Here is a 115343-nt window from a genome sequence, read left to right as displayed (position 1 = left end):
TTCTCCCAGGCTCTGAAGTCCTGCGCTGATCTCCTGGGAAATAAGGCTCTGGGTCTCATCGCTGCAGTCCAGGTCTGTTCCATAGTAATTCCAGAATTCAAACGCTTCCCCGGCCTTAGGATAACTCTGATACATTTCCTCCATCACACTTACGTCCGATACAAAGAGATAGGTGGTAGGGATGATCTGCATGGCGTCTACGCCGTTATCTACAAATTCTACCTGATCCTTGATCTTCCAGGTACCCATTCCTTCCAGGATCAGTTCCTGATAATTTTCCTGCCAGTCTGTCTTTGTATTGCATACCAGGACCTCCTGTCTGTCCAGGGTCTCATCTGTTCCCATGATCCGGTTATAGTCTTCCACAGGTACTACCATGATCTGGCGGACATTTTCATACTCTGTATAAGAAAACTCCCCACTATTTGCGTAGTCCAGGATCATCCTGTTTCCTTCTGCCATGCCGGACATCACCAGCTGCCGGTAGTGAAGGACATTTTCTTCCCGGACACCGTATTTTTCCAAAGCACCCTCTACAATCTGGTTTACCTGGCTTACAACCCCATCTTCCAGAGACGGCGTATTTACCACCAGATTTCTGGGATATCTGGAGCGAAGACTGTCCTCGGTTCCCAGGAACAGACTGACAGTGCCGGACACCATAACCAGGACCATAGTAGACAGAATACAGATGGAGGCCAGGCCGGCGCCGTTCCTCTTCATACGGAACATCATGGAAGACAGCGATACAAAATGGTTTGTCTTATAGTAATATTTTTTGTTCTTTTTCAATACTTTACATAAAGTAACAGAACCAGCCATAAAAAGCAGATAGGTAGCTCCGATCACCATAAGCACCGCCACAAAGAAAAGCCAAATAATGGTAACAGGTTCTTTAACCGTTACAGCCATGCCGTAAGCTGCTCCCAGAAGCACCGCCCCCAGGATTGCCGACAGCCAGTTGGCTCTTGGAGGTCGTTCTCCCAGGCTTTCACTTTTCAGCAGATCCAGAGGTCTGGTCCGGAATATCTGCAGGATCCTATAGGCCAGAAGCAGGAGAAAGATCACCCCATATGTTTTGAGGGTACGGATCAGAATATCAGAGTTTATGGAAAAGGAAAAATCTGCCTTCCCGCCCAGCAGATAGATCATGGCAAGCTGCCCCAGCTTGGAAAAGAGAATCCCTCCCAGAATTCCCCCTCCCAGAGAAGTCCCTGCAGTCATAAGGTTTTCCCAGATCAGTACTACTGCGATGTTTTTCCGGTCCATGCCAAGGACATGGTACAGCCCCAGCTCTTTTTTTCTCCTCTTCATGAGGAAGGAGTTGGTATAAAAAAGAAAGATCACGGAAAAAATGCCCATGACCCCTGTTCCCAGAGACAGAATGATCTGCATCTGCGCTCCTCCCTCCATTTCCCGGATCACAGGATCGCTGGAGAGGAAGCCGATAAGGTAATAGACCATGACTACAAAAATACAGGCCGCCAGATAGGGGAAATAGATTTTCCCGTTTTTTCGGATTCCCTGCCAGGCCAGTCTTGGATAAAGTCTCTTTTTCACAGCTTTTCACCTCCCGCCAGGGCAGTGAGCGTATTGGATATTTTCTCATACATTTCCTGATTGGTGCTGTTTCCCCGGTAAAGCTGATGAAAAACCTCCCCGTCCTTGATAAAGAGAACTCTCCCTGCCCGGCTGGCGGCTTTAACAGAATGGGTCACCATAAGAATGGTATGCCCTTCGGCATGTATGGCAGAGAACAGGTCCAAAAGTTCCTCTGTAGATCGGGAGTCCAGGGCTCCTGTAGGCTCATCCGCCAGGATCAGCCGGGGATTGGTGATCAGCGCTCTGGCCACTGCCGCCCGCTGTTTCTGTCCGCCGGAGATTTCATAGGGATATTTCTCCAGTATGTCTGCAATTCCCAGCTTCCGGGCTACAGAAAGGCTCTTTGCTTCCATTTCCCGGTAGTGTTTTCCTTCCAGTACCAGAGGCAGATAAATATTGTCCCGGACAGAAAAAGTATCCAGAAGGTTAAAATCCTGGAATACAAATCCCAGATTATCTCTCCGGAAACCGGACAGCTCCTTATCCTTCAGCTTGGTAATATCCCGTCCGTCCAGGAGCACGGTACCGTAACTGGGCCGGTCCAGAGCTGCCAGGATATTCAGCAGAGTCGTCTTTCCGGAACCGGATTCGCCCATCACTGCTGCGTATTCTCCGTTTTCCACAGTAAAATTTACGTTTTTTAACGCCCGCACCTGACTGCCGCCGAAACGGGTGGTATAGGTTTTTTTTAGATTTATCACTTCTAATATCGCCATGTTGTTTCCTCCTTGTTTTTTACAAGGCCATTATAGCAATTAAGGGAAATGTGCCGCCATCGATTCAGCTTACATTTCCCTGTTATGGTCTTACATTTTTGTAAGACGCCTCTTAAGATCTATATAAATTGCAGTGCCCTCTCCCACAGAGGAAGAGGCCCAGATCCGGTACCCCAGATTGCTGCAGATCCGGCGGCAGAGATACAGGCCAAGGCCGCTGGCTTTTTTGTCGCTTCTGCCGTTATAGCCGGTATAGCCCTTTTCAAAGATCCTGGGAATATCCTCCGGGGCAATGCCGATACCGTTATCACGGATACAGAGAATCTGTTCTTTTTCTCTTTCTATAGAAACTTTTCCCTGGGACCTGGTATATTTTAAACTGTTTGAAAGTACCTGTTCAATAACAAAAAGAAGCCATTTCTCATCGGTAACTACCTTCCAGTCCATTGGCTCATATTCCAGCCGGATCTTCTTCTGGATAAAAGAAGAGGAAAACTTCCGCACTGCCTGGCGGAGGATCTGATCCATCTCACACTCTTCAAAAACGTAATCTGTTGTCTCAGAATCCAGCCGGAGATAGCACATGGCCATATCCACATACTGATCGATCCGGACTACCTCTCCCCGTACTTCTCTGGCCAGGGTACTGTCTTCATTTTCCAGGCTCAGCTTTAATGCGGCAATAGGGGTTTTCACCTGGTGGGCCCACATGGTATAGTAATCGCTCATATCCTGGTACCGGCGGTTTTGCCTGTCCTGGGTATCTTTCTCCTTTTCCCAAAGTCTGGCGATCAGATCCTGATAATCCTGTTCCAGAAGGCCTTCCGGTACCGGCAGGAGTTCTGCACCGGTTATCTCCTGCTGCTCTCCCATCTGTCTCAGTTCCCGGTGCTTTTTCCGGAATCTCAGGTAATCCGGCACTGCCAGGACCAGACCAAAAAACAAACAGAGCACTGCCCCGTAAGCCCAGGCTGCCGGCGGCAGCCTGTAGAAAAACAAAAGGACAAAAAACACTGCCATAGCTATAAAATAAAAGGCCGCAGTTCTTTTGTGCTGTTTTATATATGCAGTCAAAACTTTCATACCGCTCTCCTTATCCGATCAGATACCCCATGCCAATTTTGGTGGTAATAAAATCTGTCAGGCCTGCCTTCTCCAGCTTTTTCCGCAGACGGTTTACATTCACGCTTAAAGTATTTTCATCTACAAAACTGTCGCTTTCCCAGAGTTTCTCCATAAGCCGCTCCCGACTGATGATCTTTCCCTTGTTTTCCAGAAGGGTCTGAAGGATCCGGTACTCGTTTTTTGTCAGATCGATCTTTTCCCCTTCATAGGATAGAGAAGCGTCTGCCATATTTAAAACAGCGCCTTTATGTTCCAGAAAAGTCTGCTCTCCTCCGTAGTCATAAGTTCTCCTCAGCACAGCCTGGATCTTGGCGGTCATCACCATCTGGTCAAAAGGCTTGGCAATAAAGTCATCCCCGCCCATCTGCATGGCCATAACAATATTCATGTTATCTGAGGCGGAAGAGATAAAGATCACCGGCACCCGGGAAATCTTCCGGATCTCCTGGCACCAGTAATAGCCATTGTAAAAAGGCAGAGAAATATCCAGCAGGACCAGATGAGGGTGATAGTCAGAAAATTCCTCCATGATCTTTTCAAAATCTGAGGCACACCGGGCTTCCAGGTTCCAGGACTCCATCTGCTTCTGGATCCCCCGGGCGATCCCCGGATCATCTTCTATGATAAATATACGGTACATATGATTAGCCCCTTTTAATTTTTATCCAGATCCACGGTTATCTCATAATAGTCACAGGGATGAGCCTCCAGACCTGTGACCCCTTCTCCTGAAACAATAGACATCCGCAGATGGGAAGCAAAGATAAAAGCATTGTCGTCCAGAATCGTCTGAGTCATTTCCACAGCCAGAGAAGCTCTCTCTTCTGCGTCAAAAGTAGTGCTCATCTGGGCTTCCAGCTCTTCCAGTCTGTCACTGTGATATCCCCCTCTGTTGTGGGTGGAAGAATCCAGGCAGTGGGTGGTAAAGAAGTATTCCGGATCTCCTGTAGGTGCGCAGACAAAGGCACTGGCGTAGATGTCCCACTCGCCGGTTTCAATAACATCCAGATGATTTGCCGTACTGTTTACTTCAACGTCAATGCCAATCTCTCCCAGAGTTGCCTGAACGCTTTCTGCCAGAAGGGGCAGTTCCTGACGGCTGGGATAAGTAAGCCAGCGAATAGTCAGGTTCTCTCCGTCCTTGTCCACATAACCGTCTCCGTCCGTATCTGTCCATCCTGCTTCCGCCAGAAGTTCTTTAGCCCTGTCCGGATCATATTCCGGTGCGGTAACTGCATCGTCCCCAAAAGTAAAGTTTGACGGGAAAGGGCCTACAGCGGCGGAACCGTTGCCTTCCATCAGTACCTCTGTAAAGCTTTCTTTGTCAATGCCGCAGGCAATGGCTTCTCTTACTCTTTCGTCCTGGAGAGCCTCTGTGGCATAATTCATCTGTGCAAAGAAAGATCTGGAGGTTTCTACAGAAGAAATCGTATAGGGCTCTTCTGAGAACAGGGACAAACTGGAGTAAGGAAGACCGTAAGCCGCATCCAGCTCTCCTGACTGAAGAGCCATAGTAAGGGTATCTCCATCACTGATGGTCTGTACATATATGGTGTCCAGATTCGGCATCCCATCCCAGTAATTTTCATTTTTTACCAAAGTCAGTCCCTGATCTGTAACCACTTCTGTGGCAATATATGGACCGGTGCCCACTACGTTTCCGTCATCAGTAATGCCGGCTTCCATATCAATAATGCAGCCGTAGGGATCGGCCAGATAATTCATCAGGGCCGGTACCGGCTCCGTAGTCCTGATAGTCAGAGTCATCCCGTCTGCTGTGATCTCCTGGATCTTCAGATTCCCTTTAGCTCTCTCATGAACCTCCACCAGATGCTCCAGGCATTCCTTCACGGCCTGGGCATCCAGTTCCCTGCCGCTGGTGAAGGTTACCCCGTCTCTCAGGGTAATCCTCCAGGTATTTTCATCTACATTCTCATATTCTGTGGCCAGCCAGGGCTCCAGCTCCATGGTATCGGAATAGCGGAATAAGGTTTCCCCTATGCCATAGCGGATACAGGCCCAGCCTGAATATCCGTTGTGAGGGTTCACATCAGACTCGTCATTTTCCGCATTAAAAGTGGTGTCTCCGTAATAAAAAACTTTTTCTCCTGAAGAGGACTCAGACTGTGATCTATCCTGGCTGTCCTCCTCCCCGGAAGAACCGCAGCCTGCCAGCAGTCCGGCGCTCATAGTCAGCGCCAGAACAGCACCCCACGCCTTTTTCCATATGTTTTTTGGTTTCATTTTTTCTCCTTTCCTGATAATCCTTCCGCTGATTTTTGCAAAACTTTGGACTTTAAAATACAGAATCTATAAGGCTCTTTGTATATTCTTCCCGGGGATGCCGTATCACCTCATCTGTCATACCCGTTTCTATAATACTGCCTTTATACATCACCAGGACTCTCTGGCAGAGCTTCTGCACCAGAGCCAGGTCATGACAGATCAGAAGGATAGACAGTCCTCTATCTCTCTGAAGTCTGCTGAGCAGATCCATAATCTGGGCCTGTATGGTAACGTCCAAAGCGCTGGTAGCCTCATCACAGATCAGAATCCTGGGATCTACAGCCAGAGCTCTGGCTATGGCCGCTCTCTGACACTGCCCGCCGCTTACCTCATGGGGATATCTGGAAACAAAACTTTTGTCCAGTTCTGCCAGTTCCAGAAGCTCATACATCCTTTTTCTGGCGTCTTTCCGTTTCATGCCGTGATTGCGCATGCTCTCCATGATCCCGTCTCCCAAAGTACAGCGGGGATCAAAGGAATCCTGGGGAATCTGGAAAATCATCTGCATCTTTGTATACAGCTCTTTTTTCTTTTTCCCTTTCTGTCCCAGGATTTCCTCTCCGTCCAGACGGATACTGCCGCTGTCCGGCTCCAAAAGCCGGGTGATCATCTTTGCTGTAGTACTTTTTCCGCATCCGCTTTCTCCTACAAGCCCCAGACATTCGCCTCTGTTCAGAGTAAAGCTGATCTCATTTACTGCTGTAAAGGGCGTTTTATTCTTATAAAATGTTTTTTTCAGATTTGTTACTTCCAATATTTTTTCCATAGCTTTATCCTCTGTCCAGCCGGGGAACCGCACCGATAAGCTTCCTGGTATAGGGTTCCCGGGGATGGCGGATCACATCTTCTTTCCTGCCGTATTCTACCAGCTTTCCCTGATACATGACAGCCACTTTATCCGCCATATATTCTACAACGCCGATGTTATGGGTAACAATGGCAATGGCTGTCCCATAGAGCTCCCGCATTTTCATCATCTCTTTCACCACCTGGGCCTGGACAGTAACGTCCAGGGCACTGGTAGGCTCATCGGCCAACAGAAGCCGGGGATTTGGCACCATGGCCATCATGATCCCCACTCTCTGATTCATTCCTCCTGACAGTTCAAAGGGATAACTTTTCAGGATTCTTTCTCCGTCTGTAAGACGCATAGTCTCAAATAATTTCAGGGCCCTTTCTTTAATCTCTTTACGGCAGATCTTTTCATGTTCCAGAACACTTTCATAAAGCTGGTCCTCAATGGTCCGGATCGGGCACATGGAGGCCCCTGTGTTCTGAAAAATCATGCCCATTTCAGGTCCCCGGAGCTTTCGGAGTTCATTTTCTCTGCTGTCGGTGACATTCTGTCCTTTATAGTAAATATCGCCTCTGGTCACGGCTCCGGAGTTTTCCAGCAGCCCCATAGCCGCCTTGAGCACCGTGCTTTTTCCGCTGCCGGATTCTCCTACTATTCCAAGGATCTCTCCTGGTGCCATCTGAAGAGACAGATCCTGGACTACCGGCTTTCCTCCGTAACTGATGTCTACATGCTGCATATCTAATAATGGCTGTGTCATGATCTGTTCCTCCTGCTCTGTCTGGGATCTAATATATCCCTTACGGTATCTCCCAGAAGGTTAAAGACCATAACCGTAAGAAAAATAGCGCAGCCGGGAGCCAGGATCACCCATGGAGACGTCTGGAGCATACTTCTTCCATTGCTCATCATGGAACCCCACTCTGCAGTAGGCGGCGTAGCTCCCAGACCCAGAAACGACAGTCCGGCGATTTCCATCATCATGGTCCCGATATCCAGAACCGCCGTTACGATCACCGGACCGACGATATTGGGGACAATATGTTTTAAGATGATCTTCCCTGTCCCGGAACCTGCCAGCCGGGCCGCCGAAATATAGGGCGCATTCTTTATAGTCAGCACCTGACTTCTGGCAATCCTTGCATATTTTGGCCAGGATATAAAGGCCAGGGCTGCTACGGCGTTCATGATGCCTCCGCTCATGACACTGGCTGCGGCAATGGCAAAGACCATTCCCGGAAAGGCCAGGAAAATATCTGAGAGACGCATGAGAAAGGAATCCAGCTTTCCCTGGCAGTAGCCGCAGAGAATCCCCACGATGCTTCCTGCAACTGTGATGATCACCACCAGAAGCACCGCTGAAGAAATAGAGGATCTGGCTCCCATGATCACCCTGGAGAGCATATCTCTTCCGTACCGGTCTGTCCCCAGCAGATATTCCCTGCATGGAGCCAGAAGGGCATTGCCAAGGTCCTGTTCATAAGGATCATAGGGCGTTATATAAGGCGCAAAGACTGCCACCAGAATGAGCAGAAGAGTCAATGCGCCGTAAACGGCCAGTTTTATCTTTGTATAGTCTTTTTTTATTTTCTGTTTTCTTACAGTAATCTTCTTTTCTTCCACTATGCTTCCTCCTGTCCCAGACGGATCCTTGGATCAAGATAATGATAGATCAGATCTGTGATCAGATTCACTACCACATAAATGACCGCCATCCAGATCACGTAGGCCTGTATGATGGGATAATCCCTCATGGTGATGGCGTCTACCGCCATTTTCCCCACCCCGTCCCACATAAAGATGGATTCTACAATGGCCGTTCCTCCCAGAAGGGATCCGATGGACAGGGCCAGCAGGGTAACGATAGTGAGCATGGAGGCTTTCAGCACACTGAAAGTCAATATCTTATTCTCACGGATCCCCCGTGCTCTGGCGCCCTGCACATAGTCCTTGTTCAATTCTTCCAGAACCGTGGCTCTTACCTGCCGGGTATATTTGGAGGACATGGCTATGGCAAGAGTCAGGGTTGGAAGGATAATGCTTTTCCATCCGCTGTTATTTCCCATTACAGGAAGGAGCTTCAACTTCAGGGAAAAGAAATAGATCAGCAGCAGAGACACAAAAAAGTTCGGCAGGGAATTCCCGATGAAACTCAAAAACCGTATCAGATAATCCAGAAATTTATTTTGTTTTACTGCTGACAGGATTCCCAGAGGTATAGAGATTAATACGGTCAGAAAGATGGACGTGACCGTCAGGTAGATCGTCGCCGGAAGTTTTGATATAAATGTATCGAATACATCTTTCCCGGATACAAAAGATTCTCCCATATCTCCTCTCAGTACATTACCCAGCCAGATAACATACTGCTGAGCCAGAGGCTTGTCCAGGCCCATCTCCTGGCGGAGCTGATCTTTTTCTTCTTCTGACATGACCACGCCCTGATTGCTTTCCATGGTATCGATCACGTCTGTAGTACCTATATTCGTCAGAATGAAGGACAGCAGGGTAATGCCCAGGAGAATCGGGATTAATTGTATAAATCGTCTTATTGCGTATTTTTTCATTCTTTACCACCCTTATCAGCTTTGTAAATTCACTTTTTAAAGTATAAAACCTTCAAAAAATTCTCACAAGCCCCATGGGGGGTTGTTTTTTATTTAAGAGGGGGCCTGCCCACTTTGTTCTCCCTTTTCCTCTTCCAGAGGTATGATCCTGGTACATACCCGGTCCAGCAGTTCCGAATCGTGGCTGACTACGATCAGTCCGATTTTCCGCTTCTCTGCCTCTTTCAGCAAAAAGTGCCATATCTGACTCTGGGTGATCAGGTCCAGCATAGTCGTGCTCTCATCCGCCAGCAAAAATCTGGTCCTCTTTCCCAGGGCCCTGGCAATACTGAACCGCTGCAGCTCTCCCCCGGACAATTCTGCAGGGAAACGATTCATCCAGTCTTCTTCTATCCCAAGTTCCCGAAGGATTCTTTCTTCTATCTGATCTCCCTCCCGGATGGCTTCTTTGACCCGCAGTCTGGGATTCAGGGCAAACTCCGGCTGCTGCCAGATCATCTGCACCGGACAGTAGCCTCCATAGGAGGATATAGGCTTTCCGTCCAGAAGGATTTCCCCCTGATCCGGCTCCAGGTATCCGGAAAGAAGCTTGCACAAAGTGGTTTTCCCATATCCGCTTGGTGCGGCCAGCCCTACCCGCTCTGTGTTTTCTACAGTCAGGCTGAAGTCCTTCAGGATTTTTCTCCCTTTCTTTGTATATTGATAAGAAAGATTCTTGACTTCCAGTTTCATCTTATTTCCACCTTTCCGCCTGGATTTTATTGGGCATACAGACAGCGGACCTTTCCGCCTCTTACTTCCCGGTAGGGGATTTCTCCTCTGCAGGCCTCCTGGCACTGGCTGCATCTGGGGCTGAAGATACACCCTTTGGGAAGGTTTTTCACATAAGGCTGGCTTCCTTCAATATATTGAAATCCATGCCTGGGCATAGCCCTCCATAAGGCTTTCGTATAGGGGTGCCGAAGGTTCTCTTCTCTCTGGAAGTCTTCTGCCCTGGCCTCCTCAATAGTGGTTCCCCCGTAAAATACCGCAATCCGGTCCACGGTCTCCAGAGCCAGTTCCAGATCATGGGTGATCACCAGAACGGCAGCGCCCATGTCCGCCAGATTTCGGAAATGTTCCATGGCACGTTTTGCTGTTTTCTTATCCAGACCCGGAGTAGGTTCGTCAGCGATGACCAGTCTGGGTTCTTCCATCACTGCCGTAGAGATCAGCACTCTCCGGTTCATCCCTCCGGACAGCTCAAAAGGATAAAGCTCCTCTGTCTTTTCTTCCAGATCGTAACGTCTGAAAATAGCTTTCAGCTTCTCTTGGGACGCCGGATCTTTTTTCCCTTTCCGTATCTGAGGTCCGATCTTCATCAGGGGATTCAGGGAAGAAATGCTCTGGGGTACCATAACGATTTCCTTTCCTCTGAGTTTTTCTATCCTTTCTTTGGTAAGTTTCTCTCCCAGATACTGGATATCTCCTCCCATACGGGCGTTATAGGGCAGAACTCCCATTACCCCATGGGCCAGGAGACTTTTCCCGGATCCGCTGGAGCCTACCACCGCTACCACTTCTCCTCTTCGGACTTCTACGTCCAGGTTCCGGATGACCGGGAGTTCTGTCTGATGCATTCCTCTGTCATACTGGGTAAAAACAATATTCATATGTTCGATTTTCAGGACTGTCTCTTTTTCCATGCTTTTCTCCTCCTGGCTTCTTTACTGATGGATACTTCCGGGATCCAGCATTTTCCTCAGGCTCTCTCCCAGGATATAGAATAGTACCACGGTAAATACCAGCAAAAGCCCGGGAAATAAAGCCAGCCACCATTTTCCTGTGATCAGGTACTGCATGGCCTCTGAAAGTACGATACCAATGGCCGGCTGCTCCGTAGACAGGCCGAATCCCAGAAAAGTAATGCTGGACTCATGAAGGATCGCATGGGGAAACATCAGTGCCAGGCCTACGATAAACTGAGGCACAAGATGAGGCAGCATATGTTTCCTGGCAATATACCAGCTGCTCTTCCCCAGTTTGCGGGAAATCTGGATATAAGGGCTCTCCCTGAGCTGGATCACTTCCGCCCGTATCAGTCTGGCCAGGGAAGGCCAGTGTGTAAGGGCCACGCCTATGACCACGCCTTTCAGCCCCTTGCCCAAAGCTACTGAGATCAGTATCAGCAGCAGCATATGAGGGATTCCCATGATCAGGTCAATGCAGAAACTGATGACCGTATCCACCGTCTTTCCCATAGCAGCCGATGCAATTCCCAGGATAAGGGCCACCAACCCACTGACTACGGCAGCCAAAATACCGATTAATATACTGATAGAAAGGCCTTTCAGCGTCCTTGCCAGCATATCCCTTCCCAGCCAGTCGGTGCCGAAAATATATTCCAGGCAGGGGGCTATATTCTTCCTGGAAAAATCTGTCACCCTGGCTTCTTCTGTGCTCATGCTTCCCCATATGCAGATTACTGCCAGAAAAACAACAGAAAAGCCCAGTCCTATCAGAATTCTCTGTCTCCGGTTCCACATCTTCATTTTACCTTACCCCCTCTCCGGATCCTGGGATCAATAAGTCCGTAAAGTATATTGGCCGCCAGGTTTCCTCCAAAGACAAAAAGGGCGCTGACAATGGTAATCGCCATCAGCAGAGGCATATCGCTCCCAAGGCCGGCAGCTACCGCCGCCTGTCCCAGACCCGGATAGGAAAATACCTGTTCCACAAGCACAGAGCCTCCGAATATCTCACTGATGGAGGCAAACTGGAGGGTAATGGCAGGCAGGAGCACGTTCCGGAACCCGTAATATTTAAACAGGCGCCATCCTTTCTCCCCCCGCATCCTGGCAAACAAAACATAATCGCTTTCCATGATATCCGCCATTTTTTCCCGGGTGTGCAGGGCGATGTTGGAGACACCTGTAATGCTTAAGATCAGCGCCGGGAGTATGGCATGATAGATCCGGTCTGCCAGGGTCACTCCGCTGGCTTCCACTCCGATAGGCACGCTGAGGCCAATGGGAAACAGCCGAAGCCATACTCCGAAAACAAGCAGGAGCAGCAGCGCCAGCCAGAATGCCGGCGTACTGGAAATCACCAGACAGTATCCCTGGATTGCTTTATCTATCAGTTTCCCCCGGTTCATACCTGCCACTACACCCAGAAAAAGGCCCAGGATCCCGGAAATCACCCAGGCTGCGCTCATAAGGAACAGAGAATTAGATAATTTTACTCCGATCACTTCTGTTACAGGCTGCCGGTATAAAAGGGAAATCCCCATATCTCCCCGGACAAAATCCTTCGCCCAGGAAATATACTGCTGGGCCGGCGGCGTATGAACGCCCCAGTATTCCTCCAGTTTTTCTCTCTGTTCCTGACTCATGGACCCAAGGGCTGCCTGCCCTACGTTCGCCTGAAGAGGGTCCACCGGGGAGGCTTTCATTAATCCAAAAGTCATCATGCTGATACCGATGGTCAGCAGGATAATTTTCAAAATATTTTTTGCAAGAAATTTCGGCCAGCTTCCTTCCATTGCTCCCTCCTTCTGTATTTTCCCTTATTCCCAGGACCACTGGTCCACATTGTTTACAATGGACCATCCATGTCCATGAGGATGTATCTTCTGTTCTGCAATCTGAAGTCCGTCTCTGACAAAATAAAGATGATCAATATTGCACAGCCAGATCCAGGGGATATCTCCCTCCTGGGTAATACCGGTGGTTCCATCCCACTGGGCTTTCTGCCACAGGTCATAAGACTCTTCCAGAGAAGACGCCGCCAAAGCCTGATCCATGTACCTGTCTACTGTTTCATTGGCATAAGGAGAATATTCTGCCTGTCCGATTCCTGTATCGGGGAGCGTATGGTAAATATTATAAAGTTCCATAGGCGTATGGGCTCCCCAGCCCCACATAAGAGGCTCTGATTCTGCCCGGTCATAAGCCACATCCCAGCCTACTCCTTCGGTGGTCACTTCAATTCCCAGTTCCCGGAGCTGATTGGCCGTATCTTCCGCCAAAGCCTGGCGTACAGAATCTCTATTGCTGAACATCAGAGTGAATTCCGCCCTTACTCCATCCTTCTTGCGGATTCCGTCAGTACCTTTCTTCCAGCCGGCGTCCTCTAAGATCTTCTTTGCTTCTTCCGGGTCATATTCTACTTCGCTTTCCGGATTATACCAGGGCATCTTGTCGCATACACTATAGGCAGCGGTTCCATAGCCGTTTAATACATTGTCTATCATCTCCTGGCGGTCAATGCCGATATTGATGGCTCTTCTTACATTTACATCTGAGGTAAATTCATTTCCATAGGTAACGCCGTCTTTTTCCTGAGGCGTACTGCATGGCAGGTTAAAACCTCTGTTATCTACGGTCTGCACACTGAAAAGCTCATATCCCTCCACGCTCTGGTCGCTGTAAGAAGCCGCCGTATGGGCTACGTCTACCTCTCCGGCCATAGCCGCAGCCAGGGCTGCGTCTTCCTCCATAAAGAGAACTGTCAGCTTTTTGATTTTCGGCTCCTCTCCGTAATAATCTGGATTTTCCTCAAAAATCACCTGCTGTCCTTTGTCCCACTGCTTCATGATGTAACGGCCAGAACCTATGGGGTTCTGTCCATAATTTTCATCATAGGCATGTTCCGGAACGATTCCTACGATAGCCATGGTATAAGGCTAGATGGAATAGGGCCTGGTCATATGGAACTCTACTGTAGTATCGTCTACGGCCACAGCTTCTTCCAGCATGGTAAAGTCATTTACTGAACTTTTTTCTTTACAGTTATTGTAAGTAAAGGCTACATCCCGGGCGGTAAGGGGCTCCCCGTCTGTAAATTTTACATCGTCCCGGATGGTCACTGTCCAGGTCATACCATCTTCGCTGACACTGTAATCTGCGGCCAGATCCTTATCCATCTGCAGATCCTGGGTAGTAACCGTCAGCGTACTCTGGATCAGAGGTTCGTGAACGTGTTCTCCGGCCCCCCAGCCAAAAGCCGGGTCAAAGCCGGATTCCGGTTCTGAAGTTGCGGGCATAGTAACCACTACTTCTTCCTTCTGGGTATTCTCCTCTGCTGCACCTCCGGCTGTTTCTTCCTGTGCAGATGTCTCCCTTCCAGCATCTGATTCAGCCCCCTGACTGCAGCCTGACAAAAGTCCGACGCTTACAGCAAGGGTGCATAAAGCAGCAATGAGTTTCTTTTTCATACATTTTCTCCTCGCTTTCTTAAGTATGGAAGGAGTATAGCATCTGCTTTTTTTCGCCACAAGCCCGGTCAGGGGTTCCGTTTTTCAGTTTTTTGTGTCTGTCCGGTCCTTCCTGCAGATCCCTGAAATCCCGGCTTTTTTCCCTATTCTCTTTTCTTTCAGGCAAAAAAAATACGGGGAGATAACCCCATCCCCCCGTTAAGATGCTCGGTTTTTTCATTTATGCCTTTACTGCAAAAAGGGCAAACAGCGCATCCGGATTATAAAATTCATCTTTTACTGTATAGATTTTCCTGCTGACGCCGAAATCTACAGACAACTGCTCCACCCCCAGGTTTCCCAGGGTCTCCACATCCCAGGCAGGACGGACACGGCTGCTGATAGGAAGCTGGCGCTTAATCTCCTCACATTCTGCCATCATATCCAGTCCCAGTTTATTGTGGGTATGGTTTTTGGGAAGTTTAGAAGTATCTGCAAAATTTACCGCCCCGTAGTTAGCGTCAAAGTTCAGCAGGATCCCGCCTTTTTTCAGCACCCGCAGCCAGTCTTTGTAAGCCCTGGCCGTATCCGGCAAAGTCCAGGTAAGGTTTCTGGATATCACAACGTCAAAAGTCTCGTCCTCAAAGTCGAGACTTTCCCCGTCCATGATCAGAAACTGACAGCCGGCATTTTCTTCTTCTGCCAGTTCTCTGGCATAGCGGATCATATCCGGAGTCAGGTCTGTTCCTGTAACCTCGTGTCCCATTTTCGACAAAAGAATCGTAAAGAATCCTGCGCCGCAGCCTACGTCCAGAATCCGCAGATTCCCCTGGGGAAGATACTTTTCAATCTCTTCCTGCCATCTTTCGGCAATGGGATCATGGAGCTCCGCCTTCCTCTGTTCCTTAAAGCCGCTGCTGCGTTTTGTCCAATAGTTGGTGATCCGCTCTTTCCGGTTATCCTTCTCCCGGGAAATCTTTCCATAGGCGATCATTGGGCCGGATTCTTCTACCTGAAGACTTCCTGTCTGGTAGAGGATCACCCCATCGTTTTCTCCATAAGCCACTTCCAGAATATGGCCCTGATAATCCTTGACCATTCCCAGGACCTCGCCTGCCCGGATCATATCTCCCGGCATTTTGTTTGGATACCACAGGCCGTTCTGGGAAGCAGACTGGTAAATAATGTCCCTTACTTCCAGAGGATAATAGATCCTATAGTCTTTCTGTCCCAGATAAACCCCCAGATGGCAGAGGATATTCCGCACGTCCCTCCGTGTAGAATGGGATTCCTCTCTGGTCCAGGCTCCCATGCCTCCTCTTTCAATGAGAATACTGGGGATCCCGTAGGCGTAAGCCGCATAGTTATAACAGCCTCCCTTGGCCACTGTAGAGCAGACCATGTAGGGTACGTCCACCTGCTGGGCCATCTCCCTGGAGATTTTTACCGTCTCTTCTGAAGCCTGTCCTGCATAATACACATAGGGGGCAAGCTGTTCATAGCTGTCTCCGCTGTGAAGGTCAATATAATAATCTGCTATAGGAAAAAGTTCCTTTTCGATTCCCCAGGCCAGCCGCTCCATCTGGGTTCCCTCCCTGTTTCCAGGGAATACCCGGTTGAGATTCTTCCCGTCCTCATATCCGAAACTGCCGCTTCTGTTTTCAAAAGCTTCCCGGTTGATAACCTTTACGATCACTACTGTTCCTGCAATTTTTTCTGTTTTCAGCCTGTCGGCCAGTTCTACAGCCGCCTGGATCCCTACATATTCTTCTGCATGGATCCCCGCAGTGATCAGTACCGTCTTTCCCGGCTCTTCTCCGTTTAAAATAGTAACAGGAAGCTGAAATTCTCCATCTGCCACAGACAGGAATCCACTGGCTTTTTCTCCTGGTCTTACACTGAAAGTTCCTAACTGAAAAATTCCGTTTTCGCTCATTTCTCCGTCCTTATCTCTGTTCTATCCTAAAGTAATACAAGTTTTTGGCAAGGGACTGTCCCCTCTTTTGTGTATAAAGGTTCAGACACTCCTCCTATACTGAGGGTTAGTTTATCAAAAAATTAACAGTCCTACAAGCCCGGCAGGGGGATATAAATTTCCGATCAATTATTTTTCTCTAATGGTAACGGAAAAGAAAAATATATAATTCGATATGAACATTGAAATCTTCTTAAGATACTTGTATAATAAAGAAAGATAGTACGCAAGATAATACGTAAGACTGTGGAGGTGTTTTTATGGGAGAATATAAGCCGCCTTTTACAATAACAAATGAAATACTGTCATATGTATCATCTATTTCTGAAAAAATAGGGCGCATAACAGCCACTAACAATCTGGAAGCAAAACCGCATTTGAGAAAGAATAATAAAATCAAATCGATTCATTCCTCTTTGAAGATCGAGGCCAGTTCTCTGACTTTGGGACAGGTCAGAGATGTAATCAACGGAAGGGCTGTACTGGGTGAGCAAAAAGAAATCCAAGAAGTAAAGAATGCCTATGCTGCGTATGAACGGCTTTCACAAATTGATCCCTATAATATTCGGCATTTGAAACAGTTCCACGGGATTATGACTAAGTACCTTGTAGAGGAGTCCGGTGATTTTCGTTCGGGCGAAGAAGGTGTTTTCAACGGCGATCAATGCATCTTCATGGCTCCTCCGGCACAGTTTGTTCCACAGCTTATGGAGAAATTGTTCTTCTGGATGAACGCTGCACGAAAGGATGTTCACCCATTGATTTTGAGCAGCGTATTTCACTATGAGTTTGTATTTATCCATCCATTTTCAGATGGTAATGGCAGAATGGCAAGGTTGTGGCACACGGCTATTCTTTCCAAATGGAAACCAATATTTGAATATATTCCCATTGAAAGCCAGGTTGAGAAGTTCCAGGACGAATACTACGAAGCCATTGCTAAGTGTCATGTTGCTGGAGAATCTACAATTTTTATCGAGTTTATGTTGTCTCAAATTGATGCGATTCTGGATGAAATTTCCGTGCAGATCAGTGAAGAAAACGAACATCTTTCAGAAGAGGTTAAAAAGCTGCTTGAAGTCATGGAATATGATATTCCTTATAAAAGTAAAGCTCTTATGGAAAAGTTGGGGCTAAAATCCAGAGAGGGCTTCCGCAGAAATTATCTGCATCCTGCTATTGAATTAAATCTCATCAGGATGACAATTCCTGATAAGCCGAACAGCAGAAATCAAAGATATATAAAGATTTAAGTCATTGTCCATCGAGGATAAAAGGAGCTGTCACATTAATCAAAGTCGAGAATAGTTATACATATTCCTGACATATGACTAATACGGCAGCTCCTCTCCTAAAGTCTTATAAAATTTTCTTTTTAAATTTTACTGTTTTATGACTATCCAGCTAAACTGCATTGCCTCTTCTCGGCATATGCTGTTATTTTCTATAGATAATATCCTCTCTGCTTGGTCCGTTGGAGATCATGGTGATGGGGAATCCCAGCTTCTCCTCTACGAACTCAATATATTTCCGGCAGTTCTCCGGAAGATCTTCATATTTCTTAATGCCTCTGATATCGCATTTCCATCCCGGCAGCACTTCCAGTACCGGTTTTGCCTTCTCCAGAAGATGTGTTGTCGGAAATTCTGTAGTTACTTCTCCGTCAATCTCATAGCCCACGCACACGGGAATCTCATCTAAATATCCCAGTACGTCCAGTACCGTAAAGGCCACGTCTGTAGTTCCCTGGATACGGCAGCCGTATTTGGAAGCCACACAGTCGAACCAGCCCATTCTTCTTGGGCGTCCGGTAGTTGCGCCGTATTCACCGCCATCGCCGCCTCTGCGTCTCAGCTCATCTGCCTCTTCTCCGAAAATCTCAGATACGAAAGCTCCTGCTCCTACAGCACTGGAATATGCCTTGCATACAGTGATTACTTTTTTTATCTCATAGGGGGGAACTCCTGCTCCCACGGCGCCGTAAGCTGCCAGAGTAGAAGAAGAGGTTACCATTGGATAGATACCGTGGTCCGGATCTTTCAGAGAACCTAACTGTCCCTCTAAAAGGATTTCCTTACCCTCTTTCAGGGCGTTCCACAGATACAGAGAAACATCACATACGTAAGGCTCAATCATCTCTCTGTACTGACGCAGTTCTTCCATAATGTCGTCCGGATTCAGAGCAGGTTTGTGATATAAGTGCTCCAGTGTAACATTTTTCTTCTCGCAGACATTTTCTACTTTCTCCCGAAGCTCTGCCTCATCTTCAAAAAGTTCGCTGACCTGGAAGCCGATCTTTGCGTATTTATCTGAATAGAAAGGTGCGATTCCTGATTTTGTGGAGCCAAAAGAATGTTTTCCCAGACGTTCTTCCTCATATTCATCAAATTTAATATGATAGGACATCACCATCTGTGCCCTGTCAGACACCTTGATCTTTGGCATAGGAACGCCCTTCTCCACAATTGACTGAATCTCCTTAAACAGTACCGGGATATTCAACGCCACACCGTTTCCGATCACGCTGGTAGTATGGTCGTAAAACACACCGGAAGGAAGGGTATGAAGTGCGAATTTCCCGTAATTATTTACAATCGTATGACCTGCGTTGGCGCCACCCTGAAATCTGACAATGATGTCCGACTCCTGCGCAAGCATATCGGTAATCTTACCTTTTCCTTCGTCACCCCAGTTGGCCCCTACTACTGCTTTTACCATTTCTTAATTCCTCCTGCTTTCAAGACTTGATAAATCTTATCAATTACTACAGTATCATACTACATTTTCCGACAGAAATCAATAACTCGCTGCAAGCAGCCAGCTATTGATTCTTATATCTGGATTCTAAACTGCTGCTTCTGTTATTCCAACTCAGGGTATCCTGTATTTAAAAAATTATACATGGCTTTCCCCTTAATCCTGCTCTTCAAAATGTACTTCTTTTTTATACACTGCCCGTTCTTCCAGCAGTTCCTGAAATCCCGGCTGGTCTGCCTGCCCCTTGAGCTCATCCATATATTCCACATAATCGCAGATATAAACAGTTACTGTAGAAATATCATGGCCATATATGGGGAGGGCTTCAGAGTTGCCCTCTGCCATCCGGATCATTTTGCCCTCTGCATCCAACAGAGCAGCGTAATAATCTGCCGGATCCGCTTCTCCTGTATAGAGTTCCTTTACCGAAATTTCAAAAGGTGTTACCATCACAGATTCCAGGCCGATCCCCTGTTCATTTGTCTCATTGATCTCTACAGTCTGTACCCTGGAATCGTCAGGGCTTACTTCTATCTGAAACTCCCAGTTGCCTTCTACAAACCACTGCTCATGAGTATTCGGCCAGGTATCCCAGCCTTCTTCTTGGGCGGCAGTCTCAATCTCTTTCATTGCTTTCTCCCACTGCTCATCCGACATAGCTTCCAGTTCCTCCTGGGTATATCCTATGTCAAGAGTATCCGGATTTTTCAAATCTCCTACCACCTGGCTGATCTTCAGGTCTACCTGGATATTTTCTCCTGCTTCTGCTCCTCTGCCTGGCAGATCCAAACGGACCACACCCTCATATGTGTAGTCATCCACATAGTCTCCTGTAGGATAGGCAAAAACATAGTCCGTCTCCGATTCAAAGCTGTACTCCGCCTGCCCTTCCAAAATCAATACAGGTCCTGTGCTTTCCTCTCGTGTCTCCTCAAAAGGTGTCTCCGACTCCATCACATAGGAAATGTACAACGCCTCTGGACTGCAGTAAGTTTCTGAAAGCGTCATTGTAATCCCGCTACTGCTGGCAGTAAGGGATCCCCCTGCTTCTCCTGCAGGCTTTACATAGTTTTCATAATCCCCTTTGTACTGAAGCTTTTCCGCCTGGGATTTAAAAATACTTCCCACAACAGGCAGATTCGATGCCCATACAGGATTTGCCGCACATACTCCGAAAAACAACACTCCGCAGGCTGCCACTGTTCCGCCTATGGCTGCTCCTGTTTTTAAAAAGTTTTTCTTCTTTACCGGCTCTGGTTTCTGTTCTATTTGTTCCAATATATCTTCAAATTTTCTGTGAAAAGCAGCGTCCGGATTTGGCCCACTCCATTTTTCCCGTTTCAGCATGTCACTTCCTCCTTATCTCCTAAAAGCTCTCTGAGTCTGGTTCTTGCCCTGTAAAGGCGGGTCTTCACTGTAGATTTTCTTGTTCCCGTGATCCTGGAAATTTCTTCAATAGAAAATCCATCAATATAAAACAGTGATACTGCTACTCTTTGTTCTCTTGGAAGAAGCAGGATTGCCTGATACAGCTCCGAATAAGAAGCCGCCTGCTCTGCCTCTTCCTGATCCATATACTCCTCATAAGCTAAGATCTTCTTCTGATGTCTCTGAATCCTGTAACATTCATTCAGAAAGATCCGCACAAGCCAGCTTCTGAAATACCGCTCTTCTCTGAGAGAAGGCAGATTTTCGTAGGCCTTCAGAAGAGCTTCCTGGACTGCATCCGCCGTATCCGTCTCATTGCGCAGAACAGAAAGAGCTGTGTGATACAGCATTTCTTCCACCGCCCTTACTTCTTCTATAAACTCCTCTTTCTTCATGGTCTCTCCTCTGCTATCTTTTTCCTTCATACCCGGCCAGGTAATTTTCAAACAGTTTTCCTGTTTACATAGACTAGATGGATAAGTAAGGAAAAAGGTTCCCTGAAAATTTTATCTTTATAGATTTTTAACCTGGCCCGCAGCAGGCATGGAAAAGCGGTCCATCCTACAAGATAGACCGCTTTCATATTCTCTTTATAAAATTTTCTCTATCACCACTACAGAAGGGATTAATTTTTCCTGCTCCTGAATAAAATAAACAGCACGGCGCTGACTCCCATTAAAATGGGGTAATAAAGATAAGGCATGATCTCCACAGGAGATATAGCCGCCATTCCTGCTGCTGTAAGAAGCTGAGCACCGTAAGGAATAACACCCTGTCCTACTGAAGCAAAAATATCCAGAAGAGAGGCGCTGCGCTTAGGGGAAATATGAAATTCGTCGCTGATTTCCTTTGCAATAGGCCCTGCCATAACAATGGCTACTGTATTATTCGCTGTACAGCAGTCTACTAAAAACACCAGGACAGATATGCCGAATTCTCCTCCCCGGGCTCCGCTGATTTTGCTTTTGATCACATTTAAAATAAACTGAATACCTCCGTATTCCCGGACCAGAGCCACAATAGCCGCCACGATAATAGAGATTACGGTAATATCATACATGCTGGTAACGCCCTCTCCCATTTTCTGGAACAGTTCTCCAAAGGCAAAGGCTCCCGTAGCCACTCCTACAATGGCAGACAAAATAGTTCCTGCAATAAGGATCACAAACACATTGACTCCAATAAGAGCCCCGATAAGCACTACCAGATAGGGGATTACCTTTATGATCTCATACTCATAGGAAGATTTATCCAGCACAAGATTTCCTGACTGGGCTCTCGCCACAAAGAAAAAGATTATAGCAGTAATAATTGCCGCCGGAAGGACAATGAGAAAGTTTTCTTTAAATTTATCCTTCATCTCACAGCCCTGGGTACGGACTGCCGCAATGGTGGTATCTGAAATCATAGACAGATTATCTCCGAACATGGCTCCGCAGACCACGGCTCCCAGGCAGAGAGGAGCTCCCAGACCTGTTTCCTGGGCAATTCCCACACCGATAGGGGCCATGGCCGTAATGGTCCCAACAGAGGTTCCCATAGACACGGAAATAAAGCAGCCGATAATAAACAGCCCCATTACCGCCACAGAAGGAGGCATCAGGGAAAGTCCCAGAATTACGGTACTCTCTACTCCTCCCGCTGCACTGATAGTTCCTGAAAAAGCACCTGCAGCCAGAAAAATCAGACACATGGTCACAATATTTTCTTCTCCGATACCTTTAGATATAATAGTCAGTTTATCTGCAAACCGCAGCCGCCGGTTCTGGCAGAAAGCTACGGTCAAGGCGATCAGGAATCCTACAATAGCAGGCATTGTATAGAAATCCCCGGACAAAATCCCTGCGCCTAAAAAGATTACCAGAAACACCCCGATGGGCAGCAGTGCCCGGGGATTCCCCTTGCTTTTATCTCTCATATTTCTCTCCTTTTCTGGAAGGAAAAAGGCCGCCCGAAAAGCCGGACAAGGAAATACCAGTTGCTTTCCTCTCCTGCTTTTCTTCAGGCAGCCTTATCCATTTTTCTTTATTTCATTGATGGTATTATTCAGTTATCCCGGTCACTGTTTTCCTGCTTATACATTAATCTCTGCTGTCATGCCAAGGACCTCTTTGTTAGCCTCAAGCACAGGATTTACCACGTTCTTCAGGAAAGCGTCTACCTGTACAGAAGCCCGTCCTGTATATTTTGCAGGATCCATGGTCTTCTCCAGGTCCTCCAAAGACATATTAAAAGCTGGATCAGCAGCGATCAGCTCCAGAAGATTATTCTCTTTTCCTTCTGCCTTTACATTTCTTGCTGCAACCATAGACAGCTCACGGATTTTTTCGTGAAGTTCCTGACGGTCCCCTCCTGCCTTTACAGCATCCATCATAATGTTCTCTGTAGCCATGAAAGGCAGCTCGCTTCTTAACCGTTTTTCAATAACCTTAGGATATACCACCAGTCCGTCCACTACGTTCAGGCACAGATCCAGGATACCGTCAACAGCCAGGAATCCTTCCGGAACAGAAAGACGTTTGTTGGCGGAATCGTCCAGGGTTCTCTCAAACCACTGGGTAGCAGAGGTGATCGCAGGATTTAATGCGTCTACCATTACAAATCTGGACAGAGAGGCAATACGCTCGCTGCGCATAGGATTTCTCTTATAAGCCATAGCAGAGGAACCGATCTGGCTCTTTTCAAAAGGCTCTTCCACTTCTTTCAGGTGCTGAAGAAGACGGATATCATTGGAGAATTTATGGGCGCTGGCAGCAATTCCTGCCAGAATATTCAGGACTCTGGTATCTACTTTTCTGGAATAAGTCTGTCCGGATACAGGATAGCAGGCTTTGAATCCCATTTTCTCAGCAATCATAGGATCGATCTTGTCAATAGTCTCCTGAGCTCCGTCAAAAAGCTCCAGGAAGCTGGCCTGAGTTCCTGTAGTTCCTTTAGAGCCCAGAAGTTTCATAGTGCTGAGCACATAGTCCAGATCCTCTAAATCCATTAAAAATTCCTGCATCCACAAAGTAGCTCTTTTTCCAACTGTCGTAGGCTGTGCAGGCTGAAAATGAGTAAATGCCAGTGTAGGAAGGTCCTTATTTGCATCGGCAAATTTAGCCAGCTCGGCAATCACATTGAGCAGTTTTTTCCGAACCAGTTTTAATGCCTCTGTCATAACGATAATGTCTGTATTGTCTCCTACGTAGCAGCTTGTAGCGCCCAGATGAATGATTCCCTTCGCCTTGGGGCACTGTACGCCGTAAGCATATACATGAGACATTACGTCATGGCGCACTTCCTTTTCTCTGGCTTTGGCAACATCGTAATTAATGTCGTCTGCATGGGCTTTCAGCTCATCGATCTGTTCCTGGGTAATGTTCAGTCCCAGCTCTTTCTCTGTCTCTGCCAGAGCGATCCACAGTCTTCTCCAGGTGCGGAATTTCATATCCGGAGAAAAAATATACTGCATTTCTTTGCTGGCATAACGCTCGGACAATGGACTTACATATCTGTCTGTACTCATACTATCTACCTCTCTGCTTTCTTTTTTCAAAACTTCTTGCATTATATATCATCATCGAAAAAAACACAACACTAAAAGCCTGTGCTCCGGTGATAATCACGGATAAACTGTCCCAAAAGTTCCTGAGGCTCTCCCTGGGGAGGCGGCGCCTGTTCTCCCGCCTCTTTCAGACTGTTCCTTACCTCTTCTTCCAGCTCCCCGGAGGCTTCCATTTCCCGGCAGATGCTGGAAAAAGAACTTTCATCCATCAGACAGCAGGCCGTAAGATAATGTTTCAGAGCCTGCCGGGTGTTCAGAAGCCTGTAGGCCTTCAGGAAACATTCAGAAGCCTCTTTAAACTGGAAAAGATACATATAGGCACAGCCCATATTGTGGTAGATCCCTCCGTTGAACTGCTGTCCCAGGCCTTCTTTATCCTCTTTTCTCAGCGCATTTTCGTAAATCCGCAGGGCATTTACATACATTTTATTCTCTACCAGATAGTCTCCTTTTTTCTTCTCTCTCTGGACTGCCGGCTGCTGCTGAAGCAGGTTCAGATTTTCATTGAGCTTCTTAAACTCCTGGTGGGACAGATAATTGATTTCTTTAAACACCGCCAGAATAAATTCTGAGGTTCCTTCCTCGTCTTCCAGCACCTTATACAACCTCCGGTAAAGTCTTTCCAGTCCCAGTTCCTTCCGTATCCAGTCACACAGATGCTCATTTAAGATTGTTTCATCTAAAAGATAAATATTGTGGTAAAAATAATAACACAGCTCTTCAATGCTGTAGATGTTTGTACTGATGTTCTCAATGTAATAGGGCATAGAGGCCCGTTTCACCTGACATAAAATATAACTTCCCATTGTGCGCCTCCTTTACCACGATACCTTTTCTGTCCAGACCATTCCTGAAGAAGGATAAAGGTCTCCAAATCCCATATCTTCAGCCCGGACCACGCACATCTCTTCTGATTCATAATAGATCGTCAGGCCAATCCTGGTGGTCTTGTTGGGGCGTTTTGGAAGTCCCGGCAGCTTCATGGAAAATCTGGTCCTGGCGCCGCCTTCCATGGGGATCACCGTAAATTCCAAGTCTTCCTTATCATCTAAGATTATCTCCAGATAGGTATGGATCTCATACCAGTTCTTCCCTGCTTCCACCAGCAGATATGATTTCAGAGAGCCCCCTGTAATCACATCCATGCTCACATTTTTTCTTACCAGAGAAGGGCTGAGATAAAGATATCCCTTGAGATTTTCCTCTCCGCATTTCTCCTTGCCGCCGTAGCAGGCCCCTTTTACATAAAGGTTATTGCCGTAAAATACATGGCGCTGATTCCGGCAGAGATAAGGGGTAGAGCGTTTTGCCCACTCCTGGTCAAACCCATCTCCCACCATATAAATGCTGGAATAAGTATCGTTTCCGCAGGACTGAGAAATCAGACGGAAAAAATTCTCATCTCTTTCCTGAGGGTCCTGGGCAAGCTCTGCGCTCTTTCCATGCTCGATCCATGCCGTTGCCGGTCTCCGCTGGTTATCCACCACCAGTCTGGCAAAAGACACCTTATCTTTTTCAAAAAGAAACCAGCCAATCTTCCTGGTCCAGTTGTCCTTCCTGTGATTCATTACATAATAATAAAAGCTCTCATCATAATCCTGGACCCAGATCTGACTTCTGGAAAATCCCATCTGAGCTCCTGCCTGATAAACCGCCTGGATAACAGCAGGAGAAAGCCTGGGAACAGTAACCATCACTGCCTTGATCTGCCGTACCGGCTCTCCGATCCCCAGAAGCGAGATGCACCCTCTGAGATAAATTTCCATCAGTTTTCCCGGTGTATATTTTTCACCGTCTATTTCCACTTCCTGGTCCTGATTCCAGATTCCCAGCAGGCCTGTTACTGGAAGTTCCATTTCCTGTCTGGAAAAATATTCCGCTTCTATCCCATAATGCCAGATTTCTTTTCCCTGCCTCTTGGACAGCAGAGTTGGAAAGAGATACTGATTGCTGCCTGCCTTTACGGAAACAGAGATAGGCTCCCGCTCTTTCCGGTCAAAATAGCAGAGCTGAGACTGTTCTTTTCCGATTTCCAGTCCTGCAATGATGTTTCTTGTCTCATTCATATTCTCTCGCCTCCTTTAGTCCATAAGGGGAAACAGGGCAGAAGCCTGATATTCCTTCTTTACGTATTCTGCGGTCATGGTTTCCAGCTCTTTTTGCCGGCCCTGGTCTTTCATTTTCAGCATAGCGTTGAGCATCTGATATTTGCTGCTTCCAGATGTCTCTCCTTCTTCTACAGTAAGCACTTCTTCCTGTGTTCGGGAAATTTCTCCCTTCCTATTGATTTCAAAGTAATAATGGAGCCGTTCTCCGTAGAACAAAACAAACTCTTTATTATAAATCCCCTGATATCTCTCTTTCACCGGCTCTGCTCTTTCTTCTCCTGTACCCTGAGAGTCTTCTACAAAGTAATGAAGAGTGACCTTAGCCCCGGGACCTGCCTTGCACTGTACGAAAACCTTATCTTCCATCTGGCAGAACTGGAGAAGCTCCTTAGGAAGGTTTCTGAAAAAGGCAAATTTCAGCCGCTGGCCGGCACATTCCTGAAGGATTTTTTCCGCCCTTTCCTTTCTTTCCTGATTCCATTCATTCTCAGATGCATAGTTTTTCAAAAGGGCCAGACGGCAGATAATATCGCTCTCCCAGTCTTTTTCCGTAATCTTTTCCAGGGCTTCGAACAGGAATGGATCTACTTGTCTTCCTCCCACAAAATATCCATAAGATTCAAAGGTCAGATAGGCCAGGATCACCTGTTCTCTGCCTCCCTGACGGATATACTCCTTCAAAACTGTAAGTCCTTCCTGGGGATAACACCTGGTAAACATACTGTACACCAGGATTTTTTCTTCTAACTGGTAACAATCCACCCCAAATCCCATGGCTCGTTTCCACAGTTTCAGGGTTTCCTCTACAGGGCCTTCAAAGTGTTTTACCAGATATCTTAGAAGCACCTCATCGTAAATCCCCTTTTTTACAATGTATTCTGTCAAAAGCAGCAGTTCTTCCTCGTATTCGTACTCCAGGTTCAGGATCATCTGGCTGCAGAGTCTGAGGAGGATGGGCATTTCTATTTCCTCATAACCATACTCACAGATTAAGTCATAGGCTCCCACAAACATGTCCTGCTTTACCAGGATGGTGATGAGAAGGCTTTTATTTACTCTGGCAAATCCCCGGAAATCCATTTCTCTGAGAGACTCTCTCAGATTCCGGTTATCCATATTTGTCTCATAATACATCAGAAGGCGTCTGCGGATTTCCTGCCGGTAATCCTCCCGGAAAACTTCCTGGTTAAGGACTGCCTGAAAGCTGGAAATATTCTCACTGGTCACCTGATTTTCATGGCTGTATTCTCCGCAGGTGTGGAGCAGCATACCCGGATTCCGAAGGCCATCTTTGGCCAGTTTAGGCGCCAGCTCCTCAATGTCCAAAAGACTGTGGATATTGTAGTCCACTGTGCCGGCATAGCGTCTCTGACTGCTGTCTTCAAAAATAACTGCTGCATCTTTTGTATACAGAGAAATGTAAGCAGTCCTGTCTGTACACAGATAAACCTGCTCTTCTTTAAGAGCCCCATGGCTGACGATCACCTTCCGGATCTTGGGATCGTCGCAGTACAGTCTGTAGGTAAAGAGCACTCTGGCCAGAGCTGCTCTTATATTTTCATCTTGGGAATTCACGCAGAATTCCTGATATACAACAGCAAAATCTTCGTTAATCCTGCCCTCTTTAATCTTTTCACAGGCAAATTTTTCCATGTTGCTCCGGTAGGCGTTGTAGGTCTCTTTATCCAGCTCCTTATTCCGGATCACATTGCTGTAAACAAATGCCTTCTTGTTATCACTTAATGTATTATTATATCCAAAATACAGCCGTATGACCTTCGGCAGCACTTTCTGATAGTTCCGGCTCATGGTCTCCACATAATACTCATAGAGCCCTGTAATCTTCAGATCTGCTTCTACTGCCAATTCATACCACTTAAAATATTCTTCCCGTCTGGGCTCTCCCTTCATAATGTGCTGGCAGATTCCTGACACAGTATGGGAAGAGGGATACAGGTCATAAATGTATTCCAGAATCTTATAGACTGGTCTGGAAAAATGCTTCATCTGGCCGGCCAGATCCACTGCCCGAAAAGCCATCTCCTCTGTGAGAAGTCCGTATTTCTTTGCGAACATATAGACCTGAAGGGTAAAGCTGTTCATCTTCCGGAACACAGAGCCGTCCTGGGCCGCCAGACTGCAGGCTTCCAGGTACAGAAACGGGCTTCTGCATCCTGTACGGTACTCCTCCTCCAGGAGAAACATCTTTCTGGACTGTGGCCTTATCTCCTGGGAATCCAGCTCAAAGATCATAGCCAGAAGAAGGTAGCTGTCATTTCTTCTCTGGTGAAGCTGGCGGAGTCTTTCCAGAACTTCCTTTCTGGGAAGAACGCTTCTGCCTGCCAATTCACACAGATAAAGAAAGGCCCCTTCCAGAATCTCTTCATTCTTCACCCTCTGATTATTCTCCAGGGAATCCAAGAGGATTTTTGCCTCGTAAGGCCGCTTATCCAGAACTGCTGCATAAGCTTCGAACAGCTGGCATTCCACAGAATAGTAGCCCTTATCCTTCATATCTGCCAGCAGTTCCTTTGTCCTGGCACCCCACTGTTCCAGAGGCAGTTTTCCAATCCGCATCATAAGGAAATCTTTGGAGGCTTCCAAACATTTCTTCTTCTCATAAGAAGCCACATTTACCTGAAGCTTCTTCCCCTTAGAGGCCATAATCTCATAGGTAAGGGTCTGGTATACTGTTTTAATCCGGATCCTGCCGAAATTATTCCCTCTTCCCAGATACTCCCGGCGGATGATATATTCCAGTTCATAGACACTTCCGATAAAGTGCCCGTCGTGAATATTCTTTTTCTCTACTTCCAGGAAATCTCCTTCTACAGAAATCTCCGCTCTTAAAAAGCCCCAGCCGCTGCGGCGTATCCTCAGGGTGTCCTTTAAAGAAGACTGAACTTCATAAAGCTCCAGACTGTCCCTTTCCAGGCTCAGACTTACCGGTTCTTTTAAATCACCGCTTATGAGAAACTCTTCCAGATTCTGATAGGGCGCAGGGGTTTTTACCATAGCCCGATAACAGGGGAGCAAACCCTCCCGACCTGCCAGAAGACTGATAAAAGAAGGCTCCACAAAGAGCTGATAGGCTTCTCTGAAGTCTTCTTTTGCCAGCTTCACGAAATCTTCCAGGGTCCGTACAGCCCCCTGAGAAGTCCTGACTTCCGGGGTTTTTACCGCAATCGAAAAAGGCACCCTGTATTCTCCGATACTGGTGCTTAAAACGATTTCCCCCTCTATTTTATCACCACTTTTTAAACCTTTAGCATCTACCCCATAGGGCAGCACCGGCTGCTCTCCGGAGAACCTTTCTTTTCCAAGGAGCAGCCTCCTGTGAGAGGAATAGGCCATTCCCTTAATTCTTCTTTTATCTTCTGCCGCAAACTGCAGCTCTCCTTTAAATTTTTCCTCCGGCGTTACGGAAAACACCAGCTTTTCCTGGGAGAGAAGGAGCCCGGGCACTTCATATTCAAATCTTCCGTTTATCAGTTGTTCCATTCGTGCTTTCAAATTATCACCCTTACCCTGTCTGTATATTTTTATTGAACTCTCCGCAATATTCTGCTACTATGGATTATACACTACAAAGGTCTGCCGTGCAACTCGAATACACGACATGGCTCTTGGAAAAACCTTGCAGGGAGGTGCTATCATGCTGAAACATAAAGACCATTTCCACGGCAGCGACCTGGAAAAAATCGAAGAAATATACCATATAAAGAAAGAAGATATTACCAGTTTTTCCGCCAATGTGAATCCCCTGGGGATCTCCCCTCTTCTTCGGGATACCCTGGCGAAACACGTAGATGCCATTACCAGCTACCCGGACCGGGAGTACACTCAGCTTCGGAAAAGTATCTGCGCCTATACCGGGGCAAACTTTGAAAACATCATCGTGGGCAACGGCTCCACAGAACTGATCTCCCTTTTTATCCAGACGACTCATCCTAAAAAAGCCCTGATCCTGGGACCTACCTATTCAGAATATGAGCGGGAGATTTCTCTGGAAGGGGGACATACTCTCTACTATCCTCTGAAAGAAGAAAATAATTTCCAGATGGATGTGGAGGATTTCTGCAGACAGCTCAATGACAGCCTGGATCTGCTGGTGCTGTGCAATCCCAACAACCCCACTTCCACCGCTGTTGCCAGAAAAGACATGCGGAAGATCCTGGACTGCGCCCTCCAGCATGGAATCTCTGTAATGGTGGACGAGACCTACGAGGAATTTACTCCTGAAGGAAGCAAGATTTCCTCAATCCCTCTCACCAACAACTATAACAATCTTATTGTCCTTCGTGGGATCTCCAAATTTTTCGCCGCTCCCGGCCTGCGGCTGGGCTATGCGGTAACAGGAAACCCGGATCTTCTGAAGTATATCAATACCAAGAAAAATCCCTGGACCATCAACAGTCTGGCGGAAATCGCCGGCTGCATTATGTTCTCAGATAAAGATTATATTGATAAGACTAAAGCACTCATTACCGAGGAGCGTCAGCGGATGTATGAGACTCTGTCCTCCTGGAAAACTGTGAAAGTCTACCCCTCCTGCACCAACTTTCTCCTGGTCAGGATTCTCCGGGAAGATGTAACTTCCGATATGGTCTTCGACCACTGTATCCGTAAAGGACTGATGATCCGGGACTGTGCAACTTTCCCATTCCTGGATTCCTCTTATATCCGGTTCTGCGTCATGAGCCCGGAGAAAAATGATGAACTGCTGGAAGCCTTTCGGGAGGTTTTAGGGGAATAGATATCTTTTAAAAAATCTGAGAAAGTAGTTTCTCATCCAATTTGCAATTACAATAAATGCGTTTTCCGGGTTTTTATAGTATAAGGGTATATTGCAAAGAAAAAGCACATATGCTATAATGCCAATAGGCAAAAGTGATGAAAGCCCAAGCCCATATGGCAAAATGAAAACCCTGGAGATGGCGGTCTCCAGGGTTTTCTATTCCGTTTTGGCAGGGTGGCTTATGCCCTAGGCTGGTTGCTTTTACCTCTTATCTCTGTCCAGCCATTTGCAGATGAGGTGGCAAGCCACACCTGCCGTAACAGAGATAATAAAAGTGATGAAAAAATCTCCCATATGACAACCCTCCTTCCTGTGCCAATATAGGAGGGGCAACGGTGTCATTATAGCATAAGCTGGAAAATAAGTACAATATGTATTTCATAAATAAGATAATAGGAGAAATTTTAATGAAAAGAATCTGTTTCGCATATGATATACTCTTTGCGAACAGCGGCATGCTACGGCCTGTTTTGCGGAGCTGAGCGGCCAGGATTTCTTTTGATTTAAAGACTCCCCATCCCTCATAATGGAAGAATGACTCTGGTGTTTCTTTGGGGACGGTATAAAAACCGCCGCAGGGCAGATCCTGGCATACGCTCAGAATAAAGCAGCTACCATATCCTTCTATGTAAGACCCCCCCGAAGGCCTATGGCCTTCGAGGGGTTCCATCTCTGCATTTTTAATTTTTATTGAAAGCACTTTTTCTCTTTAGAATTTCTCGCCGGAAAGCAGTTCGTAAGCTTCTACATACTTATCTACTGTCTTTTCAATCACATCATCTGGCAGTAAGAAATCGCTGTCCGGATGTGCCTTCAGCCAGTCACGAACATACTGCTTATCAAAGGAAGGCTGTCCCTGTCCCGGCTTGTAGCCTTCCAGAGGCCAGAATCTGGAGCTGTCCGGTGTCAGCATTTCATCGCCCAGAACTACTTCTCCATTCTCATTTAAACCAAACTCAAATTTAGTATCTGCAATGATAATGTTCTTTGTAAGAGCGTATTCTGCGCATTTTTTATATAATGCAAGAGTATAATCACGGATTTTTTCTGCATACTCTCTTCCTTTTCCCGGATAAGATTTCTCCAGGATTTCTACAGTAGCCTCAAAGGAAACATTCTCGTCATGGTCTCCCAGCTCAGCCTTTGTACTTGGTGTGTAGATAGGCTCCGGCAGCTTGTCTGATTCCTGCAGACCTTCCGGCAGCTTGATTCCGCAGACAGTGCCGTCTTTCTGATAGCTGGCCCAGCCGCTTCCTGTAATATAACCTCTTACGATACATTCGATAGGAAGCATTTCCAGCTTCTTGCACATCATCACATGTCCTTCAAACTCCGGTTTCTGGAAGAATTCCGGCATGTCTTTTACATCTGTGGAAATCATATGGTTCGGAACGATATCCTTTGTAAAGTCAAACCAGAATTTGGACATTTTTGTAAGGACCACGCCCTTGTTTGTAATGGTGTTCTTCAGAATATAGTCAAATGCGGAAATTCTGTCTGTTGCATAGATTACCAGATTTTCTCCGATATCAAAGACCTGACGAACTTTTCCTTCTTTAAATGGTTTGTACTCCTGCATATTATTCACCTTTCTTTATGATTTATTTTTTACCCCTACTATTGTACCAAATTTCTCGAAAAAGGGAATAGAAAAGCGAAAAAAAGTGGATTTTCTTACATAAAGGATCTCCAATACCCACTTTTCTCGCATTGCTCTCTCTGATAGCTACTGAAAATTTATTGGAAATCAAATAATGACAACTGATTGGACTTGGGCAGGTTCCCGAAAAGGCCCAGGTCGTTCATCAGATCTATGGTAGAAGCCGTCACCTTTGTCCTGTTCCGGAAGTCATCCAGGGACAGGAAGGGTCCCTCCTCTGCTGCAGCCACCACGGCGTCTGCCGCCCTATCTCCCAGTCCCTCTATGGTATCCAGAGCGGGCATAAGTTTTCCCTCTATGATCTGGAAGGTGTGGGCGTTTGCCTTGTAAATATCAATAGGCATAAACTCAAAACCTCTGGCATACATTTCCTGGACATTTTTCATATCCTTATAAGTATCCTGTTCCTTTTTGCTGAGGGTATCTTTTCTCTTCTCATAGTCATCCATGAAATATTCCAGCTTTTCCTTTCCCTGGCACATCAGCTCATAGGAAAAGGCAGTGGCCCGGATACTGAAATAGGCCGCATAGTAAGCCAGCGGATAGAAAATCTTGCAGTAAGCGATCCTCCACCCCATCATAACATAAGCCGCCGCATGGGCTTTTGGGAACATATACTTAATCTTCTTACAGGAACCAATATACCAGTCCGGGACTCCGTGATTTTTCATTTCTTCTTCCCATTCCGGCTTCAGTCCTTTTCCTTTACGGACACTTTCCATAATGGTAAATGCCAGACCATGCTCCAGCCCCTTGTTGATCAGATAGATCATAATATCGTCTCGAGTACAGATACAGGTGGCAATGGTCGCTGTCCCGGATTTGATCAGATCCTGGGCATTTCCCAGCCATACGTCCGTACCATGGGAAAGTCCTGAAATACGGACCAGATCCGAGAAAGAAGTAGGCTTTGCGTCAATTAACATCTGCATGGCAAATTCTGTTCCAAACTCTGGAATTCCCAGGCAGCCAAGAGGGCAGCCACGGATATCCTCCGGGGTGATTCCAAGGGCGTCTGTATTCTTAAACAGGGACATAACCTCCTTGGAATCCAGGGGTATTTCCCTGGCATTGATCCCTGTCAGGTCCTCCAGCATACGGATCATGGTTGGATCATCGTGTCCCAGAATATCCAGCTTCAGCAGGTTGGAATCAATGGAATGATAATCAAAATGGGTGGTGATAATGTCGCTGTTCATATCGTTGGCCGGATGCTGCACCGGGGTAAATTCTTCAATGTCCCATCCAATTGGGAGGACGATAATACCGCCTGGGTGCTGGCCTGTGGTCCGGCGCACACCTGTGCAGCCCTGGACAATACGGTTGATCTCGCAGTACCGCTTTCTCTGTCCCCGTTCTTCATAGTAATTCTTTACATATCCGAAAGCTGTTTTCTCCGCCAGGGTGCCGATGGTTCCGGCCTTAAAAGTCTGTCCTGCGCCGAAAATAACCTCTACATAGCGGTGGGCTTTTCCCTGGTAATCGCCGGAGAAGTTCAGGTCGATATCCGGCTCCTTGTCTCCCTTAAATCCCAGGAAAGTCTCAAAGGGAATGTCAAATCCCTCTTTCTTTAAAGGCTGTCCGCACACGGGACAGTTTTTATCCGGCATATCACATCCTGCTCTTCCTGAGTAGGCCCGGACTTCCTCGGAATCAAAATCTGCGTAGTGGCAGTTGGGACAGTAGTAATGGGGACTTAGAGGATTTACCTCTGTGATTCCCGACATAGTAGCCGCAAAAGAGGATCCTACTGAACCTCTGGACCCTACAAGATAACCGTCACTGTTGCTCTTCCACACCAGCTTCTGTGCGATCATATACATAACTGCATAGCCGTTGGAGATAATGGAATTCAACTCTCTCTCCAGACGCTCTTCAACCACCTTGGGAAGGTTTTCCCCATAAATCTCATGAGCTTTATTGTAGCAGATTTCTCTGAGCATATTGTCGGAGTTCTCGATAACCGGCGGGCATTTTCCCTTATGGATAGGGGATATTTTCTCCACCATATCTGCAATCTTATTGGTATTGGTAATAACGATTTCTTCTGCCTTTTCTCTTCCCAGATAAGAAAATTCCTCCAGCATTTCCTCTGTGGTCCGCAGGTATAGCGGAGCCTGCTGGTCCGCATCGTCAAAGCCCTTTCCTGCCATGATGATACGACGGTATACCTCGTCTTCCGGATCCAGGAAATGGACGTCACAGGTAGCCACTACCGGCTTATTAAAAGACTCTCCCAGCTTCACAATCTTCCGGTTGATTTCCTGAAGGTCTTCCTCTGTCTGAATATCATCACGGTCCGGATCCCGGAGCATAAAGGCGTTGTTTCCAATGGGCTGGATTTCCAGATAATCATAGAAATTTACGATTCTGGCAATCTCAGCATCTGGTCTGCCGTTTAATACAGCCTGGTAAAGTTCTCCCGCCTCACAGGCTGAACCAATCATCAGCCCCTCCTGGTATTTCAGGTACAGGCTCTTGGGCACTCTTGGCCTCCGGTTGTAGTAGATCAGGTGGGAATCCGATACCAGATGATAAAGATTTACCCTTCCTATATCATTTTTCGCCAGGATAATAGCATGATATGTAGGCATTTTCTGGATAGTGTGGACAGACACTGCCCCTTTCTCGTTGAGCTGGTCCAGATTAAAAATGTCTCTCTCCTCACACATTTTAATAAATTTCACAAAAATCTCTGCCGTACACTCGGCGTCATCTACTGCCCGGTGATGGTTCTGCAGAGATACACCCACAGCTTTTGCCACTGTATCCAGCTTAAACCGGTTCAACTGTGGAAGGAGGAATCGGGCCATTCCTACAGTATCCACAATGGTATCATCTCTGTCAATTCCCAGGTCTTCATAATTCTTTTTGATAAAACTCATATCAAAACCGGCATTGTGGGCCACCATCACTGCCCCCTGGCAGAACTGTTCAAATTCCGGCAGTACCTTGTCGATAGTGGACGCGTCCTGTACCATACTGTCATTGATGCTGGTAAGCTGCTGGATCCGGAAAGGAATGGGAATCTGTGGATTCACAAACTGAGAAAACCGGTCTGTGATTTTTCCATCCTCCACCCGGACAGCGCCGATCTCTATGATTTTATCTTTCATGGCAGAAAAACCCGTGGTCTCTATATCAAAGACCACATAGGTTCCTTGAAGGGACTGGCCCTGGCTGTTGTCTACGATTCCTTTCAGATCGTCTACCAGATAAGCCTCCATGCCATAGATCACCTTAAAATCTGAATCCTGAGGAACCACACCTCCCCAGGCGTCGAAACAGTGGTTGGCCTCCGGAAAGGCCTGGACCACACCATGGTCTGTAATGGCAATGGCCTTATGGCCCCACTCGTAAGCTCTTTTGATGATTGCTTTTGCATCGGACACTCCGTCCATATCGCTCATCTTGGTATGACAGTGGAGCTCTACTCTTTTCTCCGGGCTGTTATCTGTCCGGCTGTTCTCAAAACTGGGGATTTTCTTGATCCCCACTACAGAACCAATGGTCAGTTCACTGTCGTACCGGTCAATAGTAGTGACTCCCTTCAGTTTAATAAAAGCCTTGGCCTTGATCCCTTCCAGGATTTCTCCCACCTGGTCATTTCTGGCAAACATTTTCACAGTAATAGAGTCGCTGAAATCCGTAATGGAAAAGATGATAATGGTCTTTTCGTTCCGGATTTCTCTGGTCTCCAGTGTCATGATCTGTCCCCGGACACAGACTTCTCCCATCTCCGTCTGGATATTTTCCAAGGGAATAGCCTCGTCTTCAAAGTCCCTTCCATAGAGCACATCGGGATTGTCGGAACGCTTTACGCTCCTCTTAAAGTCAGAGAAACTCCGGTCTCCTCTGGCTCTTCCTTTATCGCCTTTAAAGGATTTCCCAGATTTTCCTTCCTTTTCCTGCTTTCCGTTTTTCTCTGTCTTCTTGATTCCAGCCCCGGAGCTTTCTTTTTTCTCTGCCGTTTTGTGGTCTGTCCCGGCGGCCTCCTGTTTCTCCCTGGCGCCCTCTCCTTCAGCCTCCATGGAGTCTTCCTCCTGATGCTTTCCGAAAGAGGACATCTCTATAATATGAGCCGCCTCCTGCTGAAGCTGGAGCTCACTGTTTTTCCGAACCTTGCTTTCTTTGGCTTCCTGGTACTCTGCCTCCACCTTCAAAGAAAAGGCGCAGCGCTCGCAAAAGACCTTTTCTATGTACTGGATAAGCTCATTCTCTTTGCTTTTTGCCAGCACATTGGATTCAAGGACCATGTGCATGGTATCTGTCTGGGGAAACGTAATAACAGCATTCCGGAACATATTAAATACCAGAATGCTGTAATGTTTCAGTTCCAGCGCCATGGAAGAGCGGTACGCATCCAGAAAGATTTCCGGCGTATACTGACTGGAGAGGTCAAACCTCTCCAGGATTTTCACTTTCATAGGCACCCCTGGAAAACATTGGGATGCAATGGTATGCTCCAGGGTGTAAATATATTTCTTATGAATCCACTGCCTGCTGCGGATATAAATCCGGACATGATCCCTTTTCTGGTTAATGGAAACTTTCGTTACCACTACTTCCTCCAGGAGAGCCCGCAACTCTCCCACAAGCTCCAGATTCCGGAACACCTCCAGAAATGCTTTCTCCATGAAGCAATGCCTCCTTTGTTTACTTCCAATTCTCCAGTTCCTGACGGAGCACCTGCAAAAGCTGATCCTCAGGTACCTTTCTGACGATTTCTCCCTTCTTGATCAGAAGGCCCTCGCCTTTGCCGCCTGCAATGCCGATGTCTGCCTCTTTGGCTTCTCCCGGACCGTTTACCACACAGCCCATGACCGCCACCTTAATATCCAGAGGGAACTCCTGTACCATGGTCTCTACCTGATTTGCCAGTCCGATAAGATCGATCTGGGTCCGTCCGCAGGTAGGACAGGACACTACTTCCACCCCGCCCTTTCTCAGGTTCAGAGTCTTCAGGATCCTCTTGGCAGACTTAATCTCCTCCACAGGATCTCCCGTAAGAGATACCCGGATGGTATCTCCGATTCCCTGGTAAAGGATAATCCCCAGTCCCACGGCAGACTTGATATTTCCGGAATAAAGAGTCCCGGCTTCTGTGATTCCCACATGAAGAGGATAGCTGGTCTGCTCTGCCAGAAGTTCATGGGCTTTTACGCACATCATCACATCTGAAGATTTGATACTGATCACCAGGTTGTCATACCCCAGGTCTTCAATGATCTTCACCTTATCAAGGGCGCTTTCCACCAGTCCTTCTGCCGTAACCCCGTCATATTTTTTTACCAGTTCCTTTTCCAGAGAACCGCTGTTGACCCCTACCCGTATGGGAATATTTCTCTCCCTGGCAGTGTCCACTACCGCCTTGATCTTTTCTTTTCCCCCGATATTTCCCGGGTTGATCCGAATCTTATCGGCGCCGTTTTCCATAGCCGCTATAGCCATCTTGTAATCAAAATGGATATCTGCCACCAGGGGGATATGGATCTGTTTTTTTATCTCTTTTACAGCTCTGGCCGCCTCTATGGTAGGCACCGTACAGCGGATAATCTCACATCCAGCCGCCTCCAGGGCCAGGATCTGTTTTACGGTTCCTTCTATATCTTCCGTCTTGGTATTGGTCATAGACTGGATCAGAATAGGATTTCCTCCTCCGATCTTCCTGTCTCCGATCTGCACCACTCTGGTATGATCACGATACATGTCCTTTTCCTCCATTCCCATGAAAGCTTATATTTCCAGAATATTGGGGAACTCCTGTCCGTTCAAAATTCTGTCCCTTATTTCTGTATCTGCAGAAGTTTTTCCTTTAATTCACCCTCCAGACGATAGATCTCCGCCTCTGCAGCTCTTCTCTTCTCTCGTCCTTCCTTCTGGATATTCATCACTTCATCAAAGGTGCTGATAAGGGATTCGTTAGTCTTTTTCAGTGTTTCAATATCCACAATTCCTCTCTCCGACTCTCTGGCAGCTTCCACTGTAGCAAGTTTGAGAGTCTCTGCATTTTTCTGAAGAAGGGCATTAGTCATATCTGTTACTTCACGCTGAGCTTTTGCCGCTTCTGTGGAATGGGCGATTCCCAGAGCTATGACCATCTGGCTCTTCCACAGAGGAATGGTATTCACAATGGTAGACTGAATCTTCTCTGCCATCTGGGTATCGTTCCCTTGAACCAGACGGATCTGAGGAGCTGTCTGAATACAGATCATCCTGGTCAGCTCCAGGTCATGAATTTTTTTCTCAAAACGAGTGCACAGGGAGTCCAGATCCTTAGCCGCCTGGGCATCCTCCGGCAGATTGGTCATCTGTGCTTTGTTTACAAGCTGGGGCAGTTCTGTAGTACGAATCTCCTCCAGTTTCTTCTTTCCTGCCAGGATATACATGGAAAGCTCTTTGAAATAATTCAGGTTCAGGGCATACATCTTATCCATAGTAGCCGCATCCTTCATAAGCTGAATCTGATGTTTCTCCAGAACCTCCACGATTTTACTGATGTTGGTCTCTGCCTTAGCATATTTATTCTTCATGGACTCCAGCTTATCGGTTCCTCTTTTAAAGAATCCTATAATACCTTTCCGTTCTTCTTCAGCATCAAAGCTTTTCAGCTCGGTGACCACATTTTCCAGCAGATCTCCCACCTCGCCTAAATCCTTGGTCCGAACCTTATCCAGCGCTTCCTCGGAAAAGTCCGCCATCTTCTTCTGGGTTCCTGCTCCGTACTGAAGGATTGCCGCAGAATTACGGATATCGATCTGCTTGGAAAAATCATCTACCATCTTTCTCTCTTCCGGAGAAAGAATACTGTCATCCATTTCAGGAGCCTTAGGCTCTTCTTTTTTCATCTCTGCCACAGGAGCCTCCTCTTTCAGAGGTTCAAATGTCAGTGTAGGCGTCACCGTAAAATCTTTTAATTCATCACTCATGGCTATTTATCCTTTCTTATTAAAATCATCGTCTCCTGTAAGGCCTTCCTGGGCCAGCATGGTCTTCAACACTGAAATATCTGTAGATACATCCCATGCAGTGTCCTTATAAAAACTGTCCAGAAGATTCTCAAAGGCTGTATTAATAGTATCCAGGGTATTTTCAATCTCCTGCTTTGCCGTCTTGATATTTTCACCCTCTACATCCTGTTTATCCAGCTCCTCGTAGGCTTTCAGGAGCTTCATAGTAGTGGGGAGATAATAGTCCATAAATTTATGCAGGTCATCAATGAGCTCCGGATGCTGCTCTACTCTCTGGAAGATCCTGCGGATCACATTTTCCAGATGGTACATTTTATTGGAAACCTCGATTCCTGGAATAGCGTCGTTGCTTCTCCGGATTTCTTCGATATAACGATCTCCCTCTTCAATGACTTTCTTCACTTCTTCTGAGAGCTTTTTCCTGGGGTCTGCGGCCTCCTGCTCCTTCATCTGCTGAGCGTTTTTCTCCGCTGCAAGATATTGGTCATAAGCATCATCACTGGCAATCAGGCAGGTCTCCCCCTTATCCAGGTGGCCTTCCAGAAACATCTGCTTTTTGATCATTTTCTTCAGATCTTTCCGTACAAAATTTTCTGATTTTCTGACGCCTTTGGCCAGTTCTTTAATGGTTCCATAAGGTTTTCCGTTCAGGGTCTTTACATAAGAACGGAATCTTTTTATCTTCTTTCTCAGATGATTGCCGCAAATGGCCATGATAAGGCTGATAGCCATAGCCGGGAGAAAAATCATCAGAACTGTGCCCATCTTTGCCGCCAGGGGGCCAATAAAAATAGAAGCAATCCCAAGAGATGCCACAGTTATCCCAAACATAAGCGTAAGGGCAATTCCCAGAGTAGTAAACAAGATCCCCATAGCTCTGGCCCATCCCGTATTTACAAAAAGGGCAAATTCTTCTCTGGCCTCTTTCATCCTTCTGGATGAACTGTCATATTTTTCATAAGAATGGCTTCTTCCAAAGGGACGGTAACTGTATTTTGTACTGTACCCGTTACCCGGTCCATAGGGCTGGCCGCCGGGATTTTGAGAATAGTTCCCATAGTTTCCCATTCCCCGCCGTCCCGCATTTTTTAGGCTGTCCGCCACATTTCCAAGAGCATTCTCCAGTGTCACGCCCAGGTCCCGGTTCAGTCTCCCGAAGTCTCCTGTATCTATTGCATGCTGTACAATATCCTTTACTTCCCGTCCTAGATTGTTCCAGTCATTTCCAGCCATAATTTCACTTCCTGATCTTAGATTTTCGCCCCGAAAGGCTGCTTTTACTTTTGATTATATATGAAAGAATATAAAAAAGCAACGGAACTTCTCTTGCAATTCACACATTAAAGTTTTATAATGATAAAAACTTAATTTACTATATCTATAAATAATACATACCGCAATCTGGCGGCAGGAATGGAGGAACCTAAAATGGAAAAAAAGAACATTGACTGGTCAAATCTGGGCTTTGCTTATATGAAGACCGATTACCGTTATGTATCTAATTTTAAAGATGGAGCCTGGGATGATGGTGTTTTAACACAGGATGATATGGTAACCATCAGCGAGTGCGCAGGAGTGCTCCAGTATTCTCAGTCTGTCTTTGAAGGATTAAAAGCCTACACCACAGAGGACGGACGTATCGTAACCTTCCGTCCTGACTTAAACGCAGAGCGTATGGTAAATTCTGCAAAGAGACTGGAAATGCCCGTATTCCCCGCAGACCGTTTCGTAGACGCTGTGGTTCAGACTGTAAAAGCAAATGCAGCTTATGTGCCTCCTTACGGATCAGGAGCCACTTTATATATCCGTCCTTATATGTTCGGAAGCAATCCTGTGATCGGCGTTAAACCTGCAGATGAATACCAGTTCCGTGTATTTACCACACCGGTAGGCCCTTACTTCAAAGGCGGGGCAAAACCCATTACCATCCGTGTCTGTGATTTTGACCGGGCTGCTCCTCACGGAACCGGACATATCAAAGCAGGACTGAACTACGCCATGAGCCTTCATGCTATCGTAGACGCTCACAACCAGGGCTTTGATGAAAACATGTATCTGGACGCTGCCACCAGAACAAAGGTAGAAGAAACCGGCGGCGCCAACTTTATCTTTATCACCAAAGACAACAAGCTGGTAACACCAAAATCCAACAGTATCCTGCCTTCTATCACCCGCCGTTCTCTGGAATATGTAGCTGAGAAATACCTGGGAATGAAAGTAGAAGAAAGAGAAGTCTTCTTTGAAGAAGTACCGGAATTTGCAGAATGCGGTCTGTGCGGAACTGCCGCCGTTATCTCTCCTGTAGGAAAGATTGTAGACCACGGAAAAGACATCTGCTTCCCAAGCGGTATGGAAGCTATGGGACCTGTTACCCAGAAGCTGTACGATACCCTGACCGGCATCCAGATGGGAAGGATCGAAGCACCGGAAGGCTGGATCAAAGTGATTGAGTAAACATTTCTTTTGACGTAAAAACAGGGGCTGCCGGCCCCTGTTTTTAATAATTGCCTGATATACAGGCTCTTATTCTTTCTTTTCATAAGTTACAAAAGCATACTCCAGATCAAAATAGGTCTGTTCTTCACTTTCCTCTGTAATCTTCCACTCTTCCATTTCATCCAGATTTGGGAAGAAAGTATCTGCCTGGTAGGCAAAATCAATCTTGGTCACATGAGCCTTGCTGCAGTAGGGAAGCATCTGGCGGTAAACACTGTCGCCGCCGATCACATATACATCTTCCGCAGGATATTTGCCGGCTTCTTCCAGAGCTTCTTCCACGCTGTGGACCACCACAGCGTCTTTCACCTTATAATCTTTATTTCCTGTCAGAACAATATTGACTCTGTTTTTCAGCGGCAGTCCGTTCGGAAAACTCTCCAGAGTTTTTCTTCCCATGATCACTACCTTTCCTGTAGTAGTTGTCCTGAAAAACTTCATATCTGCGGGAATACTCACCAGCAGTTTGTTATCTTTTCCGATTCCCCAGTTGGAATCCACAGCTACAATTAAATTCATGTCTGTTTTCTCCTGTTCTCTGTTCCATATTGCTGTATTCTCAGCAGTCTTTTTCAAAAAACATACTTACACCGCAATCGGTATATTTTTAATCTGAGGCCCTGCCTGATAATTTTCCACGATCAGATCTGTTGTAGTAAAGTCGTAGAAGTTTTTAATCTCAGGGTTCAGGTAAACCTTTGGAGCAGGATAGGTCTCTCTGCTGATCAGTTCCTCGATTACCGGCACATGCCTGTCATAAATGTGGGCGTCGGCGATCACATGGACCAGTTCTCCGGGAATCATGTCATTAACCTGAGCCACCATCATAAGCAGGATGGCATACTGGCACACATTCCAGTTATTGGCCGCCAGCACGTCCTGAGAACGCTGATTCAGCACTCCGTTCAGGACCAGTCTGTCCTGATCTTTATCCTTGGTCACATTATAGGTCATACTGTAACAGCATGGGTCAAGGGCGCCGCTGTGAAGATATTCAAACTGATACAGATTGGTCATGATCCTCCGGCTGTAAGGATTCTCCTTCAGCTGCTTCAGCACATAATCCATCTGGTCTACTTCTTCCCCTTTGTAGAGGAATTTTCGTCTCACCACATCTCCGTAGCAGGTACCGATAGAGCCATCTTCGTCTGCCCAGGCATCCCAGATATGGGCATTTAAATCGTGGATATTGTTGGATTTTCTCTGATAGATCCAGAGGATCTCGTCCATACAGGTTTTCAGCCCTGTCTTCCGCAGAGTCAAAGCTGGAAACTCTTTTCTCAGGTCATAACGATTCACCACACCAAAACGTTTGATGGTATAGGCTGCCTCTCCGGTATCTTCCCAATGAGGCCGTACCTTCTCTCCTTTTGTATCTGTACCATTATCCAGAATATCCCGGCACATATCAATAAACAGTTTGTCTGCCAAACTCATAGGCTTCTCCTCTCTAACATCATTTTATCCCTTAATAAGATTTTCTGCCTACTATCATATCATAAAATTTCAGGAAAAGCACATTAAAATATATCCAGAACGCCGCTGGAAGTAACGAAAATGATCCCAATAAGAACAGGAACAACATATTTTACCAGAGCAGACCACACCGGCGCCAGCTTGAAGGCAGCTTTTCCATTGTTTGTAATTTCTTTCACTGCATTCCTGGTCTTCCATACCCAGCCAATGAACACGCAGGCCAGAATAGCTCCGATAGGCAGGGAAACATTGGAAACCAGATGGTCAGCCAGGTCAAAAAATCCTTTTCCTGCAATCTTTATATCACTCCAGAGGCCAAAACTGAGAGCACTGGGAACTCCTGCAATAGAAATCAAGATTCCAGAAATTATCGATGCTTTTATCCTGGAAACCTTAAAGGTATTCATGGCAAAAGATACCACTACTTCCAGATAAGCAATACTTGTGGTAGCTGCTGCGAACAGCACCAGGATAAAGAAGATCACACCAAAGATCTGACCTCCCGGCATTTCACCAAACACTGTAGGAAGGGTCTGGAACATCAGGCTTGGACCGCTTTCCGGATCAAATCCGAAGGCAAAAACAGCAGGAAGGATAGCGAATCCTGCCAGCATTGCTACCAGAGTATCACACCCTGCAATACAGCAGGCGCTGTTGACAATCTTCTGGTCTTTTCCCAGGTAAGCGCCGTAAGTAATTGTAGCTCCAGTTCCCAGAGACAGAGAGAAGAACACCTGTCCCAAAGCTCCCAGAAAGGCTCCCGGTGTCAGCTTGGAAAAATCTGGTTTCAGGAAAAACTCAATACCGGCTCCTGCTCCGGGAAGGGTACAAGAACGAATAGCAACAACGATAATACACACCAGAAGAAGGGGCATCATAATCTTACATGCCTTTTCAATTCCCTTTTGAACCCCTCTGGCAACGATCAGCACAGTAAGAACCATAAATATCAGATAATAAATGATCTGACTTTCTGTATTGGCGGTAAAATCTGCAAAAAAGGCTGCTCCGTCTTTGGATGTATTTGCCCCAGATGCAAAAATATACCGGATTACCCAGCCACCTAATACTGCATAATAAGACAGACCGATAAAACTTGTGACCACTGCCAGGATACCTACACCGCCCCATTTTGGATTCAGAGCTTTATAGCTTCCGAAAGCATCTTTTCCTCCGGCCCGGCCAATAGTAACTTCTGCAATGATCATGGGGATTCCCACCAGAACAATACAGATCAGATAGATCAGAACAAAGGCTCCTCCTCCGTTCTCCCCTACCAGCATAGGAAACCTCCATAAATTTCCCATACCTACGGCGGAACCTGCCGCTGCCATGATAAAGCCCAGACTTCCGGACCACTTGGCCTCTCCAGTTTTTTTCTTTTCTTGTTTGTCCATTTCTTTTCCTCCTTTTCGGCAGCAGGTTTCTTCGCCTGTAGGAACAAAAAAGCCCCCGCCCTTATATCTGAAAGACATCTTCCAAACATAAGGGCGAGGGCATATGCCTCACGGTACCACCTTACTTTATCTCCGCCTTGCGGCAAAGACCTCTGCGGGTACGGGAATCTTCCTTATACCCTGGCGCTGTAATGGGCGCTCCCATCGCAGCCTGTGGAGAATTATCCCCAGTCGGTGCGAGGCTCCGAGACCATCTTCCATTTACTTCCCCGTGCTTCCTTTCACCTGCCGAAGCTCTCTGTAACGTACCTGTAAATGTACTCTTCTCTTCACTGCCGTTGTCTTTTTCTCTGGTACACAGTATAAATCTCTGAATAGATATTGTCAATTCATTCCTGACTTCTTTTGAATTCTTTACATTTTCTACAAAAAATGTTACTCTTTCTTAGTAAATCTATCTATCGGCATTTTCATTGCTGCACAAAAAGAGCTCTGGATTTTTGTATAATCTCTCTCTTGCAGCAGAAAGGAAGCGTATGAAAAAATTTATCATCTATCTTTTAAAGCCTTTTTCCTTTCTCCCTGCCCTTCTGGTCATGTATATGATTTTCTCTTTTTCCAGCCAGACGGGAGTGGATTCTGGAAATCTCAGCTATAAAGTCAGCTACGGTATTGTTTCTGTTGCAGACCGGGTCCTTGAAAAAAATCTTTCAGAGACGGACAAAGAATACTATGCTGGCCAAATCGAACTTCCAGTACGAAAGCTGGCCCATATGACAGAATACTGTATTCTGGCCATATGCATTTCTTTTCCTTTGTATGTGTATGGTCTGAGAGGCTTCTGGCTTTTTATTTTCGCCGGACTTTTCTGCGTGGTATTTGCCTGTACAGATGAATTCCACCAGTCCTTCGTGGCCGGACGGGGTCCTTCCAAAACAGACGTGGCCATTGACAGTATGGGCGCTCTTTTCGGTATTATTCTGGTCCAGCTCTTCTGTCACGGATTTACGGGGCCGTCGCATTAAGCAAAATCGAGAATATTTATACATTTTATTGCTCAGCCTGTGCCGCTTTGAGCCTATAGTCTCAAAGCTATGCTCGGCAAATTCGCATAAAATGTATAAATATTCCTAACATATGACTAATGCGACAGTCTCGTTTTAGAAATTTCATTTGTTCAGATAAGATACAATATTTTTGTAAACTGTCTCTTTTCCTGTCTCGTTAAGGATTTCATGACGCATATCCGGATACATCTTTCCGGTTACTTTTCTATATCCTACTGTTTGCAGAAACTGAAGCTGTTTTACAAACCGTCTTCCCCCTCCTATGCATGGATCCTTCTCTCCTCCCAGAAAAAGAACAGGCAGATCAGGATTTCTCATCTTCCATCCTTTCCTGCTGTAGGTTTCTTTTAAGAGAAGAAACAGACTCTGGAAACCGTCGGCAGTAAAGATAAATCCACAGTATTCTGAATCATCATAATCCTTTACTACTTCTTTATCTGAGCAGATCCATGCCGAACTGGTACCCTCTCCTGGAAATTTAGCGGCATAGGGACCAAAGGCAAGAACCTGCAGCTCTTTGCTCCGGTATCTCCCTCCCCTGAACTTCTTCTGGATTCCAGCCAGCGCCAGTCCCATATCTACTCCAGGATTTGCACTGGGAGGCCCTGTCAGTATTAGCTTTTTCAGTTCTCCGTCGTATTCCTTCAGATACGTCCTGGCTGCAAGAGAACCCATACTGTGCCCCAGCATATAAACAGGGGTTCCTGGAAAATGTTCTTTTATCCAGCAGGTTACCTGGTGAAGATCTTCCACAATTCCCTTATCTCTGCCGCCATAAGTATATCCCAGGTCCTCTTTTTCCTTTACGCTTTTCCCATGACCTCTGTGATCATGGATCACTGCTGCGAATCCCTTTTCTGCCAGATATTCCATAAACGGCAGATACCTTTCTTTATTCTCACACATTCCATGGGAAATCTGGAGAACACCTTTTACTTCGCCTTCCGGTTTTGTCCATAACAGCGACAGTCTCAATCCGTCAAACCAGGACCAAAGCCATTCTGCCTTCTTCTCCATAACTTTTCACCCCACACTTTCCTTTCTAAAAAAATTCAGGAGCACACCATTCCCTGAGAGAATATGGCATGCTCCTATGTATTCTTTTGCTGAAATTACGCTTCTACAATCTCCAGAACGTCTGCTGGACAGGCTTTTGCACAGATACCGCAGGCGATGCATTTGCTGCTCACCGGTGATTCCTCTGCCTTTACCATAACGCCGAATGGACAGGCCTCTACGCACTTGCCGCAGCCTGTACATTTTTTCTTGTTTACCATATACACACCTTTTGCATTCTGTGTGATGGCTTCTTCTGGACAGGCTTTTGCACACTTGCCGCACTGTACACAGACCATAGGCTTGGCATCGCCGTTTTTGTCCACGATCTGAATACAGGATTTGTCCGGATCAAATTCCTTATAAAAGCTTGTGGAACAGGCTCTTACACATTCCAGACAGGCCATACATTTTGCACCCTTTACTACTTTCAGTTTCTTCATAGAAAATCCTCCGTTTTCCTTAGTATTCAAGACTTATGCAGCGCACAGTCTCACAGATTAGTCTGTCAGATAATTCTATCATTTCAGAAAGATTTTCTCAAGGTGCATTTGGAAAATCTGCCGGTTTCCCAGAGATATTTTTTCTATAATTTCAGGAACTGTTCCACGTTTACCACAAAGACCGTAGCGCCCCCCACTTCAACGCTTACCGGAGGTGCCGTATACCCCAGTACCGGACCTTTTGAGCCTGAAGAATAAGATGGGTTGATCATAACTTCCTGTCTCCTGGAGCACTCCTCCTTGATCACATTTATAACAAAATCTACTTTATCATCCTCTGTACCGATCATAAGTGTAGCATTTCCTTTTCTCAGAAAACCTCCGGTACTGGAAAGTTTCGTTACGCTGATTTTTTCTTTATTCAAACGTTCTATTACAAAACCTTCGTCTTCCTTCCGCACAATCGCAAAAATCATTTTCATCGCCAAGTAACCTCCTTCTCAACGGATTTCCCCGCCTTTTCATTCAGAAAGCGCTGATATTCGCCCCCATTTTTATTGTATTTCATTATAGCACAATTTATTCTGAAAGCAAAGACTTTATCCCAGTAAAGAGGCCGCTTCCCCTCTTTTCATCCTTTTAAAATTTTTCAGAATCTATAAAAATTCAAAAGTAAAGTCTTTGTTAATTTTCCTCATTATGTCTTGAGTTTTTTATATCTTCTGCTATAATCGTCCTATCCTGAAAGATTCTGAAAAAACAGCCTTTCAGGCATAAAAAAATGCAACAGCAGAGAGGAGGAGTTACTTGCCGCAGCAAACGGCAGAAATCTCATGAACCGCATCATTAACTTTTTTAAAAGGCAGCCCGCAGGACGGCTGATCACCCTTGGCTTTGCCGCAGCAATCCTGTTTGGTACGTTCTTGTTGCTGCTTCCAATCTCCGTGAAACCGGATGCAGAGGTCAGCTTCATTGACGCCCTGTTTACTTCAACCAGCGCCGTATGTGTCACAGGCCTGATCGCCATAGACACTGCGGATCATTTTACGCCTTTTGGCCAGGGGGTTGTAGCTTTTCTCATTCAGATCGGAGGCCTGGGAGTCACTTCCGTAGGTGTAGGCCTGATTCTGGCAGTGGGAAAGCACATTGGAATAAAGGGACGTCTTCTTGCCCAGGAGGGGCTGAATGTAACTGGAGTAAAAGGAATCATACGCCTGGTAAAATCTGTGCTTCTTATGACCCTTTGCTTTGAACTTGCCGGCGCAGTGCTGAGCTTTATTGTTTTCATTCAGGATTATCCTCTGCCAAGGGCCATTGGTACCAGTATTTTCCACTCCATTGCCGCATTTAATAATTCCGGCTTTGATATTTTCGGCGGACTCCGAAACATGATTCCCTATCAATCGGATATCCTTCTGAACTTTACCACCTGCTTTTTGATCATTTTCGGAGGTCTGGGTTTCCTGGTAATACTGGATATATTGAAGAACCGTTCTTTCAAAAAACTTACGCTCCACTCCAAAGTGGTGATCACCACTACGGTCATCCTGCTGGCAGTGGGGACCCTGCTCTTAAAAGCAACAGAAAATATTTCCTGGTTGGGTGCCTTTTTCCACAGTGTTTCTGCAAGAACGGCAGGTTTTTCCACTTATTCTATAGGAGACTTTACCAATGCAGGACTTTTTGTCCTTATCATCCTGATGTTTATCGGTGCTTCCCCCGGATCCACCGGAGGCGGTATTAAGACCAGCACTTTCTTTGTTCTGGTGCAATCTGTGCGCAGCCTGGTGACAAAGAAAAATTTTGAAGCCTTCCATCGTTCCATACCGGCAGACAGAATCAGCAAGGCTTATGTCATTTCCCTGCTGTCCATCCTGGTAGTGTGCATTGCCACTTTCCTGTTGTGTATCCTGGAACCGGACCTGGATTTTGTACAAATTTTGTTTGAAGTGGTATCGGCCTTCGGTACTGTAGGCCTTTCTACAGGAATCACACCGAATCTGATCCCTCTGAGCAAATTTATCATTATTCTTGTTATGTTTATCGGAAGGCTGGGGGCTTTCACCCTGTTTTCCATGTGGATAGACCGTCCGGCACCTTCCGCCCGGTATGTAGAAGAATCTATTACAATTGGTTAAAGGAGAAAATACAGTTATGAAAAATACAAAATCTTCAACTTTTGGTGTAATTGGTCTTGGACGTTTTGGCACAGCTCTTGCTATGAGCCTGTCTGAAGCAGGAAAAGATGTCATCGTAGTAGACTGCAATGAAGAAAAAGTAAGAGAGCTCCGCCACTATACGGAATATGCTTTTGTCACAGACAATCTTTCAAAGGAAGCGCTTCAGGAGATCGGTATCCAGAACTGTGATACTGTTATCGTATGCATCGGTGAAAAAATTGATATCAGTATTCTCACTACACTAAATGTGGTAAGCCTTGGCGTTCCTCATGTGATCTCCAAAGCGATCAGCAGTGACCACGGAACGGTACTGGAAAAAATCGGTGCAGAGGTAGTATATCCGGAGCGAGATATGGCTCTCCGCCTTGGCAAACGCCTGATCGCCAATAACAATTTTCTGGACTTTATCACTCTGAGCAATGAGGTTGAAATCCAGCAGATTCCTGTTACAGACCGTATCGCCGGGATCAGCATAGAACGTCTGGATATCCGAAAAAAATATGGTCTGAACATCATTGCCATTGAAAGTGATGGCAGCACGGAAACAGAGATTTCTCCGGAATATCGGATCCGTAAAGAGGACATTCTGGTAGTAATCGGAAAAATGGATAACATCTGGAAGTTTGAACACGATATTTAAGCTTCAAAGATTGACTAAAAATTTTTCAATAAAAATTTTCAAAAAAAGATTGACAAAACATTCCGGATATAGTATATTATTGCCTGTGCTCACGAGAGCACAGGTAACATGCGCGAGTGGCTCAGTTGGTGGAGCGCGACCTTGCCAAGGTCGAGGCCGCGGGTTCGAGTCCCGTCTCGCGCTTTTTTCATGTCCAAATTTCCTTTCTATTTTCCTTCTGCTATAATTCCCCAGAAATTTTTCAAAAATTCTCTCTTTCTTGTAATGCTCTTTATCTCTTTTTATCTATATGTGTTATGATAGTAGTCATAGCATACCTGAAAAGGAGGTACGATCAGAGTGAACATATCAAAAATCGACTATACTTCTCTCATTGAAAAATATCAGTCTCTCATTATCTCTGCCGCAGATTCTATCTGGGAGTTTGCAGAGACTGCTTTCCAGGAACACCGCTCCAGCAGTCTTTTGAAATCGATTCTGGAAGAGCAGGGATTTTCCATATCAGCACCTTCTGAAAAGCTCCCCACCGCTTTTACTGCCCGCTGGGGCTATGGCAGACCCATATTGGGTTTTCTGGGGGAATATGATGCCCTTCCCGGCTTGTCTCAGAAAGCAGATATCGCCGCTCCAGCTCCCACAAGTTCTTCTGCAGGGCACGGCTGCGGACATAATCTCCTGGGCTGCGGAGTTCTGGCAGGGGTTCTTTTCCTGAAAGATATCATGGAACAGGAAAAGCTTCCCGGCACTATCCTGTATTTTGGATGTCCTGCCGAAGAAAACGCGGCTGGCAAGGCTTTCATGATCGAAGAAGGCTTCTTTAAAGATGTGGACGCTGCTTTTTCCTGGCATCCCCACTACCAATCCGGAATCTTTAATCAGGCTCTGGCCAACCACAGAGTCTACTACACTTTTCACGGTACCAGCGCCCACGCTTCTCAGTCTCCCCATTTAGGCCGAAGCGCTCTGGATGCCTGTGAACTGATGAATGTTGGAGTCAATTATCTTCGGGAGCACATGATCGATGAAGCCAGGGTTCATTACGCTTATACTGACGCCGGGGGAACTGCGCCTAATATTATCCCCTCCCGGGCCCAGGTCTTTTATGCCGTGCGGGCCCCCAAAAGCGAAGACGCCCGGCTGCTGCGAGAGCGGGTGGACGACATCGCCCGTGGAGCCGCCCTGATGACCGGGACTTCTGTAGACATTGAAACTGCCTGCGTCTATGACAGCTTTCTGCCAAATCCCGTCTTAGACCAGCTTGTCCTGAAATATCTGAAGCTTTATACCCCTGTCCACTCTCCCGGTGAAGAGGCTTATGCCAGAGATTTTCTTTCTTATGGAAATCTGCCTGAAGCAGACAGGGCCTTTGACGATATTCCTGATCTCTCCATCACCAGGAAAACCGGTATTTCCACTGACGTGGGAAATGTAAGCCAGATTCTGCCCTGTACCGCCTTTATGGTCTGCTGTTACGCCAACGGTTCTCCTCTTCATCACTGGACCGTAACCGCTCAGGGAAAATCTTCTGCAGCCCATAAAGGAATGTTGGCCGCAGGAAAAATCCTGTCCTCCTGTGCTTTAGAGCTGCTCACGGAGCCCGGACTTCTTCTTCAGGTGCAGAAAGCCTTTCATAAAGCCAAAGGCATCTATACCGCAGCTCCTTAGACAGCCTTCCCTCTGCTGCATTAGCCAGATATTCCCCTTTACTTACTGCCTGAAGCTGCAAAAAAGTCCGTAAAAAGCGAGCTTCAAGTCTCCACTTTTTACGGACTTTTTGGTTTTCTTTACTTCTCAGGTCCTTAGAATTGCACTTAACACATACTGATTGTTCGGAAAGTTTTTATGAGTGATGTCTTCCAGCCTGATCAAATCCACATCCAGCCACAGTTCCTCGGCTACAACCATCAGATGAGAAAACATAATACCGAAATTCAGCTCTTCAAATTTTCCCAAATGGTTCATATTGTGTTTCTTTGCAAAAACATGGATCCGATTGTCATATACCACAAACCGCCATGGCTGGCTGTTCATACTGGACGGAGCCAGCCTTGCAGCTTCTAAAAGCTGTTTCATCCACTGTCTCGGCACCTCTTTGTAAACGCAAAGCTCCTTCAGCTCCATTCTCTTGGCGTCAACTGCCTTTCTGGTATAGCTCCCCTTGCTCTTTCCAAAGGCCAGCATGATGATAAATTTCAGATTTCCTCTGCGGTTATTGCCCATTCTGGGCTTTACCCCGCCCAGAAAGCAGGTTCCCAAACCTTTGGTGCATAGAAAAAGTGCAATCTGCTCCATAATATATCCAGCATTCATCTGGGTCAGGTCCTTCTCTTCGGAATAAAAAGCCAGATAGTAAGGCGCTTTTACTCCCAGTATATGCATCATCCTGTTCTTTCCTTTTGTATTATCTATAATAGAAATCTCTGTATGGATTCCCGGATTCAGACCTTCAATCTCTCCATAAAACTCCCTCACTTCCTGGAGAATCTCCCCGCTTACCGGCTCCATTTCATAGTTCCGTACAGATTTTCTCAGAAAAATCGCTTCGTATAAATTCATATTATCACCCTTATTCTCCGTGTAACAATATTGTAACATACATTCTTTGAAATGCAATGCCTATTTTCCAGAGAATTTTTAATTCCCCGAAAAGTTTTTATAAAATTTTTATTGACAAATTCCTTTTATTTACGTATTATTGTATTAAACAATTAGTACAGTAGTACAATTATTGTAATTGACAAATATGCTTCGGCTCTGGAAAGACACCTGAGCTGCTTAACAGACACGCAGAAAAAAGGAGGTGCTGCGCATATGTCTTGGAATCTGGACTCAAACCGTCCCATCTATCCCCAGATCATGGAAAGGATTACTATGGACATTATTTCCGGCACATATCCTCCTGGAAGCAAGCTTCCCTCTGTACGGGAGCTGGCTCAGGAGGCAGGGGTAAATCCCAACACAATGCAGAAATCTTTATCCGAATTGGAACGAACAGGACTTCTCTACAGCCAGCGGACCAGCGGACGCTTTATCACGGAGGATTTAGTTATGATAGAACAGACAAAAAATACCATCGCCTCAGAGCAGGTAAAAGAATTTCTGAAAAAAATGGAGCATATCGGCTTTACAAAACAGGCCACCATACGGCTTATTGAAAAAATTGATAAGGAGGAGCAGTCATGAACCCTATTTTAGAATGTAAAGACCTTACTAAGCGCTATGGCAACAAGACCGCTCTGGATCAGATTTCCTTTTCCCTTATGCCTGGAAAGATCATCGGTCTTCTGGGTCCAAACGGCAGCGGCAAGACTACTCTGATCAAGCTTTTAAATGGTCTTCTGGTTCCTACAGAAGGGCACATTTTTATAGACGGTCTTACACCAGGCGTAGAGACTAAGAAATTTGTCTCTTATCTTCCTGAGCGAACTTATCTGAATTCCTGGATGAGGGTCTGCGATATCATTGATTATTTCCAGGATTTCTATGAAGACTTTGACAAAGCCAGAGCCTACGACATGCTGAAAAGATTGAATATCAATCCCTCTGACAGACTCCGTACTATGTCAAAAGGTACTAAGGAAAAAGTCCAGCTTATCTTGGTCATGAGCCGCCGGGCCCGGCTGTACTGTCTGGATGAACCTATTGCCGGAGTAGACCCAGCTGCCAGGGATTATATTCTCTCTACCATCATTCAAAACTATGATGAAAACGCTACGATTATTATATCCACTCATCTGATTTCTGATGTAGAAAATATCCTGGATGATGTGGTTTTTATTCAGAACGGGCATATCCGTATGGTTGACAGCGTAGAAAATATCCGCTTCAATCAGGGAAAATCTGTGGACGCACTGTTCAGGGAGGTGTTTAAATGCTGAAAAAATTATATAAATATGACTGGAAATCTGTCTCCATGATCCTTCTGATCCTTCATGGGGTACTGCTGGCCTACAGTATCATCGGAAGACTTGCCATCACCATTGGGGAAAATATGGCCTCAGGAAGAGGGGAGAATTTCGATACCCACCTATCTCTTTCTACTACTATCTTTGGCCTGGGGGCCGTAGCTTATATCATGATCTATGCTATATTTATTATCGGTATAGTTTTGGCTACCATCCTCTATCTGGCCGTACGGATGCAGAAAAGCTTATTCTCTGAAGAGGGATATCTCACCAATACCCTTCCTGTATCTTGTGACAAGATACTCTGGTCCAAGATCCTGGTATTCTGGACCTGGTCAATCATTGACTTTTTATGTGTAGCTCTATCGATTTTCATATTGGTCAGCTATCCTGATACAATGACGGATATTGTAGAAGGCTTTCATTCATTCTTTGGGAGTCTTTTTGGACTCGGTGGCTTTAATGCTATGCTGGAAGCTCTTGGAGTAGTTCTCGGACTTCTCATACAATACTTCTTCTACTTTATTGCTTTGATCTTGTTCTCCATCTGTCTGGGCAGTCTGTTTAAAACACACAAGACCCTGGGAGCTCTTGTGGCCTTCTTTGGGATCAATATGGGCCAGACCATAGTCATGCTGATTTTAATGTTTATAATTCCTCCTTTGAGTCCCATTAGTACAATCGTTACTACTGAGAGCGGAAGGGTTATTTCAAGTACAGGAGGAAGCGGAAACGCTCAGACGATCTTCCTGCTGTCATGGTACCTGATCTTATCTATCGTTTTCTACCTGGGAAGCCGGTATATCATGACAAAGAAACTGAATCTTGACTAACACTTCTGGAAATCTGCGCCGCCAGGCGCACTAGATAAAAGCTGCGGCATTAAGCATTTTCAATCTTGCTTAATGCCGCAGCTTTCCCCTCCCTATACGGTTAAAATCTTCAAAATCCATTTTTGACCGTATAATTCCACGTAGTATTACGGTTAAATTTCCTATATTGCACTTTCTAACCGTATAATTTTCTTTAAAGTACGGTTGAAATCTTCAAATCTTCTATTTTAACCGTACAATCTTCTTCAAAACTACGGTTGAAATCTCGAAAATCTCTGTTTAACCGTATTGCACCATATCCATGTAAAAAATGGTGATGGCAGGGGAATCGGAACTGTGGGCAGCTCCGATTCCCCTGCCATTCTTTTTATCCTCTTAACTTTCTACTTTAACAGCCTGGCTTCCCAGGTTTTTAATCTGGAAATTACCTTTTCCGCCTTCCACGGAAAGAAGAATCTCTTCTCCCTCTCTTCTGGCCTGAACCTTCATTACGGTATTTCCTTTTGTATCCGGAATCTCCACGCAGGTACGGGCTCCCTCTTCGAATTCTCCGATCACCAATGTCACCTGGTCTGTAAAATCATAATCCGGAACCTGATCATTATTTCCCATAGGAAGAACCGTATTGGGCCGGAGCATAACAGGCAGAGAATGATAATCATGAGTTTCTTTTATCCACTTTCCTCCTGTTTTCTTCTCTCCGGTCAGGATATTCACCCAGGTTCCTTCCGGCAGGTAATAGTCCACCTCCCCTGATTCTTTAAATACAGGGGCAACCAGAAGAGAATCTCCCAGCATATACTGACGGTCCAGAGTATCGCAGGCTCTGTCCTGGGGGAAATCCAGGAACATTGGGCGGAGCAGAGGAGTTCCCTTTACATGAGATTTCACTGCCTGTCCATAAATGTAAGGCATCAGCCGGCATTTCAGGTTCACAAACTCCCGAAGGATATCGCAGGCCTCCTCGTCAAAAAGCCAGGGTACACGGTAGGAGCCAGAGCCATGGAGACGGCTGTGGGAGCTTAAAAGCCCAAACTGGCACCATCTCTTATAGATATCAGGAGTAGCGGTACTCTCAAAACCGCTGATGTCATGACTCCAAAATCCAAAACCTCCCAGAGAAAGAGACAGTCCTCCACGGAGAGTCTCCGCCATAGAAACATAAGTGGCAGAACAGTCTCCTCCCCAGTGAGCCGGGAACTGCTGTCCTCCTACTGTAGCGGAACGGGCAAAAAGCACTGCTTCTCCCTTTCCCCGCTCTCTTTCCAGAAGCTCAAATACTGTCTTATTATAAAGGTATGTATAGTAATTGTGCATTTTCACCGGATCAGAATGGTCAAAATATTCAATATCCTTCACCGGTATCCTCTCACCGAAGTCTGTCTTAAAGCAGTCCACACCCATATCCAGAAGAGTCTTCAGCTTTTCCTGATACCAGGCCACTGCGTCAGGGTTGGTAAAGTCCACCAGTCCCATACCTGGCTGCCACAAGTCAGACTGCCATACGCTTCCATCTTTCTTCTTTACCAGATATCCCTTTTCCATGCCCTCTTTAAAAAGCACAGATTTCTGTCCGATATAGGGATTGATCCACACACAGATTTTCAGTCCCCGGTCATGGTATCTTTTCAGCATTCCCTTGGGGTCCGGGAAAGTCTTGGGATCCCAGATAAAATTGCACCACTCATAGGCGTCCATCCAATAACAGTCAAAATGGAATACATGGAGAGGAATCTTCCTGTCTGCCATTCCCTGGATAAAGCTGGAGGTTGTCTCCTCGTCATAATTCGTTGTAAAAGATGTAGTCAGCCAAAGACCAAAAGACCAGGCCGGGGGCAGAGCAGGTTTTCCTGTAAGATCCGTATATTTTTCCACAGTTCCCATAGGACTTCCGCCGCTGATAAAGTAATAATCCAGTCTTTCTCCTTCTACGGAAAACTGGATCCTCTCTACCTTTTCACTGGCAATCTCAAAAGCAACATCTCCCAGATTGTCCACCAGAACCCCGTATCCTTTATTCGTTACATAAAATGGAATGTTCTTGTATGCAATTTCGCTGGCTGTACCGCCATCCTCATTCCACATCTCTACAACCTGTCCATTTTTCACAAAAGGCGTAAACCGTTCTCCAAGACCATAGATGTATTCATCTACGTCAATGGAAAGCTGTTCCAGCATATAAGCCTTCTCTGTCTTATTATTATACATATGGGCCAGATTCCGGAAACTGGACTCTGTAAGGAATTTCTCTCCTTCATAGAAAGCCAGTTTATAACCGGAAGGGGCCTTATCGATCACTGCCCGCAGGGAGCCGGAACGATAGATTACCTGGGTATCTGTCTCCGTGATCTCAACCTGGGTATCTCTCTGGTTCACCTGAGCAATAGGTCCCTTATACAGAGCTCCTGCATGATGCACTGCCGAGGCCTTGATCACTCCTTCCATAGGGCTGGAAAGGGTCAGCGTCAGCATCGGGATATTTAAGCAGTCTCCTCTCCCAGAAATATGTTTGCTGGGAAGATACACCGTTAATGTGCTTCCATCAATCTGGTGGCTTGCATATTCTACTGCATATGCAGGCTCCATTTCTTTTCTCAAAAGCCAGTATCCATTTGTAAATTTCACGATCATTCCTCCTGTAAATCTAATTTGTCATCCCTTTTCTGTATTTCTCTCACAGGCTCTTCCTTCTGGTCTTCCTCTCCGGGCTCATGTTTTTTCAGCACTCGCTCCAGGAACTCTGACATGAGAAAGATTACCGGCCCCGGCGCAAAGATCATCAGTATAGGAAAGCGCCAGATGATGGCTCCTGTGCAAAACAGTATGAGAAACAGGGCCAAAGTAGTGCCAAAATACCGCACTGTCATATACATAGCCAGCTTGATCAGCCAGCCGCTGCTCATATCAAACCGTGCCAGAGCTGGAAATACATAGCAGGAAACCGCCAGAATAAATACAGAAGTCAGGGCGTAGACACAGATAAAGAAAAGTCCCACATATCCGTCGGTTTCCTTCATCAGGATTCCAATATTTAAATGCATGGCAAAGGTGGCTGCTACTACCAGTATCCAGATAAAGCATCCGGACATCAGATTCAGCCGGAAAGACCGGAAAAATTCTCTGGCAATATAGCCGTCGCCCTTTTTCACACATTTTACCATGGCATAGTATAAAGCCGAGGTAGAAGCTCCTATGGTCACAATAGGAAGACTGCACAGGATCCATAAAAATCCCAGGGCCATTACATCAAATATCTTATCACAGATATTGATAAAGCTGCCATCAAATCCGAATATATTTCTTCCTGTTTTCTTCTTACCCATGTTCTACACCCTTTCTTTTCTTACAGTTCCGTTAATTTTCCTGCTTTTGCAAATACGGGAAGCTGTTCCAGAGGAGCGCTGACAGTAATCGTCCTTCCTCCTTCATACTCCCTGTTATCATTGATGTTCCTCCAGAGGCCTTCCGGCAGGTAGAGAGTTCTTTCTCTCTGATCCTCATACAAAACAGGCGCCACCAGAAGATCTGGTCCAAACATATACTCGTCCTCGATTTCCCATGCTTTTTCATCCTCTGGGAAATCATAGAACAGAGGCCTCATGGCAGGAGTTCCCTTTTCATGTGCTTCCTCCATGATCTGTCTCACATAGGGACGTATTCTTTCCCTAAGGTGGATATATTTTTCACAGATTTTATAAACCTCTTCTCCGTAGCTCCATATCTCATTTTCTGCACCGCTGTTATGTTTTCCGCCGCCTGTAGTTCCCAAAGGTGCCTTGAAAGGCTCCCGGAATCCATGAAGACGCATGACCGGACAAAAGGCTCCAAATTCAAACCAGCGAACCAGCACCTCATGGAACTTAGGATCATGAATGTTTCCTCCATGGAAACCTCCGATATCTGTAGTCCACCAGGGGATTCCAGAAATACCCATATTCAGTCCTGCCGCCAGCTGATTTCTCAGAGAGCGGAAAGAGGAATCAATATCTCCTGACCATACCAAAGTGCCATATCTCTGGCTTCCGGCCCAGGCGCAGCGAAGGAGATTCAGGATGTTCTCCTGACCCTCTTTTTCCATTCCTTCATAGGCCATGCGGGCATATTCTTTTGGATAGATATTTCCCACTTCCATGTCTGCCCCACGGAAATACCTGTAATGAGAAAATTCATAACCAGTAAACTCAGGCTCTGCCTCATCCAGCCAGAAAATATGGATACCTTTTTCATAATAATTTTTCTTGATCTTACTCCAAACGTATTCTCTTCCATCGGGATTGGTCACATCGATGATTGCCGCATTTCCCAGCTGTCCTAACCTCTTTCCATGTTCAGAGCGGGTCAGATAGCCAAGCTCTTCCATTTCCTCATAGTTCTCACTCTCTCCGTCCACAGTAGGCCAGATAGATACCATCAAATGCATTCCCATTTCTTTCAGTTCCCGTACCATCTTTTCCGGTTCTGGCCAGTAATCCAGGTCGAACTTCCAATCTCCCTCATGGGGCCAGTGGAAAAAGTCTACTACGATCACATCTACCGGAAGTCCCCGGCGGTGATATTCTCTGGCCACCTCCATAATCTCATCCTGGGTCTGATAGCGAAGCTTGCACTGCCAGAATCCCATGCCGTATTCCGGCATCATAGGAACTTTTCCTGTAGCATTAGCGTAGGCTTCTTCGATTTCCGCCGGAGTATCTCCTGCAGTGATCCAATAGTCCATCTGCTTCGTAGATTCTGCTGTCCACTGAGTCACATTTTTGCCGAAAGTTACCGCGCCGATAGCCGGATTATTCCATAAGAATCCATATCCATTACTGGAAAGAGCAAAGGGAATACTTGCCTGAGAGTTCCTGTGAGCCAGCTCCAGAGTACAGCCTTTTACATCCAGATAAGGCTGCTGATACTGTCCCATTCCATAAAGCTTTTCCCCATCCACAGGCTCAAAGCGTACTGTCAGCCGATAGTTATCCGTACTCTGCCTTGGTTCAAAGGTTCTTGGCACGATCTCAAGGGCGCTGTTAAACTCCTCTCTCCCTTCTTCCTGCATTCCACGGATTCTCTCATATTCCTCCAGGAGAAGCTTTCCATTCTGGTTCAGGAAACGGAGTTTTCCTGTCCTTGTGATCTCACAGATAATCTTTCCGTTTTCTATAACTGTGTCTGTTCCTCTCTCATATATCTTTACAGAAACTTCTTCCGCCGGAAGAAGGGCGGAAATATCCTCATCTTCTATAAGCTCATGTCTCTGGGTAGCCTGTACGCGAAAGCTGTTTTTACCCCAGGGCTGAATACACAATAATTCTTTATCAAAGCGTCTGTATACTTTATTCCCTATTTGTTTCAGCATGTTTTTCCTCCCAATATTTTCATAAAAGCCGCTGCATTATAATGCATATCTCCCTTCAGCACAAAGGTCGGATGCTGAAAATGCAGCGGCGTTTCAGAAACTTATACCTCCAGTTTAAATTCTCCTTTAGTGAATAATGGAATCTGCTCCAATGGAGTTTCAACGGTCACAGTCTGTCCGCCTTCAAAGCTCTCTTTGGTCCATGGGTTTGTCCAGGTATATCCCTTCGGCAGATAAACTTCTTTCGTTTTCTGTCCCCTCTCCATAACCGGAGCAACTAAAATATCCGGTCCGAACATATACTGGCTTTCATTGTCCCAGCATATCTTATCCTCAGGAAAATCATAGAACAGCGGACGCATGATCGGTGTTCCTTTCTCATGAGCAGCCTCCATCAGGGATCTTATATAAGGACGCATGGCCTCTCTCAACTCTATGTATTTCCTACAGATCTCATATACTTCATCCCCATAGGACCAGATTTCATTAGGAGCTCCTGACACGCACTCAGCGCCTCCGGTAGTTCCGTATTGAGGCTGATAAGGCATCCGGTAACCATGAAGCCGCATTACCGGACAGAAGGTTCCATACTCAAACCAGCGGACAAAGACCTCATGATAGTCCTTATCGTAAATATTCGCTCCGAAAAATCCTCCGATATCTGTGGTCCACCATGGTATTCCGGAAATTCCCATATTTAATCCTGCTGCAAACTGGTTCTGCAGGCTTTCAAAAGTAGAATGGATATCCCCGGACCACACCAATGCTCCATACTTCTGGCTTCCAGCCCAGGCACAGCGGAGCAGGTTTACAACTTCCTCCTGGCCTTCAGCTCTCATACCGTCAAAAAATGTCTTGGCATACATGGCAGGATAGATATTTCCAATCTGTACGTTAGGCCCCAGATGATAACGATAGTTTTCAAAATCATAAACTGTATATTCTGGTTCTGCCTCGTCCAGCCAGAAGATTTTAACCCCTTTATCATAGTAGTTTTTCTTTGCCTTACCCCAGACATACTCTCTGGCTTCCGGGTTGGTAGGATCGTACTGAATCGTATTTCCCATATAAGTATTGTCAATGCGAACGCCTTTCTCTACTCTTGTGAGAAGTCCTTTGGCCTTCATCTCTTCAAAATTCTCACTCTTGTAATCTACCATAGGCCAGATAGATACCATCAGCTCAATTCCCATTTCCTTTAATTCCTGTATCATTGCATCAGGATCCGGCCAATAAGTGGGATCAAATCTCCAGTCTCCCTGTTTTGGCCAATGGAAAAAGTCTACTACGATCACATCAATAGGAATCCCTCTCCGCTTATACTCTCTGGCTACTTCCAGCAGTTCTTCCTGTGTCTGATACCGGAGCTTGCACTGCCAGAATCCCATACCATATTCCGGCATCATGGGAACCTTTCCTGTAGCGTCTGCATAAGCTTCTTCAATCTCTGCCGGAGTATCTCCTGCAGTGATCCAGTAATCTAATTTCTTTGTAGACTGGGCCACCCAGGTAGTAATATTTTTGTTGAAGCTTACTCTTCCTACTGCAGGGTTGTTCCAGAGGAATCCATATCCCAAAGAGGACAGGGCAAAGGGTACGCTGGCCTGTGAATTTCTGTGAGCCAGCTCCAGTTCAGCGCCTTTTACATCCAGGAATTTCTGCTGATACTGTCCCATGCCATAGATTTTCTCATTAGGATTAGACTCAAAACGCATAGTAAGCTGATAGTCTCCGCCAATGATAGGCTTAAACTCTCTGGCTTCTACTTCCAGAGAGCTGCAGGTATCCGCAAACATGTCCTCCCGGTTACGTACATACTCCTCCAGAAGCGTCTCGCCCTTCTGATTGTAGAAAATAATCTTTCCGATGTTATTGATCACTGCTTTGATCTTACCATTTTTAATCTCCGCGCTGAATTCATGAATCCTAATCTCCGGCTGGTCATCTTCCGGCTTTTTATCCAGTGCCCAGAGCTCCTGAGGCATTTCAGGCATCTTAGAGGCCCTGACCCTGAGGCTGTTTTTTCCCCATGGTTCCACGATCACCCGCTCTGCGTCATAGCGGTAATAAAGGGCATTGTCCTTCACTTCAAAATACCCTAATAAAAATTTGTTGTCTGAGCGGAAGTCCCCGGTAGGCTCCCCCTCTCTTTTGATAATGTCTGTCATAATACTACTCCTTTCTATAGCTCTGATTATAGATTTAAGCCTTCTTCTATGCCAGCCAAATCATATAGAAAACTAGTCAAATATTTACCTGTTTTATTTCTTACTCTTTTACCGCTCCGGCAGTAAGACCGCCTACGATATATTTCTGGAGGAAGACAAAGGCCAAAATAACGGGGATAACCAAAATAGCTCCATATGCCATGATACAGTTCCATTTTGTTCCATATTTACTCTGGAACTTACGTATGTTTGCTGTCAAAGGCCTCATATCTGCATCTACATTGAATGTCATAGAATAGATCAAGTCGTTCCAGCCATTTAAGAATGAAATAACAACTACTGTAATAATACCTGTTTTTATAGTAGGTATCATAATCTTAAAGAAAGAGCGGAACACACCGCATCCGTCAATCCTGGCCGCCTCATCAAGAGAAACCGGTATACTCTTAAAGTATGGACGTAATGTTACCACAATAAAAGGAACTGAGCCTGAAGCAACTGCAATAGCAGGTGCCCAATAAGTCCCCAGCAAATGCAGCTTTGAAAATGTCAAATACATAGGTGTAAGCATTACGGATGCAGGAAGCATCTGAGTTACCAAAAATGTAAGCATAAAGGACTTTGTGCCTTTTACCTGATAACGCCCCATTCCATATGCCGCTGGTACGCCAAACACTAGGGAAATCAGCATTGCGCAGAATGCGATAAGAACACTGTTGCGCAATGATGTAAGGAAATCTGCGTCCTGAAGATTTTGCAGCCATGGGTCTATGGTAAATTCATGAGGATAATATGTAACAATTTTTCCGAAACTCTCCATATCTGTTTTAAATGACATCTGGATCAGCCAGTAGATCGGAAACAGAAAGAATATAGCTATCAAAACTGCAATAACACAGTTGATCACATTTCTCCGTCCTTCTTTTGTCTGCCAATAATGTCTTTTAACAGTTCTTACATTCTCATTACTCATTCTAGTCATCCTCCTTACTTAATAATTTCAGATAAAACAGGCCAACCAGGAACAGACATACGAACAATATCATAGCAATAGCAGAGCCCTGAGAAAATTCATACTGGGTAAAAGCTTTGGAATAAGCATAAGTTCCCAGAACATCTGTAGAATTATATGGACCGCCTGACGTCATGATATACATAAGGTCGAATGCTTTGAAAGTATAGATGAATCCAAGCATTAATACTGAAAGCATTGCAGGCTTCATCAAAGGCAAAGTGATATATAAAAATCGCTGAAATTTATTAGCTCCATCAATAGATGCGCTTTCATAGATATCTTCAGAGATACCTGTTAATCCAGATGTCAAAAGGAGCATATTGAAAGGAATTCCTACCCAGCAGTTTACTGCAATAACTGCAGCTAATGCGGTTCCTCCATTTACCAGCCAGTCAACAGGCGTAGAAATTATATGCAGTTTCATAAGAAGATCATTAATAACGCCTCCGTCCAGCAGGAACATATTTTTTCCTAAAAGAGCTGTAACAGACATCGGCATCATGTAACCTACCAGGATTAATCCACGCACAGGTCCTGCCAGCGTAAATTTCTTTGAAAAAAACATCGCAAACAGGAATCCAATAGTAAATTGAATAACCAGACAAGCCAATGTAAAAATAATGGTATTTCTAAAAACCATCTGGAATGTCGGATCTGCAAACAGAGTCTTATAATTCTCTAACCCGACAAATACAGATGTGCCAGTCGCCATATTTTTAACATTCATATTTTTAAAACTTAACACTACATTGTAAACCAATGGATATCCACAGACAATCAGCAAATACAGAAATCCGGGAAGAATAAAAATATATGCTTCTCTTTTCTTTTTTGCAGCTATACTCAGCTTCATTTCATGCACTCCCTTCTTTTGACTCTATATAAAGAGCCCCGGAATCCAGCCGGATACCAGACTGTTTCCGAGGCTCCCTCATTATTTATCTAGCATAAACTATAGGACTATGTAATTTTATTGGTTAACATCCTCCGCTACGCCTCCGCCGGCTGTAGATTCTGGAAGAGGATCTTCTTCAAGAATCGGATCGATAACAGCTGCAGCTGCAGAAAGAGCATCCTCAACAGATTGATCTCCCAACATAGCCTGCTGTGTTGCATTATATAAAGCTTCTGACAATGTCGGCCACTGAGCATGTGGTCCACGAGGTTTTGCATAATTCATCGCTTCATTAAATACTGCATATCTCTCATCTGTTGTAAAGATCTCCTGGAGTCCAACAGCATCAGAACGAACAGGAAGTTTTGTTGCTGCAGCTGTAAACTCTGCATTTTTCTCTGCACTCATAAACCATTTCAGGAAATCTACACATTCATCTTTGTATTCTGTGCCTGTGCAGACGCCAAAGTTTTCACCTCCGATACAGGAAGCATATTCCTGATCCATTGGAAGCAATGCATATTCATAATTAAATGCGCCGTTAATCTTCTCATCAATATCCTGGAGCTGCCATGTACCAGATTCAAACATTGCTGCTTTTCCTGCACAGAATGCGTTATATGCATCAGACTGCTGCCAGTTTACAACTTCTTTGCTCATATATCCATTCTGAACCAGGTCTGTAAGGAACTGGATAGCTTTCACAGAACCTTCGCTGGTCAGATTATCAATATCGCCGCCTGCTGACCAGATCCATGGAAGAATCTGGAAAGTACCTTCTTCTGTTCCGATAGCGCACATGGAGAATCCATAAACACCATTTGCTGTATCTGTTGTCTTCTCACATACTTCTCTGAACTCTTCCCATGTAGTAGGAGGAGCATCAAAACCTGCCGCATTCAAGATATCCATATTGCAGCAAAGTGTCAGACAGTTAGAATTCTGTGGCAGACCGTAATAGTGTCCTTCTGCATCCTGAACACTTAACAGTGGACCGTCATAGAAGTTCTCCAAATCTTCCCAATCCTGTATATCCTCTGTAATGTCCTCAAAAACCCCCAGAGAAATATAAGAAGCCATATCTGGTGAATCCACCATTCCGATATCCGGAAGTTCTCCGGAAACGGCACCAATTGTATACTGATTCATCAATTCTTCCCTGGAAACAAACGTTGGCGTAATATGGATGGCATCCTGAGATTCATTGTATTCCTCGATCAGTGCCTCAAATGCAGGTGCCTCAGCCTCAAAATAATGCCACAAGGTTACTTCTGCTGGTTCTCCCGATGAGCTTCCACCATCTGAAGAATCCCCTGAATCGCTTCCTCCTGATGAGCCTCCACAACCAGATACAAGAGCTGCAGTTAATGAGCCGACCAAAAATAGAGCTGCTAGCTTTTGAAATCGTTTTTTCATATCTTTTCCTCCTTACACTTTGTATATTTTTTGATGTTTTTATTATACATTTTCGTCATATTATACGAAACTTCTCATTTTAAGATTTGGAAGAAAATTTTAAGGTAAATTTTTAATATTGGGAGAAAATTTTAAGATAAATATTTTTCAGCATAAAAATAGCGCTAGACAATAATCTCATCATCTAACGCCGTTTCTGTAAGATTATATCAATCTCATATAATAGAATTATTTTTTTCCACAAATTCCCCAACGCTCATTCCTACAGTCTCCCGAAATACTCTATTAAAATACTTCGGGTCTGAAAACCCTACATGATAGGGAAGTTCTTCCCTAGGATAACCTGCTAGCAGAAGTCTTTTTGCCGTCTCTATTCGATAGTTCTTTAAAAACTTTGTAAAAGTTTCTCCTATATCTTTATTAAAAAGATAACATAGATATTCTTGAGATACCCCTAAATTCTCTGCCAGTTCTTTCTGATTAATCTTTGATCCATATCCATTGTCAATAAAATTAAGACACTTTATTACTAAAGGATGGGCGTCCGGATATCTTTCCTTCAGCTTTCCTATCTGTTCACTTCCGTCTACTCCCTTTTTTCTCTCCAGACGCTTCATAAGATCATAAACTTCATCATAAGTTATCGGTTTCACCAGATAGTCTTTGACTCCCAGTACGATTGCTTCTCTGGCCGCCTCAAATTCTTCATACGCTGTAACGATCACATATTGAGCAGATATTCCCGCAGCCTGAGCAGCTTTTATCAAAGACATTCCATCCATATAAGGCATTTTTAAGTCTGTGAAAACTACATCGGGTTTTACAATCTGTACCATTTCCAGTGCCTGCCGTCCATTCGAGGCCTCTGCTACAACTTCGTACTCTTCAGAAATAGAGACAATCAAATTTTTTAATCCCCTCATTGCTCTTCTTTCATCTTCTGCAATTAAAATCCTCATAAATATCTCACCCTCATCACATCTTTTTTATTCTGGCATAGGGAGAATAAAAACAAATCTAGTTCCTTTCCCCTCTTCTGTCCAAAATTCCACTTTCATTTTTTCTCCATAATGCATTCTCATTCGCGTAATAACATTAGAAATACCAATCCCCACTTCTCTTTTCTTTGCAAGCATAGGGTCATCCAAAATTTCCTGTATGACAGTCTTTCTCTTCTCGGCTATCCCCTGTCCATTATCTTCTATGATGATTTCTAAAAATTCTTTATATCCCTTTCCGGTTATCTTAATATTTCCGCCATTCTCCATACCTTCAAATCCATGAACAATCGAATTTTCCACAAAGGGCTGGAGCATTAATTTTCTACAGGGCCAGTTATCATAGTCCGAATCAAAATCAATCTCATAGGAAAAGGCATTGTCAAGCCGTTCCCTTTGAAGGAAAAGATACTGCTCTATCCAGGAAATCTCTTGAAACATGTATACATTCTGGTGCTTCTGGTCAAAAGTATACCTTAAAATATTAGACAGCTTTTTTAGTAAAATGGAGACTTTAAAATTTCCGCTTTCCATAGCCTCATAATTAATTGCATTAAGCATATTACAAATAAAATGAGCATTGATCTGAGATTCTAAAGCCTCTCTTTCAGCCCGCTGCTTCATCTTCAGAGACTCTATCACTTTATCATGCTGCTCCTCTACATCTTGGGCTGCTTTTCTGATTTTTTGAAGCATATTATTATATTCCTGGGCAAGCTGCCAAACTTCATTGGTCCCTTCAATAGCAATCTGTTCTCTTGTCTCACTGTCTTCTACTCTTTTAATGGAGTTGCTTATAATATTCACGGGGCGGAGAATTCGGTTCGTAGTCCAAAAGAGAATCAATAGAATAATCAATATAGCCCCAGCATAAATAATTACCATCTGTCCATATATAGTGTCCACCTTTTTCATCAGCATTTCTTCGTCAATCACTGCATGAAGCGTCCAGCCATAATTTCCAATCTGTGCAGTCAGCCCAGTCAGCTGGTTTTCCTTCTGATAATCTGATGAACGTATTCCCATATATTCCCTTCCTTGAGTATGGAGCATGATCTCCCCTTCGCTGTCCTCAATATAAGCTTGTATATATTCTTCTTGATTCTGGTTCATTTGTCTAAGGAAACTGGTCAAAGGCTGTGTCTGAAAGGAAACCAGCATCATATATTCTACATTCTGATAAGAATTGAGATTTTTAAGTGGAAAGGCAATATGAATCATGCCTAAACTTTCCATATTAGGATGTATCATAGGATGTGTGATAATCTTATATCTAGGTATTTCATTTTTTCCATTTTTTTCTTTGATTTCTGAAAAAACCTCTTTGATCATCTCTTCACTGTCTTCCTCCCAAATGGGTCTTGAACCAGCAATTCTCATTTCGTTTTTATCATACTGATATATGATCCCCTCCTCTGAAGCCACTGCAATTCCTACAATAAAAGTAGAACTTCTAGCTGCTGACTTTAAAGCGTTACTCATGTCTTTATTAGTCTGTGCATCCACATCTCCTGTCACAAAATCCTGGATAGCATCTACCGTCTCTTCATTTATTGAAAGTCCTGATCCCAAATTAATATACGTCTCCATTTGGTTCTTCATATTAATCCTGACGGAATTCATCAGTGCTTCTTCCGTGGTATATGTAGTTTCTACAAGATGAGTATAATATTGATTTTTCATATAAACCCACATTATAGTCATCAACAAAATAATCGCAACTAATATTGCCATTGCGAACGAACACCACATATGCGATTTGCAGTAATCCCGCACTTTTTTAATTCCACATATCTCTTTCTTTTCTACTACACCTTCCATATATTATTCCCCCTCCGCAGCCACTACCTCCTGCTCCACAACTTTTATCTGTTCTTCCACGTCCTCTTTAAACTGTTCCCATGCCTCTGGATGGTCCACATAATATTTCGGGCATATCTTTCCTGTTACGTCATAGTGGCGGATCACATCTTCGCTGGTAAGATTGAATCGATAGCACAGCCATCCTGTAAGACGTACCAGTGAAGTATAAGTTGCATCTGTAAACGCTCCTGTCTCATCTAAATGACAGCACTCTATAGACAGCGTATCACTGTTTCTGGAATTGGAGGCATAGGCAATCTCTGAGCTTGGAATGCACTGGACGATCTCTCCCTCAGTTCCTACCACAAAATGGCTGCTCACCTTTGTCTCATGGCTGTCTTTTAGTCCTTCAAAATAATCTCTGTTATTCTGAGCTGTACTTCCCGGATTTGCCGTATAGTGGATTACGATTCCGTTAATTTCTTCCAGAGGGATTCCCGGCCTGGAATACTCGTTCGCCTCCAGGAGGTCCACCTGAAAGGGAGGAGCCCCTACAAAAGACTCGTTTCTGGCCTTCAAAAGCCGCTGTTCCTCCATAGCCGCAGTAATCCGATTGCCTCCTGCTGCGATTACACAAGCTGTAAGGACTGCTGTGCCAAAAATTGTAATCCTGCGAAGCCTTTCTTTTTTTCTCTGTTTTTTTCTTTCTGTTCTTCTTTTTTCGTAGCTTTCTCCGTACTCTTGTCTTTTCATAGAGCGTTTCCTCTTAAGCTGCAGTACAAAGCAAAAAACAGAGGGACCGCCGTGTTTACAGCAACCCCTCTGCTCTATACTCATTTCCAAATTCGTATATCTCTGTGTTTTGTTATCTTATTCGTCAATACTGTAGTTAGGAGCCTCTTTGGTAATGTGAATGTCATGAGGATGAGATTCTTTTAAAGCTGCTGCAGAAATCTTTACAAATTTTCCTGTTCTCTTCAGAGTCTCAATATCCTTTGCTCCACAATATCCCATTCCGGAACGGATTCCTCCGATAAGCTGGAATACTGTATCTTCTACATGACCTTTGTAAGCCACACGGCCTTCTACGCCTTCCGGTACCAGTTTCTTTGCATCTTCCTGGAAATAGCGGTCTTTGCTGCCGTTTTCCATGGCTGCAATAGAGCCCATGCCTCTGTATACTTTATATTTTCTTCCCTGATACAGTTCGAAATCTCCAGGGCTCTCGTCGCATCCTGCAAAGATGCTTCCCATCATACAGACGTTGGCGCCTGCAGCGATAGCTTTGGTCATATCGCCGGAATACTTGATACCTCCGTCAGCGATGATCGGAATATCATACTCCTTGGCAACCTCATAGCATTCCATGATAGCGGTAATCTGAGGCACACCGATACCGGCAACCACACGGGTTGTACAGATAGAACCAGGGCCGATACCAACCTTAACAGCATCTACTCCTGCATCGATCAATGCTTTAGTAGCCTCACCTGTAGCAACATTACCAGCGATCAGCTGAAGATCCGGATATTTTTCCTTAATCTCCCGTACTGTCCGAAGAATGTTTGCAGAATGTCCATGTGCGGAGTCCACAACCACTACATCCACATGGGCATTTACAAGGGCATCAATTCTGGCCATTACATTATTTGTAATTCCTACTGCGGCACCGCACAGCAGTCTGCCCTGTGCATCTTTTGCGGACAAAGGATATTTAATCTGTTTCTCAATATCCTTGATGGTGATAAGCCCTTTTAAATTAAAGTTTTCATCTACAATAGGGAGTTTCTCTTTTCTAGATCTCGCCAGGATTTTTTTCGCCTCTTCCAGAGTAACACCTTCTCTGGCAGTAACCAGTCCCTCTGAAGTCATACACTCTTTAATCTTTCTGGAAAAGTCTTCTTCAAATTTCAAATCCCGGTTTGTGATAATACCTACCAGTTTCTTTCCTTCTGTAATAGGCACTCCTGAAATGCGGAACTTAGACATCAGATCGTTGGCATCTGCCAGCGTATGTTCCGGAGACAGGAAAAATGGGTCTGTGATAACGCCGTTTTCAGAACGTTTCACCTTATCTACTTCTTCAGCCTGCTCTTCAATAGACATATTTTTGTGAATGATTCCGATACCGCCCTGTCTCGCCATGGCAATCGCCATACGATGCTCAGTAACTGTATCCATACCTGCACTCATCATCGGTATGTTCAGCTTTACCTTTTTTGTAAGCCAAGTTGATAATTCTACCTGATTGGGGATTACTTCTGAATACGCCGGAACCAGCAGAACATCATCAAAAGTAATGCCTTCGCCAATAATCTTACCCATTTTCATTCTCCCTTCAATTTGTTTATAGTACAGTAATATAACAAATTACGACAAAACTGTCAATCCAGAAAAACTTTTCTCGGACAGCTTCTTGCGATATTATCTATCAGCTCTCTGTCCGGCTCCAGAAGAACTTTATATACATTGTTGTCATCCGGAATGATCATTGCAAAAATTTTGTGCTGGGGATTTCCTGATGAGAAATCCAGGACCTTTAAATTCGTATTATGGTTCTGATAGTCCATCCTGTGAGAATTTACCGGAGCCATCATTTCCATTTTAGCCAGGTCAAAGCTTTTCATTCTCTTTCTCTTAGCTTTGGAAGCAATCCGGTCAATATCCAGTTCACCATTTACGAATACATACTCATATTCCAGGTCCAGAAGGGGTAATACAAAATATGCCGCAATACCCAATCCGATAGTCAGCACCCACGCCAAAGGGGTGATCAGCAGCCCGGCTGCTGCCGTAAGCACAATGAGCGCAATGATCAGAATCTTAATTGCCTGATCTTTTCCGGTAGTCTCCTTCTTTACAAGAAGCTCCGAATACATGTCCGTCATCTTACGTTCCTCCTGTTATTTCATATGTTCTGATAATCAGTGTATCACAAAAAAATTTCTGTTGCAAGAAACAAAAATGCTCCCTGCCAGGCAGCAAGTCTTTATCAGTTTCTTGTCTGCCTGGAAAGGGAGCACATCCTGTCATTGCAGCGATTTTTCGGGGATTACATCATTCCCTGTCCGCCAGCCGGCATTGCCGGTGTGTCTTCTTTAATAGTAGAAACAACTGCTTCTGTTGTCAGCAGAGTTCCTGCAACACTTGTAGCGTTCTGCAGTGCGCTTCTTGTAACTTTTGCAGGATCCAGGATTCCTTCTTTTACCATATCTACATATTCTTCTCTTAAAGCATCGAATCCAACACCTTTATCAGACTCTCTTACTTTATTGATGATCACAGAGCCTTCCAGACCTGCGTTTGCAGCGATATGATACAGTGGAGCTTCCAGAGCTTTCAGTACAACTCTTGCACCTGTCTTCTCGTCGCCTTCCAGTTTTTCTACTTCTTTGGCAACTTCTTTAGATGCATGGATGTAAGCGGAGCCGCCGCCTGCGATGATACCCTCCTCAACAGCTGCTCTTGTAGCGTTGAGAGCATCTTCCATACGAAGTTTTGCTTCTTTCATTTCAGTTTCTGTAGCTGCGCCTACACGGATAACAGCTACGCCGCCTGCCAGTTTTGCAAGTCTTTCCTGTAATTTTTCTCTGTCGAAATCAGATGTTGTCTCTGCAATCTGATGTTTGATCTGAGCAACTCTTGCAGCGATTTCTTCTTTGTCGCCCATACCGTCAACGATAACTGTGTTTTCTTTTTCAACTTTAACGGATTTTGCACGTCCCAGCTGATCCATAGTTACGTCTTTTAATTCCAGTCCCAGTTCATCGGAAATAACTGTACCGTTTGTAAGGATTGCAATATCTTTCAGCATTTCTTTTCTTCTGTCGCCATATCCAGGAGCCTTTACAGCGCATACAGAGAAGGTTCCTCTTAATTTATTAACGATCAGAGTAGTCAGTGCTTCACCTTCGATATCCTCTGCGATGATCAGCAGCTTAGCGCCTGTTTTAACGATCTGCTCCAGCAGAGGCAGAATGTCCTGAATGTTTGTGATCTTCTTGTCTGTGATCAGGATATATGGATCTTCAAGAACTGCTTCCATCTTATCCATATCTGTTGCCATGTATGCAGAAATATATCCGCGGTCAAACTGCATACCTTCTACCAGGTCCAGTTCTGTCTTCATTGTCTTGGACTCTTCGATAGTGATAACGCCGTCTTTGCTGACTTTTTCCATAGCTTCTGCTACCATTTCGCCTACTTCATCATCACCTGCAGAAATAGCAGCTACTCTTGCGATCTGGTCTCTGCCTTCAATGTTTTTACTCATCTCCTGGATAGCGCTTACAGCAGCTTCTGTAGCTTTTTTCATACCTTTTCTCAGGATGATAGGATTTGCTCCTGCTGCCAGGTTCTTCATTCCTTCATGAACCATTGCCTGAGCCAGAACTGTAGCTGTTGTAGTACCGTCACCTGCTACATCGTTTGTTTTGGAAGCAACTTCTTTGATAAGCTGAGCGCCCATGTTTTCAAATCCGTCTTCCAGCTCGATTTCTTTTGCAATAGTAACACCGTCGTTGGTGATCAAAGGAGCGCCGAAAGATTTATCCAGCACTACGTTTCTTCCTTTTGGGCCCAGTGTTACTCTTACTGTATCTGCTAATTTATTAACGCCAGCTTCCAGAGCTGATCTAGCCTCTGCTCCGTATTTGATTTCTTTTGCCATGATGACATTCCTCCTATAAATTCTAATCGTTATTTATTATTTTACTATTGCCAGAATATCACTCTGTTTTACGATGATGTATTCCTCTTCGTTAAGTTTTACATCTGTTCCGGCATATTTGGAATAGATAACCTGATCGCCTACAGCAACTTCCATCTTTACTTCTTTGCCGTCAACAACTCCGCCCGGACCTACAGCAACAACTTCTGCCTGCTGAGGTTTTTCCTGGGCCTGACCAGGAAGTACAATACCTGACTTGGTTGTCTCTTCTGCTTCTAACTGTTTTAATACAACTCTGTCTCCTAATGGTACTAATTTCATATCTATTTCCTCCTTACAAAATTTCCATTCTTTCGTTTTATTAGCACTCATTTCTGTCGAGTGCTAACCGATAGTCATATATTAGTTAATTTATTACTTTTTCGCAACCGGATTTATACCTGTATATTTGCATTTATTATGCTTATATCTCATCTTATCTCATTTTTTCTTTTGTTTTCTTATCTTTATTATTTTTCTGTTAATTTATTGTAAGAATATAAGCATTGTTTGTGTATCCCAAGAAAAAGAGCCTTTCCTCAAAAACTCCTTTATCAGCAATTTCTGAGGAAAGGCTCCTTTTCTCTTTCGATGTTTATTTCTTCACTAATTTTCGTTTTTTAATTTCTTCCAGTTCATCAAAAATCACTTCATTGAGTACCTTGATATAGGTTCCCTTCATGCCGGAAGAACGGGACTCAATAACTCCTGCACTTTCAAACTTTCTCAGTGCGTTGACAATAACTGATCGGGTGATTCCCACACGGTCTGCAATCTTGCTGGCTACCAGAATCCCCTCATCTCCGTCCAGTTCATCAAAAATATGAATGATTGCTTCCAGTTCTGAAAATGACAGGGTATTAAAAGCAGATTTTACCACCTGGATTTTCCTGTTTTCCTCTGCATTTTCCTCATGTACAGACCGCATCATTTCCAGGCCTACCACTGTAGTGCCATACTCACTTACGATAATGTCTTCAATATCATAAGGCTTTTCACTGCGGTACATAAACAGAGTTCCAAGCCTCTCTCCAGCAATATCAATAGGGCTGATAATGGCTACATACTGGCCGATATTCTCACTTTCAAATCCCAGCGTCTCCAGGTTTACATTTTCCTTTGTGGATAATACTCCCAGAAGTCTTTCATTTAGCAGCTTGTCAATATAACCGCCTACCTCGCTATCAATCAGTTCGTTTATTTTTTCTACTCCAGGGCATGCACCGACGCCCAGTACCTTTCCCTTCCTGCTGATCACCAGAATATTTGAATCCAATGTCTCTACCATGACTTCACAGATATCATTAAAAAGAACCTTAGACGCATGGTTGTTGTGAAGCAGCTTGTTGATTTTTCTGGTCTTGTCTAATAATTGTACGCTCATGGCGAACCTCCTTTCTTATGATCTTGTTACCCTCCCTGTACCGGAAAGCAAACAGATGTCTGAGCTCCAGCACAAGGAAAATAAGGCAACTTAAATTACAAGCTGACAGTCTGACGGCAACTATACTTTCTGTTTATATGATTTATTTTAGCATACAACTATTCTGAAATCAATGTATAGTTTTTCTATTTTCAGTCTTTTTATCTGTTTTCTAATAATTCCTTCATCAAGAAATGTTTTCTCTTTTTCCAGACTATTTTCTATATTCTTCAGTATCTTCCGGATTTACTCCCTGCTCTGAGGCAAAACGGAATAAGTCCGAAGGACTGTTCTGCAGAAAAAAGGAGTTCTCCGAAGCAGAAAAACCTCTTCTGTTTCAGGAAAACTCCTTTTAATCGTATATTATGCAATGCTGTCCTCTGCAGTTTTTTCCTTAGGCTTCATCATCACATAACCGCACTGTTTATCTGAACATACCAGCTTGTTTCCCTTTTCCAGCATATAGCTGTGGCAGGAAGGGCATTTTTCTCTGGATGGCTTCTGCCAGGACATGAATTCACAGTCCGGATTGTTTTCACATCCATAATATATCCTGCCCTTTTTACTTCTCTTAATCACCACGTCTTTTCCGCAAATAGGACAGGGAACACCGATTTTTTCCAGATAAGGCTTGGTATTTTTGCACTCAGGAAATCCCGGACATGCCAGAAATTTCCCATGAGGACCGTATTTTACCACCATGTTTCTTCCGCATTGTTCACAGATCACATCGGTAACCTCATCCTCGATCTTCACCTGTTCCAGCTCCTGTCTGGCCTTTTTCACTGCCTCTTCCAGGTCCGGATAGAAGTTGCGGATAACCGTCTTCCACTGTACCTTTCCTTCTTCCACACTGTCCAGAAGCTGTTCCATGGTAGCAGTAAAATATACATCCACAATACTGGGGAAAGCTTCTTTCATAATATTATTTACCACTTCACCCAGCTCTGTCATATACAGATTCTTATTTTCCTTTGCCACGTATCTTCTTGCAATAATAGTCGTGATCGTAGGCGCATAGGTACTTGGCCTTCCGATTCCCAGTTCTTCCAGAGTCTTTACCAGAGCTGCTTCCGTGTAATGAGCCGGCGGCTGGGTAAAATGCTGAAGCTCTTTTAATCCTTTCAGGCTGATCTCTGTATCTTCTTCCAGGTTTTTGGCCAGAAGCTGATTCTCCTGCTTCTCCTCATCATCCTGTGTATATACAGTCATAAAACCATCGAATTTCAGTTTAGAAGCCGCTGCGGTGAAATAATACTCCCCGCCCTGTACCTTTACCGAAGTCGTCTCATATTTTGCCTGCTGCATCCTGCTGGCCGCAAACCGCTTCCAGATCAGCTGATACAGGCGGAACTGGTCTCTGGACAGGGACTCTTTTACCTGGGCAGGCAGTCTGGAAATATCCGTAGGACGGATGGCCTCATGAGCATCCTGAATACGTTTTCCGTTATCATTTTTCTTTTCCGGCTCTGCCACATACTCCTGTCCATACTGCTCTGCAATATATTCTCTGGCAGTCCGGTCTGCTTCTTCCGAAATACGAGTAGAATCTGTACGCAGATACGTAATCAGACCTACCGTGCCGCTTCCCTTTATATCCACACCTTCATAAAGCTGCTGAGCCAGTCTCATAGTCTTCTGAGTTGAGAAGTTCAGCACCTTGGATGCCTCCTGCTGAAGGGTACTGGTAGTAAAGGGTAAAGGAGCCTTTTTACTCCTCTCACCTTTCTTTACTTCTGCAATTTTATAAGTCACTCCCTGGAGTTCCTTCAGGATCTTGTCCAGCTCTGCCTTAGAATGTATGGTTATCTTTTTATTTTTGTTTCCGTAAAATTTGGCGATCAGGGGCTTTTTCTCCCCTTCTACATTGAACTCTCCGTCCAGGGTCCAGTATTCTTCGGGAATAAAGTTATTGATCTCTTCCTCCCTGTCTCCAATGATGCGCAGGGCCACGGACTGAACTCTTCCTGCGCTGAGGCCTCTTTTTACTTTTTCCCAAAGCAATGGACTGATCTCATAGCCCACCATACGGTCCAGTACTCTTCGGGCCTGCTGGGCGTCTACCAGATTCATATTAATATCCCTGGCCTGTTTAATGGAAGCCTTCACCGCACTTTTTGTAATCTCATTAAAGGTAATCCTGCGCATTTTTTTCTTATCCAGTTTCAGGGCATAGGAGAGATGCCAGGATATAGCCTCTCCTTCCCGGTCAGGGTCCGTTGCCAGGTAGACCTTATCTGCTTTCTTTGCCGCTTTACGCAGGGCAGCCAGAATATCTCCCTTACCACGGATTGTAATATATTTAGGCTCATAATCATGTTCTACGTCAAACCCCAGCTGGCTCTTGGGAAGATCCCGCACATGACCGTTAGAGGCCATTACTTCATAATTTGAGCCCAGAAATTTTTTAATTGTCTTTACCTTTGCCGGTGATTCCACAATTACCAGATATTTCGCCATGTCAACCTCCTGCTCTGGCATAGTAATTCTTAACAGGCTCTGTAACCAGCCCGTCAAGTTCCAATTTCAATAAAACTTCTGCAATTACTCTTGTATCTAAACGTGTTTCCTGATAAATATCTTCTATATTCTTTGGTTGGAAATCCAGACAACTATACACCATTTCTTCCTGGCTTGCAAGTCTTATCTTTGAATTTTGCCTGAAATTAACTTTCCTTTCAGCCCTTATCCCTATTTCTTCCAGCAGCATTTCCGGAGAGCAGGCAATCCCCGCCCCGTCTGCAATAAGCTGGTTGCAGCCTTCGCTTAATGCATCTCCCACTCTTCCCGGCAAAGCGTAAACTGTCTTTCCCTGCTCCAGGGCATAGCCGGCTGTAATAAGAGAACCGCTCCTGGTTCTGGCTTCGATTACCAGGACCAGGTCTGCCAGGCCGCTGATGATCCTGTTTCTTCTGGGAAAATTTCTTCCGTAAGGAGGCGTCCCGTCCGGGAATTCTGACAGGATTCCGCCGTCTCCCTCTTTCATCCTCTCATACAGTTCTCTGTGTTCCGGAGGATAGCAGATATCACCTCCGCAGCCCATGACTGCAAAGGTCTTTCCACCTGCATCCAGAGCGCCTCTATGGGCCATCCCATCTACGCCTCTGGCCAGGCCGCTGATGACCTGTACCCCATTTTCTCCCAGTATTTTTCCGAATCTATAGGCCTGATGCTCTCCGTATCTGCTGCATGCTCTGGCGCCTACTATAGCCACCACAGGCTTATCTGGCTCCGGCAGTTCTCCTCTGATATAGAGTACCTCTGGCATGGAATCATAATACTGCAGTTTCTTCGGATATTGCCTGTCTTCTCTCTTGCATATCCACGCCCTGTCTCTTTGTTCCATCATATGTCCCCTCCTCTTTTTTATTTCCAATATTTTTTATCTATAGAGCGGTAGCAGACTGCTTCACTGATATGGTTTTCTCTGATTTTCTCGCTGCCCTCCAGATCCGCAATGGTCCTGGCAGTTTTCAATATTTTATAGTATCCTCTGACGCTGAGCCCCAGTTTTTCATAAACCTTCCCCAACAGTCTTCCTGCATTTTTATCTGTTATACAGAATTTCTCCGTTTCTTTTCCGGAAAGCCGGCTATTGAAGGTAATTTCTGTTCCTTTGTACCGTTCTTTTTGTATTTCATGGACCCGAAGGACTTCTCTGCGGATTTCTTCAGAGGTCTTCCCAGCAGACCGATGTTTTAGTTTTTCCCCAGGTACTTCTCTCATTTCTGTACAGATGTCAAACCGGTCCAGAAGAGGTCCGCTGATTTTTCCCAGGTAGTTTTCCACCTGATGTCTGGTACATGCACAGCGGTTCCTATCTGGATAATAGCCGCAGGGGCAGGGATTCATAGCGGCTGCCAGAAGGAAATCTGCAGGAAATTCATAATTTCCATGGACTCTGGAAATAAAAATCTTTCTTTGTTCCAGAGGCTGCCGCAGAATTTCCAGAGCAGACCTGGAAAACTCAGGAAGCTCATCCAGAAACAGTATGCCTTTATGAGCCAGAGTAATCTCACCCGGCGTAGGATAGGCCCCTCCTCCGGCCAGAGCCTTTGCTGTAGCTGTGTGGTGAGGGCTGCGGAAAGGGCGGGTTCTGATCCTGGTTCTTTCTCCTCCAAGAAGTCCTGCCACACTGTATATCCTGGAAAGCTCCATACTGTCTTCCCTGTCAAGCTCAGGGAATATGGTGGGGAGTCTGGTTGCGATCATAGTTTTTCCGGCACCTTTAGTTCCGATAAAAAGGATATTGTGGAAACCGGCTGCTGCAATAACTGCTGCCCGCTTAGCCGCTTCCTGGCCTAATATATCGGAAAAGTCATCCTGATACTCCTCATCTTTCTCCTCTTTACTTTCCGGTTCTGAAACCAGACTGGCGCCCCAGTCTTCCAGCTTTGCCAGCTCCAGAAATTCTTCCAGGCTGCTGACGCCTAGGACTTTGATTCCACAGAATCCGGCTGTTTCTGCCAGATTTGCAGAAGGAACAATACACAAAGGGCACCTGTTTTTGACTGCTGTATCCACAATAGGCAGGATTCCCCGTACGCCTTTGATCTCTCCGTTGAGCCCCAACTCTCCTGCCATACATACTCCCTGAAGTTTCTCATGCTCCAGATATCCAAAAGCTCCCAGAAGAGCTGCCGCAATAGGAAGGTCAAATCTGGTTCCCTCTTTCCGTATATCTGCCGGAGAAAGGTTTACTGTGATTCTTTTGGGCGGAAAGGTCAGACCAGTATTGCGAAGTGCTGTCCACACCCGCTCCTGGGCTTCTCTCACTCTGGAAGAAAGATATCCTACCATAGAAAAGACTGGCAGACCTCCGCTTACATCTGCCTCCACCAGCACCGGCACGCCTTCCACACCGGAAATCGTGGCTGATAAAACGCTGCTGTACATAATACCTCCTTTTCCGGGGTATATTCCCGCTGTAAATGCATAATATCCCCTTAGTCTTAATTGTTTTCAGTTTTGATCCAATGGATTTTTTGGCAGAAACGCCAGAAATTCAGATGTTGTATTTATGTATGATTATAGCCTTATTTTCCCAGGGCAGCAAGACGTATTTCTTCTTTCTTTTCCGAGAAATCGGGGAATTTACAGTGGAAAAGCACTAAATCGTCTCTCTTCACATAAACTATAATTAAATTCCTCCGAGGTATGCTTGTGTGAAAACATTTCTAAAGCCCCTGACTCCGGAAGAGGAAAGATATTATCTTCAGGAATACAAACAGGGCAGCCTGGAAGCGAAAGACATTCTGATTCAGCGAAATCTACGACTGGTTGCACATATTGTAAAAAAATATCAGGGAGCTGCGGAAGAATTGGATGATCTGATCTCTATTGGAACCATTGGTCTGATCAAAGCCATTCAGACCTTTGATTTTCAAAAAGCAAGCAGACTCTCAACCTATGCGGCAAGATGTATTGACAATGAGCTCCTTATGCTTCTTCGTTCAAAGAAAAAATCCAGTAAAGAAGTTTCCCTCTATGAGCCCATCGGCACAGACAAAGAGGGGAATGAGATCAGCCTTCTGGATGTGATTGAAACAGAACCTGTAGATGTGGTAAAAAATTATTCTCTGAAACAGGATATTGACTATCTGTATCAGCTTATCCCTAAAATCCTCTCTCAAAGAGAGCAGGAGATCATCACCCTCCGCTATGGTCTTTACGGCAAGGAGGAAATGACCCAGAGGGAAATAGCAAAGCGGCTGAATATCAGCCGCTCTTATGTGTCACGTATTGAAAAAAATGCTCTTCTGAAACTGCGGGAACACTTTTGATCAGCCTCTATGCCGGATACAAATTTTTCTGGTCCTTATTTGTATCCGGTACAAAGCACATATAAAAATCTCTACTCTTCTTTTCTTCTCAGAATGTCATATTTCTCAGGCATCTGGCTGAGGGCTACATAGAGTACCTGCTGAGGATGAGGCGCGCTCTCCTGTTCCTGTCCTTCTTCATTGAGAATTTTCTCCACCGTCACCGGCATATTTCTGCCATCTGGCTTCATAATCTCAACAGTCTCTCCCACAGAGAACTTATTTCTCTGCTCAATCCTGCACAGACCTTCCTTTATCTCCCAGACAATTCCCAGATAGGTATATCCTTTTTCATAAGTATTATTATCATAAATCTGGCTGGTCTCGTCGGGCTTTCCATAGAAAAATCCAGTGGTAAACTGACGGTAGGTGCAGCTTTTGATCTGTTCCTGATACCAGGGCATATTTTCCCGATATTTAGCCGGATCCTCCAGATAATCATCTATTGCCTTTCGATAAGTCCTGGCAACTGTTGCCACATAAAGAGCCGTTTTCATTCTACCCTCAATCTTCAGGCTGTCAATGCCGCTGGCAAGAATATCGTCCATATGCTCGATCATGCACAGATCTTTCGAATTGAAGATATAGGTTCCCCTCTCATTTTCATAAACCGGCATATATTCTCCAGGTCTGGTCTCTTCCACAATGGAATATTTCCAACGGCAGGGATGGGTGCAGGCTCCCCGGTTAGCATCTCTTCCTGTAAAAAAATTGGAAAGAAGACATCTGCCGGAATAAGAAATGCACATAGCTCCGTGGATAAAAGTCTCTATCTCCATCTCATCAGGAATGTGGGCCCGGATTTCCCGGATTTCCTCAAGAGACAACTCCCTGGCGCTGACCACTCTTTTTGCTCCCAGATTCCACCAGAACAGATAAGTTCCGTAATTGGTATTGTTGGCCTGGGTACTGATATGTCTTTCAGTCTCAGGACATACCTCTTTAGCGATCATATAAATTCCCGGATCCGAAATGATCAGAGCGTCCGGTCTTATTTCCTTCAGCTCCTGAAAATATTCCCGTACCTTGGGAAGATCTTCATTGTGAGCCAGGATATTGGCGGTAACATAAACCTTCACCCCATGCTCATGGGCGAAAGCAATACCTTCCTTCATATCTTCCATAGAAAAGTTCTTGGCTTTTGCCCGAAGTCCGAAAGCTTCACCGCCGATATATACCGCATCAGCCCCAAAGATGACTGCAATTTTCAGCACCTCCAGGCTGCTTGCTGGAATCAGCAATTCCGGTTTTTCCCTCATTTCTCTCCTCCTGTTACTTTCTTACGCTGAGGGCCACTCCGTCTCCCAGAGGGAGAATGGCGGTCTCCAGCTCGCTGCTGTTCTTCAGCGTACTGAGATACTCTCTCATACGTTTATAAATCGTTCTGTTCCTTCTCTCAACTGCAAAGTGGGACTGGATAATATCTCCATCCTGGAGCACATTGTCAGAAATCAGAATTCCTCCTTTTACAAGAAGGCGCAGAATGTCCGGCAGAAAATGGATATACTGTCCCTTTGCCGCATCCATAAAAATAAAGTCAAAAGGTTCCTCAAGAGTCTTCAGAACCTTTTGGGCATCTCCTTCTAAAAGGGTAATCTGCTTTTCTTTTCCAGCCTTTTTTAAATTCTCTCTGGCTGCTGATATCCGTTTCTCATAATTTTCAATAGTGGTAATCCTGCATTCTCCCGGACCGTAAGTACTCATAAGAAGCGCAGAAAATCCCACGGCTGTCCCTACTTCCAGAATCCTTGAGGGAGCTGTAAGCTCCAGGAGAACTTTCAAAAGACTCTGTGTCTCCCGCCGGATAATGGGTACATGGTCTCTGAGAGCCTCCATTTCCAGCTGATTGAGGAAGTCTGTATTTCCCCTGTCCAGGGAATTGATATAGGTGACTAACCTCTCGTCTACGATCACTCTCCAGTTCCTCCCTCTTCCTGGGTTTCTTCTGCGTCAGCATCGGTTCCATTCTGGATGTCAGAGCTTCCTTCCTGGGCAGTACCATCCTCCTGAGTCTGATTGGGCTGTCCCTTTATATTCTCTCTGGACAGAATCTCCATCATCTCATCCGGGGTCATACTGGTATTGAGTATATAAGTTCCCGTCTGGAGCTTGCCGCTGTAATTAGAAAGCTTCTCCTGAACCACAAACACTTTCGCATCACGGATAAGTCCTCTGTTCTCCAGAGTTTTCCCTATCTGATATACGGAATCCCCATCTTCCACCACCACGGTAATGTCTCTGCCCTCTTCTTCTGAATCCATAGGCTGCTGATAAAAAATGTCGTATCCAAAGTCATATGCAGATTTTCCAATATAGATCACTGCTATGGCTATGATCAGATAAAGGGCAAAACGGAAAAACCCTCCGGCTACAATGGATGATTTTTTCTGTTTTCTGACTTGTTTTCCCATAGTATTCTCCTTGGTCTACGATAATTCCGGAACATCCAGATTAATTCCCTGGTGAATGGCCGTGCTGATTCCCTGAAGCTGCTTGCACAGTGCCAACTCAGCCTCCAGAAATTGATTTACTTCCTCAATCTTGCACAGCTCTTCCATTTTTTCATCCAGATCGTCAATAACCTCATACAGATTCTTATCCTCATACTCATTCTGGACCCTGTAATTCATACGGCGCAGATCATCCACCTGTTCTTTCAGACCAGGTATCTTATTTACTGCTTCCAGAGCCACGCAGTACTGTTTATAAACACTGCCGTTTTTGATCGCTGAAATCAGCATTTCTGTACAGGTATCAATAAAGCTCATTCTTTACGCCTCCATAATGATCGGCAGGATCATCGGATTTCTCTTTGTCCGTTTCCACAGGAAATCTCCCAGGGAATCTTTAATGATGTTCTTAATCTTTCCCCAGTCTGTAATATGCTTATCCAGGCACACATCAATGGCGTCTTCCACCACAATACGGGCTTCGTCCATCAGATCTTCCGATTCTCGAACATATACAAAACCTCTTGATACGATGTCCGGACCTGCCAGCAGATTTCCGCTGTGTTTCTCCAGTGTAAGGACAACGATCATAATACCGTCTTCTGCCAAATGCTGACGGTCTCTCAAAACAATATTTCCAACATCTCCTACGCCCAGTCCATCTACCAGGATTGCTCCTGTACGGACTTTTCCAGTTACTCCGGCTGGTTCCTGCTCATTCAGCTCCAGAACATCTCCGGAAGAGAGGATAAAGATATTTTCCTTAGGAATACCCAGTTCTCTTGCAATTCCCGCCTGTGCTTTTAAATGTCGGTACTCTCCATGGACTGGTATGGCATACTTGGGTTTTACAAGAGAATAGATAAGCTTAATCTCTTCCTGACAGGCATGTCCGGAAACATGGGCATCCTGGAAGATTACATCTGCACCTTTTCTGCTCAGCTCATTGATAACTTTCGATACTGCTTTCTCATTTCCCGGAATAGGATTCGAACTAAAAATAATGGTATCATTTGGTTTGATGGTAACTTTTTTATGGATATTAGCCGCCATACGGGAAAGGGCTGCCATAGACTCACCCTGGCTTCCTGTAGTGATCAGGACTACCTTATCATCCGGATAGTTTTTAATCTGATCGATCTCTACAAGGGTCTTGTCCGGAACCTGCAGATATCCCAGCTCCTGGGCAGTGCCAATAACATTTACCATACTCCGCCCTTCCACAGCTACCTTTCTTCCATACTTATAAGCAGAATTAATAATCTGCTGCACTCTGTCTACGTTAGACGCAAAGGTAGCAATAATGATCCTGGTATTCCGGTGTTCAGAAAAAATATTATCAAAGGTCTTTCCCACCGTCCTTTCAGACATGGTAAATCCTTTTCTTTCCGCATTTGTACTGTCACACATCAGGGCCAGGACGCCTTTTTTCCCAATCTCCGCAAATCTCTGCAGATCAATGGCATCTCCGAATACAGGGGTATAGTCCACTTTAAAGTCTCCTGTATGGATGACAGTTCCTGCCGGAGAATAGATTGCCAGGGCAGAAGCATCCTGAATACTGTGGTTTGTCTTGATAAATTCAATCCGGAAACATCCCAGATTAATGGACTGTCCGTGTTTGATTACTTTTCTCTTGGTAGTTCTCAGTAAATTATGCTCTTTTAATTTATTATCAATAAGTCCTACGGTCAGTTTCGTAGCATAAATCGGTACATTTACTTCCTTCAAAACATAGGGCAGGGCGCCAATATGGTCCTCATGCCCATGGGTGATCACAAATCCCTTTACTTTATCAATATTTTCTTTAAGGTAGCTCACGTCAGGGATGACCAGGTCGATTCCCAGCATATCATTTTCCGGGAAAGAAAGACCACAGTCTACCACAACGATACTATCTTCATACTCAAAAGCTGTAATGTTCATTCCTATCTGTTCCAGTCCGCCCAAAGGAATGATCTTCAATTTTCCATTATGATTTCTTTTCAATGTTATTCCTCCGATAATTTCCGTTCCTGTCATTTTATGACACTATTCAAACTCAATGTCCTCTAACATGGCTGCAAAGACCTTGTAAACCGCATCGTATTCTGTATCATCCTCTACGAATACATAGCAGCCGTCTTTGTCGCCGTCCTCTGAAATGTCCTTTAAAATGTACGCCGCACTTCCGTTTTCATTTTCTGCCTCATCTGGATCAATGACCAGGAGATAATTTATTCCTCCCACTCTGGTCTGTTCCAAAATCCCGAATTCTAATTCAGATCCGTCCTCTCCATCAAATACTACTGTTTCCATACATTCGTCCTTTCTTTTTGTTTTTCAGGCATACACATAACCCGGAGACTCGTTGCCAGCAGAAATCAAACGGTATCCGGGTTTGCTTTTGCATCTAAATAGCCCTGCAGAATAAATACAGCTGCTATCATATCCACATATTTCTTTCTGTTTTCTCTTCGCACACCTGCTTCGATCAATGTGCGGTCCGCCTCTACGGTTGTAAGTCTTTCGTCCCACATAACAACGGGCAATCCCAGTCTGCGTTCCAGGGTTTCCTTTAGCTGCAGTGATTTCTCTGCCCGTTCACCGATAGTATTGTTCATATTTTTAGGAAAACCAAGAACAATCTCTTCCACCTGATACTCCTGTACCAGTTCTTCAATCCTCCGCAGAGATTTCCGAAGCTTGTTTTCCTCTTCTCTCCTGATAATTTCCAAACCCTGGGCTGTCAGTCCCATAGGGTCGCTGACAGCCACTCCTATGGTCTTAGAGCCATAATCAAGTCCCATGATCCTCATAGCTTATTCGTGTTTCCAGGACTTATTCTTGATATATTCTTTCAGCAGCTCTTCTACCAGCTCATCACGCTCCACTTTCATGATAGTGCTTCTGGCTCCCTTATGGCTGGTAATATAAGTAGGGTCTCCGGACATAATATAGCCCACAATCTGGTTCACCGGATTATACCCTTTCTCTGACATCGCATTATATACCAGATCCAGAACTTCTTTCACTCTCACTTCCGGGTCTGATTTTACATTAAAATATTGTGTATTCTCTAAATTTGCCATACTCAATTCACGCCCTTATCTCTAAAATTCGTTCTAATCTGCTATAGCCCTCTGGGATAAAAAAGGACATACAACTGCAACTATACCTTTATTCTAATATATCTTCCCCGGAAATTCAACTATTATATTCTGCAAATAAAGATGCCATCCTGGAGAAAACCTGTAACAGTTGCTGTCATTATGCGGTTTTCCAGGTTCTCACTGGCTTTAACCGCAGTCTTCAGATACTCTCTCGTATGTCCTGTCCAATATGTTTCTCCCTGTATTTCTGCAGTTTCCTCAAAAAGGATTTCTACTTCTTTTCCCAGAAAACTTTCCATATAGTTTCTTTCATGAGCCTTTCCCATCCCAATAAGCACACGGCTCCTCCGGTTCTTTTCCTCTTCGGCTACCTGTCCCTCCATACGGTCTGCCCTGGTACCTTTTCTTCTGGAGTATTTAAATATATGAGTCTCATAAAAGTTTACCTGCTCCACAAACTTTCTGGATGCTTCAAATTCTTCCTCTGTTTCCTGAGGAAATCCCACGATGACATCTGTGGTAAGAGCCGGATTCTCGAAATATTTCCGCAGGATACGGCATCCTTCCATATATTCTTCCGCCGTATATTTCCGATTCATCCTCTTCAGTGTTTCATTGCAGCCACTCTGAAGTGATAAGTGAAAATGGGGACAGATTTTCTCCATACTCCCCAGAGCTTTTCCGAATTCTTCTGTAATGATCCTGGGTTCCAGGGAGCCCAGACGGATCCGTTTTACCCCTTCTATCTGATGGACGGCCTGGAGCAGCCCCAGCAGGCTTTCTCCTATGTCAATCCCATAGGAGCTCAAATGGATACCAGTAAGGACAAATTCCTGGTAGCCGTTATCTACAAGACGTCTTACCTCTTCCAATACCTCTTCTTTTTTCCTGCTACGCACCCGTCCCCGTACGTAAGGAATAATACAGTAGCTGCAGAACTGATTGCAGCCATCCTGTACCTTCAGATAGGCTCTGGTATGTTCTCCTGTGGAAGAAAGTTCCAGATTTTCATATTCCACTGGCTTTTCCAGATCCATCAGGACCTTTTCCTGGCCCTGTCCCTTGTGATAATTTTCCAGAATATCCAGCAGTTCCTGCTTTCGGTTGTTCCCCAGTACAATATCTATGGCTTCATCTACTTTTTCAGAGTCCTTTTGAGCCTGGACATAACATCCTGCGGCAATGACAATGGCCTCAGGGTTCATCTTTCTGGCTCTGTGGAGCATCTGTCTGGACTTTCTGTCAGCAATGTTCGTCACCGTGCAGGTATTGATAATATATACATCTGCTCCGGGGGCAAAGGGTACGATTTCGTATCCTGCTTTCCTCAGGTCCTGCTCCATAGCCTCCATTTCATAGGCATTAACCTTGCATCCTAAATTGTGCAATGCTACTCTTTTTCTTATATTCTCCATTATTATTATCTCCATACATTAAGCGTTTTGACGAATTGTCACCAGATTCTTTGTGTTTTATTTTTCCCTTTTTCATATTGACTTTTTCTGCCAATAACGGTAACATAATCCTTGTAAATGCAATTACTAAAAATGAGGTAAGGGAGGATTTTTCCAATGAAAACAGTTAAAATTTCACTGAACTCTATCGACAAAGTTAAATCTTTTGTAAATGACATTACAAAATTTGATTATGATTTCGATTTAGTTTCCGGTAGATATGTAATCGATGCTAAGTCCATCATGGGCATCTTTTCTTTAGATTTATCTAAAGCTATCGACTTAAATATCCATGCAGCAGATGCCGCTCTTGATGAAATCTTAGAAACATTAAAACCATACTTAGTATAATCTCAGAACTTATATAAAAGGCTGCCGCTTTATGCGGCAGCTTTTTTATTCTACAGGAAAGTACTTCCCGACCATCCTATAGAATAAAATTTCTCCGTACAGGGTACAATACGGTATGCTGCCGTTTATTCTTCGCAAAGCACCGTTTCTGCAGTATCCACTGCTTCTTTCAGCATATCCTCGATTTTTTCCTGGAGCCGCTCTTCAGATTTTTTGATCACCTGGATATTAGGCTTGGTCACCGGATGTTTTGCCACAAAAATCGTACAGCAGTCCTCATAGGGCAGGATAGATGTCTCATAGGTCTGGATTTTTAAGGCTACGTCTACGATTTCCTGTTTATCAAAACCGATCAGCGGGCGGAATACAGGCATAGTGCAGACTTCGTTGGTAGCCGCAAGGCTATGAATTGTCTGGCTGGCTACCTGTCCGATACTCTCCCCAGTTACCAAGGCCAAACAGTCGTCTTTCTTTGCAAATTCTTCTGCAATCTTCATCATATACCGGCGCATGATGATAGTCAGCTCTTCATGAGGGCATTTATCATAAATGTAAAGCTGGATATCTGTAAAGTTCACAATATGGAGCCGAATAGGCCCTGCATACCTGGATACCAGTTTTGCCAGATCGATGACCTTCTGCTTTGCACGCTCGCTGGTATATGGCGGCGCATGGAAATAAACAGCGTCAATGGTCACGCCTCTTTTAGCGATCATATAGCCTGCCACAGGACTGTCGATTCCTCCTGAAAGCAGGAGCATAGCCCTTCCGTTGGTTCCCAGAGGCATACCTCCAGGTCCTGGTATATTCTCAGAATAGAGATATATTTTATTCCTGATTTCCACATTCACTGTCACCTGAGGGTTGTGAACATCTACTTTCATATTGGGGCAGGCATCCAGGATCACGCTTCCCAGCTCGCTGCTGACCTCCATAGACTGCATCGGATAGGTTTTCTTATTTCTTCTGGTATTTACTTTAAAAGTCAGGGATTTTTCCCCGTAAACCTTTTTCACATAGTCTGCCACATCTTTAGAAAGCTGTTCGAATCCCTGGTCCTCCAGGACCACTGCAGGGCAGATGCCGTAAATGCCGAAAACCCGTTTCATGGCCTCTACAGCTTCCTCGTAGTCAAAATCGCCCTGGGGATATACAAAGATACGCCCCATTTCTTTTACTACCTTGAAAATGCCTTCTACATTTCTCAGCTGATATCTGATCTGGTCTACCAGAGCATCCTCAAAGATATAACGGTTTTTTCCTTTAATAGCGATTTCTGCGTATTTGATCAAAAAAGCCTTATACATACAAATTTTCTCCTTTTATTTTCTTGCATATCTCCGCAGCATGGGAAGAAGACTTCTCAGTGACTCCAGGGTATAGTCCAGTTCCTCCCTGGAAGTAAATTCACTGAAACTGAAACGAACAGCGGACTCTTTTCTCTCCGGACTCAGACCTATGGCCCCAAGAGAGGCGCTTCCTGTCCTTTTGTGGCTGGAGCAGGCACTGCCTGCGGAGACATAAATTCCTTTGTCTTCAAGAGCATGAAGGAGCACTTCGCTTCTCACTCCCGGGAAGCTGACATTTAAAATATGGGGAGCTCCTTTGGAAGGTTCCGGGCCGTTGATTACCACGTTTTCCAGCTTTTCAAGCTCTCCGGCAAAATATTCTTTCAGCTCTCTCATATAAGCTGTATTTTCATCCAGATGTTCATATATGATTTTAGCGGCTTCTCCCATTCCGGCGATTCCCGGTACATTGTCAGTACCTGAACGCATGCCTTTCTGCTGTCCTCCTCCCAAAATCAGGGGATGGATTTTCACCTTATCGCCTATATACAGAAATCCCACGCCTTTGGGGCCGTGTATCTTATGGCTGCTTACAGAAAGCAGGTCAATCTTCATTTTCTTCGGATAAATCCTGTACTTGCCATAAGCCTGGATAGCATCTACATGAAAAAGAGTCTCCGGATTTTTCTCTTTGATAAGGCTGCCCACTTCTTCCACAGGCAGAAGGGCTCCCAGTTCATTATTTACATACATGGCAGACACCAGGATCGTATCCTCTCTTATGGCTGCAGACAGCTCATCCAGAGACAGATTTCCCTGTTCATCCACAGGTATCCTGGTAATCTCAAATCCCTGTTCTTCCAGCCACTCCACAGGAGCAGATACTGCTGCGTGTTCAAAAACCGTTGTGACAATATGCTTTCCCTTTCTCTGATTGGCCATGGCTGTGCCGATCAGCGCCCAGTTATCTGACTCCGTTCCTCCGGAAGTAAAGTATATATCTTTCTCCTGTACTTTCAGAGTCTTTGCAATCTTCCTGGCCGCCTCTTTCACATAATCCTCTGCCTGAACGCCTTTTAAATGCATGGCCGAAGGATTTCCGTAGTCTTCCATCATAGTCTTTACCACAATATCCTTCACTGCCTCATAGCATCTGGTAGTAGCAGAATTATCCAGATATGCCTCCATTTCTATTCCTCCAATGCAAACATCAGAACAGACAATACCGCAAGACCTGCAGTCTCTGTTCTCAGTATCCTTTTTCCCAAAGTGATCACCTGGGCATCAGCCCCGGAAACCGCCAGTTTTACTTCCTCTTCTTCAAAGCCGCCTTCCGGACCGATAAAAATGCCCACAGACTGGCCCCTGGCAATCTGTCCCAGGATTTCTCTTGTGTGTTTCATATCTTTTGCCAGCTCATAAGGCAGCAGAACCACATCCAGCTGGGCCCCATACTGGACAGCCTCCTGAAAGTTCATAACCCCTTTAATCTCAGGAATATACATTCTTTTAGACTGTTTGGCTGCACTTTCTGCTATAGCCTGCCATCTGGCCAGTTTTTTCTCTTCTTTTTTCTTATCCAGTTTCACCACTGCACGCTTGGAAGCCACAGGGATCACCTGGTGGACTCCAAGTTCCACGGCCTTCTGAATGATCAGCTCCATCTTATCTCCTTTAGGCAGTCCCTGAAAGAGATACAATTTAGAGGGCAGTTCGTAGCCTGCCTCCTGAACATACATAATGTGAGCCAGGATCTCTTCTTCGTGAAGCTCCTGGATATAACAGGTATATTCTTTGCTGCCTCCGTCGCTGATCAGGATTTCTTCTCCCTGACGCATACGGAGGACATTTTTTATATGATTTACATCACTGCCTGTAATAGAAATCTGCTTTTCTCCTATCTGAGCAGGATCTGCAAAAAAACGGTACATATTTCCACCTTAATTCTTTCTGGCTGTCACAGATACCCACTCTCCCTGATGGGTAACCTCCAGCACTTCCAGTCCGGCTTTTTTCACAGCTTCCACCACTACAGATTCCTTTACATCCAGAATACCGGAAGTAATATAGATTCCGCCTTTTTTCATGTGCTGTACGATAACCGGAGTCAGAGGAACCAGCACGTCTGCCAGGATATTGGCTGTCACGATATCATATTTCTCATAGCCTGCTGCATCCTGTATTTCTCTGTCATCGATAATATTGCCGATCATCATCTCAAAATCCCCATCTGGGATCTGATTGGCCTCTTTATTTTCTTCTACTGCCGGCACTGCACAGGGATCCAGATCTGTCCCTACTGCATGAGACGCGCCTAGCTTTAAAGCCACAATGGAAAGAATTCCGCTGCCGGTCCCTACATCCAGAAGAACCGTGTCTTTTGTCACATATTTCTTCAGCTGCCGGATGCAGAGCTGGGTGGTCTCGTGCATACCTGTTCCAAAAGCAGTTCCCGGATCAATATGAATGATCATCCGATCCTTATCCTCTTCCTTAACCTCTTCCCAGGAAGGAATGATCAGGATATCATCCACATAGAACTGCTTGAAATACTGCTTCCAGTTATTGATCCAGTCAATATCTTCTGTCTCATCTACAACAATGGTTCCCTCTCCTATATCCAAAAACTCTTTCAGACTTTCCAGCTCCTGATTCACCATATCCAGCACCTGTTCTTCTGTAGTCTTCTCGCCGTTTACCAGAAGCTCTCCCTCTTCTGTCTCTTCTACAAAAAAGCTAAGATATGCCGTGCCGTCATCCTCACCTATCTGGGGAAGGATATCTACAAACATCTGCTCCTTTTCCAGTGCAGTAAGAGGCACATTATCCTCTATCTGAGCTCCCTCCAGGCCGATGTCATAAAGGCTGCTGATAATAATATCTTCAGCTTCTGTTTTCGTTTTAATTCTGAATTTTTTCCACTTCATATTGAATTCCTTTCTTTTAAATATCCACTGTATGTTAACTTTATACCAGCATAAAAGTCAGTGTAATCGTAAAAACCGACAAAACTGTTGTTACCACAATTCCCTCTGCAATAGGTTTGGAGTCCTTTCCATATTGTTCGCAGAGCATTGCAGGAAAATTTCCTACAGGAAGAGCCGCCATAAGCACAACCGTAGCCCGTATGAGAAAATCTGTCAGTACCGGCTTCAGGATAAGAGCCAGTATCATGGGAAATGCGATGAACCGGATTGCTGTAAATATAAGCAGTCTTTTGTTCTTTATCATTTCTTTGAGCTTCATTCCCGCCAGAGAGATTCCTATCACGATCATAGACAAAAGCGTACATGCATTGCCGTAATATCCTGCAAGAGTCTCAATTTCTTCCGGTAATTCCAGTTGAAACCAGTATATGAAAAATGCCGCCATACAGGCAATAAGCCCCGGACTTAGATAGTCCTTCCAGGACCGTTTTTTTTCCTCTGCGCCGTTTTTCAGCAGCATGATTCCAAAAGTAAAAATAGTAAAATTAAAAAGGAAATTGAAAACGATCACATATACCATAGATTCCGGGCCGATAATTGCCAGGGCAACAGGTATTCCTATAAATCCTGTATTTCCGAAAACAGTCATCAGCACATAGGCATTTTTCAGATGGTTCGGCACTTTCAGCACCCATACAAGAAAATATCCGAAGAAAATAAGAAAGAGGTAAAAAATAACTGCAAGAATTCCTACAAAAATCACATTTTCTCTGGGAATCTGAGAAAGGTCATTGAACATACTTACGATTACCAGTCCTGGCGAGCAGACATTGACTACTAAAGCCGACAGATCTTTAGAAGCACTGTCAGATATCATTTTCTTTTTATAAAGTATAAAGCCTGTAAGGATCAGAATAAAAATCATGATCATCTGCTTCAGCACTACTAAACCGCTCATTTTCCCCGTTCTTCCTTTTTCTGATTTATCTTTCTTTGTATTTATGCTCAAATGAGCCCACAGAGTTCGCCTCTGGCCTCATGTTATTATAGAAGAAAAAATTTCAAATTGCAACAGGGCTTCTCTTCAAAAAAAAGAACGCTGCATCTATCTCAAAAAGAAATCTATGCAGCGTGTTCTTCCTGTCATTGGAGATTAATTTTCAAACATATCTTTCAGCTTCTCACCGAATTTTTTCTTTTTTTCACCGCCTGACGGCCTGTTACCGCAAGCCGCATCAAATTTACGCAGAGCTTCCTTAGCTTCCTCGTTCAATTTGGTAGGCACTTGTACTACCAGGGTCACATAGTGATCTCCTCTTACATTTTTATTTCTCAGAGAAGGCACTCCTTTTCCTTTCAGCCGCACTTTTGTATCGGTCTGAGTCCCCGGTTTTATGTCATACATTACATCGCCGTCTACAGTGCTGATCCGCACTTCTCCTCCCAGAGCTGCCTGAGCAAAGGTAATGGGCGCTGTAGAGAATATGTTCATATCCTGTCTCTGGAAAATCGGATGGCGGGCAACCACTACTTCCACCATCAGATCCCCTCTTGGTCCGCCGTTGGTTCCCGGCTCGCCTTTCTCCCGGATACGGATGCTCTGTCCGTTGTCGATACCTGCCGGTATAGTCACCTTGATCTTCTTGCGGTTGGAAATAAATCCGGTTCCACGGCAGTCCGGACACTTATCTTTTATCACTTTTCCGGTTCCATGACAGTCCGGACAGGTCTGAACATTCTGAATGGTTCCAAACATGGACTGCTGTGTATATACCACCTGGCCGGTTCCGTGACATTTAGAACAGGTCTCTGGTGAAGTTCCCGGCTTTGCCCCTGTACCATGACAGGTTTCACAGGTATCCTTCAAAGTAAGGTCCAGCTCTTTTTCACAGCCGAATACGGCTTCCTCAAAAGTAATCCTTACAGAAGCATGTACATTGGCACCTTTCATAGGGCCATTATTAGGTCTCCGTCTTCCGCCGCCGAAAAGATCCCCGAAAATATCGCCGAAAATGTCGCCCATATCTCCGCCGCTGAAACCTCCGAAGCCGCCAAATCCGTCAAATCCTCCGGCTCCGCCGCCTCCCTGTTCAAAGGCCGCATGGCCGAACTGGTCATACTGTCGTCTTTTCTGGGGGTCGCTTAATACACTGTATGCCTCTGTAGCCTCTTTAAATTTTTTCTCTGCCTCTTTATCTCCCGGATTCACATCCGGATGATACTTCTTGGCAAGCTTCCGGTAGGCACTTTTTATTGCAGACTCGTCTGCTCCCCGGTCCACGCCCAGGACTTCATAGTAATCTCTTTTATCTGCCATTGGTCTTTTCCCTTTCTACACACAAGCATGGGATGCCCGAAAACACCCCATGCTTTTCTATTGCTTTTTATGTCCCGGATTAAACTTCTCTGTAGTCTCCGTCTACCACATCATCGCCGTATGCTTCATTTCCGCTGTCCTGAGAACCTGTTCCTGCTCCTGGATTTGGTCCTGCCTGCTGTGCACTCTGCGCCTGCTCATACATTTTTGCGAAAAGTTTCTGAGCGCTCTGCATCAGTTTCTCTTTTCCAGCTTTCAGTTCTTCTACCTGAGCATCTGTGATCTCATCTGTATTGGAACATTTTGCCAGAGTTTCTTTCAGTGCATTCAGATCTGCTTCTACGGCAGTCTTGTCGTTTGCATCAATCTTATCCCCAGCTTCTTCCATGGCTTTCTCTGTCTGGAATACCATAGCGTCTGCATCATTCTTTGTATCTACAGCTTCTTTACGTTTCTTATCCTGAGCTTCGTATTCAGCAGCCTCTCTTACAGCCTTATCGATCTCATCATCAGACATGTTAGAACCTGCAGTAATGGTAATGTGCTGTTCTTTTCCTGTTCCCAGATCCTTTGCAGAAACATTAACAATACCGTTTGCATCGATATCAAAGGTAACTTCGATCTGAGGAACGCCTCTTCTTGCTGGCGGAATTCCATCCAGACGGAACTGTCCAAGGGATTTGTTATCTCTTGCAAACTGTCTCTCACCCTGTACTACGTTGATATCTACAGCAGTCTGATTGTCTGCTGCTGTGGAGAAGATCTGGCTCTTCTTGGTAGGAATTGTTGTATTTCTCTCGATCAGTCTTGTAGCGATACCTCCCATGGTCTCGATTGACAGTGACAGCGGAGTAACATCCAGCAGAAGGATATCTCCTGCACCTGCGTCTCCTGCCAGCTTTCCACCCTGTACAGCAGCACCCAGAGCAACACATTCATCTGGGTTCAGAGTCTTGCTTGGCTCTTTTCCTGTCAGCTGTTTTACTTTATCCTGTACAGCGGGAACACGGGTAGAACCGCCAACTAACAGTACCTGGCCCAGTTCAGAAGCACTTAGTCCAGCATCAGAAAGAGCACGTTTTACAGGTTCTGCAGTCTTCTCTACCAAGTCGTGTGTCAGCTCATCGAATTTTGCTCTTGTCAGATCCATATCAAAGTGAAGAGGTCCGTTGGCATTCATGCTGATAAATGGCAGGTTGATGTTAGTTGTTGTAGCGGAAGACAGCTCTTTCTTTGCTTTTTCTGCTGCTTCTTTGATACGCTGCATAGCCATCTTATCTGTAGAAAGGTCAACCCCTTCTTTCTTCTTGAATTCAGAAATCATATAGTCAGCAACCTTCTGGTCGAAATCATCGCCGCCCAGATGGTTATTACCTGCTGTAGACAGAACTTCGATAACGCCGTCGCCAATTTCAATGATGGAAACATCAAAGGTACCGCCGCCTAAGTCGTATACCATGATCTTCTGCTCTTTCTCATTGTCCAGTCCATAAGCCAGAGCTGCTGCAGTAGGCTCGTTGATGATACGTTTTACCTCCAGGCCTGCAATCTTACCTGCATCCTTGGTAGCCTGACGCTGTGCATCGTTGAAATAAGCCGGAACTGTGATAACAGCCTCTGTAACTTTCTCGCCCAGATAGTTCTCAGCATCTGCCTTCATTTTCTGAAGGATCATTGCGGAAATTTCCTGAGGAGAGTATTTTTTCTCATCAATGGCAACTCTGTAGTCTGTACCCATATGTCTCTTGATAGAGGAAATAGTCTTGTCAGCGTTAGTAACAGCCTGACGTTTTGCAGGCTCACCTACAAGTCTCTCTCCTGATTTTGTAAAAGCTACAACGGAAGGTGTTGTTCTTGCGCCTTCTGCATTTGGAATAACTGTTGGCTGTCCGCCTTCCATAACGGCTACACAGCTGTTTGTAGTACCTAAGTCAATACCTATGATCTTGCTCATGATAACTCCTCCTTGAATCATTTCTATTGTTAGTTATTATTGGCTGTTTATAAGATAAAATCCTTCAGGATCTCTCCTGGATATAAAATTGGTTATGGTTCCGGCTCCTGTCTTAATTGGCAACCTTCACCATGCTGTGACGGATCACTGTGTCCTTGTAGGTATAACCTTTCTGGAACTCTTCCACCACTACATTCTCTCCGGCTTCTTCATCTTCCACATGCATCACAGCATTATGATAATCCGGATTGAATTCCTGGCCTACAGATTCAATGGCCTTAACCCCCATCCCTTCAAATGAGGAAAGGAGCTGGCGGTAAATCTTGTTCATTCCGTCTACAAAAGGACTTTCCTTTTCTTCTTCCGGAACCGCAGCCAGACCTCTTTCAAAGTTATCCACAACAGGAAGGATCTTTTCAATCACTTCTCTGGCTCCGATTTCATACATGGAAGCTTTTTCCTTCTCTGTACGTTTTCTGAAGTTGTCAAATTCCGCCATCTGCCGCTTAACCATATCGGTAAGCTCTTCTATTTTTTCATCTTTTTTGTCTTTTTTCTTTTTTCCGAAGAATCCCTTTTTTTCCGGTTCCTTCTTGCTGTCTTCAGAAGAAGCCTCTGTATCTTCCGGGCTTTCCGTCTCTTCAGCCTGATCCTGATTTTCCGCTTCTTCCATTTTCTCTGTTGCTTTTTCGTCATCCTCTTTCAGGATATCCTCTGTTTGGTCCGGAGAAACGTTTTCATCTTCCATGGAATTGAATTCTTTCTTTTCTTCTGCCACGAATTCTTACCACCTTTCTACGTTTTCTTAAATATATTGTCCAATTGATTTTTTAAGGTTTTCAAATTATCCATTACATTTTCATAATCCATCCGCTTGGGACCTATGATTCCGATAGTTCCCTGCATGCCGCCGCCCAGATCATAGGTGGCTGTCACTACGCTGCAGTCCTTCATGGTCTTCACCGGACTCTCATTTCCGATATAAACCTGAATACCGGTGTTCTCACTATCCTTTTCGTTATCCATCGTATCCTTTACGAACTCTGCCAAAGCTTCTTTCTCTTCAAAGGCGGAAATCAATTCGCTGGCCTTGGAAGAATCTGCAAGCTCCGGATACTTGAAAATGTTTGTTGCACCGCTGGTATAAATCTCCATCTCTTCATCATCTACCGCAATAGCCTGAGCTACTGCATCGATCACGCTGCTGATCACCTCGCTGTGGATTCCCGCCTGTTCCTTCATACGGGAAATCATTGCCAGATTGATCTCTTCAATGGAAAGTCCATTGAGCTGTGTATTCAGAAGAAGATTTAATTTCAGCACTGTTTCTTCATCCATTGGTTCCCGAAGTTCAATAATGTGGTTCTTCACAAGATTTCCTTCTACCACCACCACTGCCAAAAGCTGTGTTTCTGTTACTCTGGACAGCTGGATGAATTTTAATTTGTTCCGATGATAAGTTGGACCCGTGATCATAGTTGCATAGTTGGTATTGGAAGCCAGGATTTTTACTACCTGCTTTAACACCTTTTCCATTTTGTCTGTCTTTTCTATCATCAGATCTTTAATCTCTGCTACTTCTTTGTCCTTCTCTTTCATAAGCTCATCTACATAGAGACGATAGCCCAAATCCGAAGGAATCCGCCCTGCCGATGTATAAGGCTGGATAATATATCCCAGCTCCTCTAAGTCAGACATTTCATTGCGGATGGTTGCGGAGCTAAGATTCAAGTCCGTATACTTGGAAATTGTTCTGGAACCTACCGGCTCACCGGTTTCCAAATAGGTCTGGATAATGGCTTTCAGAATTTTTCGTTTTCTTTCATCTAATTCGTTTTCCATTCCATCTTTCGCTCCTTTCTTTTGTAGTTGTTAGCACTCGTTGTGGTGGAGTGCTAACATCTATGTTCTTAAGATAGCACCACTGAAAATATTTGTCAAGTGATTTCTTCTAAATTTTTCTTTAGCTCTATCATCTTGTCCCTGAGTTCCGCTGCCATCTCGAAATTCAGGTCTGCAGCAGCAGCTCTCATCTGCTTTTCTACATCCTTAACCAGCTTCTCCAGCTCCTTCCTGCTCATGGACTCTGGATCTTTCATCATCTTATCTTCCGTCTCAGCTACGGCCTTCGAAATACTGATCAGATCCCGGACTGCTTTCTTAATTGTGGTAGGCGTAATGCCATGTTCTTCATTATACCTTTGCTGCAGACTCCTGCGGCGCATAGTCTCATCAATAGCAATCCGCATAGAGTCTGTCATCACATCTGCATACATGATAACCCGGCCTTCGGCATTTCTGGCCGCACGTCCGATAGTCTGTATCAGAGAAGTTTCAGATCTTAAAAATCCCTCTTTATCTGCGTCCAGGATTGCCACCAAAGTAATTTCCGGAATATCCAGACCTTCCCTCAGCAGATTGATTCCTACCAGCACGTCAAATACATTCAGGCGCATATCCCGAATAATCTGGGTTCTCTCCAGGGTATCAATATCCGAGTGGAGATATTTCACCCGGATTCCCAGATCTTTCATATAGTCTGTAAGATCCTCAGCCATTCGCTTAGTCAAAGTAGTGATCAGGATTTTGTTTCCTTTCTCTACTTCTTTATTTACCTCTCCTACCAGGTCATCAATCTGCCCCTCTACTGGCCGCACCTCAACCATAGGGTCCAGAAGTCCTGTAGGACGAATGATCTGCTCTGCCCGAAGAAGCTCATGCTCTTCCTCATATTCTCCCGGAGTGGCAGATACAAAAAGAATCTGGTCAATCTTGCTTTCAAATTCCTCAAAGTTTAAAGGCCGGTTATCTTTTGCTGAAGGCAGTCGGAATCCATAATCCACCAGAGTCTGCTTTCTGGACTGGTCTCCTGCAAACATACCCCGGATCTGAGGAACGGTTTTATGAGACTCATCTATAATAATAAGGAAGTCGTCACCAAAATAATCGATCAGCGTATATGGCGGCTGCCCCGGCTCTAGCCCTGCCAGATGCCTGGAATAATTCTCCACTCCAGAACAGAAGCCTGTTTCCTTCAGCATTTCTATATCGAAGTTTGTCCGCTCTGCAATCCTCTGGGCTTCCAGCAGCTTGTCCTCACTTTTGAAATACTCTACTCTTTCCTTCAGTTCTTCCTCAATAGCATCTGCTGCCTTCAGGATCTTTTCCATAGGCACAACGTAATGGGAAGCCGGGAAAATTCCAATATGATTTAAAGATCTTTTTATCTCCCCTGTCAGCACATCAATCTCTGTGATACGGTCAATCTCATCTCCAAAGAACTCTACTCTCACTGCTGTATCGCTGTAATCCGCCGGGAATATCTCTACCACATCTCCCCGGACCCGGAAGGTTCCTCTGTGGAAATCCATTTCGTTTCTGTCATACTGGATGTCGATCAGCTCCCGTATTACCTCGTCCCGGTCCTTCTCCATACCAGGGCGGAGAGAGATGATCATGTTCTGGTAGTCATTGGGGCTTCCAATACCGTATATACAGGAAACACTGGAAACAATGATCACATCTTTCCTCTCGCTCAGCGCTGCAGTGGCAGACAGACGGAGTTTGTCGATCTCGTCATTTACTGCGGAATCCTTGGCAATGTAAGTGTCCGAAGAAGGGACATAGGCTTCCGGCTGGTAGTAGTCGTAATAGGAGACAAAATATTCCACTGCGTTATCAGGGAACATCTCCTTGAATTCTCCGTACAACTGAGCGGCCAGTGTTTTATTATGGGCGATGACCAGTGTGGGTTTCTGCAACTGTTCGATCACATTGGCCATCGTAAACGTCTTTCCAGAACCCGTAACCCCCAGTAAAGTCTGGCATTGATTGCCTTCCTTGAACCCTTTTACAAGCGCCTCGATTGCCTGCGGCTGATCGCCTGTGGGCTGATACGGGGCCTTTAAAACGAATTTATCCATAGCAAAATCTCTCCTTTGTGACTTTTGATACGTTCAATATCAGCCACCCTCAAAAAATTCATTCGTAACGAAAATGTCAAAATAATAGCCTTATAGGACTCCATTACGAATCCAGAAAGGCAAAAGTCACATTACGCAGTATCCTTTAGGAAAACACTTTTTTGAGGACTAAATAACACAAGATAGCATTAACGAGCATGGCAGTCAGTTTTGTATATGCCTGTCTCTGCCCTTTCGGACATTATAGCAAAGATAATGATAAAAGTATATAGGTCGAAAAACAAAAAAGCACAAATGTTCGGGTGTACATCTGTACTTTTTTTATGATTTCTTTCTTATATTGTTGTCATGCTGCCATTAAATATTCCTCGGCTGCCTCGTCTATTTCCTTTAGATCGGAGTAATCATAGTATTCCTCTTCCCGGCTTTCCGGAAGAACTTCTTCCATAAATGGTTCAATAGCATATAAGCAATCTTCAATGATTTCAGCAGTATCCCCATAGACGTCTGCTGATATAATCTCTTTTGAATACCCTAACATATGTGATATGACTACTATGTACTGCTATTCAATTTTATTCCTATTGTTCATATGTCATTATGCATTTGAATGGGTCTCGTTCCATGCTTGCTTGACTTCGGATAATCTTGCCCTCTCCTTAACCTCCAAAACTACTTTTTCCAATTCCTTTTTAGAAAATGTAGTATCTTCCTTTTGTGCAATCATCATAATCAAGTCCACAACATTATATATATCCAAATTGTAGGAATTACTCGATATTTTTCTTTTCGCAACAGAACGAAGAAATTCAATATCTCCATCCTCTGAAAGAATGATCGGTAATCTCATAAAAAAGGCCATCAATATCATGTGAACGTCTCCCAAACTCATACCAGCTCGACGATATGTGTATATCGTTTGACCCTTTGGTATTGCCAGCTTTTCAATTCGCTTTTTTGACCCTTTTATTTCAAGATATTCCCTCATTTCCTCATACAGTTCTGGAAAATATTGTTCATACAGCTCAGCATCGTCCTCATCTTCTATGAATTCGCTGTACTCCGCTTTCCGAATAAATCCTTCCTCTATCAATTTATTAAACTGAGGGAATACATCTAATTCTTTCTCTGCAATATATGGGTGAACGACTGGTTTGTATTCTAAATCCACTAATACCTTTTTAAAAGCTTCAATGTTTTTTCCATTATTAGACAACTTGTTAAAAAAGCATGTGTCAACTATTGCTTCTTTTTTACTCATTGTCCTTATCCCCTATATTAATCTCCAATTCATCTGTTTCAGGCATATCCACGATTTCTAAATCTCTTTTGATTCTTTTTACTAAAAAATCATCTATATTTTCTCGTGTTTCAGCCTCTTCTATTAATTCTCTAATTCCAGAAATGGTCTTTCTTCCTGTTCCCTTTTCCAGATAGGAATTTTGATACTGAGTCAGCAGTTCCACTAAATGTAATATTTCTTCTTCCTTAGATTCCAAAAAATCCGCTGCACTCTGTTGCATGAGTCCTACTTCTACTAATCTTCTTCTGACCGCTTCATATGGAACCATGAACGCATTCATCTGCATTACCATTACACGAACCAAATCATCTACTTTCACCTTTCCGCTTTTTATTCCCAATTCCTTCATGTTTTCCAAAAAAGATTGCTTGAATACCTCGGCAGGCATGAGAAGTTCTGCAGCGAATCTGTTTGTAATATTTTCTTCATCTTCTTCTGTCGGAAATCCAGAATATTCCATCATCTTCCAAACTTTATCAGATACTTCAAAAATATGTCCAAATTCATGTGCAGCAGCAAAAATCTGTTCTGCAATCGGTTTTGCAGTATTTATATACACAAAATCTTCTAATTCATTTTTTACTATTCTCTTAATATGAAAGCCACGATTTTTCTCATTCTCTAATGGATAGTAGATTACTGTGCAATTATCTTCTAATATGCCAAAAATATTATCCCTAATAGCTACATTCTTAATAATGCATTTGTCTTTTATATCAGAAACAATTTTCCGAATAACTTTGTCAATTTCTTTCCAATCCATAATGCCACCTCTAGAAGAAAAGGCTGCACGAAAACCGTACAGCCTCATATTACATAGCTTCCTTTAAATCTACATATTCATCCAACAAGTCTAAAATTTTGTCTAAATTGTTTGTATCGCTAAATTCTTTCATATATTGCAATTCTGGAACAAATCTATCAGCTTCATAGTGAACTAATTCTTGCTTTGTTTTACCAAAAAATTCTGCAATCTTTCTCACTTCTGCAGGTGGTAGCATCAGCTTGCCTTCGAGAATTCTACACATATCTCTATATGAATAGTTCAACTTTTCAGCCAAATCTTCTCGACTAATTCCAGCGTTCTGCATTAACGTAAAAATATTAACGCCAATCTTCCTTCCTGTGTTAGCCATAATCTACCTCCTCATTACATCTACTATTGATCAACTATTATGTGCACAGTCTAACTATTATACATTTCTAATCAATAATAGTCAATGTTTTTCCGCTATTTTTGCAATCTAATTATACATTGAAGTTGCACGAAAAGCAATTGGCTTCAAATATTTTTAACAATTTTTTTTTATTTATTCACGAAAATAATCCTCTTTTACTATCTTATGTAAAAGAGGTAGCTTTCGCTACCTCTCCACTCTTTATTTCGTAAACATCAAATAAGAACGTATAGCGAAATCTTTAGGGTTTTCCTATAAACTTAGGATTAAAGTTTTTAGGGTTTACGCCAAAAACGGATTCCTTGGTAAAAGGATTCTGTCAATAACCGTTGATCTTCTAGTATAAAAGGCCGAAGGTTATTTTTCTATACACCGTTTTATTCGATGTATACTTAACATCACTTTCTCCTGTAGCAGTAATAACTGTCAAATACTTTGTTACCGAGGAGCGTAATATAGGGATTTCTTTTTCATATTCTTCGCCTTTAAACCCAATAACTTTTTACCATTACGAATTTTTCCTGCCAAAAGTCACAAAATCATCTTGTCCGCCTGGTATCATCCAGTCCGTTTAGTATCGTTCTGTCCACAAAATCTGGACGAAACAGCACGAAAAAACACCAGATATACCTCATTTTCCGGCCCCGGCACACTAGGAGACAAAATACTCTACCGCGTTCTCAGGGAAGAACTCCTTAAACTCACTGTAGAGCTGTGCTGCCAGGGTTTTATTGTGGGCATTGATGAGGGTCGGCTTATTTAATTGCTGGATGACGTTTGCCATCGTGAAGGTTTTTCCGGAACCAGTGACGCCCAAAAGGGTTTCACACTGGTTGCCTTCCTTAAAGCCTTTGACCAGCTGCTCAATGGCCTGGGGCTGGTCACCGGTAGGTTTGTATTCTGATACTAATTCAAAATGATCCATGATAAACTCTCTCCTATTGAAAGTATTTTTTTCCCTTGGTATCATCCAGTTCCAGGGGGACTTATTTTTCTAATAGCCGCAGGTTCCATCGGGCAGGCACGTCTGGAACGATGATTACGTTTGATTCTGATGATCACAGGAATACTGCCTTTTACATAAACAGCGACGATATTGGATACCGTTGCTTTAATTCAGAATTGTCTTTTCGCACATTATAGCAAATAGAAAGGTAAAAGTATATAGCTCAGGCTGCCGGTGCTGTGGCACTTTCCTGTCCTTGTCTGAATATCTTTCCGAAAATCCACCTTACCAGAGGTCCTGCGTAAAAGATCTGCCAGCACAGAGCCATGGGAAAATTCCGCACAGATATCTGCAGCCAGTTGACGATCAGGTCACTGTTCACTCCCTGGAAAAGGACAGTTGCGATAAAGCTCATAATAGGACACATGAAACATACGGTGAGGGCAGAAATCACCAGGATCACAGCTATTGGCCTGTCTTTACCAGGTGTTACAATGCGGAAAGCCAGCCCCGGAACGATTCTTCCCACCACCAGCAGCTCCAGAATAAAGCCTGCGGCCACCATGATGGGAAACTCATGAAAGGCCAGAAGGAAGATCTGGTTGCTCATTTTCCCCTTGTCAAAGGCGATATTATATACCACCATGGCATAAACCATTACCATCACCATTAAAATCGTAAAAATAACTTCCTGAAATTTTGTTTTTGGCATTTTTAGTCCTCCTCTTTTTTATGGAACAAAAAAAGGCAGCGAGTTCTATTTCTGTAAAAGCAGCGGCGGCAGATACCTCTGCCGGGCTATTATAACTTTCGCTGCGATTACAGTTCTATAATCTCACTACCATTTTCATCTGATCCAATATTTTATTTTCTGTGATATTCTAACAAAAAATATGCTTTTGTGTAAGTATGCATTTTAATTTCAGCAGTTTGCCGGAGATTGGCTGCACTCTGACCAATCCATAGATATATCTTACGGGTTTGCTTTCCAGAACCATCCTTTTTACAGCAGCCCGGCTATAGTAGAAGCTACCTTGTCACTGCCTATAATGGTAATATTGTTCATAATGATCAGATCCTGGATATTCTTCTCTTTTACATAGTCTACCACATTTACATTGGCATACCGGAAGTCTACCACATAAACCGTCTCATAGTGATCCACCAGGAAGGGTACGAAGCAGTTGCCGTAAGATTCTTTCAGTACCAGACAGGAAGAACCGTCCCGGATCTCTGGATTTTCTATAATACTCAAAGGTTTGTCGCCGCCGATATAACAGTAATATCCGGAGCTTTTGTCCCAGGTACTCACGTCTTCGATAATGTTCCACTGATACTCTGTGCCGTCTGTATCCCAATAGGTCATATCATTAGTTCCCATAGGCACATAAGCTTCCACCGTATCCGGGTTTTCTGCCATATCCTGGTTTTTCAGCTCCGTATAAAAAGTCCCAAGAAAAGGAGAAAATGTCATAGTATCAAAATCGGACAGTTCATGGGGTTGGATTCCCTTTTCCTCACAGAAATTCCGGTATACATAGTAGGCTCCCAGCTGGGTCCAGTGATGGTCTGTACGGAAATACAGATACTCGTCATTATGCTCTCTTAGTGTCTCAATCGTCTTCACCGGTTTTACTCCCTCGTAAAGACTGTGATAGTAGGAAATCGCCTGAGTCTGATCAGAACCTCCCAGACTTTCCAGCTCTTCTTCCGAGAGCATAGCTCCTGAGTTATTGGGCACCAGAATAGAATATACATCGGCCTGGCCCTCCAGCTCCCTGGCCGCCTGATTCAAGGCCTGGGCATAAGTTTCCGCAGCGCTCTGGCTGTAGTAATAAACACTGTAGGCAGCTCCATTTTTCACATATAAGCCCTGTTGGATCTGATTCTGGATCTCAGCCTCCATCTCTTTGCTGTCCGGAGCACTTACCGGCTCTTTCTTTTCTTCTGCGCCTGTATCTTCACCTGTATTTTCTTCCCGGAGGATTTCTTCCCTCTCTGTCTCATCTGCCGTATCTGCCTTGGCCGTCTCTGTAGGAATCTCATCACCCTGCTGGTGACCGCCTACCATCATGGTGGAAGTAGTGACCCCGTAAGCAGATTTCAAGGTCTGATCTGCAGCTATCAATCTATCTCTCATGGGATAAGTATCCGAATACCACAAAGAAACCTCTGTAAAAAAGGAACCGTCCCAAAGAGAGCTCAGCGTCAGCTTGGGAAATTTTGTCAATTCTCTTTTTTCCACTGTGGAAGTGCCTGGTCGAAAGAAAAACAGCAGGCCCACAATTCCGCCTAAGAGCATAAGCCCAGCAAAAATCCTGACACTCAGATTTCTGAACTTCACGATGATTTTTTTCTGGTTTTTTGTATATTTTCTCTTCATATATCTTTCCTCATCTTCTCATTTGCCTGGTTTTTTAAAACTGGAAATATAAAAACGGATTGTAGCTGGCCCCGATCAGTGAAAGGACTGACAAAATCAGCAGCAGCGGCGGTGTAAGCAATTCCAGAACATTAAAAATCATGAACACTGCCTCATTGGTCTTTCCCGTCTCAAAAAGAAACCGCCGGACATTTTTTCCCAAGGATGTAACGCTTATCACCGCAAAGATCAGGAAGAAAAGATTTCCCATAAACACCGTAGAAACTTCCAGTCCCGCAAATCCTGATGTACCGATTCCGAAAAGCCCCAGAAGTCCCAGCAGGAGAACGCACTCCAGGATCATATACATTTTCCGGATCCTCTGGTTCCCCCCTTCCTGGATCCGGACACCGCAGAACCAGCTGATAAAGGTTTCCCCCACCAGCAGGATCAGAAACCGAGGTCCTCCCCAGGCATAAAAAATAAGTGAAAAAATAAGGAGAACCTGATTTTTATACTTTTTGTCAACCAAAAAATATATCACCAGGTTCAATACTAAAAATACGAAAACAAATAATAAACTTGAAAATACCATATCTTTTTCTTTTCTCCCCGTTCTTTATGCAGAACTGACTTTTTCGTCAAAATCCGACACTAAAAACAGTATATCCCAGAGAAAACCCTTCTCGCAAGATATTAGCATTTTTGGTAGTTATTTCTGCAAAATCTGCATTTTATCACAGATACCCGTCTGCTGACATGCCCTCCATACATCAGCTTTTACAGAAATTTTTAAGCAAAAGACAGCTTATACAGGCTGCTGTAAATTCCATCTTTTTTCATCAGCTCTTCATGGGTTCCTTCCTCAGCGATGCCTTCCTCTGTCAGGACCAGGATCCGCTGAGCTTTTCGTATGGTGGAAAGACGATGTGCGATAACAAAAGTTGTCCGGTTCTTTGCCAGTTCCTCCAGGGACTTCTGGACTATTTTCTCGCTTTCGTTATCAAGAGCCGAAGTAGCCTCGTCAAAAATCAGGACCGGCGGATTTTTCAGAAAGACTCTTGCAATAGAAATCCTCTGTTTCTGCCCTCCGGAAAGTTTTACCCCTCTCTGACCAATGTCTGTATCATATCCATTCTCCAGTTCCATGATAAATTCATGAGCATTGGCGGCTTTTGCCGCCCGGATAACCTCTTCGTCTGAAGCCTCCGGTTTTCCATAACGGATATTTTCCATAACCGTTCCCGCAAAAAGATACACATCTTGCTGTACGATCCCGATATGGCTGCGCAGACTCTGAAGCTTCAGATTCCGGATGTCTTCACCATCCAGAAGTACTCTTCCTTCTGTCACATCATAAAATCTTGGGATCAGGCTGCAAAGAGTGGTCTTTCCAGCCCCTGAACTGCCTACCAGAGCCACATATTCTCCTGCTTTTACCTGAAGATTTACATGACTTAATACCTTTTCCTTATTTCCTTCATAAGCAAAAGATACATTTTCGAAGTCAATTTCCCCCTTTACTTCCGTAAGCTCTCTGGCATCTATCCGGTCCTTGATATCCGGCGCCACCGCCATAATCTCCAGGAAGCGGGAATAACCGCTGTACCCGTTCTGAAACTGCTCTGTAAAAGTGATCAGCTTCTTCACCGGATCGGTAAGATTGTTGATATAAAGAAGGGCCGTCACAAGATCCTCTACCGGCATCTCTCCTCTGGTAAGAAAAAATGCCCCTGCCAGCAGCACAGAAATGGTGATCAGGGTAGTAAATGCTCCCATTCCGGAGTTATAGCCTCCCATATATTTATAGCTCAGCTTCTTAGAGTCCACAAATCTCTCGTTTCCTCTCCGGAATTTTTCCATCTCCTGCTTCTCATTAGCAAAAGACTTCACCACCCGGATTCCTGAAAGGCTGTCCTCGATCTGTGTATTGATATCTGCGATCCTGGCCCGGTTCTCCTTAAAAGCAGTTTTCATCTTTCTGTTAAAGACAACCGCATAGAGGATCAAAAAGGGGACAAAAAGAAAAGCCGCCAAAGCCAGCCTTACGTTCACCAGCATAAGAATAATAAAAGCCCCCAGGAATTTAATAATAGAGATCACCAGATCTTCCGGTCCATGGTGCAGAAGCTCACTGATATCAAACAAGTCCGCCGTGATCCTGGAAAGCAAATGTCCCACCTTCTGATTGTCGTAAAAAGCAAAAGACAATTTCTGATAATGGCCGAAGATTTCATTACGCATATCACGCTCAATCCTGGCTCCCATAATATGTCCGTAATAAGCAATATAAAAATTGCAAAACGCCTCTACCAGTACCAGGAGGACCATAAAAATCCCCAGTTTTACGATCATACCGGTAGCCCTCTCTACAGGCAGGTTTACAATATTACTGGTAATATACCGGACAATAAGCGGGATCACCAGCGTAATGGCCGCTCCCAGTATGGCAAAAAACATATCCGAAAAAAACAGCCCCTTATAAGGCTTGTAATATCCCCCAAGCTTCTTTAGTGTTTTCAGCATTTTTCTTCTCCTTCAATAAATGATCTGTTTATCATAAATAACTATATCTTTCTCTATGATTTTTCTCAAAAGATATGTCCGCTATTTATGAATCGCTGTATTAGTATACTCCCGGCAGTTTTTCTTTGCAACGGATATTTCCAGGTTTATACCGGAAAACTGTCCCTCAGACACAGAAACCCAAAGCCGGTCTCTGGATTCGGATAAGTTCCTCCGGGAAGCCGTCTGGCTCCCCTTCTCAAATAGGCCTTTACTTTTTCTCCATACAGATAAGGGTCCTGTCCTCTGATGATCCCCCATTCCATCATCAGAGCTGCACTCCCCGTAACAAAAGGCGCTGCAAAAGAAGTACCTGTTCTTGCCCCGTATCCGCCTCCCGGCACAGTAGTAAGGATATCTACTCCCGGAGCTGCCAAATCCGGTTTAATTTCCCTGTTTACTCTGGTATATCCCCTTCCAGAAAACTCCATATTGGACAGCAGCCTTGAGTTATAAGCCCCCACAGAAACAATTTTTCTGGATGTTGAAGGAATAGTCAGAGTAGTATCTGCCGTAGGAAAAGGAAACCTGGTATCTTCATTCAATACACCGCCGCCTGGAAGCCACAGGTCAAAGTTTCCCTCCACAATCCTTTCCGGTATCAGCAAAAGCCTCCAGGTACCGCTGTCCACATAGCTGTCCTTAGGAATCCACTCTATATATATTTCCTGAGAAATGCTATAAGGGCTGGGTTCTCCATAATAAATCAGTATTTCTGTATTTCCTATAGAGAATCTCTGAGGCCCCAGTATTTCCTGAAATGGTCCCACTCTCTGTCCATTTGGGTGTATCAGAGCAATCTCTGCCTGATCTACGTATTGCTTCCACAGCTGCACATTCACTCCGGTCTCATACTCTCCTACATTCAGCTGCACATAGGTTTTTTTCCCCTCCTGCAAAAGCCCGGAAGTATGCAGAGCTTCTCCTCCCTCATTTCCTGTTCCTACACAGATCACATTTCTCCCCAGGTCTGAAACACTGTCTATATAAACCTCTATAAGGGATTCTCCACTGTGAGAGCCATAATTATTTCCAAAACTGAGATTCAGGGCCAGAGGCATATTCCATTCTAAAGACTGGCGGATCAGATAATCAATTCCCTGAATGAGCTCTGTAGTCCGTGGAAAACCACCCTGCCGGGGATTCCCTAATTTTACTGCCATTATACTGCTCTCATAAGCAACTCCCCGATTCACTCCTCTTGAAGCCCTTCCGTTTCCTGCCGCAATTCCCATAACCCCCGTTCCGTGTCCGCTCAGATCACGGCTTGGCACAACTTCCTCTGTTTCTCCCTGAAGTATCCGGTCAATATCTTCCCCGGTAAATTCTGTGCCTGTCCGGTACCCCCTGGGCGGCCTTCCTGGAAGACTCTGATCCCACAGCCGCAGGATCCTGGTGCTGCCGTCCGGATTCCGGAAATCCGGATGGGTATAATCTATACCTGAATCTACACAGGCCACCAGCACTCCTTTCCCAGTAAGGGATATTCCCAGTGGCGAAAAATCACCCTGCACCACATTCATACAGGAAGCGCTTCTTCCCTGGCTTACAGCAAAAAAAAGATTTTTAGGCTTTTCTACATACTCAATCTGTTCTAACTGGGTCAGGGCATCTATCTGATCTTCCGGTACTGTTAGAATGGCAAATCCATTCAAAAGTTCCACCACTTCTACACTTTCATCCAGGACCTCCCTCAGATTTCCCGAATACTTTACAATAAGCTCCCAAGTATTTGCAGCCGAATCATATCCCACGTTAAGCTGAATGGATTTTTCTCTTTCCTCCGGGGTAGCGTCCAAAGCCAGGTTCAGTAAATTCTCCACCTTCTGATCCTGCATATATTCTCCGCCTTTCACTGGTCTACTGCGTTGTTAATCATATGTCCGCCCATCTCATAAAATACCGCTGCCAGAAGACTTTTCTCATAAAGAAAAGACAGTCCAAGTTTACTCAGACTGTCTATTCTATAGCAATGGAAGCCTGCGGAGTAGAGCTTCCAATATGCCCTCTCTATTCTATTTTTCTTTAGAAATCAGATGATAAGGCAGAGCCACAAATACAATGGCGCCTATCATGTTTCCTATTGTAGCAAGCAGAACATTATATACGTACTGGCCGATACTTACATATCCATTTGCCAGAGCCACACCGATAATGCTCATATTAGCAACACTATGCTCGAATCCGCAAACCATGAAGACGAAAATACACCAGAAGATCATGATCAGTTTTCCGGATTCTGTTTTCATCTTGGTTGCACACCATACGGCAAGGCAAACCAGGATATTACAGAGGATGGCTCTTGCCAGCAGAGGGATAGGCGCATATCCTACCTTGCCGGCTGCAATACTTCCAAAATATGCCGCTGTATCACCACTGGGAATTCCGGTTATCTGGAAAATGGCTACGCAGATCACAGATCCCACCAAATTTCCGATCCAGCAAACCACCCACAGCTTTATGGTATCTGCCCAGCTTACCGCTTTTCTGAATGCTGCAGAAGACATTACAAAATTATTTCCAGTAAACAGTTCTGCTCCTGCCATGACTACAAGGCTCAGGGCTGACGCAAAAGCAAAAGCCTGCACCGGTTTTGTCCAGGAAACAGCATCTCCTGCATTAATCACAGCACCAAGGGTAAAGGCAACAAAACTTCCGAAAGAGATAAACATGCCGGCAACCATTGCCGCAACAAAATACCCCAGAGGATTGTTCTTCAGAAAGTTGACCTTTCCCACACCTCCATTGACAACCGCCTTAAATTCATCTTTAAACATATGTAATTCGCTCCCTTCAAGCTGTCCTTGTAAAATGGGACTGCCGCACTAAACAAGTTTTGTTTAATACGGCAGTATCCCACTTATAAAAGAGAATATCTCCCTATGGCTGAATTAGAACAGGCCGGAAATCTTTCCTGTCTCATCTACATCAATACGCTCTGCTGCCGGAACTTTCGGAAGCCCAGGCATAGTCATGATCTCTCCTGTAAGAGCTACTACAAAGCCTGCTCCTGCGGAAATCTTCAGATTTCTGACAGTTACTTCAAAGTCTGTAGGCGCTCCCAGTTTTGTCTGGTCATCAGTTAAGCTGTACTGAGTCTTTGCTACACAGATCGGGCAGTTGCCAAATCCCTGTTTTTCAAGCTGCTGTGCCTGTTTCTGTGCATTGGCAGTAAGGACTACTCCCTTGCCTCCGTATACTTTCTGTACGATCTGGTTCAGCTTATCCTCAATGCTTCCTTCCAGTTCATAGGAATATGTAAAGTCGTTTGGTTCCTCTACCAGACGGATTACTTCTTTTGCCAGAGCGATTCCGCCTTCGCCGCCTTTTGCCCATACTTCAGACAGGGCTACATTTACGCCCAGCTCTTTACATTTCTGTTCTACCAGGTCAAGCTCTGCCTTGGTATCTGTTGGGAATGCGTTGATGGCAACTACACATGGCAGTTTGTATACATTCTTGATATTGCTTACATGTTTCAGCAGGTTTGGAAGTCCTTTTTCCAGTGCTTCCAGGTTCTCATTGTTCAGGTCAGCCTTTGGAACGCCGCCGTTGTATTTCAGAGCACGGACAGTCGCCACGATTACTACTGCATTTGGTGTCAGGCCTGCCATACGGCACTTGATATCCAGGAATTTCTCAGCTCCCAGGTCAGCGCCGAAGCCTGCTTCTGTGATGGCGTAGTCACCTAACTTCATAGCCATCTTTGTTGCGATGACAGAGTTACATCCATGAGCGATGTTTGCAAATGGTCCGCCGTGTACGATGGCAGGTACATGCTCCAGAGTCTGTACCAGGTTTGGTTTCAGAGCGTCTTTTAACAGTGCACACATAGCGCCTTCTGCGTGAAGGTCATGAGCGGTAACCGGTTTCTCTTCAGATGCTTTTCCATATGTATAACCTACGATGATACGCCCCAGTCTTGCCTTCAGGTCTGTGATGTCGCTGGCCAGACACAGAACAGCCATGATCTCAGATGCAACAGTGATGTCATATCCATCTTCTCTTGGCTTTCCATTTGTCTTGCCGCCTAAGCCGTCTACTACGAAACGGAGCTGACGGTCATTCATATCTACACATCTTCTCCAGGTGATCTTTCTTGGATCGATGTTTAATTCATTTCCCTGATAAATGTGGTTGTCCAGCATAGCTGCCAGCAGGTTGTTTGCCGCGCCGATAGCATGGAAGTCACCGGTGAAATGCAGGTTGATATCTTCCATAGGAACTACCTGTGCGTATCCGCCGCCTGCAGCGCCGCCCTTTACACCGAATACAGGTCCCAGGGATGGCTCACGAAGGGCAACCATAACTTTCTTGCCTAACTTCTGCATACCGTCTGCCAGACCTACTGTGGTAGTAGTCTTTCCCTCTCCTGCCGGTGTAGGATTGATGGCTGTAACAAGAATCAGTTTTCCATTTGGAGCGTCGGATTCGTTCAGTAAATTGTAGTCGATCTTTGCTTTGTACTTTCCGTACTGTTCCAGATATTTTTCATCAATACCTGCTTTCTCTGCAATCTTTGTGATTGGCTCCATGACACATTCCTGTGCGATTTCGATGTCTGATTTGAATCCCATACCAAATACCTCCTTTTTCTATACAGATGGAAGCTCTTTCTGCATCCATCTATGCCCAGACAATATTCCCTGTATATATTTACTGTCTGGTATTTTAAACCGGATATCCTAGGCAGGCAGAGAACAAAGCAGGCAAACCCGCCTCAACTCCCTCTCCCCTCAATCTTGAAAGGATCAAACACTTTGTGCGCTGCCAAGGACTGATATCCGGCTTCCCCCAGCAGCCTCCAAGTGCAGATGTAATATATACACCTGACTTTCTGCTTTGGGAAATAAAATGGCTTCAGCCATATTATTTTCTATTTCATACTTTTATTATCTGCAGTATTTATCTGGCCTACCTTTCCTTTTCCCTCTGCAATGCTTTTCTTTACAAAACCTGTAAGAGGGCTCTTGTACAAGAAAAATACAAGAACTGAGTTAACAGCCGTAAGCATGATTGTCTGCACTACGCGGGTTGCGTAAAGCACAGACCAAGGTGTTCCATAATACATATGGAGACCGATGCAGGTAAAGCCCAATGCTCCTACGAGTCCATGTATAACAAGGATTCCCACAACTTTCCACAAAGCTGGTTTTTTCTCCATCACATGACGGAAAAGTCCGGGAAGCACACCTGCCAAAATGGCAGACACTGAAATCAAGGGGTTTGGCGCATATCCCTGAAGAAGACTTCCTATCAGGTCCCCAAGGAAACCGCAGATTCCTCCAACAACCGGGCCGAACCAGAAACCAGCCAGATAAACAGGTGTCTGGCTCACTGTGATTCTCAAAGTCGGTCCGATATTAATAGCAACCAATCTTGCAAGCACGATATTCATTGCAATGATCACGCCTGCAAATGCCATAATTCTTACTTTATTTGCATTTTTCATCTGTTATAAATCCTCCTCTTTTGCTGTCTGGCAGCACACCAGGATCTTCTTTTCCTTTGCCAGTCCTGGTCTGCACAAAGAAACCTATGCTCTGGTATAGTAGTTACTACACCAAAGAGAAGAATTTATAGTCTCAAGTCTTTAATGTAGTAGCGGATGCAATATTACATCGTGGACGATCCCGGGATCACCTTCGTTCATGGACAACTTCCCATCCCATGACACTTAACGCGCAATACCTACTCTACTATTACTTCACATTGTCTGATTTTTAAGACAGCTTTTTTTCTAATGCTTTCATCATATTGATGGAAATATCTCCCACCACAGCTAAATCTTCTGCCGCAAAGCTGGCGGCAAAATTATCGGAAAACAGAATCTGTGAGGAAGGTGGAAATTCATCGTCTCCCTCCCAGAGAATGAATTTTATAAAAAGATTGTCCATAAATTCCAGTTTATAGGAACAATCTCCTTCTGTAGATTTTTCTGCTCCTAAATGTTCCATGATCTTTTTGAACGTTTCCAGTTTATTCCCATAGGAAAATGCCAGACGCATAAGGCATCGCCCCTGAAACTGTCTAAAATACACCTCTCCCCATGGAACCTCATGGTAAGTAATAAACTTACCGGAAGAAGGCGCCGCATGTCTCTCTGCCATATAGCGGGCAATGAGAATTTTCGCATTCATGGCTTCTTCAAGAGGATAGACTCCAACAGAGTCCTCCTCATGATGAATCTCATAATCCGGGAATGAAACAAGGTACGTGGTTCCCATAAGATGCAGAGTAAACAGACCTTTCTCCTGATCATAGGGAAACCCGGTCCGCTCACTGATCTCCTCAGGCTCTAATTCTCTATAAGCCTCCAGATAATGCTCATATGGGCGCTGTTCTTTGCTGTCTTTTGCATAATCGAAATTCATATTTTCACCTCGGATATTTTTGTAGTCTATTCCTGCGTACAGGACGGAAACAGCGATGTATCCGTATGTGGAATAAAGCAGCAGGCAACAAACTCATCCATATAGGTAGGAACTGCAGACAGTTCCAGATAAGTCATATTGGATGCTAACTCATAGCATTTGCGCTCTGCCTCTCTGGAAAGAAGCATAGTATAAGCGCCGGACAGAGAAGAATTTCCAATATAATGGAATTTTTCCAGGGGAATATCCGGGAACATGCCA

Annotated in this window: 98 protein-coding genes, 1 tRNA gene, 2 pseudogenes, 1 riboswitch and 1 other annotated feature (2 of these 103 cut by a window edge); of the genes and pseudogenes, 13 read left to right on the top strand and 88 right to left on the bottom strand. The window is 44.8% G+C overall.

All coding sequences use genetic code 11. From position 1 onward, the window contains the following. The 16 genes and pseudogenes from B5G00_RS06160 to B5G00_RS06085 form a co-directional block, all read right to left on the bottom strand. Positions 1–1560, bottom strand: the 5' portion of a protein-coding gene (locus B5G00_RS06160) for an ABC transporter permease (protein ID WP_087270119.1). The gene continues 486 nt to the left of window position 1, outside the view; only the first 1560 of its 2046 coding nucleotides appear in the window; the start codon lies at positions 1558–1560; its stop codon lies beyond the left edge, outside the window. After that, a complete protein-coding gene (locus B5G00_RS06155; protein ID WP_087270116.1) occupies positions 1557–2318 on the bottom strand; it encodes an ABC transporter ATP-binding protein in 762 nt (253 codons plus the stop codon). Before B5G00_RS06155 ends, B5G00_RS06160 begins: the two co-directional genes overlap by 4 nt. Before the next feature lie 90 nt (positions 2319–2408). Next, positions 2409–3401 (bottom strand): sensor histidine kinase, encoded by a 993-nt coding sequence (locus tag B5G00_RS06150; protein WP_087270114.1) that lies wholly within the window; start codon positions 3399–3401, stop codon positions 2409–2411. Positions 3402–3411: 10 nt separating this feature from the next. Further along, on the bottom strand, positions 3412–4083 hold the full coding sequence (locus B5G00_RS06145) for a response regulator transcription factor (RefSeq protein ID WP_087270111.1): 672 nt from the start codon (positions 4081–4083) through the stop codon (positions 3412–3414). Between the two features lie 14 nt (positions 4084–4097). Further along, entirely contained in the window at positions 4098–5687 is a 1590-nt protein-coding gene (locus B5G00_RS06140) for an ABC transporter substrate-binding protein (protein WP_087270108.1), read from the bottom strand. A 52-nt stretch (positions 5688–5739) separates the two neighbouring features. After that, the gene (locus B5G00_RS06135; RefSeq protein ID WP_087270184.1) at positions 5740–6495 is read right to left on the bottom strand and encodes an ABC transporter ATP-binding protein; all 756 of its coding nucleotides are present in this window, start codon (positions 6493–6495) and stop codon (positions 5740–5742) included. 4 nt (positions 6496–6499) lie between these two features. After that, entirely contained in the window at positions 6500–7285 is a 786-nt protein-coding gene (locus B5G00_RS06130; protein WP_087270105.1) for an ABC transporter ATP-binding protein, read from the bottom strand. After that, complete coding sequence (gene nikC, locus B5G00_RS06125) at positions 7282–8148, bottom strand: nickel transporter permease (protein ID WP_242971293.1); 867 nt, start codon at positions 8146–8148, stop codon at positions 7282–7284. The genes B5G00_RS06130 and nikC overlap by 4 nt, the downstream gene beginning before the upstream one ends. Beyond that, positions 8148–9092 carry a nickel ABC transporter permease gene (gene nikB, locus B5G00_RS06120; RefSeq protein WP_087270101.1) on the bottom strand — a complete coding sequence of 315 codons (945 nt, stop codon included), beginning with the start codon at positions 9090–9092 and terminating at the stop codon, positions 8148–8150. Before nikB ends, nikC begins: the two co-directional genes overlap by 1 nt. A gap of 93 nt (positions 9093–9185) precedes the next feature. Then, complete coding sequence (locus tag B5G00_RS06115; RefSeq protein ID WP_087270098.1) at positions 9186–9824, bottom strand: ABC transporter ATP-binding protein; 639 nt, start codon at positions 9822–9824, stop codon at positions 9186–9188. Between the two features lie 26 nt (positions 9825–9850). Continuing rightward, positions 9851–10777, bottom strand: a complete 927-nt coding sequence (locus tag B5G00_RS06110) for an ABC transporter ATP-binding protein (RefSeq protein ID WP_087270095.1) — start codon at positions 10775–10777, stop codon at positions 9851–9853. A 21-nt stretch (positions 10778–10798) separates the two neighbouring features. Further along, complete coding sequence (locus B5G00_RS06105) at positions 10799–11623, bottom strand: ABC transporter permease (protein WP_087270092.1); 825 nt, start codon at positions 11621–11623, stop codon at positions 10799–10801. Then, positions 11620–12615 (bottom strand): ABC transporter permease, encoded by a 996-nt coding sequence (locus B5G00_RS06100; protein WP_087270089.1) that lies wholly within the window; start codon positions 12613–12615, stop codon positions 11620–11622. Before B5G00_RS06100 ends, B5G00_RS06105 begins: the two co-directional genes overlap by 4 nt. Positions 12616–12639: 24 nt before the next feature. Next, positions 12640–14289 (bottom strand): annotated as a pseudogene (locus tag B5G00_RS06095) (ABC transporter substrate-binding protein). Between the two features lie 19 nt (positions 14290–14308). Continuing rightward, positions 14309–14509, bottom strand: a complete 201-nt coding sequence (locus tag B5G00_RS06090; RefSeq protein ID WP_087270087.1) for a hypothetical protein — start codon at positions 14507–14509, stop codon at positions 14309–14311. Next, the gene (locus B5G00_RS06085; RefSeq protein WP_087270084.1) at positions 14510–16204 is read right to left on the bottom strand and encodes a M14 family metallopeptidase; all 1695 of its coding nucleotides are present in this window, start codon (positions 16202–16204) and stop codon (positions 14510–14512) included. A 299-nt stretch (positions 16205–16503) separates the two neighbouring features. Here B5G00_RS06085 and B5G00_RS06080 point away from each other — a divergent pair, with 299 nt between their 5' ends. Further along, complete coding sequence (locus B5G00_RS06080) at positions 16504–17496, top strand: Fic family protein (protein WP_087270081.1); 993 nt, start codon at positions 16504–16506, stop codon at positions 17494–17496. Positions 17497–17680: 184 nt separating this feature from the next. On the opposite strand, the gene B5G00_RS06075 is transcribed toward B5G00_RS06080, so the two are convergent. From B5G00_RS06075 to B5G00_RS06040, 8 genes are all read right to left on the bottom strand, one after another. After that, on the bottom strand, positions 17681–18961 hold the full coding sequence (locus B5G00_RS06075) for an adenylosuccinate synthase (RefSeq protein ID WP_087270079.1): 1281 nt from the start codon (positions 18959–18961) through the stop codon (positions 17681–17683). Between the two features lie 195 nt (positions 18962–19156). Continuing rightward, a complete protein-coding gene (locus B5G00_RS06070; protein ID WP_087270076.1) occupies positions 19157–20347 on the bottom strand; it encodes a DUF4179 domain-containing protein in 1191 nt (396 codons plus the stop codon). Then, entirely contained in the window at positions 20341–20874 is a 534-nt protein-coding gene (locus B5G00_RS06065; protein ID WP_242971292.1) for an RNA polymerase sigma factor, read from the bottom strand. The genes B5G00_RS06070 and B5G00_RS06065 overlap by 7 nt, the downstream gene beginning before the upstream one ends. A gap of 179 nt (positions 20875–21053) precedes the next feature. After that, a complete protein-coding gene (locus B5G00_RS06060; RefSeq protein WP_087270073.1) occupies positions 21054–22346 on the bottom strand; it encodes a Na+/H+ antiporter NhaC family protein in 1293 nt (430 codons plus the stop codon). A gap of 156 nt (positions 22347–22502) precedes the next feature. Next, positions 22503–23936, bottom strand: a complete 1434-nt coding sequence (purB, locus tag B5G00_RS06055; protein WP_087270071.1) for an adenylosuccinate lyase — start codon at positions 23934–23936, stop codon at positions 22503–22505. A 71-nt stretch (positions 23937–24007) separates the two neighbouring features. Then, positions 24008–24781 carry a DUF3808 domain-containing protein gene (locus tag B5G00_RS06050; RefSeq protein WP_087270068.1) on the bottom strand — a complete coding sequence of 258 codons (774 nt, stop codon included), beginning with the start codon at positions 24779–24781 and terminating at the stop codon, positions 24008–24010. 12 nt (positions 24782–24793) lie between these two features. Then, the gene (locus B5G00_RS06045; RefSeq protein ID WP_087270065.1) at positions 24794–26041 is read right to left on the bottom strand and encodes a DUF5716 family protein; all 1248 of its coding nucleotides are present in this window, start codon (positions 26039–26041) and stop codon (positions 24794–24796) included. Positions 26042–26056: 15 nt separating this feature from the next. Then, positions 26057–29596, bottom strand: a complete 3540-nt coding sequence (locus tag B5G00_RS06040; RefSeq protein WP_242971291.1) for a DUF5717 family protein — start codon at positions 29594–29596, stop codon at positions 26057–26059. Positions 29597–29738: 142 nt separating this feature from the next. On the opposite strand from B5G00_RS06040, the gene B5G00_RS06035 reads away from it, so the two are divergent. Beyond that, the gene (locus B5G00_RS06035; protein WP_087270059.1) at positions 29739–30839 is read left to right on the top strand and encodes a pyridoxal phosphate-dependent aminotransferase; all 1101 of its coding nucleotides are present in this window, start codon (positions 29739–29741) and stop codon (positions 30837–30839) included. 751 nt (positions 30840–31590) lie between these two features. Here the strand turns inward: B5G00_RS06035 and B5G00_RS06030 are convergent. The 5 genes from B5G00_RS06030 to B5G00_RS06010 form a co-directional block, all read right to left on the bottom strand. Then, complete coding sequence (locus B5G00_RS06030; protein WP_087270056.1) at positions 31591–32460, bottom strand: phosphoribosylaminoimidazolesuccinocarboxamide synthase; 870 nt, start codon at positions 32458–32460, stop codon at positions 31591–31593. A 158-nt stretch (positions 32461–32618) separates the two neighbouring features. Then, positions 32619–37178 (bottom strand): PolC-type DNA polymerase III, encoded by a 4560-nt coding sequence (locus B5G00_RS06025; protein ID WP_087270053.1) that lies wholly within the window; start codon positions 37176–37178, stop codon positions 32619–32621. A 19-nt stretch (positions 37179–37197) separates the two neighbouring features. Then, positions 37198–38250 (bottom strand): flavodoxin-dependent (E)-4-hydroxy-3-methylbut-2-enyl-diphosphate synthase, encoded by a 1053-nt coding sequence (gene ispG / locus B5G00_RS06020; protein ID WP_087270174.1) that lies wholly within the window; start codon positions 38248–38250, stop codon positions 37198–37200. A 77-nt stretch (positions 38251–38327) separates the two neighbouring features. Beyond that, on the bottom strand, positions 38328–39470 hold the full coding sequence (locus B5G00_RS06015) for a toxic anion resistance protein (RefSeq protein WP_087270050.1): 1143 nt from the start codon (positions 39468–39470) through the stop codon (positions 38328–38330). Positions 39471–39476: 6 nt separating this feature from the next. After that, positions 39477–40745 carry a 5-bromo-4-chloroindolyl phosphate hydrolysis family protein gene (locus B5G00_RS06010; protein ID WP_087270047.1) on the bottom strand — a complete coding sequence of 423 codons (1269 nt, stop codon included), beginning with the start codon at positions 40743–40745 and terminating at the stop codon, positions 39477–39479. 195 nt (positions 40746–40940) lie between these two features. Between B5G00_RS06010 and B5G00_RS06005 the strand changes: the two genes are divergently transcribed. Beyond that, the gene (locus B5G00_RS06005; protein WP_087270043.1) at positions 40941–41966 is read left to right on the top strand and encodes a branched-chain amino acid aminotransferase; all 1026 of its coding nucleotides are present in this window, start codon (positions 40941–40943) and stop codon (positions 41964–41966) included. A 69-nt stretch (positions 41967–42035) separates the two neighbouring features. On the opposite strand, the gene B5G00_RS06000 is transcribed toward B5G00_RS06005, so the two are convergent. The 3 genes from B5G00_RS06000 to B5G00_RS05990 all read right to left on the bottom strand — a co-directional run bounded on the left by B5G00_RS06000 (position 42036) and on the right by B5G00_RS05990 (position 44881). Further along, on the bottom strand, positions 42036–42527 hold the full coding sequence (locus tag B5G00_RS06000) for a dihydrofolate reductase (protein WP_087270040.1): 492 nt from the start codon (positions 42525–42527) through the stop codon (positions 42036–42038). A 66-nt stretch (positions 42528–42593) separates the two neighbouring features. Continuing rightward, the gene (gene thyA / locus B5G00_RS05995) at positions 42594–43445 is read right to left on the bottom strand and encodes a thymidylate synthase (RefSeq protein ID WP_087270038.1); all 852 of its coding nucleotides are present in this window, start codon (positions 43443–43445) and stop codon (positions 42594–42596) included. Between the two features lie 83 nt (positions 43446–43528). Beyond that, positions 43529–44881 carry a sodium-dependent transporter gene (locus tag B5G00_RS05990; RefSeq protein ID WP_087270171.1) on the bottom strand — a complete coding sequence of 451 codons (1353 nt, stop codon included), beginning with the start codon at positions 44879–44881 and terminating at the stop codon, positions 43529–43531. 86 nt (positions 44882–44967) lie between these two features. Next, positions 44968–45223, bottom strand: a binding site (T-box leader). 194 nt (positions 45224–45417) lie between these two features. Here B5G00_RS05990 and B5G00_RS05985 point away from each other — a divergent pair. After that, complete coding sequence (locus tag B5G00_RS05985) at positions 45418–45906, top strand: VanZ family protein (protein ID WP_087270168.1); 489 nt, start codon at positions 45418–45420, stop codon at positions 45904–45906. Positions 45907–46050: 144 nt separating this feature from the next. Here B5G00_RS05985 and B5G00_RS05980 read toward each other — a convergent pair whose 3' ends face one another. From B5G00_RS05980 to B5G00_RS05970, 3 genes are all read right to left on the bottom strand, one after another. After that, positions 46051–46965, bottom strand: a complete 915-nt coding sequence (locus tag B5G00_RS05980) for an alpha/beta hydrolase (RefSeq protein WP_087270035.1) — start codon at positions 46963–46965, stop codon at positions 46051–46053. A 95-nt stretch (positions 46966–47060) separates the two neighbouring features. Next, the gene (locus tag B5G00_RS05975) at positions 47061–47447 is read right to left on the bottom strand and encodes a 4Fe-4S binding protein (RefSeq protein ID WP_087270032.1); all 387 of its coding nucleotides are present in this window, start codon (positions 47445–47447) and stop codon (positions 47061–47063) included. A gap of 143 nt (positions 47448–47590) precedes the next feature. After that, positions 47591–47929 carry a cyclic-di-AMP receptor gene (locus B5G00_RS05970; protein WP_087270029.1) on the bottom strand — a complete coding sequence of 113 codons (339 nt, stop codon included), beginning with the start codon at positions 47927–47929 and terminating at the stop codon, positions 47591–47593. A gap of 351 nt (positions 47930–48280) precedes the next feature. Here B5G00_RS05970 and B5G00_RS05965 point away from each other — a divergent pair, with 351 nt between their 5' ends. The 4 genes from B5G00_RS05965 (at position 48281) to B5G00_RS05950 (ending at position 51932) form a co-directional block, all read left to right on the top strand. Continuing rightward, positions 48281–49585: a TrkH family potassium uptake protein gene (locus B5G00_RS05965; RefSeq protein ID WP_087270024.1), complete on the top strand. Its 1305-nt coding sequence runs from the start codon at positions 48281–48283 to the stop codon at positions 49583–49585. A 16-nt stretch (positions 49586–49601) separates the two neighbouring features. Beyond that, positions 49602–50267, top strand: coding sequence for a potassium channel family protein (locus tag B5G00_RS05960; RefSeq protein ID WP_087270022.1), 666 nt, complete (start codon positions 49602–49604; stop codon positions 50265–50267). Positions 50268–50377: 110 nt separating this feature from the next. Beyond that, positions 50378–50450: transfer RNA gene (locus B5G00_RS05955), tRNA-Gly, on the top strand. Between the two features lie 156 nt (positions 50451–50606). Continuing rightward, a complete protein-coding gene (locus B5G00_RS05950; RefSeq protein WP_162613488.1) occupies positions 50607–51932 on the top strand; it encodes an amidohydrolase in 1326 nt (441 codons plus the stop codon). Positions 51933–52058: 126 nt separating this feature from the next. Here the strand turns inward: B5G00_RS05950 and B5G00_RS05945 are convergent, their stop codons facing one another. After that, positions 52059–52823, bottom strand: a complete 765-nt coding sequence (locus B5G00_RS05945) for a nitroreductase family protein (protein ID WP_087270016.1) — start codon at positions 52821–52823, stop codon at positions 52059–52061. A gap of 255 nt (positions 52824–53078) precedes the next feature. On the opposite strand from B5G00_RS05945, the gene B5G00_RS05940 reads away from it, so the two are divergent. From B5G00_RS05940 to B5G00_RS05930, 3 genes are read left to right on the top strand one after another with little or no spacing between them, the layout of a single operon-like run. Next, entirely contained in the window at positions 53079–53450 is a 372-nt protein-coding gene (locus B5G00_RS05940; protein WP_087270013.1) for a GntR family transcriptional regulator, read from the top strand. Continuing rightward, on the top strand, positions 53447–54145 hold the full coding sequence (locus tag B5G00_RS05935; protein ID WP_087270009.1) for an ABC transporter ATP-binding protein: 699 nt from the start codon (positions 53447–53449) through the stop codon (positions 54143–54145). The genes B5G00_RS05940 and B5G00_RS05935 overlap by 4 nt, the downstream gene beginning before the upstream one ends. Beyond that, positions 54139–55005 (top strand): hypothetical protein, encoded by an 867-nt coding sequence (locus tag B5G00_RS05930; protein ID WP_087270006.1) that lies wholly within the window; start codon positions 54139–54141, stop codon positions 55003–55005. Before B5G00_RS05935 ends, B5G00_RS05930 begins: the two co-directional genes overlap by 7 nt. A 375-nt stretch (positions 55006–55380) precedes the next feature. Here B5G00_RS05930 and yicI read toward each other — a convergent pair whose 3' ends face one another. From yicI to B5G00_RS05840, 18 genes are all read right to left on the bottom strand, one after another. Then, on the bottom strand, positions 55381–57630 hold the full coding sequence (yicI, locus tag B5G00_RS05925) for an alpha-xylosidase (protein WP_087270004.1): 2250 nt from the start codon (positions 57628–57630) through the stop codon (positions 55381–55383). Positions 57631–57632: 2 nt separating this feature from the next. Further along, the gene (locus B5G00_RS05920; RefSeq protein ID WP_087270001.1) at positions 57633–58328 is read right to left on the bottom strand and encodes a YesL family protein; all 696 of its coding nucleotides are present in this window, start codon (positions 58326–58328) and stop codon (positions 57633–57635) included. Positions 58329–58348: 20 nt separating this feature from the next. Then, positions 58349–60349, bottom strand: coding sequence for a glycoside hydrolase family 31 protein (locus B5G00_RS05915; RefSeq protein WP_087269998.1), 2001 nt, complete (start codon positions 60347–60349; stop codon positions 58349–58351). Between the two features lie 101 nt (positions 60350–60450). Beyond that, a complete protein-coding gene (locus tag B5G00_RS05910; protein WP_087269995.1) occupies positions 60451–62517 on the bottom strand; it encodes a glycoside hydrolase family 31 protein in 2067 nt (688 codons plus the stop codon). A 100-nt stretch (positions 62518–62617) separates the two neighbouring features. Further along, a complete protein-coding gene (locus tag B5G00_RS05905; protein ID WP_087269993.1) occupies positions 62618–63490 on the bottom strand; it encodes a carbohydrate ABC transporter permease in 873 nt (290 codons plus the stop codon). Between the two features lies 1 nt (position 63491). Next, on the bottom strand, positions 63492–64385 hold the full coding sequence (locus tag B5G00_RS05900) for a carbohydrate ABC transporter permease (protein WP_087269990.1): 894 nt from the start codon (positions 64383–64385) through the stop codon (positions 63492–63494). Between the two features lie 117 nt (positions 64386–64502). Then, positions 64503–65843, bottom strand: a complete 1341-nt coding sequence (locus B5G00_RS05895; protein ID WP_087269987.1) for an ABC transporter substrate-binding protein — start codon at positions 65841–65843, stop codon at positions 64503–64505. Between the two features lie 215 nt (positions 65844–66058). Continuing rightward, the gene (locus tag B5G00_RS05890) at positions 66059–66802 is read right to left on the bottom strand and encodes a response regulator transcription factor (protein ID WP_087269984.1); all 744 of its coding nucleotides are present in this window, start codon (positions 66800–66802) and stop codon (positions 66059–66061) included. A gap of 27 nt (positions 66803–66829) precedes the next feature. Then, positions 66830–68662, bottom strand: a complete 1833-nt coding sequence (locus B5G00_RS05885; protein ID WP_087269981.1) for a cache domain-containing sensor histidine kinase — start codon at positions 68660–68662, stop codon at positions 66830–66832. 3 nt (positions 68663–68665) lie between these two features. Next, positions 68666–69397, bottom strand: a complete 732-nt coding sequence (locus B5G00_RS05880; protein ID WP_087269977.1) for a peptidoglycan recognition protein family protein — start codon at positions 69395–69397, stop codon at positions 68666–68668. A 117-nt stretch (positions 69398–69514) separates the two neighbouring features. Then, the gene (gene guaB, locus B5G00_RS05875) at positions 69515–70969 is read right to left on the bottom strand and encodes an IMP dehydrogenase (RefSeq protein ID WP_087269974.1); all 1455 of its coding nucleotides are present in this window, start codon (positions 70967–70969) and stop codon (positions 69515–69517) included. 59 nt (positions 70970–71028) lie between these two features. After that, a complete protein-coding gene (locus B5G00_RS05870) occupies positions 71029–71532 on the bottom strand; it encodes a DUF6106 family protein (RefSeq protein ID WP_087269971.1) in 504 nt (167 codons plus the stop codon). Positions 71533–71696: 164 nt separating this feature from the next. Next, complete coding sequence (gene groL / locus B5G00_RS05865) at positions 71697–73313, bottom strand: chaperonin GroEL (protein WP_087269969.1); 1617 nt, start codon at positions 73311–73313, stop codon at positions 71697–71699. A gap of 36 nt (positions 73314–73349) precedes the next feature. Continuing rightward, complete coding sequence (gene groES / locus B5G00_RS05860; RefSeq protein WP_087269966.1) at positions 73350–73634, bottom strand: co-chaperone GroES; 285 nt, start codon at positions 73632–73634, stop codon at positions 73350–73352. Positions 73635–73947: 313 nt separating this feature from the next. Continuing rightward, positions 73948–74736 carry a GTP-sensing pleiotropic transcriptional regulator CodY gene (codY, locus tag B5G00_RS05855; RefSeq protein WP_087269963.1) on the bottom strand — a complete coding sequence of 263 codons (789 nt, stop codon included), beginning with the start codon at positions 74734–74736 and terminating at the stop codon, positions 73948–73950. A gap of 402 nt (positions 74737–75138) precedes the next feature. Beyond that, a complete protein-coding gene (topA, locus tag B5G00_RS05850) occupies positions 75139–77235 on the bottom strand; it encodes a type I DNA topoisomerase (RefSeq protein WP_087269960.1) in 2097 nt (698 codons plus the stop codon). Position 77236: 1 nt separating this feature from the next. Then, a complete protein-coding gene (gene dprA, locus B5G00_RS05845; RefSeq protein WP_242971290.1) occupies positions 77237–78124 on the bottom strand; it encodes a DNA-processing protein DprA in 888 nt (295 codons plus the stop codon). 17 nt (positions 78125–78141) lie between these two features. Beyond that, positions 78142–79671: a YifB family Mg chelatase-like AAA ATPase gene (locus B5G00_RS05840; RefSeq protein WP_087269957.1), complete on the bottom strand. Its 1530-nt coding sequence runs from the start codon at positions 79669–79671 to the stop codon at positions 78142–78144. Between the two features lie 269 nt (positions 79672–79940). Here B5G00_RS05840 and sigK point away from each other — a divergent pair, with 269 nt between their 5' ends. Beyond that, complete coding sequence (gene sigK / locus B5G00_RS05835) at positions 79941–80558, top strand: RNA polymerase sporulation sigma factor SigK (protein WP_087269954.1); 618 nt, start codon at positions 79941–79943, stop codon at positions 80556–80558. Between the two features lie 71 nt (positions 80559–80629). Here the strand turns inward: sigK and B5G00_RS05830 are convergent, their stop codons facing one another. The 9 genes from B5G00_RS05830 to mtaB all read right to left on the bottom strand — a co-directional run bounded on the left by B5G00_RS05830 (position 80630) and on the right by mtaB (position 87554). Beyond that, positions 80630–81856 (bottom strand): peptidase U32 family protein, encoded by a 1227-nt coding sequence (locus B5G00_RS05830; protein ID WP_087269951.1) that lies wholly within the window; start codon positions 81854–81856, stop codon positions 80630–80632. A 13-nt stretch (positions 81857–81869) separates the two neighbouring features. Continuing rightward, positions 81870–82511, bottom strand: coding sequence for an O-methyltransferase (locus B5G00_RS05825; RefSeq protein ID WP_087269949.1), 642 nt, complete (start codon positions 82509–82511; stop codon positions 81870–81872). Next, complete coding sequence (locus tag B5G00_RS05820; protein ID WP_087269946.1) at positions 82508–83008, bottom strand: endolytic transglycosylase MltG; 501 nt, start codon at positions 83006–83008, stop codon at positions 82508–82510. The genes B5G00_RS05825 and B5G00_RS05820 overlap by 4 nt, the downstream gene beginning before the upstream one ends. A gap of 15 nt (positions 83009–83023) precedes the next feature. Then, on the bottom strand, positions 83024–83365 hold the full coding sequence (locus B5G00_RS05815; RefSeq protein WP_087269943.1) for a YlbF family regulator: 342 nt from the start codon (positions 83363–83365) through the stop codon (positions 83024–83026). A gap of 3 nt (positions 83366–83368) precedes the next feature. Beyond that, the gene (locus tag B5G00_RS05810; protein ID WP_087270161.1) at positions 83369–85036 is read right to left on the bottom strand and encodes a ribonuclease J; all 1668 of its coding nucleotides are present in this window, start codon (positions 85034–85036) and stop codon (positions 83369–83371) included. 42 nt (positions 85037–85078) lie between these two features. Further along, the gene (locus B5G00_RS05805; RefSeq protein WP_087269940.1) at positions 85079–85345 is read right to left on the bottom strand and encodes a DUF1292 domain-containing protein; all 267 of its coding nucleotides are present in this window, start codon (positions 85343–85345) and stop codon (positions 85079–85081) included. Positions 85346–85410: 65 nt separating this feature from the next. Next, positions 85411–85845: a Holliday junction resolvase RuvX gene (gene ruvX, locus B5G00_RS05800; protein ID WP_087269937.1), complete on the bottom strand. Its 435-nt coding sequence runs from the start codon at positions 85843–85845 to the stop codon at positions 85411–85413. Positions 85846–85848: 3 nt separating this feature from the next. Beyond that, on the bottom strand, positions 85849–86118 hold the full coding sequence (locus tag B5G00_RS05795; protein WP_087269935.1) for an IreB family regulatory phosphoprotein: 270 nt from the start codon (positions 86116–86118) through the stop codon (positions 85849–85851). Between the two features lie 122 nt (positions 86119–86240). Next, entirely contained in the window at positions 86241–87554 is a 1314-nt protein-coding gene (gene mtaB / locus B5G00_RS05790; protein ID WP_164496688.1) for a tRNA (N(6)-L-threonylcarbamoyladenosine(37)-C(2))-methylthiotransferase MtaB, read from the bottom strand. A gap of 156 nt (positions 87555–87710) precedes the next feature. Here mtaB and B5G00_RS05785 point away from each other — a divergent pair, with 156 nt between their 5' ends. Then, complete coding sequence (locus tag B5G00_RS05785; protein WP_087269932.1) at positions 87711–87944, top strand: HPr family phosphocarrier protein; 234 nt, start codon at positions 87711–87713, stop codon at positions 87942–87944. A gap of 125 nt (positions 87945–88069) precedes the next feature. Here the strand turns inward: B5G00_RS05785 and thiI are convergent, their stop codons facing one another. The 25 genes and pseudogenes from thiI to acsV all read right to left on the bottom strand — a co-directional run. Next, positions 88070–89251: a tRNA uracil 4-sulfurtransferase ThiI gene (gene thiI, locus B5G00_RS05780; protein WP_087269929.1), complete on the bottom strand. Its 1182-nt coding sequence runs from the start codon at positions 89249–89251 to the stop codon at positions 88070–88072. A gap of 15 nt (positions 89252–89266) precedes the next feature. Further along, positions 89267–90421: a cysteine desulfurase family protein gene (locus tag B5G00_RS05775; RefSeq protein WP_087269926.1), complete on the bottom strand. Its 1155-nt coding sequence runs from the start codon at positions 90419–90421 to the stop codon at positions 89267–89269. A gap of 2 nt (positions 90422–90423) precedes the next feature. Next, the gene (locus B5G00_RS05770) at positions 90424–91164 is read right to left on the bottom strand and encodes a 16S rRNA (uracil(1498)-N(3))-methyltransferase (RefSeq protein WP_087269923.1); all 741 of its coding nucleotides are present in this window, start codon (positions 91162–91164) and stop codon (positions 90424–90426) included. 9 nt (positions 91165–91173) lie between these two features. After that, complete coding sequence (gene prmA / locus B5G00_RS05765; protein WP_087269920.1) at positions 91174–92160, bottom strand: 50S ribosomal protein L11 methyltransferase; 987 nt, start codon at positions 92158–92160, stop codon at positions 91174–91176. A 40-nt stretch (positions 92161–92200) separates the two neighbouring features. Further along, positions 92201–93118, bottom strand: coding sequence for an AEC family transporter (locus B5G00_RS05760; protein ID WP_087269917.1), 918 nt, complete (start codon positions 93116–93118; stop codon positions 92201–92203). Between the two features lie 195 nt (positions 93119–93313). After that, complete coding sequence (dnaJ, locus tag B5G00_RS05755; protein WP_087269914.1) at positions 93314–94477, bottom strand: molecular chaperone DnaJ; 1164 nt, start codon at positions 94475–94477, stop codon at positions 93314–93316. 79 nt (positions 94478–94556) lie between these two features. Then, positions 94557–96431, bottom strand: coding sequence for a molecular chaperone DnaK (dnaK, locus tag B5G00_RS05750; RefSeq protein WP_087269911.1), 1875 nt, complete (start codon positions 96429–96431; stop codon positions 94557–94559). Positions 96432–96543: 112 nt separating this feature from the next. Beyond that, on the bottom strand, positions 96544–97179 hold the full coding sequence (gene grpE, locus B5G00_RS05745; protein WP_206423776.1) for a nucleotide exchange factor GrpE: 636 nt from the start codon (positions 97177–97179) through the stop codon (positions 96544–96546). A 47-nt stretch (positions 97180–97226) separates the two neighbouring features. Then, a complete protein-coding gene (gene hrcA, locus B5G00_RS05740) occupies positions 97227–98273 on the bottom strand; it encodes a heat-inducible transcriptional repressor HrcA (protein ID WP_087269905.1) in 1047 nt (348 codons plus the stop codon). Positions 98274–98368: 95 nt separating this feature from the next. Beyond that, positions 98369–100354, bottom strand: coding sequence for an excinuclease ABC subunit UvrB (gene uvrB, locus B5G00_RS05735; RefSeq protein WP_087269902.1), 1986 nt, complete (start codon positions 100352–100354; stop codon positions 98369–98371). Positions 100355–100700: 346 nt separating this feature from the next. Next, on the bottom strand, positions 100701–100895 hold the full coding sequence (locus B5G00_RS05730) for a hypothetical protein (protein WP_087269899.1): 195 nt from the start codon (positions 100893–100895) through the stop codon (positions 100701–100703). A 57-nt stretch (positions 100896–100952) separates the two neighbouring features. Then, on the bottom strand, positions 100953–101615 hold the full coding sequence (locus B5G00_RS05725) for a hypothetical protein (RefSeq protein WP_087269896.1): 663 nt from the start codon (positions 101613–101615) through the stop codon (positions 100953–100955). Further along, on the bottom strand, positions 101608–102420 hold the full coding sequence (locus B5G00_RS05720; protein WP_162613487.1) for an ImmA/IrrE family metallo-endopeptidase: 813 nt from the start codon (positions 102418–102420) through the stop codon (positions 101608–101610). The genes B5G00_RS05725 and B5G00_RS05720 overlap by 8 nt, the downstream gene beginning before the upstream one ends. A 49-nt stretch (positions 102421–102469) precedes the next feature. Then, positions 102470–102793 carry a helix-turn-helix domain-containing protein gene (locus tag B5G00_RS05715; RefSeq protein ID WP_072525204.1) on the bottom strand — a complete coding sequence of 108 codons (324 nt, stop codon included), beginning with the start codon at positions 102791–102793 and terminating at the stop codon, positions 102470–102472. Between the two features lie 697 nt (positions 102794–103490). Then, positions 103491–103760 (bottom strand): annotated as a pseudogene (locus B5G00_RS05710) (DEAD/DEAH box helicase family protein); the annotation flags it as partial. Positions 103761–104004: 244 nt separating this feature from the next. Continuing rightward, on the bottom strand, positions 104005–104493 hold the full coding sequence (locus B5G00_RS05705) for a DUF2798 domain-containing protein (RefSeq protein WP_087269887.1): 489 nt from the start codon (positions 104491–104493) through the stop codon (positions 104005–104007). Positions 104494–104784: 291 nt separating this feature from the next. Next, entirely contained in the window at positions 104785–106164 is a 1380-nt protein-coding gene (locus tag B5G00_RS05700) for a DHHW family protein (RefSeq protein WP_087269884.1), read from the bottom strand. A 34-nt stretch (positions 106165–106198) separates the two neighbouring features. Next, on the bottom strand, positions 106199–106675 hold the full coding sequence (locus B5G00_RS05695; RefSeq protein ID WP_140403116.1) for a hypothetical protein: 477 nt from the start codon (positions 106673–106675) through the stop codon (positions 106199–106201). A 260-nt stretch (positions 106676–106935) separates the two neighbouring features. Further along, positions 106936–108669 (bottom strand): ABC transporter ATP-binding protein, encoded by a 1734-nt coding sequence (locus B5G00_RS05690; protein WP_087269878.1) that lies wholly within the window; start codon positions 108667–108669, stop codon positions 106936–106938. A gap of 146 nt (positions 108670–108815) precedes the next feature. After that, positions 108816–110546, bottom strand: a complete 1731-nt coding sequence (locus tag B5G00_RS05685; RefSeq protein WP_087269875.1) for a S8 family peptidase — start codon at positions 110544–110546, stop codon at positions 108816–108818. A gap of 177 nt (positions 110547–110723) precedes the next feature. Continuing rightward, positions 110724–111485 (bottom strand): formate/nitrite transporter family protein, encoded by a 762-nt coding sequence (locus B5G00_RS05680; RefSeq protein WP_087269872.1) that lies wholly within the window; start codon positions 111483–111485, stop codon positions 110724–110726. 114 nt (positions 111486–111599) lie between these two features. After that, positions 111600–113285 (bottom strand): formate--tetrahydrofolate ligase, encoded by a 1686-nt coding sequence (locus tag B5G00_RS05675; protein ID WP_087269869.1) that lies wholly within the window; start codon positions 113283–113285, stop codon positions 111600–111602. A 299-nt stretch (positions 113286–113584) separates the two neighbouring features. After that, positions 113585–114160, bottom strand: a complete 576-nt coding sequence (locus B5G00_RS05670; RefSeq protein ID WP_087269866.1) for a folate family ECF transporter S component — start codon at positions 114158–114160, stop codon at positions 113585–113587. A 148-nt stretch (positions 114161–114308) separates the two neighbouring features. Next, positions 114309–114409, bottom strand: a riboswitch (THF riboswitch). A 22-nt stretch (positions 114410–114431) separates the two neighbouring features. Continuing rightward, positions 114432–115082, bottom strand: coding sequence for a DUF3786 domain-containing protein (locus B5G00_RS05665; RefSeq protein ID WP_087269863.1), 651 nt, complete (start codon positions 115080–115082; stop codon positions 114432–114434). 26 nt (positions 115083–115108) lie between these two features. Next, positions 115109–115343: the 3' end of a corrinoid activation/regeneration protein AcsV gene (gene acsV, locus B5G00_RS05660; protein WP_087269860.1), read on the bottom strand. Its footprint extends 1700 nt past the window's final position; only the last 235 of its 1935 coding nucleotides appear in the window; its start codon lies beyond the right edge, outside the window; the stop codon is at positions 115109–115111.

Source organism: Blautia sp. An46, from assembly GCF_002161645.1.
Taxonomy (GTDB): Bacteria; Bacillota; Clostridia; order Lachnospirales; family Lachnospiraceae; genus Blautia; species Blautia ornithocaccae.
The sequence above is the reverse complement of the archived record's forward strand: the minus strand, read 5'-3'. Positions and strand labels throughout refer to the sequence as shown.

What these genes read in the sequence shown, in the direction of transcription:
- B5G00_RS06155 (WP_087270116.1), bottom strand. Translation starts at nt 2,318, where the DNA reads ATGGCGATATTAGAAGTGATAAATCTAAAAAAAACCTATACCACCCGT.
- B5G00_RS06150 (WP_087270114.1), bottom strand. Translation starts at nt 3,401, where the DNA reads ATGAAAGTTTTGACTGCATATATAAAACAGCACAAAAGAACTGCGGCC.
- B5G00_RS06145 (WP_087270111.1), bottom strand. Translation starts at nt 4,083, where the DNA reads ATGTACCGTATATTTATCATAGAAGATGATCCGGGGATCGCCCGGGGG.
- B5G00_RS06140 (WP_087270108.1), bottom strand. Translation starts at nt 5,687, where the DNA reads ATGAAACCAAAAAACATATGGAAAAAGGCGTGGGGTGCTGTTCTGGCG.
- B5G00_RS06135 (WP_087270184.1), bottom strand. Translation starts at nt 6,495, where the DNA reads ATGGAAAAAATATTGGAAGTAACAAATCTGAAAAAAACATTTTATAAG.
- B5G00_RS06130 (WP_087270105.1), bottom strand. Translation starts at nt 7,285, where the DNA reads ATGACACAGCCATTATTAGATATGCAGCATGTAGACATCAGTTACGGA.
- nikB (WP_087270101.1), bottom strand. Translation starts at nt 9,092, where the DNA reads ATGAAAAAATACGCAATAAGACGATTTATACAATTAATCCCGATTCTC.
- B5G00_RS06115 (WP_087270098.1), bottom strand. Translation starts at nt 9,824, where the DNA reads ATGAAACTGGAAGTCAAGAATCTTTCTTATCAATATACAAAGAAAGGG.
- B5G00_RS06110 (WP_087270095.1), bottom strand. Translation starts at nt 10,777, where the DNA reads ATGGAAAAAGAGACAGTCCTGAAAATCGAACATATGAATATTGTTTTT.
- B5G00_RS06105 (WP_087270092.1), bottom strand. Translation starts at nt 11,623, where the DNA reads ATGAAGATGTGGAACCGGAGACAGAGAATTCTGATAGGACTGGGCTTT.
- B5G00_RS06100 (WP_087270089.1), bottom strand. Translation starts at nt 12,615, where the DNA reads ATGGAAGGAAGCTGGCCGAAATTTCTTGCAAAAAATATTTTGAAAATT.
- B5G00_RS06090 (WP_087270087.1), bottom strand. Translation starts at nt 14,509, where the DNA reads ATGAAAAAACCGAGCATCTTAACGGGGGGATGGGGTTATCTCCCCGTA.
- B5G00_RS06085 (WP_087270084.1), bottom strand. Translation starts at nt 16,204, where the DNA reads ATGAGCGAAAACGGAATTTTTCAGTTAGGAACTTTCAGTGTAAGACCA.
- B5G00_RS06080 (WP_087270081.1), top strand. Translation starts at nt 16,504, where the DNA reads ATGGGAGAATATAAGCCGCCTTTTACAATAACAAATGAAATACTGTCA.
- B5G00_RS06075 (WP_087270079.1), bottom strand. Translation starts at nt 18,961, where the DNA reads ATGGTAAAAGCAGTAGTAGGGGCCAACTGGGGTGACGAAGGAAAAGGT.
- B5G00_RS06070 (WP_087270076.1), bottom strand. Translation starts at nt 20,347, where the DNA reads ATGCTGAAACGGGAAAAATGGAGTGGGCCAAATCCGGACGCTGCTTTT.
- B5G00_RS06060 (WP_087270073.1), bottom strand. Translation starts at nt 22,346, where the DNA reads ATGAGAGATAAAAGCAAGGGGAATCCCCGGGCACTGCTGCCCATCGGG.
- purB (WP_087270071.1), bottom strand. Translation starts at nt 23,936, where the DNA reads ATGAGTACAGACAGATATGTAAGTCCATTGTCCGAGCGTTATGCCAGC.
- B5G00_RS06050 (WP_087270068.1), bottom strand. Translation starts at nt 24,781, where the DNA reads ATGGGAAGTTATATTTTATGTCAGGTGAAACGGGCCTCTATGCCCTAT.
- B5G00_RS06045 (WP_087270065.1), bottom strand. Translation starts at nt 26,041, where the DNA reads ATGAATGAGACAAGAAACATCATTGCAGGACTGGAAATCGGAAAAGAA.
- B5G00_RS06035 (WP_087270059.1), top strand. Translation starts at nt 29,739, where the DNA reads ATGCTGAAACATAAAGACCATTTCCACGGCAGCGACCTGGAAAAAATC.
- B5G00_RS06030 (WP_087270056.1), bottom strand. Translation starts at nt 32,460, where the DNA reads ATGCAGGAGTACAAACCATTTAAAGAAGGAAAAGTTCGTCAGGTCTTT.
- B5G00_RS06025 (WP_087270053.1), bottom strand. Translation starts at nt 37,178, where the DNA reads ATGGAGAAAGCATTTCTGGAGGTGTTCCGGAATCTGGAGCTTGTGGGA.
- ispG (WP_087270174.1), bottom strand. Translation starts at nt 38,250, where the DNA reads ATGTATCGTGATCATACCAGAGTGGTGCAGATCGGAGACAGGAAGATC.
- B5G00_RS06015 (WP_087270050.1), bottom strand. Translation starts at nt 39,470, where the DNA reads ATGAGTGATGAATTAAAAGATTTTACGGTGACGCCTACACTGACATTT.
- B5G00_RS06010 (WP_087270047.1), bottom strand. Translation starts at nt 40,745, where the DNA reads ATGGCTGGAAATGACTGGAACAATCTAGGACGGGAAGTAAAGGATATT.
- B5G00_RS06005 (WP_087270043.1), top strand. Translation starts at nt 40,941, where the DNA reads ATGGAAAAAAAGAACATTGACTGGTCAAATCTGGGCTTTGCTTATATG.
- B5G00_RS06000 (WP_087270040.1), bottom strand. Translation starts at nt 42,527, where the DNA reads ATGAATTTAATTGTAGCTGTGGATTCCAACTGGGGAATCGGAAAAGAT.
- thyA (WP_087270038.1), bottom strand. Translation starts at nt 43,445, where the DNA reads ATGAGTTTGGCAGACAAACTGTTTATTGATATGTGCCGGGATATTCTG.
- B5G00_RS05990 (WP_087270171.1), bottom strand. Translation starts at nt 44,881, where the DNA reads ATGGACAAACAAGAAAAGAAAAAAACTGGAGAGGCCAAGTGGTCCGGA.
- B5G00_RS05985 (WP_087270168.1), top strand. Translation starts at nt 45,418, where the DNA reads ATGAAAAAATTTATCATCTATCTTTTAAAGCCTTTTTCCTTTCTCCCT.
- B5G00_RS05980 (WP_087270035.1), bottom strand. Translation starts at nt 46,965, where the DNA reads ATGGAGAAGAAGGCAGAATGGCTTTGGTCCTGGTTTGACGGATTGAGA.
- B5G00_RS05975 (WP_087270032.1), bottom strand. Translation starts at nt 47,447, where the DNA reads ATGAAGAAACTGAAAGTAGTAAAGGGTGCAAAATGTATGGCCTGTCTG.
- B5G00_RS05970 (WP_087270029.1), bottom strand. Translation starts at nt 47,929, where the DNA reads ATGAAAATGATTTTTGCGATTGTGCGGAAGGAAGACGAAGGTTTTGTA.
- B5G00_RS05965 (WP_087270024.1), top strand. Translation starts at nt 48,281, where the DNA reads ATGAACCGCATCATTAACTTTTTTAAAAGGCAGCCCGCAGGACGGCTG.
- B5G00_RS05960 (WP_087270022.1), top strand. Translation starts at nt 49,602, where the DNA reads ATGAAAAATACAAAATCTTCAACTTTTGGTGTAATTGGTCTTGGACGT.
- B5G00_RS05945 (WP_087270016.1), bottom strand. Translation starts at nt 52,823, where the DNA reads ATGAATTTATACGAAGCGATTTTTCTGAGAAAATCTGTACGGAACTAT.
- B5G00_RS05940 (WP_087270013.1), top strand. Translation starts at nt 53,079, where the DNA reads ATGTCTTGGAATCTGGACTCAAACCGTCCCATCTATCCCCAGATCATG.
- B5G00_RS05935 (WP_087270009.1), top strand. Translation starts at nt 53,447, where the DNA reads ATGAACCCTATTTTAGAATGTAAAGACCTTACTAAGCGCTATGGCAAC.
- B5G00_RS05930 (WP_087270006.1), top strand. Translation starts at nt 54,139, where the DNA reads ATGCTGAAAAAATTATATAAATATGACTGGAAATCTGTCTCCATGATC.
- B5G00_RS05920 (WP_087270001.1), bottom strand. Translation starts at nt 58,328, where the DNA reads ATGGGTAAGAAGAAAACAGGAAGAAATATATTCGGATTTGATGGCAGC.
- B5G00_RS05915 (WP_087269998.1), bottom strand. Translation starts at nt 60,349, where the DNA reads ATGCTGAAACAAATAGGGAATAAAGTATACAGACGCTTTGATAAAGAA.
- B5G00_RS05910 (WP_087269995.1), bottom strand. Translation starts at nt 62,517, where the DNA reads ATGACAGACATTATCAAAAGAGAGGGGGAGCCTACCGGGGACTTCCGC.
- B5G00_RS05905 (WP_087269993.1), bottom strand. Translation starts at nt 63,490, where the DNA reads ATGAGTAATGAGAATGTAAGAACTGTTAAAAGACATTATTGGCAGACA.
- B5G00_RS05900 (WP_087269990.1), bottom strand. Translation starts at nt 64,385, where the DNA reads ATGAAGCTGAGTATAGCTGCAAAAAAGAAAAGAGAAGCATATATTTTT.
- B5G00_RS05895 (WP_087269987.1), bottom strand. Translation starts at nt 65,843, where the DNA reads ATGAAAAAACGATTTCAAAAGCTAGCAGCTCTATTTTTGGTCGGCTCA.
- B5G00_RS05890 (WP_087269984.1), bottom strand. Translation starts at nt 66,802, where the DNA reads ATGAGGATTTTAATTGCAGAAGATGAAAGAAGAGCAATGAGGGGATTA.
- B5G00_RS05885 (WP_087269981.1), bottom strand. Translation starts at nt 68,662, where the DNA reads ATGGAAGGTGTAGTAGAAAAGAAAGAGATATGTGGAATTAAAAAAGTG.
- B5G00_RS05880 (WP_087269977.1), bottom strand. Translation starts at nt 69,397, where the DNA reads ATGAAAAGACAAGAGTACGGAGAAAGCTACGAAAAAAGAAGAACAGAA.
- guaB (WP_087269974.1), bottom strand. Translation starts at nt 70,969, where the DNA reads ATGGGTAAGATTATTGGCGAAGGCATTACTTTTGATGATGTTCTGCTG.
- B5G00_RS05870 (WP_087269971.1), bottom strand. Translation starts at nt 71,532, where the DNA reads ATGACGGACATGTATTCGGAGCTTCTTGTAAAGAAGGAGACTACCGGA.
- groL (WP_087269969.1), bottom strand. Translation starts at nt 73,313, where the DNA reads ATGGCAAAAGAAATCAAATACGGAGCAGAGGCTAGATCAGCTCTGGAA.
- groES (WP_087269966.1), bottom strand. Translation starts at nt 73,634, where the DNA reads ATGAAATTAGTACCATTAGGAGACAGAGTTGTATTAAAACAGTTAGAA.
- codY (WP_087269963.1), bottom strand. Translation starts at nt 74,736, where the DNA reads ATGAGCGTACAATTATTAGACAAGACCAGAAAAATCAACAAGCTGCTT.
- topA (WP_087269960.1), bottom strand. Translation starts at nt 77,235, where the DNA reads ATGGCGAAATATCTGGTAATTGTGGAATCACCGGCAAAGGTAAAGACA.
- dprA (WP_242971290.1), bottom strand. Translation starts at nt 78,124, where the DNA reads ATGATGGAACAAAGAGACAGGGCGTGGATATGCAAGAGAGAAGACAGG.
- B5G00_RS05840 (WP_087269957.1), bottom strand. Translation starts at nt 79,671, where the DNA reads ATGTACAGCAGCGTTTTATCAGCCACGATTTCCGGTGTGGAAGGCGTG.
- B5G00_RS05830 (WP_087269951.1), bottom strand. Translation starts at nt 81,856, where the DNA reads ATGAGGGAAAAACCGGAATTGCTGATTCCAGCAAGCAGCCTGGAGGTG.
- B5G00_RS05820 (WP_087269946.1), bottom strand. Translation starts at nt 83,008, where the DNA reads ATGGGAAAACAAGTCAGAAAACAGAAAAAATCATCCATTGTAGCCGGA.
- B5G00_RS05815 (WP_087269943.1), bottom strand. Translation starts at nt 83,365, where the DNA reads ATGAGCTTTATTGATACCTGTACAGAAATGCTGATTTCAGCGATCAAA.
- B5G00_RS05805 (WP_087269940.1), bottom strand. Translation starts at nt 85,345, where the DNA reads ATGGAAACAGTAGTATTTGATGGAGAGGACGGATCTGAATTAGAATTC.
- ruvX (WP_087269937.1), bottom strand. Translation starts at nt 85,845, where the DNA reads ATGAGGATCATGGGACTTGATTATGGCTCTAAGACCATAGGAGTGGCT.
- B5G00_RS05795 (WP_087269935.1), bottom strand. Translation starts at nt 86,118, where the DNA reads ATGGCAAATTTAGAGAATACACAATATTTTAATGTAAAATCAGACCCG.
- mtaB (WP_164496688.1), bottom strand. Translation starts at nt 87,554, where the DNA reads ATGGAGAATATAAGAAAAAGAGTAGCATTGCACAATTTAGGATGCAAG.
- B5G00_RS05785 (WP_087269932.1), top strand. Translation starts at nt 87,711, where the DNA reads ATGAAAACAGTTAAAATTTCACTGAACTCTATCGACAAAGTTAAATCT.
- thiI (WP_087269929.1), bottom strand. Translation starts at nt 89,251, where the DNA reads ATGTATAAGGCTTTTTTGATCAAATACGCAGAAATCGCTATTAAAGGA.
- B5G00_RS05775 (WP_087269926.1), bottom strand. Translation starts at nt 90,421, where the DNA reads ATGGAGGCATATCTGGATAATTCTGCTACTACCAGATGCTATGAGGCA.
- B5G00_RS05770 (WP_087269923.1), bottom strand. Translation starts at nt 91,164, where the DNA reads ATGTACCGTTTTTTTGCAGATCCTGCTCAGATAGGAGAAAAGCAGATT.
- prmA (WP_087269920.1), bottom strand. Translation starts at nt 92,160, where the DNA reads ATGAAGTGGAAAAAATTCAGAATTAAAACGAAAACAGAAGCTGAAGAT.
- B5G00_RS05760 (WP_087269917.1), bottom strand. Translation starts at nt 93,118, where the DNA reads ATGAGCGGTTTAGTAGTGCTGAAGCAGATGATCATGATTTTTATTCTG.
- dnaJ (WP_087269914.1), bottom strand. Translation starts at nt 94,477, where the DNA reads ATGGCAGATAAAAGAGATTACTATGAAGTCCTGGGCGTGGACCGGGGA.
- dnaK (WP_087269911.1), bottom strand. Translation starts at nt 96,431, where the DNA reads ATGAGCAAGATCATAGGTATTGACTTAGGTACTACAAACAGCTGTGTA.
- grpE (WP_206423776.1), bottom strand. Translation starts at nt 97,179, where the DNA reads ATGGAAGATGAAAACGTTTCTCCGGACCAAACAGAGGATATCCTGAAA.
- hrcA (WP_087269905.1), bottom strand. Translation starts at nt 98,273, where the DNA reads ATGGAAAACGAATTAGATGAAAGAAAACGAAAAATTCTGAAAGCCATT.
- uvrB (WP_087269902.1), bottom strand. Translation starts at nt 100,354, where the DNA reads ATGGATAAATTCGTTTTAAAGGCCCCGTATCAGCCCACAGGCGATCAG.
- B5G00_RS05730 (WP_087269899.1), bottom strand. Translation starts at nt 100,895, where the DNA reads ATGTTAGGGTATTCAAAAGAGATTATATCAGCAGACGTCTATGGGGAT.
- B5G00_RS05725 (WP_087269896.1), bottom strand. Translation starts at nt 101,615, where the DNA reads ATGAGTAAAAAAGAAGCAATAGTTGACACATGCTTTTTTAACAAGTTG.
- B5G00_RS05720 (WP_162613487.1), bottom strand. Translation starts at nt 102,420, where the DNA reads ATGGATTGGAAAGAAATTGACAAAGTTATTCGGAAAATTGTTTCTGAT.
- B5G00_RS05715 (WP_072525204.1), bottom strand. Translation starts at nt 102,793, where the DNA reads ATGGCTAACACAGGAAGGAAGATTGGCGTTAATATTTTTACGTTAATG.
- B5G00_RS05705 (WP_087269887.1), bottom strand. Translation starts at nt 104,493, where the DNA reads ATGCCAAAAACAAAATTTCAGGAAGTTATTTTTACGATTTTAATGGTG.
- B5G00_RS05700 (WP_087269884.1), bottom strand. Translation starts at nt 106,164, where the DNA reads ATGAAGAGAAAATATACAAAAAACCAGAAAAAAATCATCGTGAAGTTC.
- B5G00_RS05690 (WP_087269878.1), bottom strand. Translation starts at nt 108,669, where the DNA reads ATGCTGAAAACACTAAAGAAGCTTGGGGGATATTACAAGCCTTATAAG.
- B5G00_RS05685 (WP_087269875.1), bottom strand. Translation starts at nt 110,546, where the DNA reads ATGCAGGATCAGAAGGTGGAGAATTTACTGAACCTGGCTTTGGACGCT.
- B5G00_RS05680 (WP_087269872.1), bottom strand. Translation starts at nt 111,485, where the DNA reads ATGTTTAAAGATGAATTTAAGGCGGTTGTCAATGGAGGTGTGGGAAAG.
- B5G00_RS05675 (WP_087269869.1), bottom strand. Translation starts at nt 113,285, where the DNA reads ATGGGATTCAAATCAGACATCGAAATCGCACAGGAATGTGTCATGGAG.
- B5G00_RS05670 (WP_087269866.1), bottom strand. Translation starts at nt 114,160, where the DNA reads ATGAAAAATGCAAATAAAGTAAGAATTATGGCATTTGCAGGCGTGATC.
- B5G00_RS05665 (WP_087269863.1), bottom strand. Translation starts at nt 115,082, where the DNA reads ATGAATTTCGATTATGCAAAAGACAGCAAAGAACAGCGCCCATATGAG.